We start from the raw sequence: 115343 nt of genomic DNA, 5'->3' as shown, positions 1-115343 counted from the left end.
AGTTCGACGAAGGGCATATCGACGAGTTGCTCAACGAGTTCGAGAACCCGGCGAAGATCCTCGATACCAACTGGTATGCGATCAAGCCGATGTACGAGAAGAAGTATCGCGAGCTGATCAACGACAAGGACAAGTTCGTCTCGATCAACGATATCCGCCTGTCCCGCGATTGCGTGAAAAAGGCCATCAAGTACCTGCGCGAGATCTACCGCCATCGCATCGGCAAGACCCGGGTCATTTCGCTGAACAACCACACGGGTAAAACCGAGTACTAGCCAGGAGCCTGTGGATTTTCTCCACGGGCAAACTGCCATTACTGTTCGGCGCGGTTACTGGCCTACACACTCGTAGGCCATAAACGCACAAGGCATATGCACTATTACAGTGCGATAAATTATTTTTCTGCCCTTTCCTGGATCATCACCCAGGGCGACACCACCACCGCCCACAGGTCCGGGTCACGCTCGAAAAGATCCTGCGCCCGCGTTTCAGACACCTTGGCAAGCTCCCCGGCAGCCAGCCAGCCCGCCACTTTGTCGGCCTGGTTCTCGGCCATGGCCTCGGCCGCCGCGATCAAATCCAGCGACGGTTCGACCCACAATAGGGCACCCCGGGCAAAGAACGGTTGCAGCTCTTCCCAGCGAATAGATGCAGTTTCTCCAAGCAGCTTGGCATAGAGGGTGCTAGGTTCTTGAATCATGGGTTTCTACCTGAGAAAAAATCGGCGCAATCATAACGTCGCGACTCAGGCAGAAAAACCCGGATGCAAATGGTTGGGGTGAAAGAGGAACCAGGGAGCCAGGGATTGCCGTGAAGGTCAGCAACATCCAGATAACAATCTGCATGGCAATCCGCCGCTATTCTGTCTTTTTCTTTCATTTAAGCGACATCCTCCGATTTTGCCCTTGGCTGCCCGCTATTCAAGCGATTGACGGGCGCTCTAAACTGTATCGGTACAGTTGCCGGGGAAAATCGGGGTTCTCAAACCCGGTTCTGCTGCCTTGGCGTCAGGACTATAAAAATTACAACAGCAAGAGTGGAGCACTAATGACTAAGCAGATTTCCAAACTGTTCGCCGCTATGGTTCTGGCCGGTATCGCCAGCCATTCTTTCGCTGCAGACACCATCAAGATCGGCATCGCCGGCCCGAAGACCGGCCCGGTGACCCAGTACGGTGACATGCAGTTCACGGGCGCGAAACAGGCCATCAAGGACATCAACGCCAAGGGCGGCGTGGATGGCAAAAAACTCGAAGCCGTTGAATACGACGATGCCTGCGATCCGAAACAAGCCGTGGCCGTAGCCAACAAAGTGGTCAACGACGGCGTCAAGTTCGTGGTCGGTCACCTCTGCTCCAGCTCCACCCAGCCGGCTTCGGACATCTACGAAGACGAAGGCGTGATCATGATCACCCCGGCCGCCACCAGCCCGGACATCACCAATCGCGGCTACAAGCTGGTCTTCCGTACCATCGGCCTGGACAGCGCCCAGGGCCCTGCCGCCGGTAACTACATCGCCGACCACGTCAAGCCGAAAGTGGTTGCCGTGCTGCACGACAAGCAGCAATACGGTGAAGGCATCGCCACCGCGGTCAAGCAGACCCTCGAGAAGAAAGGCGTGAAAGTTGCGGTCTTCGAAGGCCTGAACGCCGGCGACAAGGACTTCTCCTCGATCATCCAGAAACTCAAGCAAGCCAACGTCGACTTCGTCTACTACGGCGGCTACCACCCTGAGCTGGGCCTGATCCTGCGCCAGTCCAAGGAAAAGGGCCTGAACGCCAAGTTCATGGGTCCGGAAGGCGTCGGCAACGACTCCATCTCGCAGATCGCCCAGGACGCTTCCGAAGGCCTGCTGGTGACCCTGCCGAAATCCTTCGATGCGGATCCGCAGAACAAGGCCATCGCTGACGCCATCAAGGCCGACGGCAAGGACCCGAGCGGTCCGTTCGTGTTCCCGGCCTACTCCGCTGTCGAGCTGATCGCCGGTGGCATCACCGCGGCCAAGAGCGAAGACACCGCCAAGGTGGCAGCCGCCATCCACGCCGGTACCTTCAAGACCCCGACCGGCGACCTGAGCTTCGACGCCAAGGGCGACCTGAAGGACTTCAAGTTCGTGGTCTACCAGTGGCACTTCGGCAAACCGAAAACCGAAGTTTCCCCTCAGTAAGTCAGGCCTGACAGGTCAAGAAGCCCACTGTGCGAACAGTGGGCTTTATTTTACGAGGTTTATGGGCCCGACACCCGCGATCCGGGAGCTGGCTCACCTGAAAATCTTAAAACCGTCACCAGCGGTTCGCTGGCAAACGCTCGTGCCAACGTGGCCACAGACCACGGCACCGGGCCGGAACATGACTCCACCAGTGAAATGCGTATCGGGTTTTTAGGAGCGCTGTAATGCCTGAGATCTATCACTTCTTCCAACAGCTGGTTAATGGCCTGACCATTGGCAGCACCTATGCCTTGATAGCCATTGGCTACACAATGGTTTACGGCATTATTGGAATGATCAACTTCGCCCATGGCGAGGTGTACATGATTGGTTCCTACGTGGCCTTCATCGTCCTTGCCGGGCTGGCCATGCTGGGCATCCACTCACTGCCGCTGTTGATGACCGCCGCGTTCATCGCGACGATCGTCGTGACCAGTGCCTATGGCTACAGTATCGAGCGCGTTGCCTACCGCCCCCTGCGTGGCAGCAACCGTCTTATCCCGCTGATTTCCGCCATCGGCATGTCGATTTTCCTGCAGAACACCGTATTGCTGTCCCAGGACTCCAAGGACAAGTCCATCCCCAACCTGATCCCGGGGAGTTTCTCCTTTGGTCCGGGCGGCGCAGAGGAAGTGCTGATTTCCTACATGCAGGTCCTGGTATTCGTCGTGACCCTGGTGGCCATGACCGGACTGACCCTGTTCATCTCCCGTTCACGCCTGGGCCGCGCCTGCCGCGCCTGCGCCGAAGACATCAAGATGGCCAACCTGCTGGGCATCAATACCAACAACATCATCGCCCTGACCTTCGTCATCGGCGCCGCCCTCGCGGCAGTCGCCGCCGTGCTGCTGAGCATGCAATACGGCGTGATCAACCCCAACGCTGGCTTCCTGGTGGGCCTCAAGGCCTTCACCGCGGCAGTCCTGGGCGGCATCGGCAGCATTCCGGGCGCCATGCTCGGCGGGCTGGTGCTGGGGGTGGCCGAGGCCTTTGGCGCCGACGTGTTCGGCGACCAGTACAAGGACGTGGTGGCGTTCGGTCTTTTGGTTCTGGTGCTGTTGTTCCGGCCGACCGGCATTCTGGGCCGTCCGGAGGTTGAGAAAGTATGAACAGATATCTCAAATCGGCGTTCTTCAGCGCCTTGCTGGTATGGGCCGTGGCCTTTCCGGTACTCGGCCTCAAGCTGAGCATCGTCGGGATCAATCTCGAAGTGCATGGCACCGGTCCCGTGACCTTGACCATCATCGCCCTCTGCTCGGTGCTGATGTTCCTGCGCGTGCTGTTCAGCGAACAGTTCAGTGCAATGTTCAAGTCGTCCCGGGGCCCGCTGGTCTCGCCCAAGGTCGGCCAGTTCCTGACCCTGCCGCGTACCCAGCGCTGGATCATCATCGGCCTGATCGTGGCCGCCCTGATCTGGCCGTTCTTCGGCTCGCGCGGCGCGGTCGACATCGCCACCCTGATCCTGATCTACGTGCTGCTGGGCCTGGGCCTGAACATCGTGGTCGGCCTGGCCGGCCTGCTCGACCTGGGTTACGTGGGTTTCTACGCCGTTGGCGCCTACAGCTACGCGCTGCTGTCGCACTACTTCGGCTGGAGCTTCTGGATCTGCCTGCCGATCGCCGGCCTGATGTCCGCCACCTTCGGCTTCCTGCTGGGTTTCCCGGTGCTGCGCCTGCGTGGCGACTACCTGGCCATCGTGACCCTGGGCTTCGGCGAAATCATCCGGCTGTTCCTGCGTAACCTCACCGACCTCACCGGCGGTCCCAACGGCATCAGCAACATTCCCAAGCCGACCTTCTTCGGCCTGTCGTTCGACCGCACCGCCGCCGAAGGCATGCGGACTTTCCACGAGTTCTTCGGGATGGACTACAACCCGGTGAGCAAGGTGGTGTTCCTGTACCTGGTGGCCCTGGTGCTGGCCTTGCTCGCGCTGTTCGTGATCAACCGCCTGCTGCGCATGCCGATCGGCCGTGCCTGGGAAGCGTTGCGTGAAGACGAGATCGCCTGCCGGGCCCTGGGCCTGAATCCGACCGTGATCAAGCTGTCGGCCTTCACCCTCGGCGCCGCGTTCGCCGGTTTCGCCGGCAGCTTCTTCGCCGCGCGCCAGGGGCTGGTGACGCCGGAGTCCTTCACCTTCATCGAGTCGGCGATCATCCTCGCCATCGTCGTGCTCGGTGGCATGGGCTCGCAACTGGGCGTGATCCTGGCGGCCATCGTGATGATCCTGCTGCCGGAAATGATGCGTGAGTTCAGTGAATACCGCATGTTGATGTTCGGCGCCCTGATGGTGCTGATGATGATCTGGCGTCCACAAGGTCTGCTGCCCATGCAACGTCCACACATGGAGCTGCGCAAATGAGCCGCGAGATCCTGAAAGTAGAAAACCTGAGCATGCGCTTCGGCGGCCTGTTGGCGGTCAACGGCGTGGCCCTGACCGTCCAGGAAAAACAGGTGGTGGCACTGATCGGCCCGAACGGCGCCGGCAAGACCACGGTGTTCAACTGCCTGACCGGTTTCTACAAGCCGAGCGCCGGCAGCATCCTGCTCGACGGCCAGCCGATCCAGGGCCTGGCCGGCCACGAGATCGCCCGCAAGGGCGTGGTGCGGACCTTCCAGAACGTGCGTCTGTTCAAGGACATGACCGCGGTCGAGAACCTGTTGATCGCCCAGCACCGTCACCTCAACACCAACTTCCTGGCCGGTCTGTTCAAGACCCCGGCGTTCCGCAAGAGCGAGCGCGAAGCCATGGAATACGCCGCGTACTGGCTGGACAAGGTCAACCTGACCGAGTTCGCCAACCGCCCGGCCGGCACCCTGGCCTACGGTCAGCAACGCCGCCTGGAAATCGCCCGCTGCATGATGACCCGCCCGCGGATCCTGATGCTCGACGAGCCCGCGGCAGGCCTCAACCCACGGGAAACCGACGACCTCAAGGCGCTGATCAGCGTGCTGCGCGAGGAACACAACGTCACGGTCCTGCTGATCGAACACGACATGAAACTGGTCATGAGCATTTCCGACCATATCGTCGTGATCAACCAGGGCACGCCGTTGGCCGACGGCACGCCACAACAGATCCGCGACAATCCTGAAGTGATCAAAGCCTACCTGGGGGAAGCGTAAATGCTGCAATTCGAAAACGTTTCCACCTTCTACGGCAAGATCCAGGCCCTGCACAGCGTCAATGTGGAGGTTCGCCAGGGGGAGATCGTCACCCTGATCGGTGCCAACGGCGCGGGCAAGTCGACCCTGCTGATGACCCTCTGTGGCTCGCCAAGGGCCCACAGCGGCAGCATCCGCTACATGGGCGAAGAGCTGGTGGGACAGGAATCCTCGCAGATCATGCGCAAGAGCATCGCGGTGGTGCCGGAAGGCCGTCGCGTGTTCTCGCGCCTGACCGTGGAGGAAAACCTCGCCATGGGCGGTTTCTTCACCGACAAGGGCGACTACCAGGCGCAGATGGACAAGGTCCTGGAGCTGTTCCCACGGCTCAAGGAACGCTTCAGCCAGCGCGGCGGCACCATGTCCGGCGGCGAACAGCAGATGCTCGCCATCGGCCGGGCGCTGATGAGCAAGCCCAAGCTGTTGCTGCTCGACGAGCCTTCGCTGGGCCTGGCACCGATCATCATCCAGCAGATCTTCGATATCATCGAACAACTGCGCAAGGACGGTGTAACGGTGTTCCTGGTGGAGCAGAACGCCAACCAGGCGCTGAAAATCGCCGACCGCGCCTATGTGCTGGAAAACGGCCGGGTGGTGATGGAAGGCAGCGGCAACGACCTGCTGACCGATCCCAAGGTACGCGAAGCCTACCTGGGTGGTTGATCCGCCCCGTAACAGGCAGGCCCTGATACACCGCTCCAAGGACAGGCCCCGATCATTCGGGGCTTTTCTTTGCCCGCGCAAACGCCGGGAGAGCGGATCTTTATACTCCGCCGAAAAATAATCGATTATTTTTGCAGCATGCTGTAACAAACCCCGCCCTCGCCGCTCAAGTAAGGCAGGAACGCAATGAAACCCATCCAACCACTGCTTCCATCATTGATAACCATCGGAGATCGACCATGAGCACCACTTCCCGCACCCTGTCCGCCGCCACCCTCGCCCTGGCCCTCGGTTCCGCACTGAGCATGGCTGCCTTGCCGATGACCGCGCATGCCGACGACGCCGCCAAAATGGAAAAATGCTACGGCGTGGCCCTCAAGGGCCAGAACGATTGCGCCGCGGGCGCCGGCACCAGCTGCGCCGGCACGTCGGCCAAGGACTACCAGGCCAACGCCTGGAAACTCGTCCCCGCCGGTACCTGCGAAACCATCAAGACCCCGAACGGCATGGGCAGCCTGAAACAGGGCCCAGCGGCCTGATTCTCCTACCAGCCTGAGCGCCGAAGATGTCCACGCTACTGCAATCCACTGCCCATCATCCCGCTCAGGCCATTGGCGCCGGGCTCCCAGCCCGCTGCGGGCTGGGGCTCAAGGCCGAACACTTCCAGGTGGTCCTGGAAACCCGCCCCGACCTCGGTTTCTTCGAGGTCCACGCCGAAAACTACATGGTCGCCGGCGGACCGTTTCACCATTACCTGGGCCTGATCCGCGAACAGTATCCGCTGTCGCTGCATGGCGTCGGCCTGTCCATCGGCACCGAAGGCCCACTGGACAAGCAACACCTCGAGCGCCTGGCGCTGCTGATCGAGCGCTACCAGCCCCAGTCCTTTTCCGAACACCTGGCCTGGTCGACCCACGGCCCGGTGTTTCTCAACGACCTGCTGCCACTGGCCTATGACCAGGCCACCCTGCGGCGGGTCTGCGAACATGTCGACCAGGTCCAAAGCACCTTGAAACGCCCGATGTTGCTGGAGAACCCGGCCACCTACCTGCAGTTCGAGCGCTCGACCCTGGACGAGGCGGACTTCATCAGCGAAATCATCCGCCGTACCGGTTGCGGGCTGTTGCTGGACGTGAACAACGTCTATGTCTCCAGCATCAACCACCAGCGCGACGCGTGGGCCTATATCGAAGCGCTGCCCTTGCACGCGGTGGGAGAAATCCACCTGGCCGGATTTGCCGAGGACGCCGACAACCTCGGCGACCGGCTGCTGATCGACGATCATGGCGCGCCCATCGACCAGGCGGTCTGGGCCCTCTATCAACAGGTGCTGGCGAAGATCGGCGCGAAGCCGACCCTGATCGAACGCGACAACCAGCTGCCGGCCTTTGCCGTGCTCCTTGGCGAAGCCGCGCAGGCCCAATCGCTGCTGGATCGAGCCGAGGTGCGCCGATGAGCGACCAGGCCCGCTTCAGCGCCGCGCTGCTCGACCCGCAACTGCCCTGCCCACCCGGCCTGTGCAGCGTCAACGGGGCCGATCCGGCCAGTCGTTTCGCGGTGTACCGCAACAATGTCCAGGGCTCGCTGATCAATGCCCTGGCGGACAGCTACCCGGTGGTCATGAAACTGGTCGGCGAGGCGTTCTTCCGTGCCATGGCCGGCCTCTACCTCCGGCAATGCCCGCCTCGCAGCCCGATCCTCAACCATTACGGCCAGGACTTCGGCGACTTTATCCAGGACTTCGCCCCGGCGGCGAGCGTGCCTTACCTGGCCGATGTCGCCCGCCTGGAGCGCTTGCGGATCAACGCCTATCACGCCGCCGATGCGACGCCGGTCAGCCCGGAACACATCGGCCACTACCTTGCCGACCCGGAGTCCCTGGTCACGTTGCGCATGCACCTGCACCCCGCTCTCGCCGTGCTGGATTCAGCCCATGCCGTAGTGTCGTTATGGCAGACCCACCAGGGCGAGCACCGCCTGGATCAGGTCGACCCGACACAGGGCGAAGCAGCGCTGGTCTTGCGCCAGCACTGGCAAGTCGAAGTATTCAGGATCGACAGCGGCACCCTGGCGTTTATCCAGAGCCTGCAAAACGACGCGCCGCTGGGCGAGGCCATCGTCCGCGCCGCAGAAGCCAGTGCCGGGTTCGACCCCAGCCAGGCGCTCGCCCTGCTGATTCGCCACAGCGCCATCATCCACCTGCAATCAGAAGAAAAGGCCCGACCATGAACACTCGCACTGAATCGCAGAATCCCGTCGCGCGCCTGATCGGGCGGATCATCCAGCTGTTCGAGATGATCCCCTACAGCCTGATTGCCTTTGTCGCCCGTTTCTCCATTGCCGCCGTGTTCTGGAAGTCGGGACAGACCAAGGTCCAGGGTTTTGCCATCGACCTGGTCTCAGGCACTTTTGACCTGGGCGTGCCGCGCCTCGCCAACTCGACCATTCCGCTGTTCGCCAGTGAATACAAGGTGCCGCTGCTGTCACCGGAAATCGCCGCCCATCTGTCCGCGTTCGGCGAACACTTTTTCCCGGTGCTGATCCTGCTGGGTTTCGCCACGCGCTTCTCGGCGCTGGCGCTGTTCGGCATGACCCTGACCATCCAGTTGTTCGTCTACCCGGACGCCTACCCGACCCACGGCACCTGGATGGCCATCCTGTTGCTGCTGATGGCCAAGGGACCGGGAGTGTTCTCCATCGATCAGCTGATTGCCAGACGCTACCGCTGATCGATTGCACCCTCCTCGACGTGACGCGGTCCTTGCCGGCGATAGCGTCTACAGACGTCGCATGGCTCAAGGACCTCTTCGCTGGCAAGCCAGCTCCTACAGGGTCGGGGCCAGCTTGATCCTTTGCGGTGATACACCGATCTGTAGGAGCCGGCTTGCTGGCGATAGCGTCTGGGCAGACGCCGCAGGGCTCAAGGGCCTCTTCGCTGGCAAGCCAGCTCCTACAGGGTCGGGGGCAGCTTGATCCTTTGCGGTGATACACCGATCTGTAGGAGCCGGCTTGCTGGCGATAGCGTCTGGGCAGACGCCGCAGGGCTCAAGGGCCTCATCGCTGGCAAGCCAGCTCCTACCAGGTTTGTGCTGTTTCAGGATTGATACCTACAACCGATCCAGGGCCTCGCCGCTGCGCTTGAACCAGCCGATCAGGTAGTCGGCCAATACCTGGGTACGCCGCGGCAAGCCGCCCTGGTAAGGGTGCACCAGGTACAACGGCATATCACGGGTGCGGTAGTCCCGCAGCAACCAGCGCAGGCGGCCGTCCGCCAGCTCCGCGGGGAGGACATAGGACGGCAGGCGGGCTATGCCGGCGCCCACCAGTGCGGCCTTTTTCAACAGGCTGTAGTGATTGCTGGCAAAGGGGCCGGCGACCCGTACCCGCAGCAATTCATGTTCACGGTGGTACTGCCACTCCTCGCGGCCGCTGTAGTGGCTGTTGAGCAGGCAACGGTGGCTGGCCAATTCCTGGGGTGTGCGCGGCTCGCCGTGGCGCTCCAGATAGGCGGGGCTGGCGCAGGTCAGTTCGGTCATGACCAGCAACGGCCGGGCCACCAGGCGCTCGTCGCTGCCGACCTCGGTACGGATCGCCAGATCGAAGCCTTCACGGGCCAGGTCGCGGAAACCGTTATTCAGGTCCAGTTCGATCTGGACGTCGGGATAGTCCCGGGAAAACTCCAGCAACAGTCCGTCGAAGAAGGTCTCCCCGAGGGACACCGGGACCGTCATGCGGACGGGACCGGCGATATCGTCCTTGAGCCGGGCCAGGGCCTGGTGCGCCCGCTCCACTTGCATCACCAGCGCCTGGGCCTGGGGCAGCAAGGCCGCACCAGCGGCGGTCAGGCTCAGGCGTCGCGTGGTGCGGTGCAGCAGCACCACGGAGAATTGCGCCTCCAGTTGGCTGATGCGCTTGGACAACTGCCCCTTGCTGCAACCCAGTTGCTGGGCAGCCAGGGTAAAGCTGCCCGCCTCGACCAGCACGGCAAACGCCGCCAGATCATCCATTTCACTCACGGATTGTTTCCAAAAGAAAACCAAAGGTTGCCTATTAGCACGCTTATCTGCGGAAAAATCCACTCTAGACTAAAAGCTCAACCACTCACTGGAGGAACCGCAGGATGAAAATTCTTTTGATTGGCGCCCAGGGCACCATCGGCTCGGCCATCGAAAAAGAGCTGGCCCCTCGTCACGAGATCATCAGGATCGGCCGCACCAGCGGTGACCTGCACGTGGATATCAGCGACAGCGCATCGATTCGCAGACTGTTCGAGCAGACCGGCAAGTTCGATGCCCTGGTCTGCGCCGCCGGCAACGTGAATTTCGTCCCGCTGGCCGACATGAGCGAAAAGGACTTTGCCCTTGGCCTGCAGGACAAACTGATGGGCCAGGTCAACCTGGTACTGATCGGGCGCGAATACGCCAATGACGGCGCGTCGTTCACCCTCACCAGCGGCATCCTCAACCGCGATCCGATCCGCACCGGGGCCTCTGCCAGCCTGGTCAACGGCGCCATCGACGGCTTCGTCAAGGCCGCCGCCATCGAGCTGCCACGCGGCCTGCGCGTCAACTCGGTCAGCCCGAACGTGCTGGTGGAAGCCATGGGCAGCTATGCCCCCTATTTCCGCGGCTTCAAGCCGGTGCCGGCGGCGGACGTGGCCCTCGCCTATGCCAAGAGCGTGGAAGGCCTGCAGACTGGCCAGACCTATCACGTCGGCTGAAAGGAAACACCCCCCCGTGGGAGCCGGCTTGCTGGCGATCGCAGGCATACCGCCGCCGGAAGATCTGACTGACTGGCCGCCTACGGCGGATCGCCAGCAAGCCGGCTCCTACAGAGGGCGCATCATCGTCTGCCGGACTTGTGATGCTCGCCCAGCCTGAGTAACGTGGCGGCACTTGCCAGGAGACCCCACGATGCATGCCGCCCGTTCCCTCATGTTCCTTGCCCTGCTGCCCCTGTTCGCCGGGTGCCAGATGCTCGCCCCGCAACCGTCGAACTCCACCGCCGGCCTGAGCCGCATGCAAGGCGAGCTCAGCAGCGTCGACGGCAAGCTGATGTTCCAGCCGTGCCAGGAACAACGTCGCTTTGTCGTCAACGACAGCGGCAACACCAGCATCGCCCAGGAGGCCGCCAGCCTGGCGAGCAAGCCCGGCAAACTGTTCGCCGACCTGCGCGGCAGCTTTTCCGCGAGCAAGGCCGACGGCTCCGACGGCCAGATGAACCTGCAACAGATCTATCGCCTGGAGCGCGGCACCGGCACCTGCGGCGATCCCGACTTCAAGCGCCAGACCGTGATCGCCAGTGGCCATGGTCCGGACTGGTCGTTCAAGGCCAGTGGCAGCGGCCTGGTCCTCGAACGCGACAAGCAACCGGCCATCGTCCTGCCCTACCTGGAAGAACAGCTGGGTGACGGCCGTTTCAGCCTGAGCACCGAAGGCAACAACCAGCGTATCGAGCTGTGGGTCGCACCCCAGCGTTGCGTCGACAGCGTCACCGGCAGCGTCCAGAGCCTGAGCGCCGAGTTGCGAGTCAATGGCCAGGTCCAGCGTGGTTGCGGCGTTTTCGGCGGCGCACGTAACGACTGATTCGACGAGCTGCCATTCAAGCCTCACGGAAAACACCCGTTGGGGCTTATAATCACCGGTTTGTTGTAAAGCCGGCGCGCCCGCGTGGCCCGCACACTGGACCCTGTCATGTTACGAATCACCGAACTCAAGCTGCCGATCGACCATCCCGATGAAGACTTGCGGCCCGCCATCGTGCAGCGCCTGGGCATCGCCAGCGATGACCTGCTCGATTTCACCCTGTTCAAGCGCAGCTACGATGCCCGCAAGAAGTCGTCCGAGCTGTGCTTCATCTACACCATCGACCTCTCGGCCCGGGGCGAAGAAGCCCTGCTGAAGAAGTTCGCCGACGACCGCAACGTCAACCCGGCACCGGATGTCAGCTACCACGTGGTCGGCCAGGCGCCGGCCGACCTCGGCACCCGCCCGATCGTCGTCGGCTTCGGTCCCTGCGGGATCTTCGCCGGCCTGCTGCTGGCACAGATGGGCTTCAAGCCGATCATCCTCGAACGCGGCAAGGAAGTGCGCCAGCGCACCAAGGACACCTGGGGCCTGTGGCGCAAAAGCGTGCTCAACCCCGAATCCAACGTGCAATTCGGCGAGGGCGGCGCCGGGACCTTCTCCGACGGCAAGCTGTACAGCCAGATCAAGGACCCGAAACACCACGGTCGCAAGGTCCTGCACGAGTTCGTCAAGGCCGGGGCGCCGGAAGAAATCCTCTACGTCAGCAAACCGCATATCGGCACCTTCCGCCTGACCGGCGTGGTCGAGAACATGCGCCAGCAGATCGAGGCCCTGGGCGGCGAAGTGCGCTTCCAGCAACGGGTCACCGACGTGCTGATCGACGACGGCCAGTTGACCGGCGTGGTACTCGACAGCGGCGAACAGCTGGACTCGCGCCATGTGATCCTGGCGCTGGGGCATAGCGCCCGCGACACGTTCCGCATGCTCCACAGCCGTGGCGTGTACATGGAAGCCAAGCCGTTCTCGGTGGGTTTCCGCATCGAACACCCGCAATCGCTGATCGACAGCGCCCGCCTGGGCAAGTACGCCGGGCACCCGAAACTGGGCGCCGCCGACTACAAACTGGTGCACCACGCCAGGAACGGTCGTTCGGTCTACAGCTTCTGCATGTGCCCCGGCGGCACCGTCGTCGCCGCCACCTCGGAGCCGAACCGGGTGGTGACCAACGGCATGAGCCAGTACTCGCGCAATGAGCGCAATGCCAACTCCGGCATCGTCGTCGGCATCACCCCCGAGGTGGATTATCCGGGTGGCCCGCTGGCCGGTATCGAGCTGCAGGAGCGCCTGGAGTCCCACGCCTTCGTGCTCGGCGGCAGCAACTACGAGGCGCCGGCGCAGCTGGTCGGCGACTTCATCGCCGGCAAACCCTCGACCGCGCTGGGCAGCGTCGAGCCGTCCTACAAGCCCGGGGTGGCCCTGGGCGACCTGGCGCTGGCGTTGCCGGACTTCGCCATCGAAGCCATCCGCGAGGCCCTGCCGGCCTTCGAACGCCAGATCAAGGGCTACTCGCTGCACGATGCGGTCCTGACCGGCATCGAAACCCGCACCTCGTCACCGTTGCGCATCACCCGCAACGAGTCGATGCAGAGCCTGAACGTCAAGGGCCTGTTCCCGGCCGGCGAAGGTGCCGGTTATGCCGGCGGGATCCTCTCGGCTGGCGTCGACGGCATTCGCATCGCCGAAGCCGTGGCCCGGGATATCCTGGGGATCGAGGCCTGAGGCCGGCCGTCATGAGCTATAGCGTCTCGCCCATCGGTTTCGTCCGCTCCTGCTTCAAGGAGAAGTTCGCCATCCCGCGCCAGCCACAACTGGCGCCGGCGGCACGGGGCGTACTGGAACTGGTGGCACCGTTCGACCAGGGCGATGCGGTCCAGGGACTGGAACAGGTCAGCCATGTCTGGCTGCTGTTCCTGTTCCACCAGGCCCTGGAGGACAAGCCACGGCTCAAGGTCCGCCCGCCGCGCCTGGGGGGCAACAAATCCATCGGGGTCTTCGCCACCCGCGCGACCCACAGGCCGAACGGCATCGGCCAGTCCGTGGTCAGGCTGGATAAGGTCGAAGGCCATCGGTTGTGGATCTCGGGCATCGATCTGCTGGATGGCACGCCGATTCTCGATATCAAGCCCTATGTGCCCTACGCCGACCATGTTGCCGGTGCCGTCAACGACATCGCCAGTGCAACGCCAGGGCTGATTCCCGTGCAGTGGACGGATAAGGCCCTGCAACAGGCCCAGAGCCACGCCCTGCGCCTGGAAGAGCCCCTGGTCGCGTTGATCGAGCAATGCCTGGCACAGGACCCGCGTCCGGCCTACCAGACCCCGACGCCCGAACGCGAGTACGGCGCCAGGTTCTGGGACCTGGACGTGCGCTGGCATTACCCGAAAGCGGGCGTGATCCGTGTCCTGGAAGTGATTCCCGCCCGCTAGGAGCGCCATAAACGAAAAAGCCCGCGTTGCCTTTCCAGGCAACGCGGGCTTTTTTCTGTGGGAGCCGGCTTGCCGGCGAAGAGGCCCTTCCAGGCGCTCAAGGCTTCGCCGGCAAGCTCCGCTCCCACACCACCAGGCCAGGGCCTATTTTTCGACGAAGGCGCGCTCGATCAGGTAGTCACCCGGTTCGCGCATGCGCGGCGAAACCTTCAGGCCGAAGCTGTTGAGCACTTCGCTGGTCTCGTCGAGCATGCTCGGGCTGCCGCACAGCATGGCGCGGTCATCCTGCGGGTTGATCGGCGGCAGGCCGATATCGCTGAACAGCTTGCCGCTGCGCATCAGGTCGGTCAGGCGCCCCTCGTTCTCGAACGGCTCGCGGGTCACGGTCGGGTAGTAGATCAGCTTGTCACGCAGGGCCTCGCCGAAGAACTCGTTCTGCGGCAGGTGCTCGGTGATGAATTCGCGGTAGGCGACTTCGTTGACGTAACGCACGCCGTGGCACAGGATCACTTTTTCGAAACGCTCGTAGGTTTCCGGATCCTGGATCACGCTCATGAACGGTGCCAGGCCGGTACCGGTGCTCAGCAGGTACAGGTGCTTGCCCGGCTTGAGGTCGTCGAGCACCAGGGTCCCCGTGGGTTTCTTGCTGATGATGATCTCGTCGCCTTCCTTCAGGTGCTGCAGCTGGGAGGTCAACGGACCGTCCGGCACCTTGATGCTGAAGAATTCGAGATGCTCTTCCCAGTTCGGGCTGGCGATCGAATAAGCACGCATCAGCGGCCGGCCGTTAGGCTGTTGCAGGCCGATCATCACGAACTGACCGTTTTCGAAGCGCAGGCCCGGGTCGCGGGTGCACTTGAAGCTGAACAGGGTGTCGTTCCAGTGGTGAACACTGAGGACACGCTCGTGATTCATGTTGCTCATTGGGGTGGGGCTCCTGGAAATTGGGTCTGCGCTGTCAATGGGCAGCTATCAAGACGCGCGATTGCATAGCATTCTAATGCCGGCGACAATATCTGTTAAATTAATTATCAAGATAAGGGTTATCGGTTATATAGATATGCGATTTACTCTCCGTCAACTTCAGGTATTCGTCACGGTCGCCCAGCAGGAAAGCGTGTCACGCGCCGCCGGGCTGCTGGCCCTTTCCCAATCCGCCGCGAGTACCTCGATCACCGAGCTCGAACGGCAATCGAGCTGCCAGTTGTTCGACCGCGCCGGCAAGCGCCTGAGCCTCAACGCCCTGGGCAAACAGTTGCTGCCACAAGCGGTGGCGTTGCTGGACCAGGCCAAGGAAATCGAAGACCTGCTCAATGGCAAGTCCGGTTTCGGCTCACTGGCGGTGGGCGCCACCCTGACCATCGGCAATTACCTGGCGACCCTGCTGATCGGCAGCTTCATGCAGCTGCACCCGGAGAGCCAGGTGAAGCTGCATGTGCAGAACACGGCGAACATTGTGCAACAGGTCGCCCACTACGAAATTGACCTGGGTCTGATCGAAGGCGATTGCAGCCACCCGGATATCGAAGTGCAGACCTGGGTCGAAGACGAACTGGTGGTGTTCTGCGCGCCCCAGCATCCACTGGCAAAACGCGGCCACGCGAGCATGGAAGAGCTGACCCGGGAAGCCTGGATCCTGCGCGAACAGGGTTCGGGGACCCGCCTGACCTTCGACCAGGCCATGCGTCATCACCGCAGCGCGCTGAATATCCGCCTGGAACTGGAACACACCGAAGCCATCAAGCGCGCGGTAGAATCGGGGTTGGGCATCGGCTGCATCTCGCGCCTGGCCCTGCGCGATGCGTTCCGCCGAGGCAGCCTGGTGGCGGTGGAAACCCCGGAACTGGACCTGGCACGGCAGTTCTACTTTATCTGGCACAAGCAGAAGTACCAGACCTCGGCCATGCGCGAATTCCTCGACCTGTGCCGCAACCTCACCGCCGGCGTGCAGCGCAGCGATGAGATCGTGTTGCCGACGATCGCCTAGAGAAGGATCACGGCCCAGACCAGGGCAATCATGCTCAGGGCGACGAACTGGGCGGCACTGCCCATGTCCTTGGCATTTTTCGACAACGGATGCCGGTCGAGGGAAATCCGGTCGATGGCCGCTTCCACCGCCGAGTTGAGCAACTCGACGATCAGCGCCAGCAGGCACACGGCGATCAACAGCGCGCGCTCGACCCGACTGACGTTGAGGAAGAACGCCACGGGGATCAACACCACGTTCAACAGCACCAGTTGCCGGAACGCCGCCTCGCCGGTGAACGCCGCGCGCAGGCCGTCAAGGGAATATCCCGACGCGTTGAGGATACGTTTGAAACCGGTTTGACCTTTAAAAGGCGAGGACATAAGTAGGCAACTGAATAAAAAGGTGTAGGAAAGCTAGTTCAACAAAAGTCAAAAAAGCGTGAATAGCCGCTGTCTTACTGGCTCGAAATTGACTCAAGTTGTTGCAGGAGCAAGGCGGCCTGGGTACGGGTCCGCACGCCCAGCTTGCGGAAGATCGCCGTCACATGAGCCTTGATGGTCGCCTCGGATACACTCAACTCGTAGGCAATCTGTTTATTCAGCAGCCCTTCGCAAACCATGGTCAACACCCGGAACTGCTGGGGTGTCAGGCTGGCCAGGCCGGCGCTGGCGGCCTTGGCCTCATCGGAGACGCTGACGGCTTCGAAGGCCTGTGGCGGCCACCAGACATCGCCGTCGAGCACCGTGCGCACGGCCTTCTGGATCACTTCCAGGGAGCTGGATTTGGGAATAAAGCCGCTGGCGCCGAACTCGCGGGAACGCACCACCACCGAGGCTTCTTCCTGGGCCGAGACCATGACCACCGGAATCTGCGGGTACTGCCCGCGCAACAGCACCAATCCGGAGAAACCGTAGGCACCGGGCATGTTCAGGTCCAGCAGGACCAGGTCCCAATCGGCTTTTTCGGTCAGGCGGGTTTCCAGTTCGGCAATGCTCGCCACTTCCACCAGCCGCACGTCGGGGCCGAGCCCGAGGGTCAACGCCTGGTGCAATGCACTGCGAAACAGAGGATGGTCGTCGGCGATCAGGATTTCGTATGTGGTCATTTTTCCAATGATCCTGTTTTTAGGCGAGCGTCGATCGGTTCGCGGCTCGCCGAAGCATCTCGAAGCGACAGCCTGCGAGGGCTGTGCGCCAAAGGGTACGTTCCACGCCAGAAGCCCGGAAAACCAGCGCTTGCACACTCTAGCGCACCCGAATCGGCGCCAAGCATGACCAGCGAAGCCGGGGTGGTCAAGTTCGATGCTTTACGGCACAGTCGTCGGCCTATCAACAAGAGTGCCATCATGCGAAGCCAAGCCCTGCGTGCCGATATCCTGATGCTGCTGACCGCCGTGATCTGGGGGAGCGGCTTTGTCGCACAAACCGCCGGCATGAATCATGTGGGCCCCTTCCTCTATTCCGGCCTGCGTTTCGCCCTGGGATCACTTTGCCTGTTGCCACTGGTACTGCGCGGCAACGCCCGGCAGATCCGGCCAGAACCCTTTCTGACCCGCGGCCTGTTGCTCGGCGGCGTGCTGATGGGGCTGGCCCTGGCGCTGGGTATCAACCTGCAACAGGTGGGCCTGCTGTTCACCACGGTTACCAACGCCGGCTTTATCACCGGCCTCTATGTGATTGTAGTGCCGTTGCTGGGACTCTTCATCGGCCACAAGACCGGCCTGGGCACCTGGCTGGGCGCCCTGCTCGCCGTTGTCGGCATGTTCCTGCTGAGTGTCGGCGATCAATTCCACGTATCGCCCGGGGACTGGCTGCAACTGATCGGCGCATTCGTCTGGGGCGGGCATGTGATCCTGGTGGGGGTATTCGCCAAGCGCCACGATGTGATTCGCCTGGCCTTCCTGCAATTCACCACCTGCGCCCTGGTCAGCCTGCTGCTGGCCCTGTGTCTGGAACCCATCCAGTGGTCGGCCATCGTTGCCGCCGGTCCGGCGATTGTCTACGGCGGCATCGTGGCCGTCGGTATCGGCTACACCCTGCAGGTGATCGCCCAGAAGGACGCAATTGCCTCCCATGCGGCGATCATCTTCTCGCTGGAAGCGGTGTTTGCCGCCATTGCCGGCGCCCTGTTGCTCGACGAATCCCTGCACCTGCGCGGCTATCTGGGCTGCGCGCTGATGCTCGCCGGCATGCTGGTCGCCCAGCTCTGGCCGAAAACAAGCGCTACGGCGCCTGGAGAAAAGGCCTGAGCTGACAGTGGGCCTCGTCGTCGAGATCCAGCGGCAACTGGAACTTGGCGCCCAGATAGTGAGTGGTGAAGACTTCCAGCAGGGCGCTCACCGCTTCACCGGCGCGAGTGTCGCCCGCCAGTTCCAGGCACAAGGCGCCGACCTCCGCCGTACAGAAATGATCATCACGCTTGGAGCGGCGCAACTTGTAGCGCGACAACTGCTCCGACTCCAGGCTCAGCACCGGGAAGCCCTCCAGATAGGGGCTCTTGCGAAACATCTTGCGCGCTTCCGTCCAGGTCGCATCCAGCAGAATGAACAAAGGGCGCTTGCCCGCCATCGGCTGCACCTCGGTGACCACCCGCTCCGGTGCCACGAACTCTCCCGGGAAGACGATAAACGGCTGCCATTGCGGATCGGCCAGCAGCGCCAGCAGTTGTGGGTCCACCTCGGTACGCGACCAGCTGAAGGCCGTGGTGTCGGCGATCACATCGGCGATCAGCCAACCGGTATTGCTCGGTTTCATCGGTTCGACATCGTGCATCAGCAGGCAGATCGCCGAGCGCGCCGCGACACGAGGACGCCAGTCGCACAGGCAATACTGCGGAATGACCCGGCAGCCCTCGCAACGCTCGGCCCTTGAACCCCGGGCGGTGAACGGCGCTTTCGCACGGGCCAGGCGCTGGGTGCGCAGGCGGGAAACAGCGTGGCTCATAAGCTGCGACGCCGGCAAAAAGAAGGGTTGAACACGAACAATACGACTCACGACGATAAAAAGTGCGCGAAGTCTAACAGAGGCAACCGCAGCGTTTGCCCAGCAGACTGTCGAGATTTCCTTCAGCACCGGCCTAGTAGGGCCTACAACCGCCCTCTATACTTCGCCACCACTGAACGCACAGCCCGGTAACGGGTCGAAGCACCAGTTACCGAATCAGGAGAGTTTCATGCTGCGCCTTACCGTACCGTCCATCGCCCTTTTGCTGGCGTTGCCCTTCAGTGCCCAGGCGGCCTCGCTGAAGGATTTCGAACTGAACAAAATGCTGAAGGACGTCGCGCAGAAGAGCAACGAAACCCTGCCTCGCGAACTCAACGATAACATCCTGGAAGTCGCCTATACGGTGGAAGGCAACCAGTTGATCGACCACCTCAGCGTGCAGCCCGACTATGCCGAAGGCATGCGGGCCAACCCCAAGGCGGTCTACCTGCAACTGGGCGCCAGCGTCTGCCGCAACGCCAACTATCGCAAGCTGATGGCCCAGGGCGCGGTGATGCGCTACGAGTTCACCGAGAACAAGAGCAACCGTCCCGTCGCTTCCGCCCACTTCGTGGAAAGCGATTGCCCGAAAGCAACACCGCCAAAGAAAAAATGATCACTGCCGCGCCTGGCGCCGTTGCTCATCATCGGCGCGCAGTTCCGCGACCAGCGCTTGCATGTAACGCGAGCGCCGCTCCCCACCCTCCAGTCGCCGGCGACATTCGTCCTCCAGACTGAGATGGTTGGCCCGCGCGGCCATCTGCAACAAGTGGTAGAGCTCGCTATCGACTTCCAGCGTCATCCTCGCCATCACCCGCCTCCCTGCCGTCCCGGTGTCGATCCCACTACCAGAAAACGCCGGCCTGGATCCGTCACACCCGTGAAGCGCTTCTGGCCGGTTTGTGATTAAGTAAATCAGAGCCGGAAGGCACGGGCACAGCTTCTGACGAGCGGTACAAGTCGGCCGCGACGGTGCAACAAGCTGTTGCCAGACAAGACTTTATAGGCCCATGATCAATTCGCCAGTTGTCATGCAAAGCCATCAAGCTGGCTATACAGCGACACATGCAGTGTCGCGGCGCCGGTGAATATTTCGACCGCGCCAGAAGTTCTGTATATGAAGGAGAAGCTGAATGCCTTACGAACCGGATGACTTCCTGTCCCGTCATTTCCAGAGCAATGGTGTCGACCTGACCAGCAAGGTCGAAGAACAACTCAAGCGGGTTGCCCCCGACAGCCCGAACCTCCCGCTTTATCGCGACATGATGCTGACCGTCCTGCGCATGGCCCAGGATGACCGCAATCGCTGGAACGCCAAGATCGTCCTGCAGGCCCTGCGCGAACTGGAACATGCTTTCCGGGTGCTGGATCAGTTCAAGGGCCGCCGCAAGGTCACGGTGTTCGGCTCTGCCCGCACACCCATCGAACACCCGCTGTATGCCCAGGCCAAGGAACTGGGAGCCGCTCTCGCCCACTCCGACCTGATGGTCATTACCGGTGCCGGCGGTGGCATCATGGCCGCCGCCCATGCCGGCGCCGGGCTGGAACACAGCCTGGGGTTCAATATCACCCTGCCCTTCGAGCAGCATGCCAATCCGACGGTCGACGGCACCGTCAACCTGCTGTCCTTCCACTTCTTCTTCACCCGCAAGCTGTTCTTCGTCAAGGAAGCCGACGCGCTGGTGCTGTGCCCGGGGGGGTTCGGCACCCTCGATGAAGCGCTGGAAGTACTGACCCTGATCCAGACCGGTAAAAGCCCGCTGGTGCCGGTGGTGTTGCTGGATACGCCGGGCGGCAGCTTCTGGCAAGGCGCCATCGACTTCATCCGCACGCAACTGGAAGCCAATCACTACATCCTGCCGAAGGACCTGAAGCTGGCCCGACTGGTGTACAGCGCCGATGAAGCGGTAGCGGAGATCAACCAGTTCTACAGCAATTTCCATTCAAGTCGTTGGTTGAAGAACCAGTTCGTGATCCGCATGAACCATCCGCTCAACGAGCAGGCGCTGGCGCAATTGGACGAACAGTTCACCGACCTGTGTGTCAGTGGCGGTTTTCATCAGCATGCCTACAGCGGCCAGGAGCACGACGAGCCGCAATTCAGCCACCTGTCGCGGCTGGCGTTTCACTTTACCGCGCGGGATCAGGGACGCTTGCGCGAACTGGTGGACTTCATCAACCTGCCGGAGAACTGGGGCAAGGCCTGGCTCCCCGAGCAACAGCGAGCCAGGGAGCCGATCAAGGCAACCTGATCAGTCGTCCATGCCTCGGCCGCTGAACAGGCGGCCGATCATTTCCATGGAATACCCCCGATAACTCAGGAAGCGCCCTTGCCGGGCACGTTCACGGGCGTCCACCGGCAGTTGTCCGGCAAACTTGCGCCGCCAGGTGTCTTCCAACTGCGCCTGCCAGTCCAGACCGCTTTCACGCAGGGCCTGTTCGATATCGGCACGCTGAAGACCGCGCTGGCTCAGTTCCTCGCGAATACGCAGAGGCCCATAGCCGGAACGGGCACGGTAGGAAACGAAGCTTTCGAGGTAACGGGATTCGGACAGCAGCCCCTCTTCCGTCAGGCGGTCGAGTTCGGTGTCGATCATTTCGGGAGAAGCGCCGCGCTGACGCAATTTGCGCGTCAGCTCGACTCGACCATGCTCGCGTCGCGCGAGCAGGTCCATGGCAGTACGCCGTACGGCGACCGGGGTATCCAGTACGGCGGTCATCGCTTTACTCAGAGGTCAGCGTCGGCCAGGTCGTCTTCGGTTTCGACGACAGCAGCACCGGAGTTGGCCTTGGTATCAACACCTGGGGTCAGCAACTTGTCACGCAGTTGCTTCTCGAGGGTGGCGGCGATTTCCGGGTTGTCCGCCAGGAACTTGGCCGAGTTGGCCTTGCCCTGACCGATCTTGCTGCCGTTGTAGCTGTACCAGGCACCGGACTTCTCGACAAAGCCGTGCAGCACGCCCAGGTCGATCATCTCGCCATTGAGGTAGATGCCCTTGCCGTAAAGGATCTGGAACTCGGCCTGACGGAACGGCGAAGCCACCTTGTTCTTGACGACCTTGACGCGGGTTTCGCTGCCCACCACTTCGTCGCCTTCCTTCACCGCGCCGGTACGACGGATGTCCAGGCGAACCGAAGCGTAGAACTTCAGCGCGTTACCACCGGTGGTGGTTTCCGGGCTGCCGAACATCACGCCGATCTTCATGCGGATCTGGTTGATGAAGATCACCAGGCAGTTGGCGTTCTTGATGTTACCGGTGATCTTGCGCAGTGCCTGGGACATCAGGCGGGCTTGCAGGCCGACGTGCATGTCGCCCATTTCGCCTTCGATTTCCGCTTTTGGCACCAGGGCGGCCACGGAGTCGACGATGATCACGTCAACCGCGTTGGAGCGCACCAGCATGTCGGTGATTTCCAGGGCCTGCTCGCCGGTGTCCGGCTGGGAAACCAGCAGGTCGTCGACATTGACGCCCAGCTTGCCGGCGTATTCCGGGTCCAGGGCGTGTTCGGCGTCGACGAAGGCACAGGTCGCACCGGCTTTCTGCGCCTGGGCGATGACGGAAAGCGTCAGGGTGGTCTTACCCGAGGATTCCGGACCGTAGATTTCCACGATACGGCCCTTTGGCAGGCCGCCGATGCCGAGGGCGATGTCCAGGCCCAGGGAACCGGTGGAGATCGAAGGGATCGCCTGACGGTCATGATCGCCCATACGCATCACGGCACCCTTGCCGAATTGACGTTCGATCTGACCCAAGGCCGCAGCCAAGGCTTTCTTCTTGTTGTCGTCCATTAAAGTCCTCACGTAATCAATAAGGCCTGACGGCCAACACCTGTATAAGTAGCCAGTATTATTCCACAGCGTTGACGGATCGCCTACCCCTGATTTGCGATTTCTGCTTCCGCCCGTCGCAACAGCCCTTCCAGCGCGGCCTGCACCGTCTGTCGGCGGACCGCGTCGCGGTCGCCGGGGAACTGCCGGCGCTCGGTATCGACCTGATCGCCCACACCCCAGGCGAGCCACACAGTGCCCACCGGCTTTTCCGACGAGCCGCCGTCCGGCCCGGCCACGCCGCTGACCGCCACGGCGAACCGCGCGTCGCTGTGGGCCTGGGCGCCACGGACCATGGCTTCGACCACTTCCCGACTGACGGCGCCGACCTGGCCGAACAAGGCCTCGGGGACCTGCAACTGCAAGGTCTTCTGCCGATTGGAATAGGTCACGTAGCCCGCCTCGAACCAGGCCGAACTGCCGGGAATCCGCGTGATGGCCTCGGCGATGCCGCCGCCGGTGCAGGACTCGGCGGTAGTGACCTGGGCCTTGAGGTTTTGCAAGCGCTTGCCGAGTTCGACGGCAAGCCGGGTGATGTCGTCCACGTTGCTCTCTCCTTTTCACGGCGTGGGAGCTGGCTTGCCAGCGAAGCTTCAGGCGGCCTTGAGGGCCCTTTCGCGGGCAAGCCCACTCCCACAGATTCGACCGGGTCATTGTGGGAGCCGGCTTGCCAGCGAAGCTTCAGGCGACCTTGAGGTCCCTTTCGCGGGCAAGCCCACTCCTACAGATTCGGCCGGATCATTGTGGGAGCTGGCTTGCCAGCGATAGCGAGGGTGAATTCACCGCCGTCATCGCCAGCCAGCCGGCTCCTTCAGGTTTCGAACACCTGGGCCGCCTGGGCAAAATGAATACCCTACAGGAGCGCGTCGGACTTTCAAGCCGCGACTTGCGTCCGGATGTCAGCGCGACACCGCTCCGGCATACGCCTGACAGGCCTTCAAGGCAATCAGGGCGCGGTCGCCGTCGTCGGTGATGGCGATAATTCGTTGAGCATGCGCCGGGTCAAGTCGGGCGCGTGGGGCTGCATGAACCACGCCGCCGGTGGCGGTGGTGGCTGGCACTGCACGGCCACTGGCGGGATCGCCGCTGTCGAGGAGGACTGACAGCCGCAGGTCAGCAGTGGCAATCCGATCACGCAGGCGAGCCTGATCCTGTTGTACATCGCTCAGTTCCTTCGAATGAGTCTGGTCGCTGGCCTGGAGTCGTTGCTCCAGGGCCAGGCGTTTGTCCTGCTCGGCACGCTGTTGCGTCGCCGCGGCCAGGGAAATCTGCTTGAGCGTATCGGCCTGCAGCCTGGCTTGATGCTCCAGTTGCAGGCCATAACGCCAGTCCTGAACCCGCCAGGCCAGTGCCGCCGAACCACCGGCCAGAATGGCCAGCAGCACGACGACAGCGAACAGACGGTAAGGCGCCGGGATCAGGTCAAGGAGGCGCATAGCACCGCCCTCGCCCGTGCCCAGAGTTGCAATCGATCCTCGAGGCCGTTGAGGCCGCCGTTGATCTTGCGGGTGATGCTGTTGAACTGGTCGGCATCGGCCAACGCGTTCAACCCTTGCTGCTCCCAGAACCAGGCCGCCGACTCGGCGGCCCATTGTGGCTGTTCCAGCAGTTCCGGCTGTTGCAGCAGACGCTCGTCGCCGAACAGCGCGAGGCTGCATTGACGATAGTTGCTGCGCCCGGTGATCTGGATCAGCCCCCGACCGCGATAGCGCTGGCCATCGCCGTCGGCTTCCGGGGTATTGCCCAGGCGGATCGCCAGGGCACCCGTATCGTACTTGCTCAGGTACTGGTCACTGCCCAGCTCCCGCACATAACGCAGTTGCGCGGATTCATGGCCGATCTGGGCCAGGAAAGCGGCAATGCGCTTGGGAGTGTTGATCTGATGGCGGGACATGGCGGTGTTGAGAGCAGGTACAAAAACGCCGGCTTTGGGGCCGGCGTTGGGCATGATTTGCAGCAATTGCTGCTGGGTAACGGGCATGTCTTTCTCCAGACACAAAAAAGCCGCTCACTACGGCTAGTGGTGATCAGGACTCGGGAGCTGCCGGCCAATCGATAGTTGTGGGGAAACCTGTCTGAGTGCTCACGCGATTCACAGCAACCCGATATTCCTTCCAAAGCTTCAGGTTCGCCGTGTCGTCGGAGGTCGCCGTGCCAAGGTCAACTGCATCTTGTAGAGGTGCGATGCGCAGACTGGCAGTGGCAAGCAGAGAGTCGCGCTCAGAATTTGTAGCAGCTAATACTTGCTCAGGACTTGGTTCGTTCGCAGCGGCTTGAGCAGCACGCGCCTCTGTATCAGTAATCTCTAAGGATCCGTCTGGCAACATATATGCGAAAGCGGCATCGTCGAGGAAGTGAAGCCCATTTTTTGTATCTTTGTAATATGACATATTTATCTCCTTATCGAATTTCTATCCAACGAGTCGCGCCGCTTGCCACGTATGACTCACCGGGTAAAACCATAGCCGAAATTCCACCACCGCCCGATGTAGGGGTGGAATACCAACTCGTTGGAAATTCCATAGCACTCCCCCCGACTGTCAGGGTCCCTGCTCCACCAACTGTATTCGATACAGCGTTTTGCAAGTAAATCCAAATAGGACGCCCAGTGGTGTTGTAATACGTTGTTCCAGCGACTCGTGTAGTTCCGACAGCAAAAGTCTGTCGTGTCTGCCCAACCCCAATTCCAGACATCTCAATGGCATACCAACCTGCCGCTCCATTCGAGGCAAGAGTAACCCAAGCGCCAGTGGGAAGCGGAAGCGCCGTGGTAGCGGTTGGCACGAGAATACTATCGGAGCCTGTAGTGACAATCGACATCCCTCCGCTCCCAAAGCTCCAGAACTTTATCGTTGTCTTTGCTGGCATGGTAGACGCGAGCGGCAAAGTCACGTTAATCAGCGTTGCGCTTGTAGCAACAACAAGACTGCCCGCATGAGCCGCCGCAGTAAGTACGGTGCTTGTATTGATACCAAACGCACCGCTAAACTGAAATCCAACACTTTGAACAAAAGCAGTAGTCGGGATTTTTGTTGAGTTATCGAATTGCGGAGGGGTTACACCAGATGCATTTGGCAACTGATCGAGCAAAACAATATCGGTGCCATCATACACAGCATCAGTTAACTGCCCTTGGATGGCAGCAGCGACTTTATTGCCGCTGCCATCGTATTGCATGATGTTTTTCGGGCCGAGGCCCGAGATATTCATCTTGTCAGAGCCGGCGCCCCCCGAATGGAATTTCACTTGAAACCGCTGATTCACCGTGTATGCAGTGATCGCTGGTACGGGGGACAGCGTAAACAACGGTGCCGCACCGGCAGTCGTAAAGGCACTCAGAGACTGCCCCTGAGTGGTAGCCGCCAGTTTCTGCAAAAGCTTCTTGGGGGTCACTGCGGTTGTGTCGTCCGTGCTTGCAATGACCTGATCCCCAGTGGACAGTTTCAAAATACCGGCCGTACTCTCGGTCGCAGCATTCGGCGTAGCTTTCGCGATAATCGCCAGAATCGAGCCGGCCAACTGAGAGTGATCGGTTTCATCAGGCGTTAGCCCTGCTTTCTGAATAACCCCCAGTATCTCATCGGTGACGGCATTTCCCCACTCTGCTGGAATCAGCGAACCGGGCGCACCGGTAATCGGGTTATCGTCGACAAATTTTCCATTTGCCAGCCCGACCCCGGGTACACTTTTTGGATAATCCATTCTTACTTCCTCTAACCATCATTGATATGCACCTTCCACTTGACTGGCAAAGTGCGTTGTTCCGGGTACTTACACCCTGAAATACTTAACTTGCACGCCCTGTCACCCGCAACACCCTTGCCTGATAAAAAGCTTTTCATTCGAAAAAACTCCAAAGTGATAGCTCGTTCAACAATCGACTGGATACCCAGCCGTGCTGCAGGTCGAGAAAGAATAGATACGGCCATCGAAACACAGCCATGAAAATACAAGCTATTACCTGCACGAGACTGGGTATACTTTTCTCACGATAGAAAAATGCCCGCACAAGACGGGCACGGTCATTCCGTACGAATCACTCCGGCGATACCGGCCAGGCGATATCATCTGGAAACGCAGGCTGCTGCTCGATGCGGTTCAGCGCAATACGATACTGTTTCCACTTTTTGAGCATTGCCACCTCCTCTACAGTCGCCTCATCCAGATCCACGGCATCTTGCAGTGGCCCCATCCGGTTTGCTGCAATAGACAACAACGCATCTCTCTTGGCCTTGGACAATGAGATCAACTCTTCCCGGGTAGGGGGAAGCGGAACAGGATCGGGTGGATTGCTCTCCGTGTACCATTCATCTGGCAGGAGATCCTCAGGACCATTTACAGCACGCCAGCCCTGACCATCATTTCTTACTGCATAACCACTCATAATGCATCCTCCCAGCCAGCACAGTACACAGTCATGGCTCCGCCTGTAGAACTAACCGAAGTCCAGTAAATTGAAGAGCTTTCCAATTGCATCATCACGCGCCCACCAGTGAGGGCCTGATAAGTTCCCGCCGTAAGGGCCGCAGGTGTATTAATCGAAACGGTCGTCGAGTAGGCGTTGTTTGGAACGATGCTCGCCCAGGCGATTTGTGCTCCGGCTGCTTGCACTTGGAGTCCTACGTCGATTGTCGGTGCTGTTGGCGGCAAATAGTTACCTACCGCAACTGCCGACCATGCTGCGAGATTGCCTGTAGCACTTGCCATCACAGGAAGACTGGCAACATTACTACCTGTCGTTACTTTGTACTGAACTCGTCTGCCAACCTGGGTAAAGGAAAGCGGGTATTTGTTGCTGGTAGCATCGGTGCGAATCCAGCCCACCCTGGCTTTGTGGGTGTACCCGCTGGGAAGCGTTGGAGAGGTCGCGCTCAGCGACAGCAACCCCGAAGTGACGGTGCCATTCCAGATCACCCAGAGGCTGTACCAGGTCGATGCGGCCAGGGCACCAGTATCCAGACCATTGACACCCACGACAGCAGCATTGATGTTCAAACTCACGGCATTCAGGTTTCTGAACGAAACCTCGTTGCCCACCACCAGTTGCTCGGCAGAGACGCTCACCAACGAGTTCAGCCCGGAAGCAGAAGCTGTGAGCCCTTTATGCGAGCCTACGACAGCGACTTTCTGCACGCTCTGAACTTGGGCCGCCAATGCAGCGACATCAATATTTCCCTGATTGGTCGGTGCGTTCCAGGCCTTGATGCACCACATAACGGCCATGTTACGCGGTCGAGTTTCTGACCCTGTACGCGGAGCACCGCTCACACCATCAGTCACAGGGTCGCCAGTGGTTGCACGGTCGACAATACCGGCTCCATTAGCAGCGCCGCCGACGCCTATACCATATGTTGTAAATGCGGTGCTTGAACTGAGCGGAGAATGTCGATGCCCTTGCATTGCATCCAACTGATATGACCCTACCCCTCGCGCTAAATCCACCCCCCGCCCATGATCCCACCCGCGCAGAAACTCCCCCCGCGACTCCGGCAACCGGAAGAAGCCCGCGGGCTCGCTCCCAGTGTTGAAGGTCGTCCCCAGGTACGCATACAGGTCAGGATAAGTCGCGGCGCTCTGCACACTGCCGTCCACCTCCAGATACCCAGGAGGCACCACGCCTTTCGGGAAAGACAACATCGAGCCAATAGGCACCGATGCCTTCAATTTCTGCACTTCGTCGACCAATGCCGCGACATCAATCTGGCCTTGATTGACGGGGGCGTTCCAGGCCTTGATACACCACATGACCGCCCAGTTTCGTGGCCGAGTTTCCGCACCGCCGCCCGAAGCATCCATCGTGACGGCAGTCACCCCGGACGTGTATGCCGGTGAGTAGGCGTCTTTCCTTGAGAATGAATTATTGATCGCATTGTTTGCGGCGTTGTAGTAATTCGCCGCATGGGAGTGAGCTTCAACGGCTCCGGCCTGGTAGCTGCCAACACCACGCCCGGCATCCACCCCCCGCCCATGATCCCAGCCACGCAGAAATTCCCCGCGCGATTCCGGCAGACGGAAATTCCCGGTCCCCTCATCTCCCTTGTTGAAGGTGGTCCCCAGATACGCCGCCAGGTCCGGGTAGGTCGCAGCACTCTGCACACTGCCATCGACTTCCAGGAACCCGTTGGGAACCACGCCCTTGGGAAATGCCATCATCGCGCCGACCGGCAGCGCCGTGGCGTTCTTGAACAGCGACTCGACCTCAGCCTTGGTATAGGCATCGGTAATCCCATACGCCGTCAGGGTGGTGCGAATCTGCTCCGGCGGCAGCGAGCTCTTGACGATGGTCTGGATCGCCCGCAACAACTGGTCCCGCTCGGCCTCCGCAGGTTCCAGGCCACCGGCCTGGACCACATTGAGCAGTTCCTCGGTGACCGCATTGCCCCATACCGCCGGAATCAACGACCCCGGCGAACCGTTCACCGGGTTCTCGTCGACGAACTTGCCATTTACCAGCCCAACGCTGGGTACGCTTTTTGGGTAATCCACGCGTCTATCCTCTAGTCGTAATTGATGTGCACCAGCGTGTGCGCCGGGGCAGTGCGATGTATCAGGCATTCCAGGGCGCTGCCGGGGTTGGCGCCGAAGCGCTCGCCCCAGTAGCTGGCGCCGAAACGACGGCCCATGAGCAGGCGGCCGCCGGTGTTGAGCGTCCACATGAACTGCGCCGTCCAGGTGCCGAAGCGCGCCTTGCCGAACCGTGCCCGGCCCATGCGCGGGGTCTGCAGTTCGGTGACGCTGGCATTCGGGTAGCCCTGGCTGCGGGCGATATCGATGAAGTAGCCGATGCTCTGGTCACCCACCGCCAGCAGCCGCCGACGCACCGCCAGGCGGCGGTCGTCGAACAGCGGCTTGGGGCCCAGGCACGGGTCGGGCAGGTTCATCACCCGCTCCCAGTCCGGCACCAGTTCGCTGACGGTCACCGGGTCCACTTCGTTGATCAGGTCGACCGCCCGGGCATCGACCCGGGCCAGTTCCTGGGCAATGCCCAGCAGTACCTGCTGGATCTCCGGCACCTGTTCCGGGTCCCAGGCGGGACCGGCCGGCAGCAGGCTGCGCAGTTGCTCCTGGTATTGCGCGGCGGTTCTTACTCCAGCCATACGCAGCCTCCGAAGGTCAGCAACTGGTTGGTGGCTGCTGGCACATCGGCGGACGGCGTGACCAGCAGGTGATCGTTCTCGCCACTGGCGCTGCTGATGGATTCGGCGATATGGGTCAGCAACAGGGTTTCCCCGAGGCCGCCTTCACGGTCGTGCAGGTCGCGCAGCTGTGCTTCGACCGCGGCGCGGGTGGCGCTGGTATCCGGCACCAGGCGCAGGGTGTAGGTGACCGGCACCAGCACCGGAGCCAGCACATGCAGCTCCGCCGTCACCGGCCGCAACGGCTCGATATAGGCCTGGACCAGCGCCAGTTGCCCGGCATCCGGCAGCGGCACGGGGTCGTCGTCACGCATGACAAACAAGCCGACGGTCCCCGGTCCGAGGTAGTTGCCGCGGCACCAGGCCCGGGTAATGCCCTGGCACTCCAGGGCCCAGGTCTCGTAGTCGGCCGCCGAACCGCCATGGGGCGTGACGCGGTACGAGCGAATGACCCGCGCCCGCAGGGACTCGAGGCTTTCCTGCGCGACCCCGCCGGTCAGGCCCGGAGCCAGTACCGTGAAGGTGTTGCCGACACCTTGCACCGGCTGCACCGGGAACAGGGTCAGGCCGGCGTCGGCATTGCCCAGGCTGCCGGCATCCAGCGCCTGGATCTGCGTGGTGTTGGTGCCGCTGCTGGTGGTACCGCCGAGGGTCACCTTGTAGCTGCGGCCATCGCTGGTCTGCAGCAGGGTGTCGGCATCCAGCACGGCGCCGGCGGCAGCGGTGAAGCTGACACTGCCGCTGGCAGCCTGGGCGGCCTTGCGCGGTTGATGCAGGCGCAGGGCGGCGATGCGTTCCAGGGTGGTTTCATCGGCGGTGTCGGGCAGGATCTGCTCGGCGATCCAGTCGAGGTAACCGTACAGGCCAAAGGCCGCGCCGCTGAGGGTGCGGGCCAGGACCTGGGCATCGGACTGGCGCAGCGAATCGCTGGCCAGGTCGCTTTGGGTGCGGTTGATCAGCACCGGCAGCGAAGGGGTTTCAAACGGCATAAGTCACCTGCCAACTGTTGTTCGGGTTGATATCCAGGCGCTCGCCGCCGGCCAGGGTCAGAACCGTTCGCAGGTTCAGTCGCTGGGCGTCGAGCCGTTCGGTTTGAATTTCGATGGCGCTGCAATGACCGTCGTCGATCAGCCATTGCAGGGCTTCACGGGCATAGAATTCGGCGTCGAGCTGGGTCTGCGCGGTCAGCTTGACCCGCCGCAACAGCCACAGCCGCGAGCCGATGCGGTCGTCGGTCACCGCGGGAAAACTGTCGCCCCACCAGCCGAAACGCTCATCGTCGTCGAGGGGGTCGTCGGAGTTGGCGCGACGCCAGGTGAAGAGGCTGATCAACACCGAGCGGGTCAGCGCCGCCTTGAGAGTGCCGGAGACAAACATCAGGCACCTCCCGCCGGTACGCCGGTCTGGCCGTTGCCCGGCTGGATGCCGCCGTGCACATGCTGCATCTGGCTGATACCGCCGGCGACCTGGTCGCCCTGGGAGACGATCTTGCCGGTCTGGGTCAGGGTCGGGCTGTCGAGGTTGATGGCGGTGCTGGCGCGGATGTTCAGGGTGCCGGTATCGATATCGATGATCCGGCCGCGCCTGAAATGGATCCGGTCGCCTTCGTCGGTGTACAGGGCGATTTCGCCGGGGGCGAGGTTCTGCAGGCGGTAGCGGCGGTCGGCGACCACCAGCACGATGCCATGGGAGCGATCGCCGCCAAGAAAGGTCGCGATGCCTTCGGCGCCGGCCAGCGGATTGCTGGTGAACCCGTAGGGTTCGAAGTGCTCCATGTCGTCGTTCACTTCGCCGGCGGTCAGGCGCATTTGCAGCGATTGCAGTTTATTGGCCGAGCTGGCGAGCACGACGGTGCCGCGCGCCAGCAGGCGTGTCAGTAGGCTCATGGTGGGTTCCTTGGGCGAGCGGTAGGTCAGGGAGGACGCTTTCACCGGCAAGCCGGTTCCCACGGAGTCCGTGCCTCGCCGCAAACTCTCGGCAGGACACCACTGTTGTGGGAGCGGGCTTGCCCGCGAAGACGATGGAACAGCCCCCTCGAAATAAAGAGGCTTACTTGGCCTTGGCCGGCGTGGCGTCGAAGACCTGCGGCGGCGCCACGTCCAGGGTGGTGATCGAGCCCTGTGCGGACAACGAATAGGTGACCTTGGAAATCAGCATGTCCTGGTCCAGGCCCAGTACCGGGTCCTTCACCCGCACCAGCAGATTGTGTCGCCACAGATCGCCGTTGGACTGTCGCCAGCCCTGCACGGTGTAAGTGGTGGCCAGGGCCTTGCCGGTGCGGGTCGCACGCTCCCAGTCGGCCCTTTGCTGGGCCAGTTCCGGGGTGAGCTGCACGCTTTCGCTGATCACCGTGACCCGCCTGCGCTGCGGATTGGCTTCGCTGGACACACCGGATACTTCGCTGACCGCGCTGCCGCTTTTCTGGTCACTGCCCTTGTGCTGGCCGATCACCCGGTACTCGGAAAACACCGCGCTGTAATCCCGCGCGGTATTGGCCGAGAGGATGTTCTTGCCCAGCTCCAGCACATCGCTGGCGCGGCCGCCACTTCCCGGCTTGGCGAGCACCAGGTTGCCATCGGCATCATCGGTGGAAAACACCCGGTACAAGGTCAGCAGGCGGTCGATGGACTTGAACACCGTTTCCCCCGGCACGATGCTGTGGGTCTGCAACTTGGTGGTCTCCGGGATCTCGCTGCGCACGTTGACCTTGTAGGGTCTGGCGAGCGCCTCGACGATCTTCAGCATGCCCTGCTGGCGCCACTGGCTCGGCTGGTTGATGGCTGCGCAGTCCACCAGGTCGCGGGTCAGCGAACTGCCCTCGATGGTCAGGCTGATCTGATGGCCGTCATAGCTGATGGGCGCCTGGTAGACATGTCCGGTGAGCACCAGGTCGCAGCCGATCAGCACCGAACAGCGGGCCCCGGCCTTGATCGGCACGGCCAGGGTCTGCCCCGGCCATTGCCAGGTGATCCCCAGCTTGAACGTGCGGAACTGACGCTCCAGGTCGGCGCTGATTTCGATGGCTTTCCAGCCCTCGTAGCTCAGGCCGTCGACCAGCAGGACGACGGCATTGTCGATGTCGTTCATGACCTACTCCCGGGATATCTGCAGCGGCACTGGCGGTATGAACCCGGGATGCGAAATGCGGTTGCGTTGCACCACTTCCCCCACCCGCGTGGCATCACCGAAGTTCTGGTAAGCCACGACCAGCGCCGGCAGGTTGCTCTTGGGCGTCAGGTCGATCAGCCGCACCCCGGTGGACGCCACCGCGTTGAGATGCTGCACCAGTGTCTGGCGTACGCTATTGAGTGCCTGGTAATGCACCGAGTCAGCCTTGAGCGCCGCCTGCCAGATCACCTCATTGAGGCTGTCGCGCAGCGCCAGCACGTCGTCGACCACTGGTACATCGGCGCGTTGCACCGGCTGCTGGGCCTGTTGGGCCAGCGAAGGGGTCGTCGCCAGTTTCACCGGTGGCGTCGCCACCGGTATCATCGACACCAGCTGGGAGATCTGCACCAGCATGGCATCCTGGATCAGGTTCACCGTGGCCTGCGAGGCAGCAGCGGAGTCCTTGCCGATGGTCAGCTGCGACGTATCGAGGGACTTGGCTTCTTCCACCTGTTTCGAAAGGTCGGCCAGCATCCCGCGATAGCCCTGCACGGCAAAGTCCTTCAATCCCCGCACGTCGCCCACCAGGCCGCGGACTTCACCCACCACGCCCTTGAACTCGCCCAGCACACCCTTGACCGCCGCACTCAGTTGCCGGGGGAATTCCTTGACCGTGCGGACCAGGGCGTAGACCGTCGCGTACGTCTCGATCAGCGGCTGCAACTCCTGCTCGATCACGTGATACGCCAGGGTGATTCCCTTGCGCAGGTTCTCCACGCTGACCCGCGCCTGATTGACCAGAGCCATCGCTTCATCGAAGCGCCCCACCGAAGCGTCGAGCAACTTGCTCGACGCCACCTGCAGTTGCTCCCTGGTGTCGACGACGGCCTTGGGGAACTGCAGCAACTCGTCCGGGTAGAACTTCAGGTTGAAGGTCACCAGCCCGCCATCCTGGCGGGTCTGGGTCATGTCGCATTCGCCGACCTTGACCTGCATCCGCCCCAGCCAGGGGTGGACCAGTTCGCCACTGCCCTGCTCCAGCGCCTTGAGCAGGTTGTCACGCTGCTCCAGGCAATCGGCACCGACGATAAACGCCGTCAGGTCATGGATCTTCGCCTGCTGGCCGAGCCGCTCGAAGAACGGCTGGTCGCGCTGGGGGTATTCATGCAACTGGCCTTTCTGGCCGACCGGGGTTTTCGCCTGGTCGACCCAGAAAGGTACGCCGCGAAACGACGCCGGCAACAAACGATCACGCCAGTTGCTCGCCATAGGCACCTCCGAAGGAAAGTGAGCGATAGCCGACGCGAGGCGTCAGGCTCAGGCCCGGTTGATTGGTCTGCGGTTGATCGACCCGCAGGCCTGCTGGAGCATTGGTGAAGCTGACGGTCAGGCCGCCTTCGAGCTGCGTACGGTTGTTGGCGGCGGTCTGCTGGATGAGCAGGTTCGAGTTGCGAGCCAACCCACCGGCCAGCAGCGCGCTGTCTTGCGCGCCGCCGACACCCGCCAGCGCAGGCTTGACCACAGGCGTGTCGCTGCCGCCAAAAAAACCGCTGACGCTGTCCACGACACTGCTGATCAGTTCCCTGATCGGCTGGATAATCGGCTTCAGTTTTTCCAGCAATGAAGAAAAGAACTCGGGAATAGCCCCCAGCCTGGTCCTCAACGCCTCCAGAGGATCGACGTCGAACAGCGTCTTCATGAAGTTGCCGAAAGGCGCCGCGAACTCGACCAGCTGACTCCCCAGGCCGCCCAGGAAGGTAATGACACCGGTCCAGAGCGTCTGGAGGGTTTCCAGGGGTGACCAGCTGAACGTCTCCTTGAGGCTGTTCCAGGACTGTCCGAGACTCTCGCTGATACCGTTGCCGATCTCCTGGAAAAACCCCTTAGTCCCGCCCCAGAGCTTTTTCAGATCATCCATCGGCGACCAGCTGGCAAGCGTGTTCCTGAGCTCATTCCAGCCGTTGATGAACCCGCTCTTGAGCTCCCCCAGGAACTTGCCGGTCGCGGAAACGGCCTGGTCCCAGGTCGCGATCACTTTGCCCCAGACTGCCGCAATGGCCGCCGGCAGCGCCTTGAAAGCGTCCGCCGTCGCGATCGCCGCGAGGGTGATCTGTCTCGTGGCCCCGCTGAAAAAGCGGGTGAGCGGCTTCCATGCCAGCACGATAACCGCCGCCGCCAACGCGACAGCCGCGGCGACCAAGCCGATGGGCGACGTCAATACCCCCATCACCGTCGCCAGGCCGATCGCCGCCCCGGTCATCACCGTAAACGCCAGGGCCCCGACAGCCAGTGCCTGCACCAGCGCCGGATTGTCCGCCACGAATTGCCCGAACGCCGTCGCCAGAGGGATCAGCGCGGTGACGATACTGTCGAAGGCCGGCAACAGCGCCTGCCCGATCTTCAGTGAAATCTTGTCCAACGCCTTGCCGAGCGCCTCCAGATGCTGCGCGGTTTCGCCCAGTCCTTTATTCGCCGCCTGAGGTACTTTGGGTACCGCGGGTGCTTTCGGGACCGCGGGAGCCTTCGGAGCGGCAGGCAACTTCGGTGCTATCGGCGCCTTGGGTAGCGTCGCCGCCCTGGGGAGTGTCGGAGCCTTGCGAACGTTGGCCGTCCTGGCCAGCCGGTCCTGCTCCTTGATGGCGGCCTTGAGGCCGTTGGTAAAGGGTGCCAGCAAGCCACCACCCTTCAGGTTCAACTTGTTGAGGCCGCTGTCTTCCAGGCTCTTCTTGAGATTGGCGACCTTTGCGGTCCCGTCACTGGCCTTGGGGGCGGCCAGAGCCGCCTTCGCAGCCACCACGAGGGACTGCAGATCCTCGGCACTGACACTTACTTTTTTCTTGGCCATCACTGCACCTGCTGCATCGCATTGATCCGTTGCGCGTGCTCCAGGGACTCCCGGAGCACATCCAGTGGCCTGGCCATCATCTGTTCGGGGTCAACCTTCCAGAACCAGGCCAGGTCATAGGCAATCGCAATCAGCTCACCGATGGCTGCGATGCCGCACTCATGAAAAAACCCGCCACCGCCCAGCTCAGGGTGTTGAGGTCGGACAGGTCCAGCTGGTTGACCGACGACGGCGGGATGCCGGCGCAGACCGCGATGTACTTGGCCGCGACATCCATGTCGAGGCTGACTTCTTCGCTCTTGTCGATCTTGTACGGCAGCGCCTTGATCGCCCGCACCTCCTGCACCGTCGGACGGCGCAGGGTGAGTTCGAGCAGCGGTTCGCCGTGGGCCTCGATGGGCACCTGCAACTTCACCGGATCGGTCATTGCCAGGTCCCCTTGATGCCTTCGAATTTCAGTTCGATGGCCGCGTCATCGCCCTTGGCGACCGGCTCTTCGACCAGGTAGGCACCGGCCAGCACATAGACCTTGCCGTTGCTGAATTCGCAGGTGACGGTCATGTCGGAACCGGCGATCAGTTGCTTGAGGGGGAAGTCCGGGGTATGCAGCGCAGTGACCTTGAAGGACGGGGTGATATCGGTTTCCTTGTAGAAACCCGGCACGACCGTTTCCCGTTTGACGGCCATCAGGGGCGCTTCGCAGCCGCCGTTGATGGTCAGTTGAGCGCCGTCCACTTTGACGTAGCAGGTGCCCGCAATCAGTTGACCCATGGTGTATCTCCTTGCAATAAAAAGTGATGCCCCTTGTCTTCGCCGTGCAAATCGACAAGGGGGGGATCAGAGCGGTGAGCGCGACTTACAGGGCCTCGACGATGACGTTGTCGATGAGCGCGTAGTGCGTGTAAGGGTTCTCTTCGTTGAAAAAGCTCAACGTCGTTTGGGGAGTGGTTGCGGTGAAGTCATAGGTGATGGTTTTCCAGGCCACGGCCTGGGTGGCTACGACGGGAGTGTCGAAACTCACCGTCTGCCCCGCTACCTTGACCTGAATCACGCCGGTACCGGTACGACCGCTCGCGGCGCTATTGCCCGCGCTGAAGGTCAGCCGATAACGTTGACCGACAGCAGTCTTGAAATTCTGCTGGATGCCGCCGCCATTCGTGTAGACGTAGTTCGCCAGGTCTACGGCGTTCACCCCGTCGGCAGCAGCCGAGCCGGGGACCGTCGCCGGTACGCTGAAGTATTCGACGCCGGAGAGAAAAGTCGTCCAGCCCGAAATGAAGTCGGCCTGGGCAGGGGTATCCAGAATGCAGTTGAAACTGCAACCTGGAGACTCGAAGCTGCCATTGACCAACAGATTGGCGGCGAACGCCGGGGTAGCGGTCGCCAGCAGCGCAGCCGACACGAGACCGGCACCGAGATACTGTTTAATCGCTTTCATGTTTTCACCTTTGCACTGAATGATCGGGTGGCAATCAAGCCACCGCGTCGTACTGCAGACGGAACTGGTTGAGCAGCGCGAACACGCGCAGGCCGTTGATGTAGTCAGGCGGGAACAGCACGTTGACCCGGCTCGGGTCCTGGCTGTCGCGCTCGACGATCAGGTGCTCGGCGAACAGCTCGGCGTTTTCCACATGACCTTCCAGTTCGAGCTTCGCGTACTGGGCAATCAGCTCGCCGCGAATGGTGCTCGGGGTGACGATCGGCTGCCCGGCGCCGAAGCGGGTGCCATCGCTGGCGAGCTTGTGGCGACCGTACTTGCTGGTGATCACGCTTTGCAGGCGACGGACGATAAAGGCCGACTGATGCATGGTTTCGCTGTCCAGGTAGGAGTTGTCCGCCTGGCCGTACGCGTTTTTCTGGTAGGTGGTGATCGCACGCTGGATGCGCACGTAGCCGCCTTCGTAGTACGCGGTGGCGATGCCGTAGCTGAGCAGCGACTGGCGCTCGGTCAGGGTGAAACGCTCGCTGGCCGGAGCCGGATCGATACCCGGCAGGCTGCCGCTCTGGGTCGGACGGCTGGCGTCGGCGGAGATGAACACCGCGGTGCGCGCGGCCAGGGCCGCGGCCTGGATCCAGTACGGTTGCGGAACGCCGGGCTCCAGGGCCTGGATGGTCATGTGCTGGTCGTTGCGGGTCTGGCCGGCCGCCACCAGGGTGCCGATGGTGCCGCGCTTGGCGGTGTAGACGTGGCCGAACAGCTGCTTGGACCAGGACCAGCGACCGACATTGTCGTCCATCGCCGCTTGCCAGGTGCTCAGGCTGGCCGCGTCGGACCATGGCTGGCAGATGAATTCGAACGGTTCGTCGCCCAGAGCCGCCAGCGCCGCGACCTGATCCGGCACACCGGCGCCACCCGCCATCCTGGCAGTGACGATGGTCAGGCCGGCCGGGGTTTCTTCGCCGTTGCTCTTGCCCAGGCGGTTGAACTGCAGGCTGATGTCGTTGCCGCTGTCACCGGTCCATTTGCAGCTCAGGGTAACGGTGCCATCGGTGGCCACGGCACTGACCGGCAGGTCGGCGGCGGCGTTGACTTGCAGGGCCAGGGTAGTTGCCACCTGGGCGGCGGTCGCGCCGTTGACCACGGCGGCCTGGACCCGCACACCACCGACATACAGGTTGAGCACGCCGCTTTCGGTGGCGGCGCCGGTCAGTTTCAGATCGGCCTTGGCAATCGCGCCGGTGCTATTGCGCAGCGGCAGGCACCAGATCTCGCCGACCGGATCGGTCTTGCGCCAGGTGTCGTACATCGCGGCGAGCATCGAGCCCTGGCCACCGATGCTCTTCGCCAGGGCGACGCTGGAGACCAGTACCAGGCTGCCGATTTCCGCGCTGGTGGCGTTGTCATTGACCTGGGCGACGATCAGTCGACGCAGGGTCGACGACGCGCTATTGGCCGCCGAGTTGTCCATCTCGGCATAGAACAGCGGAACACGCAGGTCCGCGGGGATGTTGCTGAATCCGATAGCCATTATTGGGCATCCTGTGGTTGTGCCGCTTGCACGGCGGTGAGGGTGATATCGCCATCGGCCTGACGACGGCGCCACCAGGCGCTGTCAGCCACTTCGCGACCGGCGACCGGCAGCAGATCGCCGGCTTCCGGGTCCGGCACGGCGCGGCCTTCGGCCGGCACTACGGTGATGCGTTGGGTCATTGCTTTACGTCTCCTGAAAAAGTCAGCTCCAGACGCCCGTCGGGGCCTGGGCGGTGCAGATTGGGGTCGGCCGGGTCGATGGCATCGACCCGCACCGTCACCCCGGTAAAAGACGGCAAGCCGTCCAATTCACGCTCGTGCCAGGTTTCCGCCGGGTCGCTGGAGCGATTGCGCCCCAGCTGGAACTCGGCGAAGAAATGCAGGCGATAGAGCAGGCGGCTGGCATTGATCGAAATCAGTTCGCCGCCGTCGTATTCGAGAGGGGTGTAGAAGGTGTCGGGCTTGAAGCCCACCAGCGCACGCCAGAGTTCGGCGCGCAGGGTATGCAGTTGGTCGAACGCGGCCTGGCCGTTGCTGCCGTCGAGCACCAGGGTCAGTTCCAGGCGATCGCGGATGCCCTGGCGGGTGACGTTCTGCGAAGCGTCCTTGCTCGCCAGGTCGGCGATCACGGCGACAAATGCCGCCGGGGTTTGCAGCGTGGTGTTGCCTTGCAACAGGTCGAGATCAAGGCCGGTCGAGATAGATGAGGCAAGACTGGGGCATTGATCGCGCAATTGCTTGAGGATCGGGGTGATTTTCATGGGGTGCACCGGGCAATAAAAAACCCGTCGTTTGACGGGTTCGACAGGCGATCACTCGCCTCCAGAAAGCCCGCATCCATGCGGGCTGGGCCCTGCTCTCGGGCCCGACGGCTCCAGTCCGTTGGTGATGTTGATGACCTCCTTGTTCAAGGATTTGCCGGACTACTGTCCAGACCTGGTTTCCGGGGGAGGCGCTTCGCCCACCCCCAGCCGCCTGGCCGCCCAGCGCTCGTAAAGGCCGATAGCGACATCCGCACCGGCCATGGCGGTCAGGCATCCAAAGGCGCCGGCGGTCCAGATCGACACGCCGGCGGCGTACAGCAGCATGATGGTCGACACCCCGCAGACCATGCAGGCCCCGGAGCGCAGCGCCAGCCGGCGCAGCAGCGACCAGCCACGGGCGCCCTCCTTGTCGGCACGCCACATTTCACCGGAAACGCCGCCGATCACGGCCAGCACGATGACCAGCCAGACAGGCATGTCCGCCAACGCTTGTTGCTCGTTCGTCATGTCACGCCTCCTGCAATAAAAAGGGGCCATTCATTGGCCGGTGGGGGTTTCGCTTGGATTTCAAGATGAAGGATTCTCGTGGAAGCCCAGGTTCGGTGGGCATTCCAAAAAGCCCGGTCGCCCAGGCTTTTCAGTAATGCGGTCCTGATGCCCCGGCCTGAACCGACCCGCGTTTTCGGCGAGGCGGATTTCCGGCAAGGCACTTGATCCTTCGGCGCTACTGGCGCGGTACGGATCGATTCGAATTGTTCCTCCGACCGCGACCCTGTCCGCCGGATAACTGCTTACGGTGCTTTACGCTGCACACCCGGGTCAGTTGCCAACCCTCTGAACCGTTGAGGCCGGTTCATCGCTGCCTGTTCTTTGAAGCGGTGTCACTAAAGAGCTTCGGGTTGCCCCTGGCATTTCTGCCTGTGGCCGACCTTTCCGGCCGGCTTGAGACAAAGAATATGCATGTATGCATATACAGTCAATGCACAAATGCATTTATTTATGCATCGAGATTTGCACCCATGCATGAAACCCATGTCGGTCAGGGGCTGCGGCTTTTTTTGGGGCGAAAAAAAACCCACATCGCTGTGGGTTTTTTCCGAGTCAGGACGGATTAGCGGGCGTACATGCCCCACCAGAAGACATGACCGAGGATGGTGATCTGCTCTTCCTGGATTTCCTGGAAGCTGTAGTCCTCATCCGGATGCTCGTCACGATTGAAGCTGCGCAGGCGGATCCCGCTGGGCAGGCGATAGAGTTGTTTCACCCGCAGTTGACCGTTGTGGTTGATGGCATAGAGGTCGCCGTCGACGATGTCGCCGATGGCGCTCTTGCCGGCGTTGACCCCGACCGTGGCGCCGTCGCGCAGCACCGGCAACATACTGTTGCCACGCACGGTCACGCACTTGGCCTGGTCGAACTGCACGCCGTTATGGCGAAGGCTGCGTTTGCCGAAGCGCAGGCTGGCCTTCTCGCTTTCCTCGATGACGAATCTTCCTGATCCAGCAGCCAATTCAACCTCGCGAAGAAAGGGAACGGAAACCTCGTCTTCATCGACGGGGGTATCGTCGTCCCACAGGCTTATATCCTTGAGTTCCGAATGCAGCGTGACCGGCTCCTGATCCCTGGTGCCGGCAATGTCGGCACGTCCGCGCAACTGGTCGGTGCTGACACGGAAATACTCGGCGATCTTCGAGATGTGCTTGTCCGAAGGATCGACGATCTTCCCGCTGAGGATGCGCGACAGGGTGGATTGGGGCACGCCGGTACGACGGTGAAGCTCCGTGGGGGAGATCCCGTGACGGTCGAGCAATGCTCGGAGGACGGTAGAAACGTTGCGTATTTGCATAACGCGCATATTGCTTGGGCTTTTCGCGAATGGCAAATGCTGATTTGCATATTTCATGCATGAAAATTTGCACCGACGTCAAAAGGCCATGCCTGCGGACGCCGGACCGCCCGTGTTAACCTTGCGCCCATCGTAAAGCAGCGGGCCAGACGCCCGACCTTGCCCCCCACTCAAAACGAATCCGCCTAAGTATCCGATGAGTAAAACTACTTCCGATCTGTCCAGCCACACGCCGATGATGCAGCAATACTGGCGCCTGAAGAACCAGCACCCCGACCAGTTGATGTTCTACCGCATGGGCGACTTCTACGAGATCTTCTATGAAGACGCGAAGAAGGCCGCCAAGCTGCTGGACATCACCCTCACGGCCCGCGGGCAGTCGGCCGGGCAGGCGATTCCGATGTGCGGGATTCCGTACCATTCGCTCGAGGGTTATCTGGTCAAGCTGGTCAAGCTGGGCGAGTCGGTGGTGATCTGCGAGCAGATCGGCGACCCGGCCACCAGCAAGGGTCCGGTGGAACGCCAGGTGGTGCGGATCATCACCCCCGGTACCGTCAGTGACGAAGCCCTGCTCGATGAACGCCGCGACAACCTGATCGCCGCCTTGCTGGGCGATGAGCGTCTGTTCGGCCTGGCGGTGCTGGATATCACCAGTGGCAATTTCAGCGTCCTGGAAATCAAGGGCTGGGAAAACCTGCTGGCGGAACTGGAGCGGATCAACCCGGTGGAACTGCTGATTCCGGATGACTGGCCGCAGGGACTGCCGGCGGAAAAACGCCGGGGCACCCGTCGTCGCGCGCCGTGGGATTTCGAGCGCGATTCCGCGCATAAAAGTCTCTGTCAGCAATTTTCCGTGCAGGACCTGAAAGGCTTCGGCTGCGAAACCCTGACCCTGGCCATCGGTGCCGCCGGCTGCCTGCTCAGCTACGCCAAGGAAACCCAGCGCACCGCCCTGCCGCATTTGCGCAGCCTGCGCCATGAGCGCCTGGACGACACCGTGGTGCTCGATGCCGCCAGCCGCCGCAACCTGGAACTGGACACCAACCTCGCCGGCGGTCGCGACAACACCCTGCAATCGGTGGTCGACCGCTGCCAGACCGCCATGGGCAGCCGTCTGCTGACCCGCTGGCTGAACCGTCCGCTGCGTGACCTCAAGGTCCTGACGGCACGCCAGAGCTCCATCACTTGCCTGCTGGAAGGCTACCGCTTTGAAAAGCTGCAACCGCAGCTCAAGGAAATCGGCGATATCGAGCGCATCCTCGCCCGGATCGGCCTGCGCAATGCCCGTCCTCGCGACCTGGCGCGCCTGCGCGATGCCCTCGGCGCACTGCCGCAACTGCAGGACGCGATGCTCGAACTGGACGCCCCGCACCTCAGGCAACTGGCCGCCACCACCCGCACCTACCCGGAACTGGCGATCCTGCTGGAACGCGCCATCATCGATAACCCGCCGGCGATCATCCGCGACGGCGGGGTCCTGAAGACCGGCTACGATACCGAACTGGACGAACTGCTGTCCCTCAGTGAAAACGCCGGGCAGTTCCTGATCGACCTGGAAGCCCGGGAAAAAGCCCGCACGGGCCTGGCCAACCTCAAGGTCGGCTACAACCGTGTCCACGGCTATTTCATCGAGTTGCCGAGCAAGCAGGCCGAGTCGGCGCCGGCCGACTATATCCGCCGCCAGACCCTCAAGGGCGCCGAGCGCTTTATCACCCCGGAACTCAAGGAGTTCGAAGACAAGGCCCTGTCGGCCAAGAGCCGGGCCCTGGCGCGGGAAAAGATGCTTTACGAAGCCCTGCTCGAAACCCTGATTGGCGAGTTGCCGCCATTGCAGGACACCGCCGCGGCGCTGGCTGAACTGGATGTCCTGAGCAACCTCGCCGAACGCGCGCTGAACCTGGACCTGAACTGCCCGCGCTTTGTCGACGAGCCGTGCATGCGTATCAGCCAGGGACGCCATCCGGTGGTCGAGCAGGTGCTGACCACGCCGTTCGTAGCCAACGACCTGGCCCTCGACGACAACACCCGCATGCTGGTGATCACCGGTCCGAACATGGGCGGTAAATCCACCTACATGCGCCAGACCGCATTGATCGTGCTGCTGGCGCATATCGGCAGCTTCGTGCCGGCGGCCAGTTGCGAACTGTCACTGGTGGACCGAATCTTCACCCGGATCGGCTCCAGCGACGACCTGGCCGGTGGCCGCTCGACCTTCATGGTGGAAATGAGCGAAACCGCGAATATCCTGCACAACGCCAGCGAACGCAGCCTGGTGCTGATGGACGAAGTCGGGCGCGGCACCAGTACCTTCGACGGCCTGTCCCTGGCCTGGGCCGCCGCCGAACGCCTGGCGCACCTGCGGGCCTACACGCTGTTCGCCACACACTATTTCGAACTGACGGTGCTGCCGGAAAGCGAACCGCTGGTGGCCAACGTGCACCTGAACGCGACCGAGCACAACGAGCGCATCGTCTTCCTGCACCACGTGCTGCCCGGCCCGGCCAGCCAGAGCTACGGCCTGGCGGTGGCGCAACTGGCCGGCGTGCCGTCCGATGTGATCGTCCGGGCCCGCGAACACCTGAGCCGCCTGGAAACCACCAGCCTGCCCCACGAGATTCCCGTGACCAAGCCCGGCAAGCCGGCGGCACCGATGCAGAGCGACATGTTCGCCAGCCTGCCGCACCCCGTGCTCGATGAACTGGCCAAGCTCGACCTGGACAATCTGACCCCACGCCGCGCGTTGGAAATGCTCTATACATTGAAGACACGGATCTAACGCAGACGGCCGCAAGCTGCTAGAATCTCGCGCGGTTTGGGATGCTGCGGGCTATTAGCCTGGTTCGCAGACTATCGCTCCCGAACCTGGCGAACCCATTTTGACCGGGTTTCGCTGCCGCCGCCTGAGGAGAAAATTAGAAATGACCTTCGTCGTCACCGACAACTGCATCAAGTGCAAGTACACCGACTGCGTAGAAGTCTGTCCGGTGGACTGCTTTTACGAAGGCCCGAACTTCCTGGTGATTCACCCGGACGAGTGCATCGACTGCGCGCTTTGCGAGCCGGAATGCCCTGCTGTGGCTATTTTCTCCGAGGATGAAGTCCCGGAGGACATGCAAGAGTTCATTCAGTTGAACGTCGAGCTGGCTGAAATCTGGCCCAACATCACCGAGAAGAAAGAATCGCTGCCGGATGCCGAAGAGTGGGATGGCGTCAAAGGCAAGATCAAAGACCTCGAACGCTGATTGCCGAGCGTTCCTGAAAAGGCCCCTTGCGGGCCTTTTTACGTTTCCGGGCAGGAGGTTTCACTTTCCTGCAGGCAAAAAAAAGGGGCGGTATGACCCGCCCACATTTTTTCCCTAATCCCTTTTTTCCCTTTCATCATCCTGATGAATCGCATCCTGCGACGTTCCTTCCAGCGACCTTCCTTGATCACCGTGTCTATCCGTCGACACAGGGCTGATATTAAGGGTTTTCAGATCGCCTGCAAGTGGATCCAACGGCAGGCATCTGCCATCCGGATCCATCCATAAATACAAAAATACATATATTTCAACAAGATACAAAAATCATGCGGTGATCTATTCCTACTTCCATCCTTGATCGCTTACGCAACGTGTAAGCAAAGGCTTACACCGGCAAGCCTACAAAAAAGAACTTCTGGATTCCGACACAGTCTCCTGCGCTCATTGCATCAAGACAGTCCCGAGCAAACACCAGCGGCCCGCTCAAACAGGCCGGCAGCACATAAGTACTTGACCAACGACACAGATGATAAGCATTATCATTCGCTTGTAATCGCTCCGGTGCTGTCGTGACGCAATCCCAGTTCAACCAGGTCTTCCTTACCCAGCGGGTCTCGCTGCTGCGGACGCTGCAACGCATGGTGCACAACCACAGCACCGCCGAAGACCTGTTGCAGGAGACGTACCTGCGGGTTACCCGGGCGTTGAGCGAACGCCCCATCGATCACCTCGAACCCTTTGTGTTCCAGACCGCCCGCAACCTGGCGCTGGACCACCTGCGCGCACGACGTATCCAGTCCCGAACCCTGATGGAAGACGTGCCGCTGGAGGTCGTGGAGAATGTCGCCGCGCCGCTGAGCACTCCGGAAGATGCCACCCATGCCGAACAACTGCTGGAGCGCCTGAGTGTGAGCCTTGGTCAATTGAGTGCCCGCCAGCAGCAAATCTTCATCCTCAGCCGCCTGCACGGCTGCAGCTATCAGGAGATCGCCGAACAGCTCGACGTGTCCCTGAGCACCGTGCAGAAGGAACTCAAGCTGATCATGGCCATCTGTGTCGGGGTGGCCGAACGCCTGGATCGCCCTTAAGCTTGGCACCAGACCTATAAGATCCGTCCATGCACAGCAGCGGATCATCGAATCGAACCGTGGCAGCGATTACCGAGGAACACCCGTGACGGACAGCCCCAACCTGCACTCCCCCGAGCCGGCTCGGCAGGTGTTGCAAGACAACGCCATGGATCAGGCACTGGACTGGCTGATCGTGATGGAGTGCCCGAGCGCCGAGCAGCGCGTCGAATTCAATGCCTGGCTCGCCGCCGATCCGGCGCACGCCCAGGCCTACGCCCGCGCCAGCGGCGCCTGGAATGCCGAACCGGTGATCGCCGCCGCCCAGGCCCTGCAAGCCCGGCGTCGGCCGTCGCTGCCACGACGCCTGCGCCCCCACTGGAAACCCCTGGCGACCGCCGCCGTGCTGCTGATCGCCATCGGTATCTACGGCAACCTGCCGTTGCGCCTGCAGGCCGATCACCTGACCGTGGTCGGTGAGCGCCAGCACCTGCAGCTGGAAGATGGCTCCAAGGTCCTGCTCAACACCAACTCGGCGTTCTCCAGTTCCTTCACCGAGCAGAGGCATGTGGCCCGGCTGTACAAGGGCGAGGCGTTTTTCGAGGTGTCCGGCCAGCGCGAACACCCGTTGGAAGTCGATGCCGGCCCGGTCCAGGCCAGCGTGCGCGATACCGCCTTCGCCGTGCGTTACCTCAATGGCGAAGCGCAGGTCCAGGTGGAACGTGGTGATGTCGACCTGCGCACCCGCGACGACAGCGCCCGCCTGCGTCTCTCCGCCGGCAACAGCGTGCGGATCGGTCCCCATGGCTTTGGTCGTCCGGAAAAGCTCGACGTACAGAAGGACCTGGCCTGGGTCCAGGGTCGCCTGGTGTTCGAGAACTGCCCGATGAGCCAGGTGCTGGCCGAACTGCGGCGCTATTACCCCGGCTGGATCGTCAACAACAACGAGCAGTTGGCGCAGGTCGCCGTGACCGGCAACTACCGCCTGGACAAGCCTCTGGACGTGGTCCGCTCCCTCGCCCACATCACCTCCGCGCGGGTATCGGAATACCCGGCGCTGGTCATTCTCAACTAGCTGAAAGTTTTTTTACTCGATAGCGATAGGCCATTCGTCTCGTTATAGCCAATGCAAGTGATTCTCATAAAGAATCGCATTGCAACTATAAGATTCGTACACCGGAGCGCTATCGATGCCCACACGTTTCACGCCCAAGGCCCGCAGCAGCGGCCTGCAACAGTGCACCCTGTCCCTGCTCACCGTCGCTGTGTTGCTCGCCGGTGCCCAGGCGACTCCCGTGCTCGCGGCGACCAGCGCCGAACAGCCGGCACGCAGTCTGGGCAACTACAACTTCGCGATCGCCCAGCAACCGCTGGTGTCGGCCCTGAATGCGTTCACCACGGTCACCGGCTGGCAAGTCGGCCTGCCGGCCGAACTCGGCCAGGGCGTGGCATCACCGGGCGTACGCGGTGCGCTGACGCCGGAAAAAGCCCTGGAGCGCCTGCTGGTCGGCACCAACCTGAGTTACCGCAAGCTGGGCGACAACAATATCGTCCTGGAAAAACGCGCCGGCGGCAGCACCCTCAACCTGCAGCAGGTGACCATCAGTGCCACCCGCCAGGAGCAGGACGTGTCCTCGGTGCCGAGCACCGTGACCGTGCAGGACCGCCAGCAACTCGACCGGCAGAACGTCAACACCATCAAGGAACTGGTGCGTTATGAGCCCGGCGTCTCGGTCGGCGGTGCCGGTCAGCGCGGCGGCGGCATCAGCAACTACAACATCCGCGGCATCGACGGCGACCGCATTCTGACCCAGGTCGATGGCGTCGAAATCCCCGACAGTTTCTTCAACGGTCCCTACGCGCAGACCCAGCGCAACTACGTCGATCCGGAAATCATCAAGCGCGTGGAAATCCTGCGCGGACCGGCCTCCGTTCTCTACGGCAGCAACGCCATCGGCGGCGCCGTGAGTTACTACACCCTCGATCCGGACGACATCATCAAGCCCGGCCAGGACACCGGCGCGCGCCTGAAGACCGGCTACAGTTCCGCCGACAACAGCTGGCTGACCTCCGGCACCGTCGCCGGTCGCAACGGCGACTTCGACGGCTTGCTGCACCTGAGCCAGCGCAACGGCCGCGAAACCGAATCCTATGGCGACACCGGCGGCACCGGCCTCAAGCGGACCGAGGCCAACCCGGAAACCGCCCGGACCACCAACGTGCTGGCCAAGCTGGGCTGGAACTACAACGACGACTCGCGCCTGGGCCTGACCTACGAACGCTTCAAGAGCGACATCGACACCAACCAGCGCAGCGCCGTGGGCGGACCGTTCGGCAATGGCGTCCCGGTCGGCATGTACCTCTCGCGCACAGGCAACGACACGGTGACCCGCGAGCGCTTCGGTATCGAGGACAGCTTCGGCCTGGACAGCGCCGTGGCCGATCACGTCAAGCTGAGCCTGAACTACCAGACCGCCAAGACCGACGAAAGCACCCTGGAAGACTACTTCCCCTTCGTTCGTCATGTGATGCGCAGCCGCGACACGGTCTACCAGGAACAACAGTGGGTACTCGACGCCCAGGCGGACAAGGCCTTCAACATCGGCGAAACCGACCACCTGCTGACTTATGGCACCACGATCAAGCAGCAGAAAGTCACCGGCTCGCGCAGCGGTAGCGGCACCTGCCTGGCGCTCAGCAGCCTGGCGCAGGGCTGTACGGTGATCGGCGGCGACAGCCCGAGGGACCGGCTGGTGAAATCCAGTGACTTCCCGGACCCGACCATCGACAGCTACGGCCTGTTCGCCCAGGACCAGATCAGCTGGAACAAATGGACCTTCCTGCCCGGCCTGCGCTACGACTACACCCAGCTCAAGCCGCATATCACCCAGGAATTCGTCAACACCATCAACGCCGCGGGTGGCGGCACCATCGACGGCTCCGACAAGACCTGGCATCGGCTGTCGCCCAAGTTCGGTCTGACCTATGCCCTGACCGACCAGTACACCTGGTACGGCCAATACGCCGAAGGTTTCCGCACGCCATCGGCCAAGGCCCTTTACGGTCGCTTCCAGAACAGCACCTCCGGCTATAACGTCGAGCCCAACCCGAACCTGGAGCCGGAAAAGAGCAAGAGCTACGAAACCGGCCTGCGCGGCAAGTTCGACGCCGGCTCCTTCGATGTGGCGGTGTTCTATAACAAGTACCGCGACTTCATCAACGAAGACGCCGTCGCCCCGGGCTACAGCGAGCTGACCTTCCAGACCAACAACATCAAGCACGCCACCATCAAGGGCGCGGAAGCCAAGGGTCGCCTGGACCTGGACCACTTCGGTGCACCCCAGGGGCTCTACACCCAGGGCTCGGTGGCCTATACCTACGGTCGCAACGATGACACCGGCGAGCCGATCAACAGCGTCAACCCGCTCACCGGCGTCTTCGGCCTCGGCTACGACCAGGACAACTACGGCGCGCTCTTGAGCTGGACCCTGGTCAAGCGCAAGGATCGGGTCGATGACACCACCTTCAACGCCCCGGACGGCCTGACCAGCAGCAAGCAGTTCAAGACCCCGGGCTACGGTGTGTTCGACCTGACCGGCTTCTACAAGGTGACCGACGATGTGACCGTCAATGCCGGCCTGTACAACCTGACCGACAAGAAATACTGGAACTGGGATGACGTGCGCGGCTACGACGGTGTCGGCGAAGCCGGTGCCGTCAGCCCGGCCAACCTCGACCGCCTGACCGCTCCGGGGCGCAACTTTTCGGTCAACCTGATCTGGGACATCTGACCTTGCGCACCTGACCCCCTGCACACCTCTCCCGCCGCGATATGCATCGGCGGGGTGAGGTTTTTTTACTGTGGCGCGTCTTCTGATTCGTCTATCTATTTGTGTAGCAATTGAAAGCGCCTCTCATTCCCAAGGACTTCGCAATGACCTTCCAGGACAACACCCAGCGCCCGAGCCTGCGCTCCCAACGCCTGAACCAGATCACCAACGAGCCGCACACCCGGCTCGATCATCTGGTGAAGGCCCATGCGCCGTTCGAAACCCAGGCCAACTTCGCCCGTTTTGTCGTCGCCCAGTACCTGTTCCAGTCGGAACTGGTCGCCCTGTACAACGATCCCGAACTGATCGCCATTGTCCCGGACCTGCCGGCCCGCTGCCGTGCCGAACAGGCCAAGGCCGACCTCGCCGACCTGGACACCGAAGTACCGGCACCGGTCGCCGGTGCGGTGCACAACCCGAGCAAGGCCGAAGCGCTGGGCTGGATCTTTGTCTCCGAGGGTTCCAAGCTCGGTGCGGCGTTCCTGATCAAGCGTGCCGTGGGCCTGGGCCTGAGCGAAACCTTCGGTGCCCGTCACCTGGGCGAGCCGGCCGGTGGTCGTGCCGAAGGCTGGAAGAGCTTCATCAAGACCCTCGACGGCCTGGAGTTCAGCGCCGAAGAAGAAGCCGCGGTGGAAAAAGGCGCCATCGATGCCTTCGTACGCTTCACCGTGCTGCTGGAACAGGCCTACGCCACGGCGCCCGAACTGGCCTGATGCGAAAGTCCCCGGTGGACGCTACCTCGTGGCGAGCGGGCCCGCCCGCACGCCATGAGAACCCGCTCCGCGGCACACGCCTTGAACGAACGGCATTGCACCAAGGCTTGAGCCATTTTGCCCAGCGCACCACAATCGACGCCATGACCAGCAAAACACCCTCGTCCTCGAAACTCGCGCGCATCCTGTTCGGCGTGCTCGCCTATGTCAGCCTCGCCATCGGCCTGATCGCCATTGTCGTGCCCGGCCTGCCCACCACCGAGTTCATCCTGCTGGCCGCCTGGGCCGCCACCCGAAGCTCGCCGCGCCTGAGTGCCTGGCTGGAAAACCACCGCCTGTTCGGGCCGATCCTGAGCAACTGGCGCAATGGCAAGATCATCGCCCGCCGGGCCAAGATCAGCGCCACCGTCAGCATGTTGCTCTGCGCCACCCTGATGCTGGTGATGCTCGAACATGGCTGGCCGATCTACCTGGCCATCGCCGGCATGAGCCTGGGCAATCTGTGGATCTGGTCCCGTCCCGAGCACCTGCCGGTCGCCGGGCAACCCTGAAAACACTGCTGCATCCGTACTCTCCGCTGGATCTTCCCACGCAACCGTTTGCGACCACCGCTCATCGGCAAAGCCTCATGTAACAAGGCCTGTAGCCGATGTTGCAGGAATAGCGCCGGATGGAGTTGGCGAACAGGAGTCGGCCCGGACTCGCCTGTCTTCCCCCTTTTCCATCTCGCGAGTACGCCTATGTTCGACGCCCTCTCCATCCGCCTGAAAATCGTCCTGCTGTCCGGCCTGTGCCTGCTTGGCGTAGTGGGGCTGATTGTCGGCATGAATGTCTACCAGACTCGCCAGAGCAACGCGCTGACCGAGTCCTCCAGCAGCCAGATGCTGATCGCCAGTGTCCAGGACCTGCTCCAGGCCAAGGCCGCCGAACAGGCCGTGCGCCTGCAGAAGACCTTCGGCGAAAGCCTGCTGGTGATCACCGCCCTGGCCGACCAGATCAACGATATGCGTACCCAGGCCGACAGGCATGCGCTACCGGCCGCGGCCCTGCGCGAGGATCTCAACCAGAGCCTCAAGACCGCTTTCGACCGCAACGCCAGGGTGCTCGGTGTCTGGCTGGCCTTCGAGCCCAACGGCCTGGATGGCAAGGATGGCGAATTCCTCAATGACGCACCGCGCGGCGCCAACGAGGCCGGGCGCTTCGCCAGCTACTGGAGTCGCGCCGGGGGCCAGGCGCTGAATACGGTGATGGTCGAGGACGACATGAACAAGACCACCCTCAGCCTCAGCGGTACACCCTACAACAGCTGGTACACCTGCCCACGCGACAACAAGCGGACCTGCCTGCTGGACCCGTACGCCGACACCGTGGGGGGCAAGCAGGTGCTGATGACCACCATTTCCCTGCCGCTGGTCAGCAACGGCAAGGTCATCGGCGTGGTCGGCATCGACATCGCCCTGGACTCCCTGCAGGCCGCCGCCAACGACTCGCGCCGCGAGCTGTTCAACGGTGCCGGCAACATGCTGATCGTTTCCGGCAGCGGCGTGCTCGCCGGCTTCAGCGGCGATCCGGCGGCGGTCGGCAAGAACATCGGCGACGTCCTCGGCGGCGAAGGCAAGGACGTGCTCCAGGCCGTCTCCGGCGGCGGGGCGAAGATCCTCAAGCAGGGCGACCTGATCCGCGCAGTTTACCCGGTCAGTCCGATTGCCGAGGCCAAGGCCTGGGGCGTGGTGATCGATCTGCCGCAAAAGGTCCTGCTCGCTGACTCGGTGAAACTGCAGAAAGTCCTCGATGAAGCGCAGTCCCGCGGCACCCTGGAGGCCCTGCTGATTGCCGCCGTCGCCGGCCTGGTCGGCCTGTTGCTGATCTGGCTGACGGCCTCCGGCGTGACCCGGCCGATCAACCGCGTGGCCGCGATGCTCAAGGCGATTGCCAGCGGCGACGGCGACCTGACCCAGCGCCTGGACTACAGCAAGAAGGATGAATTGGGCGAACTGGTCGGCTGGTTCAACCGCTTCCTCGACAAGCTGCAACCGACCATTGCCCAGATCAAGCAGAGCATCGTCGATGCCCGCAGTACCGCCGACCAGTCCTCGGCCATCGCCCGCCAGACCAGCGAAGGCATGCAGACCCAGTTCCGCGAAATCGACCAGGTCGCCACCGCCTCCAACGAAATGAGCGCCACCGCCCACGATGTCGCCAACAGTGCTTCGAACGCCGCCCAGGCGGCCAAGGGCGCGGATCAGTCGGCCAGGGACGGGATGTCGATCATCGAGCGCAGCACCCGCGATATCAACCAGTTGGCCGAGGAAGTCAGCAAGGCCGTGGGCGAAGTCGAAGCCCTGGCGGTCAACAGCGAGCAGATCGGTTCGGTACTGGAGGTGATCCGCAGCATTGCCGAGCAGACCAACCTGCTGGCCCTGAACGCGGCCATCGAGGCGGCACGGGCCGGGGAAAGCGGACGCGGCTTCGCCGTGGTGGCCGATGAAGTGCGCAACCTGGCCAAGCGCACCCAGGACTCGGTGGAAGAGATCCGCCTGGTGATCGAGCGGATCCAGAGCGCGACCCGTGGCGTGGTGGCGACCATGCACTCCAGCCAGAGCCAGGCCCAGAGCAACGCCGGGCAGATCCAGCAGGCGGTGCAGGCCCTGGGCAAGATCAGCGACGCGGTGACCGTGATCAGCGATATGAACCTGCAGATCGCCAGCGCGGCGGAACAGCAGAGCGCGGTGGCCGAGGAAGTGAACCGCAATGTCTCGGCGATCCGTAGCGTGACCGAGACCCTGACCGGGCAGGCCGACGAGTCGGCGCAGGTCAGCAGCCAGCTCAATGCCCTGGCCAACCACCAGATGAAGCTGATGGATCAGTTCCGCGTATAGCCGCTCTGGAAACATCGACAGCAGCGGGAATTTGCGGTGCAATGGCCCTTCTCATGGAGGGCTTTTCAATGACTGATCTGCTGAAGTCCATTCAAGCCGCACTGGAACTGCCAGGCTCTTCCCCGACCTTCACCGAACGCGGCGCCCTGCCCTCGGCCTTCGCCGTCACCGACCTGGCCAGCGCCAGCCTCGCCGCCGCCGGCGCAGCGGTCGCCGAATTGCTCCAGCAGCAGACCGGGCAGCGTCCGAGCATCGGCGTCGACCGGCGCCTGGCCTCCTTCTGGTTCGCCAGCTCCCTGCGCCCCATCGACTGGACCCTGCCGCCGCCCTGGGACCCGATTGCCGGTGACTACGCCACACGCGACGGCTGGATCCGCCTGCACACCAATGCGCCTCACCATCGGGCCGCCGCCGAACGGGTCCTGGGCCAGGTCACGGATCGCCAGGCGATGGCCGCCCGGGTGGCCCAGTGGAGCAAGGGCGAACTGGAGCAGGCCATCGTCGCCATCGGTGGCTGCGCCGCCGAAATGCGCGCGTGGACCGACTGGAAAAGCCACCCCCAGGGCCTGGCGGTCAACGCCGAGGCGCTGGTCCAGCGCAGCACCGATACCCTGCAACGGCCACTGCACTGGCAGGGTTCGACGGCGCGTCCGCTGGCTGGAATCAAGGTCCTCGACCTGACCCGGGTGCTCGCCGGTCCCGTTGCCAGCCGCCTGCTCGCCGGACTCGGCGCCGATGTCCTGCGCATCGATCCCCCGGACTGGGATGAACCCGGCCTGGTCCCGGAAGTCACCCTGGGCAAACGCTGCGCCCGCCTGGACCTGCACGACAGCGCCGACCGCGAGGTCTTCGAACACCTGCTGAGCCAGGCCGATATCCTCCTGCATGGTTACCGGGCCGACGCCCTGGAACGCCTGGGTTACGACGCCCGGCGCCGCCAGCAGCTGGCTCCCGGACTGATCGACGTGAGTCTCAATGCCTATGGCTGGAGCGGACCGTGGCAGCACCGTCGCGGCTTCGACAGCCTGGTGCAGATGAGCACCGGGATTGCCCAGGCGGGCATGGACTGGAAGCAGGCGGATAAACCGACACCGCTGCCGGTGCAGGCGCTGGACCAGGGCACCGGCTACCTGATGGCGGCTGCGGCGATCCGGGCGCTGACCGAACGCCTGGACAGCGGACGCGGCGGCACGGCGCGCCTGTCGTTGGCGCGGACCGCGAAGTTGTTGGTGGAACAGGGCCCGGTCAATGACCCGGAACCCTTGCGCCGCGAGGTGCCGGCCGATCGCAGCACCCTGGTGGAGTACACCGTCTGGGGGCCGGCGCATCGCCTGGCAGCACCGCTGAACATAGAAGGGTCGCCGTTGCGCTGGCAGTTCCCGGCCGGGGAACTGGGCGCCCATCCCGCAAAGTGGTGGTGAATCTGCAATCGCTTTCGCTGGCAAGCCAGCTCCCACAAGGTTTGCGCCGTACACAAAATCGGTGTGCAACGCGGGCCCTGTGGGAGCCGGGCTTGCCCGCGAAGAGGCCCGGGCAGGCAGCACAAGACTTCAGAGGCTCAACACCCCGCTATACAACCCATAGGCCGCCAGCGAAGCCCCCGTCACCACGCAGCCGAAGATGCCCTTTTCCACCCGGGTGAACAGTGGCTGCCCCTGCTCACGCTTGGCCAGGGCAAACAGGATCACTCCCGGGGCATACAGCAGCGCCGAGAGCAGCAGGTATTTCACCCCGCCCGCATACAACAGCCAGATCGCGTAGATCAGCGCAATGCCACCGACCAGCAGGTCCTTGCGGCGTTCGCCCGCCGCACCCTCGTAGGTTTCCCCACGACCGCTCAACAACACCGCATAGGCCGCCGACCACAGGTACGGCACGAGAATCATCGATGACGCCAGGTAGATCAGGCTGGTGTAGGTGCCCGCCGAAAACAGCGTGATCAACAGGAACAACTGGATCATCACATTGGTCAGCCACAGGGCATTGACCGGCACGTGGTTGGCGTTTTCCTTTTTCAGGAAGGCCGGCATGGTCCGGTCCCGCGCCGTGGCAAAGAGGATTTCGGCACACAGCAATGCCCAGGACAACAAGGCCCCGAGCAACGACACCGCCAGGCCGATGCTGATCAGCAAGGCGCCCCAGGGCCCGACGATATGCTCCAGTACCGCCGCCAGGGACGGGTTCTGCAATTGCGCCAGTTCCGGGCGGCTCATGATCCCCAGGGACAAGACATTCACCAGCACCAGCAAGGCCAGCACGCCGATAAAACCGATGACCGTGGCCTTGCCGACATCCGCGCGTTTCTCCGCCCGTCCGGAGTAGACGCTGGCACCCTCGATACCGATGAACACAAATACCGTCACCAGCATCATGTTGCGCACCTGGTCGATCACCCCGCCGAAATCCGGGTTGCCGCGCCCCCAGATATCCCGGGTGAAGATATCGGCCCTGAACGCCACGGCGGCGATCACGATAAACATCACGATGGGCACGATCTTGGCGACCGTGGTCAGCTGGTTGATAAAGGCCGCCTCCCTGATCCCGCGCATGACCAGGAAATGCACCGCCCACAGCAACACCGAGGCACAACCGATCGCCACCGGCGTGTTGCCCTGGCCGAAGACCGGGAAGAAGTAACCGAGGGTGCTGAACAACAGGACGAAGTAGCCGACGTTGCCCAGCCAGGCGCTGATCCAGTAGCCCCAGGCCGACGAAAACCCCATGTAGTCGCCAAACCCGGCCTTGGCATAGGCATAGACCCCGGAATCCAGCTCCGGCTTGCGGTTGGCCAGGGTCTGGAAGACGAAGGCCAGGGTCAGCATGCCGACCGCCGTGATTGCCCAACCGATCAAGATCGCCCCGGCATCCGCCCGCGCCGCCATGTTCTGCGGCAGGGAGAAGATCCCGCCACCGATCATCGAGCCGACCACCAGGGCAATCAGCGCACCGAGCCGCAGTTTCTGTGCCGGTTGTGACATATCCACTCCCTGTATTTCCAATTGTTTCAATTATCAAAGAGAGAACGACAGTTCACTCGATTAATGATCGCCTGTCGGAATTCGTTTATTGGATATGGCTAATAAACACGGGAGCTTAAGACCGTTTTCGACTATGCGCCCGGCTCGAACAGACAGTTTTGTGAGCGATTCGAGATTAATCAAGGGCGTTTGAAAAATTGACGCCAGGAATTTGCACTCTCCTGAAAACTGTCTAGTTTAAACATCCACGGCAATACGAATTATTCCTTTTAGTTCTCCCGCGAGGCCTCTGGAACAAGCCTCTCAGCGAGGGCCACGTTGTACCCGCGTAATAGACTCAAGTCATTCATTTTCAATGGAATGTGCCAATGAACTGATCTGAATCACCTCTCGTTATTACTCCCGGACCTACCCTGTAGCCTCACTTCTCCTGGATTGGAGTCATGCAATGTCTGAATCTCCCGGAAAACTACGTCTAGGTGCACTGGTCGCCCTGGTAGTTGGTTCGATGATCGGCGGCGGGATCTTTTCCCTGCCACAAAACATGGCCGCCAGCGCGGATGTCGGTGCGGTATTGATCGGCTGGGCCATTACCGCGGTCGGTATGCTGACCCTGGCCTTTGTCTTCCAGACCCTGGCCAATCGCAAGCCGGACCTGGACGGCGGGGTCTACGCCTACGCCAAGGCCGGTTTCGGCGACTACATGGGCTTCTCATCGGCCTGGGGCTACTGGATCAGTGCCTGGCTGGGCAACGTCGGCTACTTCGTCCTGCTGTTCAGTACCCTCGGCTACTTCTTCCCGGTCTTCGGCGAAGGCAACACCGTCGCGGCGGTGATCGGCGCCTCGCTGCTGCTCTGGGGCGTGCACTTCCTGGTGCTGCGCGGGATCAAGGAGGCGGCCTTCATCAACCTGGTGACCACCGTTGCCAAGGTCGTGCCGCTGCTGCTGTTCGTGCTGATCGCGCTGTTCGCCTTCAAGCTGGATATCTTCACCGCCGACATCTGGGGCGTGAAAAACCCGGACCTGGGCAGCGTGATGAACCAGGTGCGCAACATGATGCTGGTGACCGTCTGGGTGTTTATCGGCATCGAGGGGGCGAGCATCTTTTCCTCCCGGGCGGAAAAACGCTCGGACGTCGGCAAGGCCACGGTCATCGGCTTTATCACCGTGCTGCTGTTCCTGGTGCTGGTGAACGTGCTGTCCCTGGGGATCATGACCCAACCGGAACTGGCGAAGCTGCAGAACCCGTCCATGGCCGCCGTGCTGGAACATGTGGTCGGACACTGGGGCGCGGTGCTGATCAGCGTCGGCCTGATCATCTCGCTGCTCGGGGCCCTGCTGTCGTGGGTGCTGCTGTGCGCGGAAATCATGTTCGCCGCTGCCAAAGACCACACCATGCCGGAGTTCCTGCGCCGCGAAAACGCCAACCATGTGCCGGCCAATGCCCTCTGGCTGACCAACGCCATGGTGCAGATCTTCCTGGTGATCACGCTGTTTTCCGCCAGCACCTACCTGTCGCTGATCTACCTCGCCACCTCGATGATCCTCGTGCCCTACCTGTGGTCCGCGGCCTATGCGGTGCTGCTGGCGGTGCGCGGCGAATCCTATGAAAACGCCTTCGCCGAACGCAGGAAGGACCTGGTCATCGGCGCTATCGCGCTGATCTACGCGGTCTGGCTGCTGTACGCCGGCGGGGTGAAATACCTGCTGCTGTCCGCCCTGCTCTACGCCCCCGGCGCGATCCTGTTCGCCAAGGCCAAGCGCGAGCTGGGCAAACCGATCTTCACCAACGTCGAGAAGCTGATTTTCGCCGCGGTAGTCGCAGGCGCCCTGGTGGCTGCCTACGGACTCTACGACGGCTTCCTGACCCTGTAACACCCTGTTCGTTCTATCTGGAGGATCTGCAATGACCACGGAAAAAGTGAAGTACGGCGTCCATTCCGAAGCCGGCAAACTGCGCAAGGTGATGGTGTGCTCCCCCGGCCTGGCCCACCAGCGGCTGACCCCGAACAACTGCGACGAACTGCTGTTCGACGATGTGCTCTGGGTCGCCCAGGCCAAGCGCGATCACTTCGACTTCGTCACCAAGATGCGCGAACGCGATATCGACGTACTGGAGATGCACAACCTGCTGACCGATATCGTCGGCCAGAAGGAAGCCCTGGACTGGATTCTCGAACGCAAGATCACCGCCAACCAGGTCGGCCTCGGGCTGGTCAACGAAGTCGGCTCCTGGCTGCGCAGCCTGGAACCACGCAAGATCGCCGAGTTCCTGATCGGCGGCGTCTCCGCCGATGACCTGCCCGACAGCTTCGGCGGCAAGACCATCGAGATGTTCCGCGACTTCCTCGGCCACTCCAGCTTTATCCTGCCGCCGCTGCCCAACACCCAGTTCACCCGCGACACCACCTGCTGGATCTACGGCGGCGTGACCCTCAATCCGATGTACTGGCCGGCGCGCCGCCAGGAAACCCTGCTCGCCAGCGCCATCTACAAGTTCCACCCGCAATTCACCGAGGCCGACTTCCAGGTCTGGTACGGCGATCCGGACCAGGAGCACGGCAACGCCACCCTCGAGGGCGGCGACGTGATGCCGATCGGCAAGGGCGTGGTCCTGATCGGCATGGGCGAGCGCTCTTCGCGCCAGGCCATCGGTCAGCTGGCGCTGAACCTGTTCAAGCACAAGGCGGTGGAACGGGTGATCGTCGCCGGCCTGCCGAAGTCCCGCGCGGCCATGCACCTGGACACCGTGTTCAGCTTCTGCGACCGCGACCTGGTGACCATCTTCCCGGAAGTGGTGAACCAGATCGTTGCCTTCAGCCTGCGCCCGGACGAGAGCAAGCCGGGCGGCATCGATGTGCGCCGGGAAGAAACCAGCTTCCTCGACACCGTCGCCAAGGCCCTCGGCCTCAAGGCCCTGCGCGTGGTGGAAACCGGTGGCAACGCCTTCGCCGCCGAGCGTGAGCAGTGGGACGACGGCAACAACGTGGTCGCCGTGGAGCCTGGCGTGGTAATCGGCTATGACCGCAATACCTACACCAACACCCTGCTGCGCAAGGCCGGTGTCGAGGTCATCACCATCAGCGCCGGTGAACTCGGTCGGGGCCGCGGCGGCGGCCACTGCATGACCTGCCCGATCATTCGCGATCCGATCGATTACTGACCGATATCCAGGGAGAAAAAAATGGCTTTCAACATGCGCAACCGCAGCCTGCTGAGCTTGATGCATCATACCAACCGCGAGCTGCACTACCTGCTCGACCTGTCCCGCGACCTCAAGCGCGCCAAGTACACCGGCACCGAGCAACCGCATCTCAAGGGCAAGAACATCGCACTGATCTTCGAAAAGACCTCGACCCGCACCCGCTGCGCCTTCGAAGTCGCGGCCCATGACCAGGGCGCCCATGTCACCTATATCGACCCGGTGTCGTCGCAGATCGGCCACAAGGAAAGCATGAAGGACACCGCCCGCGTACTGGGGCGGATGTTCGACGCCATCGAGTACCGTGGCTTCGAGCAGGAAATCGTCGAGGAACTGGCGAAGTTCGCCGGCGTGCCGGTGTTCAACGGCCTGACCGCCGAATTCCACCCGACGCAGATGATCGCCGACACCCTGACCATGCGCGAGCACAGCGACAAGCCGCTGCACGATATCAGCTACGCCTACCTCGGCGATGCCCGCTACAACATGGGCAACTCGCTGCTGATGATCGGCGCCAAGCTGGGCATGGACGTGCGCATCGGCGCCCCGAAAGCGCTGTGGCCCCATGAAGATTTCATCGCCCAGTGCAAGGCGTTCGCCGAGGAAAGCGGCGCGCGCATCACCATCACCGAAGACCCGCGCGAAGCGGTCAAGGGCGTGGACTTCATTCACACCGATATCTGGGTGTCCATGGGTGAGCCGGTGGAAGCCTGGGACGAGCGCATCGAGCAACTGCTGCCGTATCAGGTCAACGCGAAAATGATGAAGGCCGCAGGCAACCCGCGGGTGAAATTCATGCATTGCCTGCCGGCGTTCCATAACAGCGAAACCAAGGTCGGCAAGGATATCGCCGCGCGTTATCCGCACCTGGCCAATGGCGTCGAGGTCACCGAAGAGGTGTTCGAGTCGCCGGCCAACATCGCCTTCGAGCAGGCGGAAAACCGCATGCACACCATCAAGGCGATCCTGGTCGCGGCGCTGGCGGATATCTGATCTGTCGGAGAACTCCACCCTGTGGGAGCGGGCTAGCCCGCTCCCACAGAAGTCTGGCCCCGATGCCCTATATAAGGATTGCATCATGCGTATCGTCGTAGCACTGGGCGGTAACGCCCTCCTGCGTCGTGGTGAACCCATGACCGCGGACAATCAACGCGCCAATATCCGTATCGCCACCGAACAGATTGCCAGGATCCATCCCGGCAACCAGCTGGTCATCGCCCACGGCAACGGCCCCCAGGTCGGCCTGCTGTCGTTGCAGGCGGCCGCCTATACCCAGGTCTCGCCCTATCCGCTGGATGTCCTCGGCGCCGAAACCGAAGGCATGATCGGCTACATCATCGAACAGGAACTGGGCAACCTGCTGGATTTCGAGGTGCCTTTCGCCACCCTGCTGACCCAGGTCGAAGTCGATCCCGGGGACCCGGCTTTCCAACACCCGAGCAAGCCCATCGGCCCGGTCTACACCAAGGCCGAAGCCGAGCGGCTGGCCGCGGAAAAAGGCTGGAGCATCGCCCCTGACGGCGACAAGTTCCGGCGCGTGGTCGCCAGCCCGAAACCCAAGCGCATCTTCGAGATCCGGCCGATCAAATGGCTGCTGGACAAGGGCAGTATCGTCATCTGTGCCGGCGGTGGCGGCATTCCCACGATGTACGGCGAGGACGGCAAGCTCAAGGGCATCGAAGCGGTGATCGACAAGGACCTGTGCTCGGCGCTGCTGGCCGAACAGCTGGACAGCGACCTGCTGGTGATCGCCACCGACGTCAACGCGGCCTTTGTCGACTGGGGCCTGCCGAGCCAGAAGGCCATCGCCCAGGCGCACCCGGACGATCTCGAGAAACTCGGCTTCGCCGCCGGCTCCATGGGCCCGAAAGTCCAGGCCGCCTGCGAATTCGCCCGGCATACCGGCAAGGTCGCGGTAATCGGCTCACTGGCGGATATCGAAGCCATCGTCCAAGGTAAAGCGGGGACGCGAGTCAGCACCGCCCAACCCGGCATCGTCTACTCATGAACAACTGCCCTTGAACCCTTGGGGCAGATTCGTGGTCTGCCCTATTCCCATGCCTTGAAGGAGAGTTCCCATGGCCAAGTTCGAGCCCGGTCACCTGCATATCGAGCGGCACGCGCTGAACAAGGACGATTACAGCTACAACCTGTGTATCGATTATGAACTCGCCCAGGACCCCAGGGAGGGCAAGGGCATGCAGTTCACCTTGCATGGCAGCATCGAGGAAAAGCCCGTGAAGGAGTCGTTCTTCCTGGCCAAGGACCAGGCCTTCGACTTCGCCCGCCATGCCACCCGCATCGCCCAGCAATACGGCCTGCCGAAGAACGCCAGCATCGCCTCGATGCACAAGTACTACGACGAGATGTTCGAGGACGTGCGTGCGCAGCTCCACGTCAAGTCCGGCGACCCGATGAAGCCCGAACACCTGGAATAACCCAGGTTCATGTGGGAGGGGCTTGCCCCGGAAGCTTTTAGCTCGCAATGGTCTCTTCGCGGCGGTGCGGCGTCCCGCCAAACCCGCGTACAAGGGGCCTTGGTGAATCTGAAACCTGTGGGAGCGGGCTTGCCCGCGAAGAGGCCCGCAAGAGCATCAAAAGCTTCGGGGGCAAGCCCCCTCCCACAAGAGATGTCATACTTGGCGCCCTCTCGTCCAGAACCGAATTGCGCCCCATGCGTATCCACGTCAGCTTCATCGACCGCGTCGGCATTACCCAGGAAGTCCTGGCCCTGCTCGGCGGCCGCAACCTGAACCTGGATGCGGTGGAAATGGTGCCACCCAACGTCTACATCGACGCCCCGACCCTGAGCCCGCAAGTGCTCGAGGAATTGCGCGACGCGCTGTTCAGCGTCCGCGGCGTGCAGGCGGTGACGGTGGTGGACATCCTTCCCGGCCAGCGCCGGCACCTGCAACTCGACGCCCTGCTCGCCGCCATGACCGACCCGGTCCTGGCACTCGACAGCGAAGGCCTGGTGCTGCTCGCCAACCCGGCGCTGATTGCCCTGTACGGACGCGAGCCGGCTGGCGAAAGCGTGGCCGGACTGTTCGCCGATCCCGGCCTGCTGGAAGCCCTGCTGGAAAACGGTTTTCGCCTGCCCCTGCGGGAAATCACCGTCAACGGCCAGACCCTGCTGCTGGATGCCACCCCCATCACCGACGCCGGCGCGCTGCTGACGCTGTACCAGCCCAACCGTATCGGTGAGCGCCTGTCGGCGCTGCATCACGACCATGCCGAAGGCTTCGATGCCCTGCTCGGCGAGTCGGCGGCGATCCGCACCCTCAAGGCACGCGCCCAGCGGGTCGCGGCGCTGGACGCGCCCTTGCTGATCCAGGGCGAAACCGGCACCGGCAAGGAGCTGGTGGCCCGTGCCTGTCACGCCATCAGCGCCCGTCACAGCGCACCGTTCCTCGCCCTCAACTGCGCGGCGCTGCCGGAGAACCTCGCCGAAAGCGAACTGTTCGGCTATGCCCCCGGCGCCTTCACCGGCGCCCAGCGCGGCGGCAAGCCGGGGCTGATGGAACTGGCGAACCAGGGCACGGTGTTTCTCGACGAGATCGGCGAGATGTCGCCGTACCTGCAGGCCAAGCTCCTGCGTTTTCTCAATGACGGCAGCTTCCGTCGGGTCGGCGGCGACCGCGAGGTCAAGGTCAATGTGCGGATCCTCAGCGCCACCCACCGCGACCTGGAAAAGATGGTCGGCGAAGGCAGCTTCCGCGAGGACCTGTTCTATCGCCTGAACGTGCTCAATGTCGAGGTTCCCCCCTTGCGCGAGCGCGGCCAGGACATCCTCCTGCTGGCACGCTACTTCATGCAGCAGGCCTGCGCGCAGATCCAGCGTCCGGTCTGCCGGCTGGCACCCGGGACCTATCCGGCACTGCTGGGCAATCGCTGGCCGGGCAATGTCCGCCAGTTGCAGAACGTGATCTTCCGCGCGGCAGCGATCTGCGAGAGCAGCCTGGTGGATATCGGCGACCTGGACATCGCCGGAACGTCCGTGGCCCGCCAGAGCGACAGCGAAATCGAAAGCCTGGAACAGGCGGTCGAGGAGTTCGAGAAAGACCTGCTGGGCAAACTCTACGTCCAGTACCCGTCCACCCGCCAACTGGCCAGCCGCTTGCAGACCTCCCACACGGCGATTGCCCATCGCCTGCGCAAGTACGGCATCCCCGGCAAGGCCTGATACAGCGGAAAACCTTGTGGGAGCCTGGCTTGCCAGCGATGGCGGTCGCTCAGGCGCCGCGAGACTCACGGGCCCCTTCGCGGGCAAGCCACGCACCCACAAGGTTAAGCGCCAGCCTCGAGACACCCCAAAAGCGACCTCCATCTGTACTGAAAGCGCTACAGTGGAACGATTTCGCTACAATCGCAACCAGCCCACGCCCAACAAGGCTTTGATCCTGTTGAGCTTTTTTTCTCCGGTACAGCTGTAGCGTTTTCGCTACAGCGATACCCGGCAGCGCTGCTGAAATCTCGCGCAAACTCTTGATTTACAAGCCTCAAACACTATTGGCCACAAACTTGCTAAGGGAACTGCCATGCAAGCGAGGCACAGCTCTCGCCTTTATCGCGTCCACCAGACGAGTCTGGCCCTTGAGGAGTTTCCATGAGCGAGTTGCGTTTTACTGAAGACCACGAATGGCTGCGTACCGAAGCCGATGGCAGTGTCACGGTCGGCATCACGGCATTCGCGCAGAATGCCCTGGGCGACGTGGTGTTTGTGCAACTGCCGGAACTGCAGGCCTACGACAAGGGCGCCGAAGCCGCCACCGTGGAATCGGTAAAAGCCGCCAGTGGCGTGTACATGCCCCTGGACGGTGAAGTGCTGGAAATCAATCCGGCCCTGGACGCCAGCCCGGAACTGGTCAACGAAGACCCGCTGGGCGAAGGCTGGTTCTTCCGCTTCCAGCCGAGCGACGCCGCCGCTGTCGGCCAACTGCTGGATCAGGACGCCTACGACCGCCTGATCAAAGCCAACGCCGAAGCCTGAGGAATCGCCATGACCATCAACCTCGGCACCGCCAACGAATTCATCTCCCGTCATATCGGCCCGCGCCAGGATGACGAACGCGCCATGCTCGCCACCCTCGGCTTCGAGTCCCTGGAAGCCCTGAGCGCCAGCGTGATTCCCGACAGCATCAAGGGCACCAGCGTCCTCGACCTGCCGGCCGGGCAAAGCGAGGCCGACGCCCTGGCGTCGATCAAGGCCATCGCCGCGAAGAACCAGCTGTTCAAGACCTACATCGGCCAGGGCTACTACAACTGCCACACGCCATCGCCGATCCTGCGCAACCTCCTGGAAAACCCGGCCTGGTACACTGCCTACACGCCGTACCAGCCGGAAATCTCCCAGGGTCGCCTGGAAGCGCTGCTGAACTTCCAGACCCTGATCAGCGACCTGACCGGCCTGCCGATCGCCAACGCCTCGCTGCTCGACGAAGCTACCGCCGCCGCCGAAGCCATGACCTTCTGCAAGCGCCTGAGCAAGAACAAGGGCAGCCACGCCTTCTTCGCCTCCGTGCACTGCCACCCGCAGACCCTCGACGTGCTGCGCACCCGTGCCGAGCCACTGGGCATCGACGTCGTGGTCGGTGACGAGCGTGAACTGAGCGATGTCAGCGCCTTTTTCGGTGCCCTGCTGCAATACCCGGCCAGCAACGGCGACCTGTTCGACTACCGCGAACTGACCGAACGCTTCCACGCCGCCAACGCCCTGGTGGCGGTTGCCGCCGACCTGCTGGCCCTGACCGTGCTGACCCCGCCGGGTGAGTTCGGTGCCGACGTCGCCATCGGCAGCGCCCAACGCTTCGGCGTGCCACTGGGCTTCGGCGGCCCGCACGCCGCGTACTTCTCTACCCGCGATGCGTTCAAGCGCGATATGCCCGGCCGCCTGGTCGGGGTTTCCGTGGATCGTTTCGGCAAGCCGGCCCTGCGCCTGGCGATGCAGACCCGCGAGCAACATATCCGTCGTGAAAAGGCCACCAGCAACATCTGCACCGCCCAGGTCCTGCTGGCCAACATCGCCAGCATGTACGCGGTGTACCACGGTCCCAAGGGCCTGGTGCAGATCGCCAACCGCATCCATCACCTGACCGCCATCCTGGCCAAGGGCCTGGGCGCACTGGGCCTGGACGTCGAGCAAGCCAGCTTCTTCGACACCCTGACCCTCAAGACCGGCGCGCGCACCGCTGCCCTGCATGACAAGGCGCATGCCCAACGGATCAACCTGCGGGTGGTCGACGGCGAACGCCTGGGCCTGTCCCTCGACGAAACCACCAGTCAGGCTGACGTGGAAGCCCTGTGGAACCTGCTGGCCGATGGCAAGGCGCTGCCGGACTTCGCTGCCCTCGCCGCGTCGGTACAAGGCGCCATCCCCGCGGCCCTGGTCCGCCAGTCGCCGATCCTCAGCCACCCGGTGTTCAACCGCTATCACTCGGAAACCGAGTTGATGCGCTACCTGCGCAAGCTGGCGGACAAGGACCTGGCCCTGGATCGCACCATGATCCCGCTGGGTTCGTGCACCATGAAGCTCAACGCCGCCAGCGAGATGATCCCGGTGACCTGGGCCGAGTTCGGCGCCCTGCACCCGTTCGCCCCGGCCGCACAGAGCGCCGGCTACCAGCAACTGACCGACGAGCTGGAAGCGATGCTTTGCGCCGCCACCGGCTACGACGCCATCTCCCTGCAGCCGAACGCCGGTTCCCAGGGCGAATACGCCGGTCTGCTGGCGATCCGCGCCTACCACCAGAGCCGTGGCGATGACCGTCGCGACATCTGCCTGATCCCGTCGTCGGCCCACGGCACCAACCCGGCCACCGCCAACATGGCCGGCATGCGCGTGGTGGTCACCGCCTGCGACGCCCGTGGCAACGTCGATATCGAAGACCTGCGGGCCAAGGCCATCGAGCACCGCGAGCACCTCGCCGCGCTGATGATCACCTACCCGTCGACCCACGGTGTGTTCGAGGAAGGCATCCGCGAAATCTGCGGCATCATTCATGACAACGGCGGCCAGGTGTACATCGACGGCGCCAACATGAATGCCATGGTCGGCCTCTGTGCCCCGGGCAAGTTCGGTGGCGACGTGTCGCACCTGAACCTGCACAAGACCTTCTGCATCCCCCACGGCGGTGGCGGCCCGGGCGTCGGCCCGATCGGCGTGAAATCGCACCTGACCCCGTTCCTGCCCGGTCACGGCGTCATGGAGCGCAAGGAAGGCGCGGTCTGCGCGGCACCGTTCGGCAGCGCGAGCATCCTGCCGATCACCTGGATGTACATCCGCATGATGGGCGGCGAAGGCCTCAAGCGTGCCTCGCAACTGGCGATCCTCAATGCCAACTACATCTCCCGCCGCCTCGAAGAGCATTACCCGGTGCTCTACACCGGCAGCAACGGCCTGGTGGCGCACGAGTGCATCCTCGACCTGCGACCATTGAAGGACAGCAGCGGCATCAGCGTCGATGACGTCGCCAAGCGCCTGATCGACTTCGGCTTCCACGCGCCGACCATGTCGTTCCCGGTGGCCGGCACCCTGATGATCGAGCCGACCGAAAGCGAATCGAAAGAAGAGCTGGACCGTTTCTGCGACGCCATGATCCGCATCCGCGAAGAAATCCGCGCGGTGGAAAACGGCAGCCTGGACAAGGACGACAACCCGTTGAAGAACGCCCCGCACACCGCGGCGGAGATCGTCGGCGAGTGGACGCACCCGTACAGCCGCGAGCAGGCGGTCTACCCGGTGGCGTCGTTGATCGAAGGCAAGTACTGGCCGCCGGTCGGTCGCGTCGACAATGTGTTCGGCGACCGCAACCTGGTCTGCGCCTGCCCGTCGATAGAGAACTACGCTTGATCCCATAGCTCCCCCCTTGTAGGAGCCGGCTTGCTGGCGATAGCGCCGTTTCAGTCGCCCACGATGCTGGCTGGCTACACGCAATCGCCGGCAAGCCGGCTCCTACAGGGGAGCGTGTCCATCACCATAATAAGAACGACCCCGGAGAACCCACATGTCCCTGAGCGTGTTCGACCTGTTCAAGATCGGCATCGGTCCCTCCAGCTCCCACACCGTCGGTCCGATGCGTGCAGCCGCGCGCTTCGTCGAGGGCCTGCGGCGCGAAAGCCTGCTGCTACAGACCACCTGCGTCAAAGTCGAGCTGTACGGCTCGCTCGGCGCCACCGGCAAAGGCCACGGCAGCGACAAGGCCGTGCTGCTGGGCCTGGAAGGTGAACACCCGGATACCGTCGACACAGAAACCGTCGCCGCCCGCCTGCACACCATTCGCAGTGACGGACGCCTGAATCTGCTCGGCGAACATTCCATCGAATTCAACGAAAAGCTCCACCTGGCGATGATCAGGAAACCCCTGGCCTACCACCCCAACGGCATGATCTTCCGCGCCTTCGACGCTGCCGGCATCCAGATCCGCAGCCGCGAGTACTACTCGGTCGGCGGCGGTTTCGTGGTCGACGAAGACGCCGCCGGCGCCGACCGCATCGTCGAAGACAGCACTGCGCTGACCTTCCCGTTCAAGAGCGCCAAGGAACTGCTGGGGCATTGCAGCACCTACGGCCTGTCCATCAGCCAGGTCATGCTGACCAACGAAAGCGCCTGGCGCCCGGAAGCGGAAACCCGCGCCGGGCTGCTGAAGATCTGGCAGGTGATGCAGGACTGCGTCGATGCCGGCTGTCGCAACGAAGGCATCCTGCCGGGCGGCCTGAAGGTCAAGCGGCGCGCGGCGGCCCTGCACCGGCAGCTGTGCAAGAACCCGGAAGCCGCCCTGCGCGATGCGCTGTCGGTGCTGGACTGGGTCAACCTGTATGCCCTGGCGGTCAATGAAGAAAACGCCAACGGCGGACGCGTGGTCACCGCCCCCACCAACGGCGCAGCCGGGATCGTTCCCGCCGTGCTGCATTACTACATGCGCTTTATCCCCGGTGCCAGCGAGGACGGCGTGGTGCGCTTCCTGCTCACCGCCGCCGCCATCGGCATTCTCTACAAGGAAAACGCCTCGATCTCCGGCGCCGAAGTCGGCTGCCAGGGCGAAGTCGGCGTGGCTTGCTCGATGGCCGCCGGCGCCTTGTGCGAAGTACTCGGCGGCACCGTGCAACAGGTCGAGAACGCCGCCGAAATCGGCATGGAGCACAACCTCGGGCTGACCTGCGACCCCATCGGCGGGCTGGTGCAGGTGCCGTGCATCGAGCGCAACGCCATGGGCTCGGTCAAGGCCATCAATGCCGTGCGCATGGCCCTGCGTGGCGACGGCCAGCACTTCGTCTCCCTCGACAAGGTCATCCGTACCATGCGCCAGACCGGCGCCGACATGAAAAGCAAATACAAGGAGACCGCCCGTGGCGGTCTGGCCGTAAACATTATCGAATGCTGATCGACAAGGCCGGCGCAACCGGCCTCCCGGCAATTTCCAGGAGCTGAAGATGTCCACCGAAAACCTGCTGAAAACCCCGCTGCACGCCCTGCACCTGCAACTCGGTGCGCGCATGGTGCCGTTCGCCGGCTATGACATGCCGGTACAGTACCCGCTGGGCGTGATGAAGGAGCACCAGCACACCCGTGAACAGGCCGGGCTCTTCGATGTCTCGCACATGGGCCAGATCCGCCTGGTCGGCGCCGCGGCCGCCAAGGCCCTGGAAGCCCTGGTGCCGGTGGATATCATCGACCTGCCGGTGGGCATGCAGCGCTATGCGATGTTCACCAACGAAACCGGCGGCATCCTCGATGACCTGATGGTCGCCAACCTGGGCAACGACGAGCTGTTCCTGGTGGTCAACGCCGCCTGCAAGGACCAGGACCTGGCGCACCTGCAACAGCACCTGGGGCATCTGTGCGAGGTCCAGCCGCTGTTCGAGGAACGTGCCCTGCTCGCCCTGCAAGGTCCGGCCGCCGTGAGCGTCCTGGCGCGCCTGGCACCGGAAGTCACCCGGATGACCTTCATGCAGTTCGCCGCCGTGCGCCTGCTGGGCGTCGACTGCTACGTCAGCCGTTCGGGCTACACCGGCGAAGACGGCTTCGAAATCTCGGTACCGGCGGCCAGCGCCGAGTCCCTGGCCCGCAGCCTGCTGGCCGAGCGCGAAGTCGAAGCCATCGGCCTCGGTGCACGCGACTCGCTGCGCCTGGAAGCCGGCCTGTGCCTCTACGGGCATGACATGAACACCGAGACCACGCCGATCGAAGCCAGCCTGCTCTGGGCCATCTCCAAGACGCGTCGTGCCGACGGTGCACGGGCCGGCGGCTTCCCCGGTGCCGAGCAGATCTTCGCCCAACAGCAACAAGGCGTGCGACGCAAGCGCGTCGGCCTGCTGCCGCAGGAACGCACACCGGTACGCGAAGGCGCGGAAATCGTCGACCAGGACGGCACCGTCATCGGCAGCGTGTGCAGTGGCGGCTTCGGTCCGACCCTCGGCGCACCGCTGGCCATGGGGTACCTGGACAGCGCCCATTGCGCGCTGGACAGCGAGGTCTGGGCCATCGTCCGCGGCAAGCGCGTACCGCTGAAAGTCAGCAAAATGCCTTTTGTTCCGCAACGTTACTACCGCGGTTGAAACTATCGAGGTTGATACCAACAGTAACAACTAAAGCGGTTATGAAACAGTGCACTAGCTTGTAACGCAACCGCCACAAAACAGTGCATATATTCGTTAGCGAACTTGGCTTATAACAGTCGAACCCAACTGAATACTGTATGTCCGGCATCCCCCCGCCAAAGCCCGCGAAAACTGCGACAAACCAGCGCAAACCGCGGGCTTGGCGGGGGCTTGTTTTTTCTCCCACAGTTGGCGTAGAGTTTCCCTACTGTGTTTGCATGGGTCGCTTGGAATCGTGACCTGGGCAGTAGCTCTAAGTTTGCTACAACCCGTTCGACGTCTCTTACTTTCCTGCAACCCAGCCCAGTACTCTTTCAGGTGAAAGGGGCTGTCATTAATTTTTAGCGTCAAAGGAAATAAGAAATGTCCCAACGTCAGAGCGGCACCGTCAAGTGGTTTAACGACGAGAAAGGTTTTGGTTTTATCACTCCAGAAAGCGGTCCGGATCTGTTCGTCCATTTCCGCGCTATTCAGGGCAACGGCTTCAAGAGCCTGAAAGAAGGCCAGAAAGTGACCTTCATCGCCGTGCAAGGCCAGAAAGGCATGCAGGCTGACGAAGTGATCGCAGAAGCCTGATCTCAAGCTTTATTACACTAAAAGCCCCTGATGGTGACATCAGGGGCTTTTTTGTGAATGCAATTCCGTAAAATGGCTTTTTCCGTTCAGAGAGAGCCGCTATGTCGAAGCACGTACTAAGCCCCCAGGGCGAGTTCCCTGCCGCCGGCCTGGGCCGTCGCCTGGCCGCGATGTTCTATGACTTCCTGCTGTGTACCGCCCTGCTGATCGTCACCGGCTTCATCTACAAGCTGGTGCAGATGGCGCTCATCGGCGAACAGCGGCTCAAGGCGCTCTCCGATGCCGGCGCCCTCGACGGCGACCCGCTGCTGTCGACCCTGCTGTTCTGCGTGCTGTTCGCGTTCTTCGCCAAATTCTGGACCTACAAGGGCCAGACCCTGGGCATGCAGGTCTGGGGGATCCGCGTGCAGAACGCCGACGGCTCGGCCATCAGCATCTGGCAGGCGCTGCTGCGCTTCATGGTATCGATCGCTTCCTGGCTGTTTGCCGGCCTGGGGTTTATCTGGGTGCTCTTCGACAAGCGCAAACGCAGCTGGCACGACATCTACTCCAACAGCCAGCTGGTACGGATTCCCAAGCAGAACCGCTGACGCTTTGCGTCCGCCCATGAAAAAGCCCGCCTCATTCGAGGCGGGCTTTTTTGTCACTCACTTCAGTCCGGCTTATTCGGCTAGCTTGAAGGTGATGAAGCTCGCACGTCCCTGGCGCAGTACGCGCATCGATACCGAGCGATTCTTCGGCAGGGCCTTGGCGATATCGGTGAACTGCTTGGCATCGGTGATCGCCTGGTTGTTCAGGTGCGTGATCACGTCGCCCGGCTGCAGACCGATCAGGGCCGCCGGACCGTCCTGCACTTCCTTGATCACCACGCCGCCCTTGAGCTGGTCGTTGGCTTTCTTCTGGTCATCGGTCAGGTCGGCGACGGAAACCCCGAGGCGATTGCTGCTGCGCTCGGCACCGGCGGACTTGGCGATATCCATTTCCTTGCCTTCATCCGGGATCGCACCGACCGTCAGGTCAATGGTCTTGCGCTGCCCTTCACGCACCACTTCCAGCTTGGCTTTCTCGCCCGCCTTCAGTGCACCCACCAGATGCGGCAGGTCGGCCGACAGCTCGATCGGCTGGCCGTTCATGCTGAGGATCACGTCGCCGACCTGCAGGCCGCCTTTCGCCGCCGGACCATCGTCCTGTACCTGGGCCACCAGCGCACCGGCCGGCTTGTCCAGGCCGAAGGACTCGGCGAGGTCCTTGTTGACCTCCTGGATCACCACGCCCAGCCAGCCGCGGCTGACCTTGCCACCGCTCTTCAGCTGGTTGGAAACGTCCATGGCGACATCGATCGGAATCGCGAAGGACACGCCCATGAAGCCACCGGAACGGGTGTAGATCTGCGAGTTGATGCCGACCACTTCACCGTTGAGGTTGAACAGCGGACCACCGGAGTTGCCCGGGTTGATCGGTACGTCGGTCTGGATGAACGGCACGTAGTTTTCGTTCGGCAGGCTGCGGCCCACGGCACTGACGATGCCCTGGGTCACGGTGTGGTCAAAGCCGAACGGCGAGCCGATGGCGACAACCCACTGACCCGGTTTCAGGTCCTTGGACTTGCCCAGCTTGAGGGTCGGCAGATTCTTGCCATCGATCTTCAGCAGCGCCACATCGGAGCGCGGATCGGTGCCGACCAGCTTGGCCTTGAGCTCGCTGCGGTCAGCCAGGCGCACCAGGATCTCGTCGGCGTCGGCAACCACGTGGTTGTTGGTCAGGATATAGCCGTCATCGGAGATGATGAACCCCGAGCCCAGCGACTGCGCCTCACGCTGCCGACCGCCGCCACCGCCCCCCTTCCCGCGCGGTTGCGGGAAACCGCGGAAGAACTGCTGGATTTCCGGCGGCAAGCCTTCCAGGCCCTGGATCTGCTCCGAGACCTTGCGGTCCGGCAGCTTCTGGGTGGTACTGATGTTCACTACCGCCGGCGAAGCCTGCTCCACCAACTGGGTGAAATCGGGCAGCTCCGCGGCCTGGGCCGCGACTGTCTGCCCGAGCAGCAGGACAGCGGCGAAAATGGACAGATAAGATTTCAAGCTTGGTATCGACATACGGCTCCCGTAAACAACGAGCATGGTTAAGCGACAGGTACCATAAAACCCAAGGATGATTAAGCCTGGATTACGGACCGGGAACAACAAACAAGGCCAGGGCCGTTGGGGCCCTGACCTATAGGAAAATTCGGCTGGTTTTGCAAATGAAAATGATCACCGGACATTTCGGCATCTCGATCCTACCACTCGCGCGGCTTCATGTGCGGACATGATCGAGTCACCAGGCGTCATGGATCAGCGGCTCACTGCTTGCTGGCCTGCGCATCGCCGGCACGCATCGACAAGGCGATCCGTTCGGCGGTCCCGATGGGAATCTCGCCCACCACCGTGACCATGATTTCCCCGCTCGGGGTGGTCAGGCGCCGGGAAACCGCAACGGTGGGGCCCAGTTGGGTGCGGGTGTCGGCGATGGTGGCGCCGTTGAGGGGCTCGAGGAACACCGAGAAACGCGCCAGCCCGTCGTCATACATGAGGCTGTTGACCTGGGTCTTGGACTGCGGATCGACACGCGCCGTGCTGCTCACCAGCTCGAAGCCCGGCGGCAGCCAGTCGGAATGCCAGAGCTGCGCCACCTTGCTGCCCAGCACCTGCACCTTGGCCTGCGCCTGGTTGCTGAGCAATACCACCGGCTTGCATTCGGCACCGGCCTGCAACTGGCTGTCCTGGGGCGCGTCGGCGGTATTGAGTTCGGTGAACTGGAAACGTTCGAGCAATTGCCCCTTGTCGTTGATCAGCAGCGACTTGAGCGGCAAGCCGGTCTGGCGATCCAGGTGCAATTCGAAACCATAGCGATGCTGGTCGCGGGGCGTCAGCGACACGATGACCGCGGGGCGGCCGGCGACGCGTGACTTGCCCACGACGGCAATGTCATACCAGGCATTGAGTTTCTGCGGATCAAGCGCGCGGGCATGGGCATCGGGCGACTCGCCGAGTCCGGCAACCAGGGTGCCGCTGACACACTCGGTGTGCCCATCGACGCGTACGACCTCTTGTGCCGAGCCGTCGAGCTGAAGCAAACGTTCACGAACCTGACCGTTCTGGACGAGATGCCAGATACGATGGGTCGAGAAACTGCCGTTGCGTTCGTAGACGAAAGTGCCCTGGAAGCTTTGCTGCTGCTCGGCTTGCCCAAGACGCTCCAACCAGTCCTGGGCTTCGTCGGCCTGGGCGGTCAGGATGAACCCACCGGCCAGGGCAAGCGTTAGAAGAGGTAGCGCGCGCATGATCCTCCTTACTTGGCGGTTTCCAGGCTGGCGGCACGTGCGTAGGGCAGTGCGCTCTCAGTGCCTTTCAGGGCAGCTTGCTGGGCATGCTGGCGCAGGTAGCCTGGCAGACGCTGGTCCCAACCCGGCTGGCCTTGTTGCAGCACGCCATTGGCCATCGGCCCGGTGGGCTCGGAGCCTTCAGTATAGCCGGCCAGGACCGCTGGGCCCTTGACCGTCGGAGCGGCCAGACCAGGCTGGTTCGATTGCTGGGCCAGTTGGGCGCCGGCAATGTCATCCTGGTTGTAGAAACGCACACCGGCGAGCACCGCCACGGTCACCGAAGCGGCCACGGCCAGGCGGCCAAGAGTACGCCACGGACCACGGGAGCCCTTGGCCGGGACTTCTTCGCCAGCCAGCGCGGCCGATACGGCCGAGGCGATATCCAGGCGTGGATCCAGCAATTCCTTGTGCATCACTGCCCGGGCGATTTGGTAACGAGACCAGGTAGCACGGGTGTCGGCATCGTCAAGGGCACTCAGTACCCGACGCAATTCCAATTCGTCCGCTTCGTTATCCATCACCGCGGACAGCGATTCCTGCAGGGCTTCACGACTCATGACGGTTCCTCTCTTGGCTGTCGCCGCTGTCTCAGGTTTCCTGCAACAACGGCTGCAGGGCTTTATCTATGGCCTCCCGAGCGCGGAAAATCCGGGAGCGCACGGTGCCCACAGGACATTGCATGACGGCTGCAATGTCCTCATAACTCAGACCATCGAATTCACGTAAAGTTAACGCCGTACGCAAATCTTCTGGCAGTTGCTGGATGGTTCGATGGACGGTGCCCTCGATCTCATCCCGGAGCAACGCACGCTCCGGTGACTCGAGATCCTTCAGGCCATGATCGCCATCGTAGAACTCGGCATCCTCGGAACTCACATCACTGTCTGGCGGCCTGCGACCGCGGGATACCAGATAGTTTTTCGCCGTGTTGATGGCGATGCGGTACAGCCAGGTATAAAAAGCACTGTCGCCGCGAAAATTACCCAGGGCACGGTAGGCTTTGATAAAGGCTTCTTGTGCAACGTCCTGGGCTTCATGGGTGTCGTGCACGAAACGCACGATCAACCCGAGAATTTTGTGCTGGTATTTCAGCACTAGCAGATCGAAAGCCCGCTTGTCGCCGCGTTGAACGCGCTCGACCAGCTGCTGATCCTCTTCCTGGGTTAGCATGAACACTCCTCATAGGACTTGAAGGAGGCTGCCATTGCTAATTGATCAGGCTTGCAAACATAGACTCGGGCTTTTGGCAAAAGTTCTCCCCCTTCAAGCAAGTTTCCTGCGGCCCGCTGAACGGACACACACGAAAAACGCAGCTCGGACTTGGCCGACTGCGTGAATAATCTTGTCGTCGAATCCGCTGGCGAAGCCCTTTCATCAGGCCACGCAGAAAGCCGACGCTGTCCCCTTCTTTCAGGCACCTGTCTATGGAGCCCGGGGCTTTTCAAAAGTTCCCGGAGACCGCAGTAAGTAATAGCATTGTGCCGCTCCCTCGACCAAAGACTGCCTGAGCCTTGTTATAGCCGAAAAATCATCGTCTTACCGTGCAAAACCACATGCACGGCGACCCAGAGTGGCGCACACTTCCTGCCCGCTGTAGTTTCACAATGCCACGAAGGCCCGGCTATTGTGCCGATCCCCCCAGCCATATACTAGTGCGCTGTGTGGCGGGCTCCGTGGCCCACCAGGGCGTTTTCCGGATTCCTAGAGATGAGCCAACATTTTCAACACGATGTGCTGGTGATTGGCAGTGGCGCCGCCGGCCTGAGCCTGGCGCTGACCCTGCCGGGCCATCTGCGCATTGCCGTCCTGAGCAAGGGCAACCTGGCCAACGGTTCGACCTACTGGGCCCAGGGTGGCGTCGCCGCCGTGCTGGACGACACCGACACCGTGCAGTCCCATGTCGAGGACACCCTCAACGCCGGCGGCGGCCTGTGTCATGAAGACGCGGTGCGCTTCACCGTCGAGCACAGCCGCGAGGCCATCCAGTGGCTGATCGACCAGGGCGTGCCCTTCACCCGCGACGAAGAAGCCAAGGTCGACGACGGCGGTTTCGAGTTCCACCTGACCCGTGAAGGCGGCCACAGCCACCGGCGTATCATCCACGCCGCCGATGCCACCGGCGCGGCGATCTTCACCACCCTGCTGGAACAGGCCCGGCAGCGCCCGAACATCGAGCTGCTGGAGCAGCGCGTGGCCGTCGACCTGATCACCGAAAAACGCCTGGGCCTGGACGGCGAACGCTGCCTGGGGGCCTATGTACTCAACCGCGGCACGGGGGAAGTCGATACCTACGGCGCGCGCTTCACCATTCTCGCCTCGGGCGGCGCGGCCAAGGTCTACCTCTATACCAGCAACCCCGACGGAGCCTGCGGCGACGGCATCGCCATGGCCTGGCGTTCCGGCTGCCGGGTGGCGAACCTGGAATTCAACCAGTTCCACCCGACCTGCCTGTACCACCCGCAGGCCAAGAGCTTCCTCATCACCGAAGCCCTGCGTGGCGAAGGCGCGCACCTGAAGCTGCCCAACGGCGAGCGCTTCATGCCGCGCTTCGACCCACGGGCCGAGCTGGCGCCACGGGATATCGTCGCCCGCGCCATCGACCATGAGATGAAGCGTCTGGGCATCGACTGCGTCTACCTGGACATCAGCCATAAGCCCGCGGCCTTTATCAAGACGCATTTCCCGACGGTGTACGAACGCTGCCTGGAATTCTCCATCGACATCACCAGACAGCCCATCCCGGTGGTCCCGGCGGCGCACTACACCTGTGGTGGCGTGCTGGTCGACCAGCAGGGCCGCACCGACGTGCCCGGCCTGTATGCCATCGGCGAGACCAGCTTCACCGGCCTGCACGGCGCCAACCGCATGGCCAGCAACTCGCTGCTGGAGTGTTTCGTCTATGCCCGCTCGGCGGCCGCCGACATTCTCCGGCAACTGCCACAGGTCGCCGTACCCGTGGCCTTGCCGAGCTGGGACGCGAGCCAGGTGACCGATTCCGACGAAGACGTGATCATCGCCCACAACTGGGATGAGCTGCGGCGCTTCATGTGGGACTACGTCGGCATCGTGCGCACCAACAAGCGCCTGCAGCGGGCCCAACACCGGGTGCGCCTGCTGCTGGACGAGATCGACGAGTTCTACAGCAACTACAAGGTCAGTCGCGACCTGATCGAGTTGCGCAACCTGGCCCAGGTGGCCGAGTTGATGATCCGCTCGGCCATGGAGCGCAAGGAAAGCCGGGGCCTGCATTACACCCTCGACTACCCGGACCTGCTGCCCGAGGCCCTCGACACTATCCTGGTGCCGCCCACCTACGCCGACTGAATTTCAAGCGCACGCGCAGGCGCCGATGCGAGTCGGCCGCCAGCGCGTCGCGGGGTACGCAGATCGAGCGCGGCCACCAGTCCCCGGGCCGACGAAAGCGCAGCACCACCAGCCAGGGCAAGGCGAGACTGTCACGCTGCAAGCGGACCGGCTGCCAGCCTGTTGCCCTGCTCCAGAGCTGCCAACCCCGCTCGTCACGCCGCAAACCGGTAAAAGCCGACGGATGGTCCAGGCGTATTCGCCGCGGCACCACCCAGGCCCCGTGGAGCAGGCACAGCAAGGCCCCGGACAGGCTCGCCCAGAGTGGGATTTCCAGCAGGCTGAACGACGACAACGCCAGGCCCAGGGCCCCGAGATACGCCGCCAGCAACAGCCGCGAGGCCTGCCAGCGGCATTCGAACGTGTTACTTGGGCTGAACACGGTCCAGGATCATGCGGACCATGCGCTGCAGCTCCGGATCTTCCGACTCGGAACGCTCCATGAACCAGCCGAACATGTCCTGGTCCTCGCATTCGAGCAGCTTGCGATAGCACTCGCGGTCGACGTCATTCAGATGCGCGTACACCTCCTTGACGAACGGTACCAGCAGCACGTCCAGCTCCAGCATGCCGCGGCGGCTGTGCCAATAGAGACGATTGAGTTCTACATCTTCGACCATGGAGCGCTCCTCAAATTTGTGCGCAAGTATACAGGCCCGAGCGTCACGGCACAGTCGGCTTTGGTCGGGGGCGCGCGGTGTTTTGTGAACTACCCATTTCCAGGGCGCCCCTCTATGATGTCCACCAGACCTATTCATGCTGCGAAGACCCATGGCCGATTCCGCTTTTTTCTGCACTCTCTCCCACGAAGGCGTTCTCGCCGTCCGCGGCTCCGACGCCAGCAAGTTCCTGCAGGGCCAGTTGACCTGCAACCTCGACTACCTCAGCGAGAACCGGGCCAGCCTCGGCGCCCGCTGCACGCAGAAAGGCCGCATGCAGTCGAGCTTCCGCATCCTGCTCGAAGGTGACGGCGTGCTGCTGGCCATGGCCGGCGAATTGCTGGAACCACAACTGGCGGACCTGAAGAAATACGCGGTGTTCTCCAAGTCCAGGCTCACCGATGAAAGCGCCGGCTGGGTACGTTTCGGCCTGGGCCAGGCGGACAGCGTACTGGCCGCCCTCGGCCTCGACCTGCCCGAGGACACCGACTCGGTGGCACGGGCCAATGGCCTGATCGCCATCCGCGTATCCGTCGGGCGCAGCGAACTCTGGGCCCCGGCGGACCAGGCGCAGGACCTGCGGGCGCAACTGGCCGGCCAACTGCGCGAAGCCGATCTCAATACCTGGTTGCTCGGACAGATTCGCGCCGGCATCGGCCAGGTCATGCCGCAGACCCGCGAACTGTTCATCCCGCAGATGCTCAACCTGCAGGCCGTCGGTGGCGTGAGCTTCAAGAAAGGCTGCTACACCGGCCAGGAAATCGTCGCGCGCATGCAGTACCTGGGCAAGCTCAAGCGCCGCCTGTATCGCCTGACACTGGACGCCGGGCAACTGCCTGAACCCGGTACGCCACTGTTCTCGCCCGCCCACAACAGTTCCATCGGCGAAGTGGTGATCGCGGCCACGGCCGAACACTCGATCGAACTGCTGGCGGTGCTGCAGGCCGAAGCGGTCGAGGCCGGCATCGTCCATCTGGGTGACCTGCAAGGCCCGGCCCTGACATTGCTCGACCTACCTTACCAACTGGACCGCGATCGCGAGATCCAGCGTTAACCGCACCGCCTTAGAGAACACAAATGAACAAGCTGGCGGAAAAGGTCCAACAGGATTTGGTAGCGTCCATCGACAACGATGACCTGGTTCTGCCCACGCTCCCGGAAGTCGCCCTGAAGATTCGCGAGGCGGCGGAAGATCCCGAAATCAGCGTCAGTACCCTGAGCAAGGTGATTGCCGGCGACACCGCCCTGTCGGCCCGCCTGATCAAGGTGGTCAACAGCCCCTTGCTGCGCGCCAGCCACGAAGTGACCGACCTGCACACCGCCATCACCCGCCTGGGCGTGAACTACAGCAGCAACCTGGCGATCGGCCTGGTGATGGAGCAGATCTTCCACGCCCGCTCCGAAGTGGTGGAACAGAAAATGCGCGATGTCTGGCGCAAGAGCCTGGAAATCGCCGGGATCAGCTACGTGCTGTGCCGCGACTACACCTCGCTCAAGCCGGACCAGGCGGCACTCGGTGGGCTGGTGCACCAGATCGGCGTATTGCCGATCCTGACCTACGCCGAGGATCACTACGAACTGCTGGCCGACCCGTTGAGCCTCGACCATGTGATCGAGAGCATTCATCCGCTGCTGGGCGACAAGCTGTTGCGGGTCTGGGATTTTCCCGAGCGGCTGGTCAAGCTGCCGGGCCAGTACCAGGACCTGGAGCGTGACAGCGGCACCCTCGATTACGTCGACCTGGTACAGATCGCCACGGTGTTCTGCCACCAGGGCACGACGCAGCCCTATGCCGATGTCCCGCTCGCCAGCCTGGCGGCCTTCAGGCGCCTGAGGCTGGACCCGGACAGCGAGGCCTGGGTCGAAAAGCTCAACGATGCGCGAATGATGTTCAACTAGCTTTTCAACGCGGTTGCGTGGCGCCTGTTCCGGCGCTTTCGCGGGCAAGCCCGCTCCCACAAATTCGGGGCGCTCATGATTCTTGTGTGCGACACAGAGCCCATGTAGGAGCGGGCTTGCCCGCTCCTACAAATTCCGGGGCGCTCATGATTCTTGTGTGCGACACAGAGCCCCTGTAGGAGCGGGCTTGCCCGCTCCCATAAATTCCGGGGTGCTCATGATTCTTGTGTGCGACACAGAGCCCCTGTGGGAGCGGGCTTGCCCGCGAAAGCGCAGGCCCGGGCAACCCATCAACCCGCGATAAAACTCACCCGGACCTTCAGCCCGCGTGGCTCGCCATCGTGCAGGCTGATCTGCGCCAGGTGCGCCCGGCAGATCTCGCCGACAATCGCCAGGCCCAGTCCCGAGCCCATGCCCTGCTGGTTGCGCCGATAGAAGCGTTCGAAGACCCGGTCGCGCTCTTCCAGGGGGATCCCCGGTCCGTCATCCTCCACTTCCAGCACCGCCGGCGCACTCACCCGCAGGATCACGTTGCCACCCACCGGTGTATGGGCCAAGGCGTTGTCCACCAGGTTGCTCAGCAACTCGTTGAGCAACGTCGGCTCGCCACGCAACCACACCGGCTCATCCGCTTCCAGCGCCAACGCAACGCCCCGGGCATGGGCCAGGGGAGCCATCGCCATGCCCAGTTCCCGCGCCAGCTGGCTCAGGTCGAGCAACTGCGCGCCACCTTCGGCAATCGCCCGCGCGCCGTTTTCCACCCGCGCCATCGACAGCAACTGGTTGGCCAGGTGCGTCAGGCGATCGGTGCCCTGGGCCGCGGTTTCCAGGGTGCTGCGCCAGGTGTCGGCGTCGGTGGCCCGCAAGCCCAGTTCCAGGCGCGCCTTCAACGCCGCCAGGGGAGTACGCAGCTCATGGGCGGCATCGGCGATAAACTGCCCCTGGCGCTCGAACTGCCGGCGCAGGCGCTCGGTGAAATGATTGAGGGCGCGCACCAGGGGCCACAATTCGTGCTGCACTTCCACCAACGGCAAGGGCCGCAGGTCATCCGACTGGCGCTCCTCCACCGCCGTGCGCAGGCGCTCCAGCGGACGCAACGCGGCACTCACGGCAAACCACACCAGCAACAAAGCGCCCACCGCGAGCATGCCCAATCGCAGCAGCGTATCGGCCATCAGGCTGCGGGCCATGTTGACCCGCGCCTCATCGGTCTCGGCCACGCGAATTTCCGCCATGCCGTTCATATTCGGCTCGCTGACCGCCTTGAGCAGACTCACCACCCGCACGTTCTGCCCGCGGTATTGCGCATCGTAGAACCGCGCCAGGGCCGGATAGTCATCGGTACGCGGGGTGCCGGGGGGCGGTGGCGGGAGGTTTTCGTAACCGGAAATCAGCTGCTGGTTGATGTCGTTGACCTGGTAGTAGATGCGTCCCGCGCTGTCATAGGCAAAGGTATCGAGCGCCACATATGGCACGTCGGCGCTGAGGGTGCCGTCGCGCTGCGAAAGGCCGGCGGCAATGGTTCGAGCCGACGCCAGCAACGTCCGGTCATAAGCCGTGTCGGCGGCTTCGCGACCATTCCAGTAGGCGCTCAAGCCGCTGGCGAGCATCAGCACCACCAGCAGCAGCGCAAGATTCCACAGCAACCGCCAACGCAGGCTGCTGGGCTTATGCATCGCGGTTTTCCAGCAGATAACCGAGACCACGGAAGGTCACGATGGCCACCGCATGGCCGTCGAGCTTCTTGCGCAGGCGGTGCACATAGATTTCGATGGCGTCGGGGCTGGCCTCCTCATCCAGGCCGAAGACCTGGGAAGCCAGTTGCTCCTTGCTCATCACCCGTCCCGGCCGGGCGATCAGTGCTTCAAGTACCGCCTGTTCGCGGGAGGTCAGGGTCAACAGGTCGTCGCCGAGGGTGAAGCGTCGGGTGTCCAGGTCGTAGACCAGCACCCCGCAGCGCTGCTGGCGCTCGCCGCCCAGCACGCTGCGGCGCAGCAAGGCCTTGACCCGGGCTTCCAGCTCCGTGAGCTCGAACGGCTTGGCCAGGTAATCGTCGGCCCCCAGGTTGAGGCCATGGACCCGGTCCTTCACATCGCTGCGAGCGGTCAGCATCAGCACCGGCAGGTTTTTCCCGCGGGCACGCAGGCGGGCCAGGACTTCGAAGCCATCCATGCGCGGCAACCCCACATCGAGGATCGCCACCGCGTACTCCTCGCTGCCCAGGGCCAGGTCCGCGGCGACCCCGTCGTGCAGCACGTCCACCGTCAGGCCCGCGCCCTTGAGCGCCTGGGCAACGCTTTCGGCCAACTGCAGATGGTCTTCGACCAGAAGCACACGCATGAATTTCCTACCTCGACTGGGGACCGTTGAACGTCCTTCTGGGCGCGGAGTTTACCCAATAAACCTACGCCCGGTAGCCAGCATTCCCCTTGTTTATCGGGCCTTTCATGCTGAAAGGTTGGTGAAAGGTTAAGCCTTTAGAGTCTCCCTACGGACAGTTCCGACTGCCGATTCCTACGCGATACCGCTGTATCCAGGATAGTAAAACCCCGAAAAACGCCACGATGCGTTTTCGCCAAGAATAAGAACAATAATGGAGTCCGACACGATGCTGTCTCTACAGCCCCAGGCTCGTCCTTGCCCTTTTCGGTCACACTGTGCCTCACGGCGCCCGCGCCCTGGCCGACCTCTCGTACCGCACCAACCACCCCGTACCTCTGCCCTGCCGCCGGGCAGGCGCGCTTGCGGGTAAGCGACTGCGTTGCCCCGCCACCCTCGAAACAAACCCATAACAACAACTCCCGTGGAGAGAACAATGGACCTGTCACTACGTAAACTCGCCCTCGCCGCCAGCGTCGTCCTGCTCGCCGGCCAAGCCCTGGCCGCCGAGCCCAAGCGCCCGGAATGCATCGCCCCGGCCTCGCCGGGCGGCGGCTTCGACCTGACCTGCAAGCTGGCGCAAAGCGCCCTGGTCAACGAGAAAGTCCTGAGCAAGCCGATGCGCGTGACCTACATGCCCGGCGGTGTCGGCGCCGTGGCCTACAACGCCGTGGTGGCCCAGCGCCCGGCCGACGCCGGGACCCTGGTGGCATGGTCCAGCGGCTCGCTGCTGAACCTGGCCCAGGGCAAGTTCGGCCGTTTCGATGAAAGCGCCGTGCGCTGGCTGGCCGCCGTCGGCACCAGCTATGGTGCCATCGCGGTGAAAAGCGATTCGCCGTACAAGAGCCTCGACGATCTGGTCAAGGCCCTGAAGAAGGACCCGAGCAGCGTCGTGATCGGTTCCGGCGGCACCGTCGGCAGCCAGGACTGGATGCAGACCGCACTGATCGCCAAGGCCGCCGGGATCAACCCGCGCGACCTGCGCTACGTGGCCCTCGAAGGCGGCGGCGAAATCGCCACCGCCCTGCTCGGCGGTCATATCCAGGTCGGCAGCACCGACATCTCCGACTCCATGCCGCACATCCTCAGCGGTGACATGCGCCTGCTGGCGGTGTTCTCCGAGCAGCGCCTGGACGAGCCGGAAATGAAAAACATCCCGACCGCCCGCGAACAGGGCTACGACATCGTCTGGCCAGTGGTGCGCGGTTTCTACCTCGGGCCGAAGGTCAGCGACGAAGACTACGCCTGGTGGAAAGACGCCTTCGACAAGCTGCTGGCTTCCGAAGAGTTCGCCAAGCTGCGCGACCAGCGCGAACTCTTCCCGTTCGCCATGACCGGCCCGGAGCTGGACACCTACGTGAAGAAGCAGGTTGCCGACTACAAAGTGCTGGCCAAGGAATTCGGCCTGATCCAGTGATCATCTTTCTCTAGTCGCGGCCACGCCTTCCGGTTACCGGTGGCGTGGCCCAGGAGTCCGTCATGCTCTTGCAACGCATTTTCGCCTTCACGCTGCTGCTGGCCTGCGCCGGCCTGGCGCTGATGGCCTGGCCCTACCAGGCCGCATTTTCCTATGAACCGGTGGGACCGCGGGCCTACCCGCTGCTGATGCTCGGCCTGATGGGCCTGGCGCTGTTGTACATGCTGTTCCGTCCGGCGCCGATCAAGCACAACGACGACGAGCCACCACTGGACCGCCAGACCCTGACCAAGATCGGCATCTGCACCGCACTGCTGCTGGTGTTCGCCGGCACCTTCGAGCCGTTGGGCTTCATCCTCAGCAGCATCCTGATCGGCGTGCCGATGGCACGCCTGTACGGCGGTCGCTGGCTGCCCAGCGTGGTGATCATCAGCCTGATGAGCGTCGGGCTTTATCTGCTGTTCGATAAAGCCATGGACGTGCCACTGCCCCTCGGACTGCTCGACGTTCTGGAGAACTGACATGGATACTTTCAGCTATTTGGGCCAGGGCTTCGGCGTCGCGCTCAGCCCCTACAACCTGGTCACCGCCCTCTGCGGCACCCTGATCGGCACCGTGGTCGGCCTGTTGCCGGGCCTGGGCCCGATCAACGGCGTCGCCCTGCTGATCCCGATTGCCTTCGCCCTCGGCCTGCCGCCGGAATCGGCGCTGATCCTGCTGGCGGCGGTCTACCTGGGCTGCGAATACGGCGGACGGATCAGCTCGATCCTGCTCAACATCCCTGGTGAAGCCTCCACCGTGATGACCACCCTCGACGGCTACCCGATGGCCCGCCAGGGCCTGGCCGGCGTGGCGCTGTCGCTGTCGGCCTGGAGCTCGTTCATCGGTGCCTTTATCGCCACCTGCGGCATGGTGCTGTTCGCCCCGCTGCTGGCGAAATGGGCCATCGCCTTCGGTCCGGCGGAGTACTTCGTGCTGATGGTCTTCGCCATTGTCTGCCTCGGCGGCATGGCCGGCGACCGACCGCTGAAGACCTTTATCGCGGCGCTGATCGGCCTGTTCCTGTCCAGTGTCGGGATCGATGCCAACAGCGGCGTCTACCGCTTCACCGGGGACAATATCCACCTCACCGACGGCATCCAGTTCGTCGTGCTGGTCCTGGGTCTGTTCTCCATCAGCGAAATCCTTCTGCTGCTGGAAAAGACCCATCATGGCCAGGAGGCCGTGAAAGCCACAGGGCGGATGATGTTCAACTTCAAGGAAGCGGCGTCGGTGTTCGTGGTGAACATCCGTTGCGGTCTGCTGGGCTTTATCATGGGCGTGTTGCCGGGTGCCGGCGCGACCCTCGCCAGTGCCGTGGCCTACATGACCGAGAAGCGCATCGCCGGTGCCGGCGGGACCTTCGGCCAGGGCGACAAGCGTGGCCTCGCCGCGCCGGAAACCGCCATCGGCGCCTCGGCCTGTGGCGCGCTGGTACCGATGCTGACCCTCGGCGTCCCCGGCTCGGGTACCACCGCGGTGATGATCGGCGCCCTGTCGCTGTACAACATCACCCCGGGGCCGCTGCTGTTCCAGCAGCAACCGGATATCGTCTGGGGCCTGATCGCCTCGCTGTTCATCGCCAACATCATGCTGGTGATCCTCAATATCCCGATGATCCGCATCTTCACCCGCATCCTCGCCGTGCCGAACTGGGCGCTGGTGCCGGTGATCGCCATCATCACCGCGATCGGCGTCTACGCGGTGCATGCCACCACCTTCGATCTGTTCCTGATGATCGGCATCGGCATCTTCGGCTACATCCTGCGCAAGCTGGACTTCCCGCTGTCGCCGGTACTGCTGGGCTTTATCCTCGGCGGGCTGATGGAGTCGAACCTGCGCCGGGCGCTGTCGATTTCCAACGGTGCGCTGGAGATCCTCTGGTCGAGCCCGATCAGCCTCGGCGTCTGGGTCCTGACCTTCATCATGCTGTCGATGCCGCTGCTGCGCATCTGGCGCAAGCGTGCCGCCCAGCGTCGTGCCCTGGCCAATGCGTGAGAAAGCCTTCAGGGACTGGTGGGGAACGCCGCTGGTCGGCTTGGTCGGCGGTTACCTCGCCAGCCAGGTCGGCTGGCCGCTGCCGTGGATGGTCGGCTCGTTGCTGGCGATCATCCTGGTGCGCTGCCTGACTCCCTGGCAACTGGCGGAAATCCCCGGCGGGCGCAAGACCGGCCAGTGGGTGGTCGGCATCGGCATCGGCCTGCACTTCACCCCGGTGGTGATGGAGCAGGTCCTCGCGCATTTCGGCCTGATCTTTTTCGGCGCGCTGGTCACCAGCCTCTCCAGCGTACTCGGCGTCTGGTTGCTGCGGCGCACTGGCGAGGATCGCGCCACGGCGTTCTTCTCCAGCATGCCGGGCGGCTCCGGGGAGATGGTCAACCTCGGCGCGCGCAATGGCGCGGTGCTCAGCCGGGTCGCGGCGGGACAGAGCCTGCGGGTGCTGGTGGTGGTGCTGTGCGTACCGGCCGCCTTCAAGTACCTGCTCGGCGATGGCGTGCCGCTGGGCGGTGCGAGTGTCGTCGACTGGCGCTGGCTGGCCGTGCTGTTCCCCCTGGGCGCCCTGCTCGCCTGGCTCTGGCAGCGCTTGCGCCAGCCCAATCCGTGGTTGTTCGGACCGTTGCTGGTGAGTGCGACGGTAAGCATCGCCTGGGACCTGCATATCGGCCTGCCCAACGGCGGCAGCCAGATCGGCCAATGGCTGATCGGCAGCGGCCTGGGTTGTCATTTCAATCGCGAATTCTTTCGCCGCGCGCCCTCGTTCATGGGCCGTACACTGATCGGCACCGCCTTGACCATGCTGATCGCCAGCCTCTCGGCCTGGGCCCTGAGTGCGCTGACCCACCTCGATCTGCGTTCGCTGACCCTGGGCATGATGCCCGGCGGTATCGCGGAAATGAGCCTGACCGCCGAGACCCTGCAACTGTCGGTGCCGCTGGTGACGGCGATGCAGGTGATGCGCTTGTTGTTCGTGCTGTTTCTGGCGGAACCGTTGTTTCGCTATTGGAGCCGGCAGGCTTGAGGGACTGCCTGGCTTACAGGTCGAGCAACCCTTTCCTTGCGGATCAATGCCGAGTCATCAGCAAGGAAAGAGTTTCAGGAAAACCGCCTATCCACCTGGATCTGGCGCCTGTTGGTTTCATTTGTCAGTAGGTTAATCTAAAGAGAAGTCGAACTGACTCACCGACATTACTTACGACGTAATAGAGGTTTATGAGATCGAGATGCTCTCCCCAATACAAAAAATGGCGATTTTCAATCTTTATTGTCGCCTTGCCGCTTGACGCTTCAGACGCGGAAACCGTATGGGGAATTTGGAAACGATCTACAAGTCTATCCCCCACAAGAAGAATGGAGTCCCCTGCCTTGATACCATCGTACCTGACCTCTGCGGTGGCAGGCCCTCCTCCCAGATCCGGGACGTGAAGCACATCACCTGAAAGTTCAAGAAGATGAGGTTGTGGCAAAGTATATTTAATCACTTCTGTTGAATCCGTCATTACCCTGACTCCTTTAATAAAACCAGATATCAGAAAATCCGACATGGGCAGTAATCCACCGTGCCCATGCCTTCATTTCCCCAGGCCATTCCAACAACAAATCAACACCCCGGAAACTGTCAAAAATGACAGTCCCGACAAAAGGTCCTGGGAAACCGGAGAAGCTGGAATCAGCCTTACAGCCCCAGTTCCCTTACTCGCACATTGTCCACCGCGTAATCGTTCCCCAGCCCGGTCGCGACATGGTTATACAGTTGTAAGCGCATGGTGCTGGCTGTCGCGGTAAACACACCTTTCAAGGTCTGCCAGTTCTGATGAGAAATGGTCACAGGTCCCACCAATGATTTACCCTCGACCCACAGAGACACTATGGGAGCGCTCGGCACATCGTTCACGCGTCGAATGGCAATACTGAACTCATATTTCATACCCGGTTCAAGGCCGCGGTAGTCTCGATACAGAAACACACCGTTGGATTGATTCGTGTACGTCCAGTTGTACAAGAACCAGTTACCGTCCTCGTGCTTGATGACCAGGTCACGGGGATCCGCCGCGGCGGGGCCTTTGAGCCAGCTGTTCCAGTCACCGTTGTCAAACGGGGTCAGGTCATCGAAGGGCAGGCGTACCGTCAGTTCCAGTACCGGGAACCTCACGGCCTCACTTTCATTGGCACTGCCATCGGCGGTGACCTTGCAGGTGAAGCTCAGGGGGCTGACGTTTTCCAGTTGCTCAAGCTGGGCACGCGACACCGGCGAGCGCAGCCCACTGCCGACCTGGCCCGCCGTCACCGGCTCGCCCTGCAGGATCCTGAAGATCACCGGATTGCCCTTCTTCCCGACCCCGAGGCCCGTCAACCAGACCTTCTGCCCCGGCTGGATGAACCACCACGGTTCCACCGTGATCGTGGCATCGCCGATAAAGGTACGCACGTCGAGAATGCCTCGGGTCGCCTGCGGCACCACCGGTGTCGGCAACCGGACGGGCACGCTGATCTGCAGATCGAGATCCGGAGAAGTCGCCACCTTGCAGCGGCCGGTGACGGTATAGCGGATCGGTATCGTCTTGCCGATCCCCTGGATCACCGCCTCGCGCGGAATATGAAAATCGACATGCCCCGGTTCGTCGTTACCGGGTTTCGGCTCCAGCGGCAGGCAGCCCCCGGTATCGCGTTGCCAGCAGGGCTGAATGCTGTGCCGGGCATTGATGGCCTCGTATTCCACCCGCAGCGTCACCCCGTCCCTGCCGTTGTAGACGGTCAGGAGCGAACCGACGGCCTCACGGACAGTGGGCGCCTTCAGGACCCAATCCTCCTGGGTGATTTCCAGCGTCAGGGTCGGGAACAGCGTGGCCGTGGGCTTATCGGCAATCCCGTTGAAATTCACCGCGAAGTGCACCTCGAATCGACTGCAGTCCGCCAGCTTTTGCAGTTGGGCACGTGGCAGCAGGCTGCTCACGCCCGTCTCCAGCCACTCGGCATCCAGCGGCTCGCCGGCGAGCACCTGAAAGCTGTAGGGGCTGCCATCCTCCAGCTCGCCGGTCACCCAGAGCCAGCAAGGCTGTCCAAGCGCCCGGTAGTCCCAGGGTTCGACCACACAATCGGCATCCCCGGCAAAGGTATTGAGGTCCAGCTTGCCGGCAGTGGCTTGCTCCACCATCGGTGTCGGCAGTTGGCTGATATCGAGCACCGTCACCCGGCGCGGCGGTGAGGGCCAGAACACGCCCGAGCTTTGCGTCACGCTATAGGACACCGTGACCGTCTGGAGCAAGTTCGCACTGATGGCCGACGGCGGTACCCGGAACTCGATGGACGTTTCGCCTTCCCGTACCTCACCGCACTCAAGCGCCGGCGAACCGGCCCCGGGCGTACCCTCCCAGGCGGGACAGACCCAATCCCCCGCGCTCATGCCGCTATAGGCCACCACGATGGTTGCACCCTCGGTGGTGTTGACCGGATTCAGCAGCCAGCCGTCGGCCCCGTCCTGGGTCGATTCACGGACACCGGGCGGCGGCAGGACCAGCCTGACCGGCACATGCATCGTCAGCTCCAGCGGTTTCAGGCTAATGGCATCGCCCTGCCCATGATCAATCTTGCAGGTGACCGTCAGCAGGCTCAGATCGGCCAGTTGCTCCAGGTCCTCACGCGGCAGCGGACGATTCAGCCCTTCGCCCACCTCGCTTTCCGTGACCGTTTCGCCCTGCATCAGCACGATCTCGAGCAGGCTGCCGTCGCGCCGGGTCCCCGTGGCCTGCAACCAGACCTTTTGCCCGGCCTGGATAAACGGCCAGGGCGCCACGGTGCACTCGGCATCGCCGTCGAATGTGCGGATATCGAGCATGCCTTCGCGGGCCTGGGCGACTTTTGGAGCGGGCAGCGGGTCCTTGTTCAGCGTGATAAACGATATTCCCGGCCAGAACATGATGTCGTGGGATTGCCCACCGAAAGACATAAGAAAAACGAAGTGGAGAATGCTGCCGGAAGGGTACGTGGCGTATACGTCACTGGGAAACCTGCGTTGCCAGCCAAAACGGATATCCACCTCGGTCACCGGTTCTCGGTGCTGGAGCCGAAAGTAGTCTCTTTCGCCGTCAGGCTTCTCGATATGAGTCCATACCGTAACCCGGCAGTCCGACGTAATAAACGGCCAGGCATCGATTTGGAGGATGAAATGATCGTCGCTCAGCGCTGACAGAAACAGGGTATTGTCGAACACTGGCAATATTTTCTGCGGCGGGAACGTGCTCTGCCGCGCGACCCTGACATCGGCCACCTGCGACTTGAACGTCTCTTCATCGCGGGTCACCGTGTAGAAAAAACGGGCATACATGTCCAGGACATACCCGACATAGTCATAGGGCACCGTGAAATGGACCACGCCCTCGGCATTCCCGTACACGGGCTCTATCGGGGCAAACTCTTCATCCGGCAGCAGGCCCGGCCAGCAGAAGCGGATCAGGTCGGTCGGCAGCATGTCGGGGTATCGGACCTCGACAGGCGTACCGTCCAATGGCACCAGAAGACTGTCAAGGCGCCCGCCATCGGCATCCAGCAATTTGGCTTCGGGCAAATCGAGCTCGGCAAGCGGTGTTTCTTTCATCAGGACGACTCCTGCTCGGAACATGGGCCATCGGCCGCCCACCGCCACTGCGCGTTGACCTTATTTGAAGTTCCGGGAAGGGGTAATGTCTACTGTCAGAAATGACAGTCTTGACCTTAAATAAGAGGAAAACCGACCGACGGGTTTTCACTGCCGTTCCACGCTGCGGGACCATGCCTCAGGTCCCGTGTTCCTCCTGAACGGGGGAACATCGCGTTCCCCCGTTTCTTGTCAGACAGACTCAGTGTACTCAGCCCCACAGGGTAAAGAAGTCCATGATGATGTAATCGTTACTGACCACTTCCACGGAGGCAATGCGTTCACCCACGGGCGCAGAGTAGTCGACCCAATAATTGATGACCCCCGTTCCTCCTCCTGTGAGAGCACGCTCTTCCAGGAGCCGCCCCTGTTTGTTATAGAAAAAGATCGTCGCGGACAGATTGAGGTACATGAAGGAAAATCTGACCCGCAGGTACTCCAGCTTGAGCGCCAGGCGCGCACGCTGTGTTCCCGAGTTTGCAATGCTCATGGCGAGCGAGTGCCCGGAGACCATGTCCGGATTGTTGTTGTCGGTGTATTGGATTATACCGGCCTCTCCCCGAGAGTCGGGCAACAAGGTAACCGTCATCGTCGGCGCCTCGATGCTTTGCCCCGCCGTGATCTTCTTCAAGGGGACCGTCTCGAATCTTTCGTAGTCGATGACCGCCCTGAGCACCTTCAACGTCAGCGGCACAAAGCTGATCGCCTGGCTTTCCTGAGTGCTGCCATCGGCGGTGACCTTGCAGGTAAAGGTCAGCTCGCTTTGATTTTTCAATGAGTCGAGAACCGTCCGCTGCAAGATCCTGTGCAGCCCCTTGCCCACCTCATCCAACGTCACGGCCGCGCCATTGATGACCGTGAAGGTGTAGTTACTGCCATTTTGCAAAGTCCCGACCCCACGCAACCAGCACTTCTGCCCGGCCAGGATGAACCACCATTTTTCAACCGTGATATCGGCATTGCCAACAAAAGTCCGCAGATCCAGAACGCCTCCGGTCGCCTGTCGTACCACCGGCGCAGGCAGGCGCGTGGGCAGCAGGATGTTCAACCGGAGCAAGGGCGAGGTGGCATTCTTGCACGGGCTGGTCACCGAATAACTGACGGGGACGGTCTTGCCCATTCCGGCAATCACTGCTTCGCGTGGTACATGGAAATCGACATGACCCGGATCACTGTTGCCGTCCTGGGCGTCAATCGGCACAAAACTGCCATCGGGACGTTGCCAGCGGACCTGGATGCTCTGCCGAGCATTCATCCGCTCATACTCCACCCGTACGGTGGCCCCGTCCTGTGCATTGAACGGTGTCAGCGTCGAGCCTACCGCCTCCAGCACCGAGGGCTCGTGCAACGTCAGGTTCTCTTGCACAAGGTGCAGCTCCAGCAGCGGAAAAACGACTGCCGACGACTTGTCCGAGCGACCATCGAAGTTGACCGCGAAATACACCGTCAGCGTGCTGCAATCCGCCAGTTTCTCCAGTTCGTGCCGCAACACTCCCGCAACCACTCCTTGCACCACGCCTTCGGCCGGCAGGGGTTCGCCCTCAAGCACCTCGAGAACATGGGGAGAACCATCCTCCAATTCTCCCGTGATCCACAGCCAGCAGGGTTGGTCCCGGGCAATGAAGTCCCAAGGCTCCACCGTGCACTCGATATCGCCTTCGAACGTGTTGAGATCCAATACGTCAAGGGTGGCCTGGCTCACCGCGGGAGTCGGCAACCCTGCCAGGGCCATGATCTGCAGGGACAACTCGGGTGACGGGAGTGTCTGCCCCCTGTACTCCACGAAGTAACCGACCTCTACGGTGGTACCGAGATTGGCCGTCACTGCCGAAGGCGGCACGGGGAAATCGACATGACCGTCACGACTCCCGGACGCAGAGCCCAAGACAGGTGTGCCCAATCCGGGCTGCCCTGTCCAGAAAGGGTGAATGATGTGATGGATGCTCATGTGCTCATAGGCAACCCGCACCGTCGCGCCGTCGATGGCATTGATCGGATTCAACAGCGAACCGGATGCCTGCAGTACGCTTGGCGCAATCAGTTCGAGGGCTTCCTGAAGCACCTTGAGCCGCAGTTCCGGAAACCAGATCGCGGTACTCTCATCGGCCGGGCCATGACTGTTGACACCAAAGTGCACAGACAAGTAACTGCCATCGCGCAGCTGTTTCAGTGCTCCACGTGGCAAGAGAGTGCTCAGTCCCTGGAATTCGCCATCGGGAACAAACGGCTCGCCCTGCAACACATCGATACGCAATGAGCTTCCGTCATCGAGCTCACCGATGACATGCAGCCAGGTCGGCTGCCCCGTCTGGGCGAAAGGCCAGCGGGCGACCCGGCATTGTGGGTCACCGCGGACAACCTCAAGGTCCAACAGCCCATCCGGTGCTTGCGGTACCTCCGGGGTAGGCAGGGGGTCCTTGTTCAGCCCTACAAAGGCTATCCCTGGAAGGAACCGGATGCTGTGGGACTGGCCGCCGAAAGAGGCAAACAAATCGAAGAACAGTATGCTGCCGGAAGGGCTCGTGGCGTATACGTCACTGGAAAACCGGCGAGTCCAGCCGACACGGATATCCGTCGCGGTCACCCGCTCCTGTGTCACGAGACGGAAGTTGATTCTTTCACCGCCGGGCTTTTCGACATGCGCCCACACCGTGACCCGGCAGTCCGACGTGATAAACGGCCAGGGGTCCATCTGCAACGTGAAATGATCGTCACTCAGCGCCGACAGGAACAGGGTATTGTCGATCAACGGCACAAGGTGCAGAAGCGGAAAGGTGCTCGGTCGCGTGATCCTGACCGTGTCCGCCCGCGACTTGAACGTCTCTTCATCGCGGGTCACCGTGTAGAAAAAACTGGCATACATGTCCAGGACATAGCCGACATAGTCATAGGGCACCCTGAACTGGACCACGCCATCGGCATTCCCGTACACAGGCTCTATCGGGGCAAACTCTTCATCCGGCAACAGGCCCGGCCAGCAGAAGCGGATCAGGTCGGTCGGCAGCATATCGGGGTATCGGACTTCGACAGGCGTGCCGTCCAAGGGCACCAGAAGACTGTCAAGGTGCCCGCCATCGGCATCCAGCAATTTGGCTTCGGGCAAGTCGAGCTCGGCAAGCGGTTGCTCTTTCATCACGCACACTCCTGTTCGGAACATGGGCTATCGGCTGCCCGCCGCCACTGCGCGTTGAGGTCATTTGAAGTTTCGGGAGAGGGAATGTCTACTGTCAGAAATGACAGTTTCAGCCGCGCAAGGCTGTAAAGTGGACCAACGGTTTCACACTCTTTTTCCAATGACCATTCGTCGATACTGTCATTTCTGACAGGTAGCCCTTCCTGCCACTTCGGTGTCGAATGAATCACCAAGCCTCAGAAAATACCTCTTTGATTCGCTGACACGCCGAGTACCAGCAGAGAGAGGCAGTGCAACGCGCAGTCTTCAACAGGCTTGCTACTTTCAGGGATGAAAAAACGCTCAGTGAAAGCAAATCCGGCTCAATCACTTTTTTCATAGAGGCGTCTTTATGACAACTAAAATAGTGGTAATGGCAGGCAACAAGAAAACAGCGTTTAAAGCAAAGGCAGAAGTTTTAGTCGTCCCCGTCCAAGGAGATGTCATCAATGGCCAGCTAGCTCCAGGAAAACGCTCGCTGGTGACCTTGAGAGAACATAAACTCGAAGAAGATGGCAGTTACTTAATCATCCTCCACCTCGCGGACTATGAATAAACGATCTGGTTAAAGCCCCTCCTGGCAAGCACTTGACGCGACCGCGATAGAGAATTGAAAGGGGAATAAGACTCCCCTTTTCAATTTGAAATCACCGGTACAGACCACTCGTCGCCACTGTCATTTCTGACAGCTAGCCAGCCACTCCCTCCCGACGTTGAATGGTCTTTACGACTCGCCATCCGGGCTTTCGGGTCGCCCTCTTCCGTGACTTGTCAGGAACCCGACCATGAACGACTACGTTGATCCCCTGCTCCCCAGCGACGATCCATCGCAAGACGACGCTCCATCGCAAGCACGTACCTTCGACCTGAGCCAACCAGAACCTATCACCCCCGTGCCCTTCAACGAGCTCGAACTCTACATCCCCAACATGACCGCGCCCGTGGTCGGCTTCGACGGCGGCATCAACCGGGCGGCCCTCGATGCCCACCGGGACAGGGGCCTGCAGTGCATCCTGCTGCCCTATCGGCCCATGGCCGAAAACGACTTCATCGAACTGTTCTGCCGCGACACCGTCACTCCTGTGGCCTTTCATACCGTCAGCGATATCGAGGCCGCCAACAACGCGCAGATATCACTGTTCATCCCCCGCGCACGCCTGCCCGACGGCCCCGCCGATCCGGTGTTCTTTCACCTGACCCGGGTGAGTGGCAACGACGATGAAACCGCGCGCTTTCGCCTCAAGGTCGATACCGTCTCCCCAGGCGGTCGCAATCCCGTCGCCAGCACCTACTACAACGAAAACCTGGCCATGCCGGTCTTTCCCCAGGACCTGATCGATTTTGGGGTCGGCGAGGGTGATATCGAGGTTCCGGTACCGGTCCGCATCGATTTTTATCCTGCGATCAGCCCCCCGGCACCGGATATCAACCGCGCCGTGCGTGACCGCATCCGCCTGAGCATCGGCGGCTATATCATCGAGCACCGGGTCACCGAGGGCGAATTCGAAAGCACCGACCCGATCACCCTCCGGGTCAACACCGGTGACTGGCAAAAGATCGGCAGCGGCGAACATGTCTGCGAATACGAGGTGGTCGACGAGGTCGGCAACTACTCCGATGGCTGGTCACCGGCGCAGCTACTTGAAGTGCGTCTGGACGATCAGGCCGAGCCTTTGCTGTACGAACCTTATGTGGAGGAATCCGACGAGCACAACGAACTCGATGCCGATGCCCTCGAGGGCGCCGACGCGACGATTGTCGTCGCCCTTCACCGGGCGGACTTCGCCGTCGACGATATCGTCCGGGTCAGGCTCAACGGCCGAACATTCGAGGGCCAGCGTGTCACCCGGTATATCGAGCATACCGTGGTCGCCAGCGAGCTGGGACGCACCGCGCGGATCCCCTGGAAGAACAGCGACATCCTGCCCCTGATCAAGGGGCGGGTGCAGGTCTCTTATGTGCGGATCCGCTCCTCGGCCCTGGAGCGAGGTTCGCGCAGCGTGATCGTCTATATCACCGGCACCCAGGTCGGCACCGGCCTGCCGGCGCCCACGGTCGAGGGCGCGCCCGGCGATGTATTGCCGCCGGATATCGCCTTCCTGATCGTCCATATCAAGGAATATGTGGGCCAGGATCCTTTCGACCGGGTCACCCTGGTGCTCGACGGCACCTATGCCAATGGCCGGTCGTACTACAAGGAAGTCGACGATATCGCCGGCACCGGCGATATCGTCTTCCACTTGCAAAACGGTCCCAATGGCGATATCGCCCGGCTCGAAGGCGGGACCTTGCGTCTCTACTACTGGGTGGAAAACGAGATGGGTAAATTCCCGTCCGAGGACCTGCTGCTCGATGTCGGCGAACCGCAGGCTTCGCTACCACCGGTAGAGGTGGATGAGGCGCCACCGCCCGATCACATTTTCGACCCCGAGGTGTCGCCGTTCGATGCCAGGGTACTGGTCAAGGCGAACGTGGACATCATCGAAAATGACATCATCAACCTCCACGCCGAGGGTAGCGTCGCCGGGGGCAGCGCACCGGTATTCGTCTTCCCTGTCACCGCGACCTGGGTCGGTCGGGACCTGCCCTTCACCCTCAAGCGCGAGTACATCCTGCCCAACCTGGACCGCTCGATGCACCTGTACTACACCCTCGCCCGGGCTGGCGCACGGCCCCGCTTTTCCCATCCCTTCATCATGAAGGTCGGCAGTGCGCTGGAGCTGCCCGTACCACATATTCTGGAAAGCACCATTACCGGGCCTGACACCGCAACGATCAATCCGCTGCACGTCGACTCGCCACCGATGGTCACCATTCGCGTGCGCTATAGCCCGATGTACCCCAGCGACAACATCACCGTGCATTGGATCGGCAAGCCGGGGATCGGCACACCGGCCATCGAGCCCAAGCCGGGTCTTGCCTCGGGCCAGGTCGACTTCACGGCCCCGAGCAGCGCGGTGGCGGCGGCCATCGGTGGCGGTTGCCAGGTGAGCTACAGCGTGGAACGCGGCGGTGCCACGACCCCGTCCCAAATCCTGCAGGTCAGTGTTTCCGAGTTCAATCAAGGCGACCTGCCAACACCCAAGTTCTATGCGGACAATGTCGAGGTGACCGGCGGCACGCTCGATATCACCAGGACCATAAAAATGCGCCTGCCTTCCTGGCCGTTGATAGCGGCGGGACAGAGAGTCTGGTTGAGGCTGACGGGGCAGCCGAACAATTACACCCTCTGGGAAGACGCCGAGGTTTCAGCGGCCTGGGTCAGGGACGGTTTTGCGGAAATACCGGTACCGCCCAGTTACCTGAATGGGCTGCTCGACACCAGCTCGCTGACAGCGACCTTCAAGGTGACCCTTGACCACAGCAGCGTCGAAGCCAATGCCAAGACTTTCCCATCGCGTACCGTGACCGTGCAAAATCAGCTCTCTGTCATTCCGACCATCACCTCCATCAAGGATGCCGGCGGCACCGAGATCACCAATGGCACCCGCGTGATCACGACGACCATGACACTCACGGGCACAGCCGCCAATAGACAGCAGGTGCAGATTCGTGACGGCAACGACGTCCTGCGCACGGTCGCCGCTGACGACAACGGAACCTGGAGCACACCCGCGCTGACGGTGACAGCCAAGGACTACAGCATCACCGCGCGCGGCCTGTATGGCAGCAATCCGGAGTCCACTCCGCCGCGCACCTTTACCGTCATCCGTGAGGTGAGACCGGAGATTACTGGCGTGCACACCTCTACCGGGGCTTCGGTACCTCACAATGGCAGTACCGATCAAAGAAGCCTGACGCTGTCCGGGACCGCGACGCCCAACTCCACCATCGAGGTACGCAGAGGTGGGACAGTTATCTTGACCACCAGCGTCAATGCTTCTGGAATCTGGAGCGATCACATCAACAACCTGCCCCTCGAACGACACGACCTCATCGCCAAAGTCGTCGGTGGGGTGCTGTCGTCCGACATCAGGACTTTCACCGTAATCGCCTCTGTAACGCCGAGCATCACCCGTGTCACCGACGCCGAGGGTGTTATACCTGATAACGGCACCACCTCCAGCGTTAACCTGACGGTCTACGGCACGGGCCGTGAAAACTCGACGGTGCAGATACGCAACCGTGGTGGAGTTATTGCCACAGCGTCCGTTGGCAGTCAGAAAACCTGGGAAACCTCGCTCACCGCACTAGCGGATGGGGATTATGAGCTGACGGCGATTACGCTCGGCGAGACGCAGGTGTCACCGCCCTATCGCTTCAAGATCGCAACACTGCCGTTGAGCCTGGTCAACCTGGTCGCCAGCCCGCACGGGGGTACCGATCCGCTTCCCGCGCCTTTCACATTTGCTCTGAACAGCGGCTTTCCGAGAACGCTGTTCCCCGGCGCCATTTTCGATATCGGGTTTGCCGGCGGAGCCAGACCCGTGAAGTTCACTTCCTCGAATTCAGCGGTCGCGAGTATCGATGGCAAGGGGCGAGTCACCGTCCATTCCAAACCTGGCGCATCGATTACCTTCACGATCACGGATGCGAGAAATGTAACCGTTACACATACGTTGGCCGTGCCACAACTTTATGTACGACCATCACCCCAGCTTTACGGTACAACCGCAGTTCCCGCCAATGCGATTTCAAGCCAGCAATTCTCCAATGCTACGTCCAACCGAATGGTTGGAACTTTGTGGGGTGAATGGGGCCCGCTATTTAGCAGTTACCCCGGCACCTGGGTGAATGACGGCACGCTGCCAGCTTACTGGACCTCGACGCCTTATAGCGATCCGCGGTATTACAACTTTACCGGGAATATGCAGTGGGGAACCCAGGGGTTTAATATGCACAACCCTTCCATTCGCCTGCGTGCAATGATGAGGGAGTAAGAGTGAATATCGCCTTGAGTCCGTTGCGAGGAACGGGCATCAACAGGCGTTAGCAAACTCACGCTCACTGACAGGGGGGAGCCCTGCTCTCCCCTGTCTTTCGACATCCACCACTCGTCGCCACTGTCATTTCTGACAGCTAGCCAGCCACTCCCTCCCAGCGTTGAATGGTCTTTACGACTCGCCATCCGGGCTTTCGGGTCGCCTTTTTCCGTGACTTGTCAGGAACCCGACCATGAACGACTACGTTGATCCCCTGCTCCCCAGCCACGATCCATCGCAAGACAACGCCCCATCGCAAGCACGCACCTTCGACCTGAGCCAGCCAGAACCTATCACCCCCGTGCCCTTCAACGAGCTCGAACTCTACATTCCCAACAAGACCGCGCCTGTGGTCGGCTTCGACGGCGGCATCAACCGGGCGGCCCTCGATGCCCATCGGGACAAGGGCCTGCAGTGCATCCTGCTGCCCTACCGGCCCATGGCCGAAAACGACTTCATCGAACTGTTCTGCCGAGACACCGTCACTCCGGTCGCCTTTCATACCGTCAGCGATATCGAGGCCGCCAACAATGCCCAGATCCCGCTGTTCATTCCCCGCGCACGCTTGCCCGACGGCCCGGCCGACCCGGTGTTCTTTCGCCTGACCCGGGTGAGTAGCAACACCGATGAAACCGCGCGCTTTCGTCTCAAGGTCGATACCGTCTCCCCCGGTGGCCGCAATCCCGTCGCCAGTACCTATTACAACGAAAACCTGGCGATGCCGGTCTTTCCCCAGGACCTGATCGATTTTGGGGTCGGCGAAGGCGACATCATCACCCCGGTCCCGGTCCGCATCGATTTCTACCCGGCGGTCAGCAACCCGGCACCGGACATCAACCGCGCAGTGCGTGACCGCATCCGCCTGAGCATCGGCGGCCATATCATCGAGCACCGGGTCACCGAGGGCGAAGTCGAAAGCACCGACCCGATCACCCTCTGGGTCAATACCGGCGACTGGCAAAAGATCGGCAGCGGCGAGCACGTCTGCGAATACGAGGTGGTCGACGAGGTCGGCAACTACTCCGATGGCTGGTCACCGGCGCAGCTACTTGAAGTGCGTCTGGACGATCAGGCCGAGCCCTTGCTCTACGAGCCTTATGTGGAAGAGTCAGACGAGCACAATGAACTCGATGCCGATGCACTCGACGGCGCCGATGCCACCATCGTCGTGGCGGTTCACCGGGCGGACTTTGCCGTCGGCGATACCATTCGGGTAAGGCTCAACGGCCGAACATTCGAGGGCCAGCGTGTCACCCGGTATATCGAGCATACCGTGGTCGTCAGCGAGCTGGGACGCACCGCGCGGATCCCCTGGAAGAACAGCGACATCCTGCCCCTGATCAAGGGGCGGGTGCAGGTCTCTTATGTGCGGATCCGCTCCTCGGCCCCAGAGCGTGGGTCACGTAGCGTGGTCGTCTATATCACCGGCACCCAGGTCGGCACCGGCCTGCCGGCGCCCACGGTCGAGGGTGCGCCCGGCGATGTATTACCGCCGGATATCGCTTTCCTGATCGTCAATATCAAGGAGTATCTGGGCCAGGATCCGTTCGACCGGATCACCCTGGTACTCGACGGCACCTTTGCCAATGGCCAGTCCTACTACGATGAGCTCTACGATATCGCCGGTGAGGGCGACATCGTCTTCCGTTTGCAGAATGGCCCCAATGGCGATATCGCCAGGCTCGAAGGCGGAACCTTGCGGCTGTACTACTGGGTGGAAAACGCGATGGGTAAAATCCCGTCCGAGGATCTGCTGCTCGATGTGGGCGAACCGCAGGCTTCGCTGCCACCGGTGGAGGTGAACGAAGCCCCACCACCCGATCAGGTCTTCGACCCCGAGGTATCGCTCTTCGATGCCAGGGTGCTGGTCAAGGCAAACGTGGACATCATCGAAAATGACATCATCAACCTCCACGCCGAGGGCAGTGCACCCGGCGGCAGTGCACCGCCCTTCAGCTTTCCCGTGACGGCGCCTTGGGTCGGCCGAGACCTGCCCTTCACCCTCAAGCGCGAGTACATCCTGCCCAACCTCGACCGCTCAATGCGCCTGTACTATACCGTCGCTCGCGACGGCGCGCGGACGCGGTTTTCCCATCCCTTCATCATGAAGGTTGGCAGTGCCTTGGACCTGCCAGTGCCCCAGGTGCTGGAAAGCACGATTACCGGCCCCGATACCGCGACGATCAATCCGCTGCATGTCGACTCCCCGCCGGTGGTCACGATCCGGGTCGAGTACAGCCCGATGTATCCCAGCGACAATATCACCGTGCATTGGATCGGCAAGCCCGGCATCGGTACGCCAGGCATCCTGCCCAAGCCCGGCTCGACCTCGGGCCAGGTGGACTTCACAGCACCGAGCAGCGCGGTGGCGGCGGCCATCGGTGGCGATTGCCAGGTGAGCTACAGCGTGGAGCGCGGCGGGGCCACGACAGTCTCCGATACCTTGCAGGTCAGTGTTTCCCGGTTCAATGACAGCGACCTGCCAAGGCCCAAGTTCTATGCGGACAATGTCGAAGTGACCGGAGGTACGCTCGATGTCAGAAGAGTCATAAAAATGCGCCTGCTCGCCTGGCCGTTGATCGCTGTGGGCCAGAAAGTCTGGTTGAGATTGGGAGGGCTGCCGAACAATCACACCCTATGGGAAGCCTTTCCGGTTTCCTCCGGGTGGATCAGCACCGGCTACGCGGAAATACCGGTACCAGCCAGTTACCTGAGAGGATTGCACGATACCAGCTCGCTATCAGCCACGTTCAAGGTGACCTTTGACCACAGCAGCGTCGAGGCCAATGCAACGGTTTTTCCGTATCGTATAGTGGTTACGCAAAACCAGCCCAGAATCTACTACGAAACATTCGAAACGGTGCCCGTGCGGAGCATCACGGCGGGACAGAGCATGGACACCCCGCTGATGACGATCACCTTGCTGCCGGAATCGGGAGGAAAATCCGGGATAGTTCATTACACAGGCAACCAGGTACCGGATATGCAGTCTGGACGTTCGATCGTCTTGAGCGATGGAAATGTGGGCAGACAACGTTTGCGCCTGACGTTCAAGCGAGGGTATCAGAGAGTGAGATTTGCCTATACGTATCTCAATTTTACTGGAACGGTTTTTTTCTATAACTCAATTGGGACGCTATTGGTAGAGCGTGAATGTAAAGGAGGAGACGCCATTGGGGGGGGGACTAACGTGCTCCATCACTGGGTAGACTACTCTGTTCCGGTGATTAATGGACCCATTTCCCACATAGAAGTTGCCAACAGCCGCGCTGATTATTCCTTCCTGGACTTCTTTACCTTGTGGGACTGAGTGAGTTGAGTCTGTCTGATAAACCACACCAGCAAAAACAAAAAGAGGAAGCCAAGGCTTCCTCTTTTTGTTCACACAGACCGCTTACCAGCTATAGCGGATCCCGACATTGGCGCCCCAGGGCTGGTCGATCTTCTCGCCCTTGCTGAAGTCCAGGTCGGCATGCACTTGCCACTTGTCGTTCAGGGACATCGCCACACCGGTACCGATTTCCACCCGCGAACCCGACAGGTCGTTGTGGAAGGTGTTGTCGTTGACCTGCACCTTGTTGTTCTTGGCGAACTCCTGCACGAACGCAGTGCGCAGGTAAGGCTGGGCCACGCGACCGTCACCGATGTCGAAGTTGCGCCCGCCGGTCACGCCGACCTTGCCGAGCAACGACAGGGTACGACCGTTTTCCGCCTTCAGGCCGTTGTCCAGCTTGTAGTCCTTGCCGCCCACGGCCATGGCCGAAAGCTGTACCGCCGGCTCGACGAAGTAGTCGTTTTCCAGCTTGATGTGACGACCGAACTCACCGGAAACCCCGACACCCATGTCCTTGTAGTTGCCCTTGGCTTTCTTGCCGTCGCTGAGCGCCACCGAGGACTTGTTGTGGAAGCTGTTGAGCTTGGCCACGCCGTCGAAGTAGTAACCGCTCTGCTCGTCCAGCCAGGTGGCATAACCACCGACGTAGGTGCTGTGCACGGTGCCGTTGGTACCGCGGCCGAGGCTCAGGTCGGACTTGCTGTAGCCACCCATCACACCGGCCAACCATTGCCCGTCACCGACCGGCAAGCGCCCGTCGGCACCGAGGGCAATGCCCTGCTGGTTCTGGTCATAGGCGGCACCCTTGCCGGCATCGACCTTGTGCTTGTTGCCGTAGGTGCGCGCCCAGCCACCGCTCTGGCCGCCGTTGAAGCGCAGTTCACCCATGCGCGAACGCAGGGAGCTCAGCTCGCCGTACATCACGGTCGGCGCGACATTCGCCAGGGCCAGCACCGAACGGGTGCCAGGGCTGATGACCTTGGTCGACGGGTCCAGGTGCCAGTCCTTGCCGTCGTTGTCGGCGATCAGGCTGTAGGAGTAGGTCCCGACGTCCACGCGGTCGCCCAGCAGGCTGAAGCTCGCGCCACCGTCGGCGGTACGCACCACATGCAGGCGATCCTCGGACAGCGGGTCGGCACCGCTGCTGCTGATCAGCAGCTTGTGCTCACCCTCGGAGGTACCGGTGACGTTGAGGAAATCCCCCTGCAGATGGGCGAAGTCGGCGGTCATGACAAAGGTGCCGTTGCCCGCGAGATTTTCCACGTCCAGCTGGTAGAACGCCCCCGGGTCGCCGAACTTGACGTTACCGCCGGCCATATTCAGGTCACCGATGCTCTGGTGGTCGGTCATGACCCAGGTCGCGTCGCTGTTGAGCGCCAGGCTGTCGACGTTGTCCAGGCGGCCGGTGAGGACCGAACCGTTGTTCAGGGCCACATGGGCGGTGCCGTCGACATCCTTGACCACATCGCCGGTCATGGCCGCGCCGTCCAGGCTAAGGTCCAGGGTGCTGCCGTTGCCGACCCGGATATTACCGGTCAGGTTGCTGTTGGCGACACGCATATTGGCGTTGGCGCCGCTGCTCAACTGAAGCATGTTGCCGTTGCCGCCCGTCAAGGTAGCGCCATTGCGCACATCGATTTCGGCGGTGATATCCTGGCTGATGGCGATCGCCGCACCGGCCTGGCCGACGACCTGCGTACCGTCCAGAGAAATGTCGGCGCCTTCATCGCTGGAACGGATAACCCGAATTCCGTGATTGCCCCCGGTGATGCTACCGCCGTTAGCGGTAACCCGGCCACCGTACATGGTCAGGCCATTGCCCGTCGCGTTGGTGCCCACGACATCCGTCGCGTTCAGGATCAGATGGCTTTGTACGCTGACGCTGGCTCCCGTCGCGGCCCCGGTGATCACGCTTCGATTGACCTCGGCGACGGAACCGGTGCCATTGGAACCGACCACCAGCCCGGTGCCGCCCGTGCTGGTGATGCTGACGTCATTGAGCAGGGCGCTGGAGTCATACAGGGCGATACCATGGACATTGGCACCACCGACGGACACCGAGCCCCCGTTGAAATTCACCCTCGACCCCTCTCGCGCGTCGATCTCGAAGGTTCTTGCACCGTTGACGGTCAAGGTCGCCCCCCGGGTCAGCGCATAGCGGTCAGGCGAGGTGCCTTCCTCAATGACGGTATTACCACCGATAAGCGGTTTGGCGAGCGACTCGAGACTCACCAGCGACAAAGGCATGAATGCAAAAAGACCGGTGGCCTTGATCAAACGCGAATAATTGAAAAGTTTAATATTGAAACAGGACATTTAAAACGAACCTCCAAGTGCTTTACTGGCTATAAAAGCCAATACAGTCCACCGATAACGGGCTTGGCTTTCAGAGGTGCATAAAGTACAGAGGGGATCCGAATTAAAATGTAGGATTTTTCCTTCTTGAGCGAAGGAATAATTTTACTTTTATGTTTATTTCATAAAAAAACAGAGGCCTCCTACGGCCTCTGTTTAATCAACAACTATCGATTCGCGAGCCCTTCCTTCAGGCCGAACAGATAGAACCATCACCGTTCTGTCGACTCAGTACGGCTCTTGTTTCCTTTGAACGCCCCCCATTGGTTTCATCAGCGGATTCCAGTCGATAGAAAATCACCGCCCTGCCGACCACCACCGTCGAGACATAGGGATCGTAAGGCACCAGGTAGGTTTCACCCGGATGTCCCGGTAGATCATGATCGGTGGTGACCGGTGGCAGGGGTATGTCTTCGCCACGGGAAGCTTCCACTGGAACACCATTGGAGACCGGCTCAAATACCACCCAGTTCAAGAACAGCTTGTCGCCCGCCTTGATGTTTTTCGGGTCGAGGATATTGACCCGAACACCGAGCTCGGGCCTGTGGTTACAGTTGATAACGCTGATGGCCATATTCTGTGGATCGCGGAATGTCGGCAACGCCAGGTCCACGATTTCGAAAATAGCCACCCTGACTTCCTGTGGCGCTGATTGCGCGCGGTTGGCGTTGCTGGCACTGCTGAACTCGTAGTAAACCGGGATCAGGCCGTTTTTCTCCCGCTCGATCACCTCCCAGGGTACGTCCAGGGTGAAATTCCCGTCGGCGACCTCCTCGGGCGTCACCTCATGCGGCGTGGCGAAGACTTCCTGGTTGCCCCAGTACACCTGGACAAAGTGACCGGCCAGCACATCCGAGGGCACCGGGAAATGCACGAGGGCATCCGCGTCGCGGTCATCCGGCCCCAACTTGTTGAGCTGGCCGGTGACTGTGGATTCGACGACCGGAATAGGCAGGTCCGGGTTGACCGGCCCTGGCGTTTCGTCATCGCCACCCGGCACGAACAGATCGACATCCACGTCAAGGGTCGGACTCCAACCCGTCACATAGTTCCCACGGTGTACCCTGTAGCGTAATACCGCGGTATAGGGTGCCAGCAGCCCACCGGACCTGAGCGCTTCCCATGTCAGGTCCACATAGTAGATAGGACTGAGCCGGGAAATCTCATGGAAGAAGACATAACCACCAAAGTCTATCTCGAGCCTGTCCCCGGCAAACGCCTGGTCATAGGCAATTTCGATTTGCGGCGGCACATTGGCGTCATCCCTATCAATGGGGGCCAACGGCACGACGGGGGCCCGCAGGTTGTCCGGCCGTGGATGCAGCAGCACCAGGACTTCCGTGACGTGCGTGGTTTTCTGGCTGGTATTGCCGGCCCGGTCCTCCAGCGTATAGGTGACCAGCTTGCTGCCCTCGCCGGCAGCCAGGATGTCGGCGGCAGGGATGGTAATCTCGACGGCCCCCGTAGCGCTGGTCAGTTCCCGGGTGGCAATGGGGACCGTATCGAAGAAGTTCCAATAGACCTTGACGATGTCGTAAGGCTTGCGATCCGCCCAGGGGGGAATGGTGAGAACCACCTCGTCGTCATTGTCGGAAAGTAGTTCGGGAGTGATCGTACCCTCGATGACCCAGGCGGGAAGTTCCACCGGCTCGGCCGGACTCCCCCCCGTGGGATTGACACGGTCAATTGTGAATACCAACTCTTCGGACACGTTCAGTACTTCATCGTACCTCACGACTTCATAACGGAATATATTCGTACCATTATTGCCAAAGCGATCCTCGGAATAGGTAAGGCGTATCGGAAACCGTGGCGCCACAGGCCCAAGCAGGTCGAGATTATCGAATTTGACGTTATTGAGAAATATGGTCACATAATCGGTAAATTTTTCGGGAGGATCATCCGGTTCCGGCTCCGGTGCCGAGTTGAGCCAGCCGGGAAGACTGATACTCACCCCGTTCTCCAGCAGTTCTTCCTTATGGATAAGATTCGGCTGACCGCCATCCAGGTTCGGTAGCGCATTATGAATATCAGGCGCGTCAATAATAATGGGTTCGTTAGTACTTTTCGGCGCGCGCGCATTGGCCGCGCTTCGAACCTCGGCGCGTTGCAGTTCGGCCTCCAGGTTTTTTTTGGGTGTCCGCATGTCAATGGCTCCAGGGCAGTAGGAAGGTGATCAGGCATTGCCTGTGCCTGAGACCTGCCGGTAAGGGATCGAACCCGCTACCACTCGCTGGTACTGACTGATCCGCTGGTGATACGACAGTGGGGGAAATTCATTAGAAAGCGCTTTCGCGGAAATTACATCCTGTCAACTTTGACAGGTGCGCAAAGTCGAAAAATATGCATGGTGAGAAACTGCGCTAAAACGGCCAATCAGTGCCGGGTTCGAGAATAACAAACAGGCTTTTCATTGCGAAAAAACCTAGCCGGCGATTATCACTTTCAGCAATAAAAACCAATCATTCTCCTCTTGATCACTATGTAGCCGGATCTGTTTGCATCCGCCTCGAAAACAAACGGGAGGGTATCTGCCCCTCCCGATTTGTGTTCCATCCTCATGCCGCTCAATCCACCACATCGTCGCCCAGGCAGGGAGGCGAGCCGGGACGGGTCAGATCAATAGCGATCCATGAATCTTCCGATCCGCCAAAACCACCGTCGACCTTGTTCAGGTCGTAGTAGGCGTCCGCCGAGCCATAGGACGGAGTCAGTCCGGGCAATGTGATATAGGGGCTGAACGGGATGACGAAGGTATAACCGGTCGCCGCTTCATTGTCCCTGAGCGTATGCCTGAAGGATCTCACCGTCTCGGGAAAAGGCTCTCCGGTGGCGTTCGGGGTCGGGTAGCTTTGCCAGTGCAGGACGACCTCGTCCCCCGTCGCCAGACGGCTTGAATCTCCGGGAATATGCACATGGACACCCAGCCAGGGAGCCGGCAGGGTATTGCAGTTGATGAAGCGCCGGACGGCATGGAGGAACTCCGGAGGCTTCAGTCCCGTGACCCGATCGATGGCCACGCGAACCGGCGTGGGCCGGGAACGCTGGCGATTCACGCCATTGTCGGTCCAGTAGTAGACCGGCAGCGCGAGGTGGCTGCCGTTGGTTTCGACGAACTCCCATTGCACGAAAAAGACCGCCTCCGTGTCACCCGCGCGAACGGTATAGACCGATGCCAGCTTGCTGTCATCGCCCCACATCAACTCCAGGCGTTCACCCGGCTGGGGATTGGCGTAGAGCGGGGCCACCGCCCGTATGGTGGTGTCACGGTCGGCCAGGGTGATGACGTTGTCGGCGGTAACGCCCTGGACCGTGACCGGGTACAGCCCGGGGTTGATCGGGTCCGGGCCTTCGGGGTCCGGACCGGCGACCGTCAGGTCGACCTCGAAGAAATTGTCCGGAGACGGGACGAAGGGCACTCCCCGATAAAGACGATAAAACACCACGGCCGACACCCGCGCATCAAAACCACTGGAAGACACGATATCCCAGGAAACGGGCCGGGAGACCGGCCAGACCGGGATCGGCCCTTCCACGGTGAAGGAAGCCAGCTCATGGACGTTCCAGTAGATACGCACGACATCGCCGATCTCGGCATCGAGGATTTCCGGGATGACCACCACCGTGGGGGCACGTGCATCGGCAAGATCGATCACCCCGTCACTGTCGGCCAACGGCACATCGGGGCGTGGCAAGCGGATGGGTAGTGTGTTCAGGGACACATTGATTTGCGAAGGCGGATCGCAAAAGGGACCGATGTTGCCGGCCCGGTCGCGCAAACGGTAGGACGCATAACGGATGCCCGAACCGTGGGCGCGAATGTCCGCTTCGGGGAAAGTGACTTCGATGGGAGCACCGGAAGCGTGCGCCCGCGTGATCGACAGCACGTCCACCCGCCCCAGGTGCGCGGTGGGCGACCAGTAGTAGATGACCTCGTCTTCGGTCTTTACATCCGACCACCGGGGCACCAGGGCCGTGGCGCCATGATGGGTGTTCAGGTAGGCCTCGGTAATGCCGTTCTGCCTCACTTCGTCATCGAACACCAGTTCCCCACCGGGATTACCCTGGTTGGGTTGGGTCTGATCGTAGTTGATGGCCGCGACGAAAGAGTGACTGGTGCCGATGATGTTGCCATCGACCCGATAGGACAGACGATGCACGCCTGGCCCCATCAGCTCGGCAGGCACATCCACTTCGATAGGAAATACATCATCGAGTTCGTAGGCTCCGATGATGGAAATGGTCAGCTCTGGAATATCATGATTATCCAGGACGAAATAGACCTGGGTTTCCTGTTCGTCCTCCTCATGCGCGGTGAACGGCCAGGGATGTTCAATGACGATCCGCAAGGGTAGCGGCTGAAAATAGATCGGCAATGTGTAACTGGTTTCATCCCATAGACGCTCCAGCACATCACGAAAGACCAGGGAGTCCAGGGTTCGGGGGGAACCAATCTTCTCGGCAGGTCGAGACCGCCCATCGGTAGCCGCCCCAGTCGAGGCAGCCCTCACGGGTTTGGATTCGGACATTTGCATTCTCCTTGGGAAATGATCAACGAGCGGCCGTTGACCACCGGGTCGGCACAGGGCCGACCGACAAGGCCGTGGAGAACATTTAATGCGTAAAGGTGCGCAGCGGATACTGTCAGAAATGACAGGTCGAGGGGCCTTACGTCTGAAAAGTGCAGCCCCGGGTTGGCGCGGATCGAAGGCCTACAGCGCCGGCAACGCCCATTCGATCGGCGCCAGGCCGTTCTGCTCGAGGAACTTGTTGGTCCGGCTGAAATGCCCGCAACCGATAAAGCCGCGATAGGCCGAAAGAGGCGACGGATGCACCGACTTGAGCACCAGGTGCTTGGTGGCGTCGATCAGTTTCTGCTTGCCCTGGGCATGGGCGCCCCACAACAGGAACACCAGCTTGTCCTGACGCTCGCTGACCACTTCGATGATGCGGTCGGTGAAGAACTGCCAGCCCCGGTTGGCGTGGGAAGCGGCATTGCCCCGCTCCACGGTCATGGTGGTGTTGAGCAACAGCACGCCCTGCTCGGCCCAGCTTTGCAGGTAGCCGTGGTTGGGGATGTCGATGTTCAGGTCGCGCTGCAATTCCTTGTAGATATTGACCAGCGACGGCGGCGCCGGCACGCCCGGTTGCACCGAGAAGCACAGGCCGTGGGCCTGGCCCGGGCCGTGGTACGGGTCCTGGCCGAGGATCACCACTTTCACCTGGTCCAGCGGGGTGCTGTTCAACGCATTGAAGATCAGCGGGCCCGGCGGGTAGATCTGCTTGCCGGCGGCATGTTCCTGGCGCAGGAACTCGCGCAACTCGGCCATGTAGGGCTTGTCGAACTCGTCACGCAGGGCGTGTTTCCAGCTCGGTTCGAGTTTGATGCGGTCGTCGTCGGTCATGAGATCCTGTCCTGAATGAGCAATGGGGCGGACACTAGGAAAGCCGACCACGCTTGTCAATTGATCCGACGCATTCCCGGCAGTTTCCCACACAGGGATCATACTGAGCATTCAACCCGCAGTTTGAGGTCGCAATGAATCTGCACGTCGAAGAACTCATCGGTACCGATGGCGCCCGGATCGGCGTCGCCAGCCTGGATGCCGAACACACGCTCAACGCCCTTTCGCTGCCGATGATCACGGCCCTTCATGAGCGGCTCGAGGCCTGGGCCAAGGATCCACAGATCGCTTGCGTACTGTTGCGCGGCAACGGCGCCAAGGCCTTTTGCGCCGGCGGCGAGGTGCGCAGCCTGGCCCAGGAATGCCGCGCCCGACCGGGCGAGGTGCCGCCGCTGGCAGCGGCATTTTTCGCCGCGGAATACCGCCTCGATTACCACCTGCACACCTATCCCAAACCGCTGATCTGCTGGGGCCACGGCTATGTGCTGGGCGGTGGCCTGGGCTTGCTGCAGGCCGCCAGCATCCGCATCGTCACTCCCGGCAGCCAGTTGGCGATGCCGGAAATCGGCATCGGCCTGTACCCGGATGTCGGCGGCAGCTGGTTCCTCTCGCGCCTGCCGGGCAAGCTGGGGTTGTTCCTCGGCTTGACCGGCGCGCGGATGAATGCCCGCGATGCGCTTGACCTCGGCCTGGCCGACCGGATGTTGCGCGACGACCAGCAGGACGAATTGATCGATGGCCTGCTGCGGCTCAACTGGCAGGAACAGACGGCGGTGCAACTCAACAGCCTGCTCAAGGCCCTGGAGCACCAGGCACGCGAGCAGCGCCCGCCGGCGCAGTGGCTGCCACGCCGGGAAACCATCGACGCGCTGCTGGACGTCGGTGACGTGGCCTGTGCCTGGCGGATGCTGGCCCAGCGCACCGAGGACCCCGACGACCTCCTGGCCCGGGCGGCGAAGAACCTCAAGGACGGTTGTCCGCTGACGGCTCACCTGGTGTGGGAGCAGATCAGCCGGGCGCGGCACCTGTCGCTGGCCCAGGTGTTCCAGATGGAATATACGTTGAGCCTGAACTGCTGCCGTCACCCGGAATTCAGCGAAGGGGTGCGGGCCCGCCTGATCGACAAGGACCAGCAACCGCGCTGGCATTGGCCGGATGTCACGGCGGTGCCGCGGGCGGTGGTCGAGGCACATTTCCACAAGGCCTGGGAAGGCCGCCATCCCCTGGCGGACCTGTCCAATTACTGAAGCACACGGATCCGGGTCTTCGATCAGCCTTGCCGGCCTCTTCGTCGGCAAGCCGACTCCCACAGGGTTTGCGTCGGACACAGTGCTGCGCTACGGCACGAACCCTGTGGGAGCTGGCTTGCCAGCGAAGCTTCTGGGCGCCCTCTTCAACCCTAGTGCCCACGACCTCCACCGTGCCCGTGGCCACCGTTGTTGCCGTGACCGCCATTGCCGCCATGCTCGCCCCAGCCCTGCCGGTAAGGCTGGCCCCAGCCACGGTTCGGGTAGCCGTTCGAATAGCCCCGTGGCGCCGGGGCGTAGTAACGCGGCGCGGCATAGTAGCGGGGCTGTGGCGCGTAGTAGCGCGGTTGCGGTGCGTAGTAGTCTCGACGGTAGTACGAACCGCCGCCGTAATAGACCGGTGCGGGTGCCGTGTAGACCTCGGAACGGTAGTAGTCGGCACCACCGTCGTAGTAAGGCACACATGCAGAAAGCGTCAAAGCCAGGCTTGCCGTGAGAAGAAGTCGAGGGTACATGGCGGCCTCCTGGACCGCGAAGAAGCCACACCAGCGACGCTGGTCGGCATGCGTGGACAAACAGGTCCACGCACACTCTTTAAGACTGTAAAACCCTCATGAAGTGCCATTCGGCAATATTTGGAAACATGCTTTTCTACACCCTTCTGATCGTTCCCACGCTCCAGCGTGGGAATGCCTCACCGGACGCTCCGCGTCCGCTCTGCAGGTGACGCGGAGCGTCAGGGGCTGCATGCCCACGCAGAGCGTGGGAACGATCAAAACCTGCTTTTCCGTACCGCCCCCGATCCACTGTAGGAGCCGGCTTGCTGGCGATAGGGCCTTGAGCACACTGCAAGATGATCGCTCCCACGTTCCAGCGTGGGAAGGCCTCACTGGACGCTCCGCGTCCGCTCTGCAAGTGACGCGGAGCGTCAAGGGCTGCATTCCCACGCAGAGCGTGGGAACGATCAAAACCTGCTTTTCCGCACCGCCCCCGATCCACTGTAGGAGCCGGCTTGCTGGCGATAAGGCCTTGAGCACACTGCAAGATGATCGTTCCCACGCTCCAGCGTGGGAAGGCCTCACCGGACGCTCCGCGTCCGCTCTGCAGCTGACGCGGAGCGTCACGGGCTGCATGCCCACGCAGAGCGTGGGAACGATCAATCAAAGGGCCGAGCCAACCGTGAGGCGCTGGCCATCAGGGCCGCGCGTTGAGCTGCTGCTGCAGGTTCTGGATCTGGCTTTGCAGCGTGTTGATATTGCGCGTGACCTGACCACGGAAGGCATCGAACTCCGCCGTGCTGGCGCCCTGTCCGGCGGCGGCCTGGCGATTGTCCTGCTCGCTCTTGAGCACGATCATGTCCTGCTCCAGGCGCTCCACGGCCGCGCTCGGATTGCCCTGCTTCTTCAGCGCGGCGATATCGGCGGCGTGGCTCCTGACCTCGGCATCGAGCTTGCCGGCATCCGCCTGGGCCGCCTTCAGCGTCGCCAGGTCCGCCACCAGGCTCTTGACCTGGGCCTGCAACTGGCCATTGGCACTCTGCAGGTCGCTGGTCTGCGCGGTCATCTGCTGCAGGCGCTGCTCCAGCCCGGTCTGCTGGCCGGCGACGCCCTGCTGTTGCTTGCCCTGCTCCAGCAACTTGCCCTCCAACTGCTTGACCTGCAACTTCAACGCCTCACTGTCGCTGTTGACGTTGGACTCAGTCGCCACCACCTTGCCGGAAATCGCCTGCAGGCGCCCGGCCGCGTCCTCGCTGATGCGCGCAAAACTCTCCTGGGTGGCAACCAGTTGCTGCTCCATCAGCGAGATCTGCTGGAAGCTCCACCAGGCCAGCCCGGCAAAGGCAAAGAACAACGCCCCCACCAGCGCCCACAACGGACCGGTACTCGGCCCCTTGACCTTGACCACCGGGGTGCTGCGCGACGCCACCTTGGTGCGCTCGCGGGCAGCCGGGGTCACCGGGAAGTCATCGTCATCGCCCACGTCGGCACGCAGGCTCGGTACATCATCGAAATCGTCGTTGGCATCGTTACGCATGAAAGAACCTTTGCGGACCACATTGATGGCGAAATGCGCCGAGTATAAACCCGTTACCCGCCGCTCTGATCGACTCTGAACCCGGCACTCGGTTCAGTCCTGGTCACTGAATGTTTCACCGGGCAGCCGGTTCCTGGGCCTGCCACCAGTGGCAGAACTCATCCAGTGCCGCCCACAGGCTGACCTTGGGCTCGTACCCCAGATAATGCCGTGCCCGGCTGATGTCCAAGGTGAAATCTTTGTTCATCACCTGCATCCCGAGTCGCGACAGGGTCGGCTCCGGGCGTCCCGGCCACAGCGCACAGGCCGCTTCGTTCAGCGCCGCGACGCTGTAGGCCAGGCCATAGGAGCGATAGCGCGTGACCTGCGGCACCTGCATCCGGCGCATCACGTAGTTCACCACGTCCCACAGCGGCACCGGCGTACCGTTGCTGATGTTGTAGACCTTGCCCAGGGCCGAGCCACTGGCTTGCAGGCAGCTCAACAGGGCGTCGTTGAGGTTCTGCACACTGGTGAAGTCGACCTTGTTCAGGCCGTTGCCGACAATTGCCAGGCGGCCCTTGCGCTGCATCTTCAGCAGGCGCGGGAAGATGCTCATGTCGCCGGCCCCGGTGACAAAGCGCGGACGCAGGGCGAGGGTCTCCAGGCCGAACTCCTGCGCGCCGAAGACCTTCTGCTCGGCGAGGAACTTGGTCGCCGCATAGGGATGCCGGAAGCGCTTGGGCACCTGTTCCTCGGTCAGTTCCAGGTGCGAGCGGCCGTCGAAGTAGACCGAAGGCGAGGACAGGTGGACCAGGCGTCGCACCTGCTCCTTGAGGCAGGCCTCGACGACGTTTTCGGTGACCAGCACATTGCCCTGGTGAAAATCCTGGTAGCGCCCCCACAGGCCGACGGCACCGGCGCAATGCACCACGATCTCGACATCGCGGCACAGGTCGCGCACCAGTTGCGGGTCGCCGAGGTCGCCCTGGATAAACTCGGCGCCACGGCGTACCAGATGCTCGACGCTCTCGGCCCGGCGGCCATTGACCCGCACGTCATAGCCCTGCTCCAGGGCGCAACGCGCGAAGCGTCCGCCGATAAAGCCGCTTGCGCCGGTGACCAGAATTTTCATGTCGTGCTCCAAATACCTTGATTCGTCTTGCCTGCTACTTAAACGCTGCCCGTCACGCCAGAGGCACCAGCCATTGCGCCGCCGAACGCGCCAGGTGCTCGGTCAAGCGCCCCAGCAACTGACCGCCATTGCGCCAATGATGCCAGTACAAGGGCACATCGACCGGTTTATCTGGAATCAACTCCACCAGCCGACCCCGCGCCAACTGTTCGCGCACCTGCAATTCGGGGACCAGCCCCCAGCCCAGTCCCGCCTCGTTGAGACGCAGAAAACCTTCGGCGGACGGACACAGGTGGTGCTCGAAACCGCCCTCCACGCCCAACGCGGCGAGGTAGCGATGTTGCAGCAGGTCGTCCGGACCGAATACCAGCGCCGGCGACTGTGCCAGCGAGCGGGCATCGACGCCGTCGGGGAAATGCCGGGCGACAAATGCCGGGGTCGCCAGTGCCCGGTAGCGCATGGCCCCGAGCAACAGGCTGCGGGCACCGGCGATCGGCCGCTCGCTGGCACAGACACAGGCCGCCACTTCACCGGCGCGCATGCGCTTGAGGCCGACGGTCTGGTCTTCCACCACCAGATCCAGCAACAGGTGGTGAGCGACACAGAAGTCACCCACCGCCTCGGCCCACCAGGTCGCCAGGCTGTCGGCGTTCAGGGCGATACGCAGGCGATCCGGCAGCCCTTCTTCGTCCAGTGCCGGCACCTGGCCCTGCAGGTCGCGTTCGAGCAGGCGCACTTGCTGCACATGATTGAGCAGACGCCGGCCGATCTCGGTCGGCGACGGCGGCGTCGCGCGCACCAGCACCGGTTGGCCAACCCGCGCCTCCAGCAACTTGATCCGCTGGGAGATCGCCGACTGGGACAAGCCCAGCACCTGTGCCGCCCGCTCGAACCCGGCCTGTTCGACCACGGCGGCCAGGGCGGAGAGCAATTTGTAGTCGAACATCAGTTTTCCTAATGAGCGATCATCAATATTGGTTTCTCTTATACAGGATCCCCCGGGAGAATGCCCGCCAGTACTCTTTGAATGAAGGACAGTGCAATGGCTGGCGAAACCTCCCTGGCAATCCTGTTGCGCAGCATGAGCCCCCACCTCAATGACGGCGACTATGTGTTCTGCTGCATCGCCGACGCCGCCGTGCTCCAGGGTCGCGAGCCCATCGGCAGCTTTCGCGAGCGCGAGGGCCTGACGGTGATTCTCCGCCGTGAAGACGCCGAGGCGCTGGGCCTGCCCTTCGACTACCGCGCGGCCTGGATCACCCTGAACGTGCATTCGGCCCTGGAAGCCGTCGGCCTCACCGCCGCCTTCGCCGGCGCGCTGGGCAAGGCCGGTATCAGTTGCAACGTGATCGCCGGCTACTACCACGATCATCTGTTCGTCGGCCGCGACGACGCCGAACGCGCCATGTCCGTGTTGCAGGACCTGGCC

The 115343-nt window shown here is 62.1% G+C and carries 101 protein-coding genes and 2 pseudogenes (2 of these 103 cut by a window edge); 52 read left to right on the top strand and 51 right to left on the bottom strand.

Annotated elements, in window-relative coordinates:
• Positions 1–275, top strand: the 3' end of a protein-coding gene (locus tag HX881_RS18385) for a hypothetical protein (RefSeq protein ID WP_017127671.1). 1900 nt of this gene lie to the left of the window's left edge; 275 of the gene's 2175 nt are visible here — the last part of the coding sequence; its start codon lies off the left edge, out of view; the stop codon is at positions 273–275.
• A gap of 119 nt (positions 276–394) precedes the next feature.
• Here the strand turns inward: HX881_RS18385 and HX881_RS18380 are convergent, their stop codons facing one another.
• Complete coding sequence (locus tag HX881_RS18380) at positions 395–700, bottom strand: DUF2288 domain-containing protein (RefSeq protein WP_017127670.1); 306 nt, start codon at positions 698–700, stop codon at positions 395–397.
• 347 nt (positions 701–1047) lie between these two features.
• On the opposite strand from HX881_RS18380, the gene HX881_RS18375 reads away from it, so the two are divergent.
• The 9 genes from HX881_RS18375 to HX881_RS18335 all read left to right on the top strand — a co-directional run bounded on the left by HX881_RS18375 (position 1048) and on the right by HX881_RS18335 (position 8762).
• Positions 1048–2166 carry a branched-chain amino acid ABC transporter substrate-binding protein gene (locus tag HX881_RS18375; protein WP_017127669.1) on the top strand — a complete coding sequence of 373 codons (1119 nt, stop codon included), beginning with the start codon at positions 1048–1050 and terminating at the stop codon, positions 2164–2166.
• A gap of 227 nt (positions 2167–2393) precedes the next feature.
• Complete coding sequence (gene livH / locus HX881_RS18370) at positions 2394–3317, top strand: high-affinity branched-chain amino acid ABC transporter permease LivH (protein WP_017127668.1); 924 nt, start codon at positions 2394–2396, stop codon at positions 3315–3317.
• Positions 3314–4567, top strand: a complete 1254-nt coding sequence (locus HX881_RS18365; protein WP_017127667.1) for a high-affinity branched-chain amino acid ABC transporter permease LivM — start codon at positions 3314–3316, stop codon at positions 4565–4567. The genes livH and HX881_RS18365 overlap by 4 nt, the downstream gene beginning before the upstream one ends.
• Complete coding sequence (gene livG / locus HX881_RS18360) at positions 4564–5331, top strand: high-affinity branched-chain amino acid ABC transporter ATP-binding protein LivG (protein WP_017127666.1); 768 nt, start codon at positions 4564–4566, stop codon at positions 5329–5331. The genes HX881_RS18365 and livG overlap by 4 nt, the downstream gene beginning before the upstream one ends.
• Complete coding sequence (locus HX881_RS18355; protein ID WP_017127665.1) at positions 5332–6033, top strand: ABC transporter ATP-binding protein; 702 nt, start codon at positions 5332–5334, stop codon at positions 6031–6033.
• Between the two features lie 239 nt (positions 6034–6272).
• Complete coding sequence (locus tag HX881_RS18350; RefSeq protein ID WP_017127664.1) at positions 6273–6572, top strand: BufA1 family periplasmic bufferin-type metallophore; 300 nt, start codon at positions 6273–6275, stop codon at positions 6570–6572.
• 26 nt (positions 6573–6598) lie between these two features.
• Entirely contained in the window at positions 6599–7489 is an 891-nt protein-coding gene (bufB, locus tag HX881_RS18345; RefSeq protein ID WP_177085840.1) for an MNIO family bufferin maturase, read from the top strand.
• On the top strand, positions 7486–8262 hold the full coding sequence (locus HX881_RS18340) for an HvfC/BufC N-terminal domain-containing protein (RefSeq protein ID WP_177085838.1): 777 nt from the start codon (positions 7486–7488) through the stop codon (positions 8260–8262). Before bufB ends, HX881_RS18340 begins: the two co-directional genes overlap by 4 nt.
• Positions 8259–8762, top strand: coding sequence for a DoxX family protein (locus HX881_RS18335; protein ID WP_017127661.1), 504 nt, complete (start codon positions 8259–8261; stop codon positions 8760–8762). Before HX881_RS18340 ends, HX881_RS18335 begins: the two co-directional genes overlap by 4 nt.
• A 378-nt stretch (positions 8763–9140) precedes the next feature.
• On the opposite strand, the gene HX881_RS18330 is transcribed toward HX881_RS18335, so the two are convergent.
• Entirely contained in the window at positions 9141–10049 is a 909-nt protein-coding gene (locus HX881_RS18330) for a LysR family transcriptional regulator (protein WP_042936050.1), read from the bottom strand.
• A 104-nt stretch (positions 10050–10153) separates the two neighbouring features.
• Between HX881_RS18330 and HX881_RS18325 the strand changes: the two genes are divergently transcribed.
• The 4 genes from HX881_RS18325 (at position 10154) to tsaA (ending at position 14047) form a co-directional block, all read left to right on the top strand.
• Complete coding sequence (locus HX881_RS18325; protein ID WP_017127659.1) at positions 10154–10753, top strand: short chain dehydrogenase; 600 nt, start codon at positions 10154–10156, stop codon at positions 10751–10753.
• A gap of 193 nt (positions 10754–10946) precedes the next feature.
• Positions 10947–11618 carry a COG3650 family protein gene (locus HX881_RS18320; protein ID WP_177085836.1) on the top strand — a complete coding sequence of 224 codons (672 nt, stop codon included), beginning with the start codon at positions 10947–10949 and terminating at the stop codon, positions 11616–11618.
• A gap of 108 nt (positions 11619–11726) precedes the next feature.
• A complete protein-coding gene (locus tag HX881_RS18315) occupies positions 11727–13340 on the top strand; it encodes an NAD(P)/FAD-dependent oxidoreductase (RefSeq protein ID WP_177085834.1) in 1614 nt (537 codons plus the stop codon).
• 11 nt (positions 13341–13351) lie between these two features.
• Entirely contained in the window at positions 13352–14047 is a 696-nt protein-coding gene (gene tsaA, locus HX881_RS18310) for a tRNA (N6-threonylcarbamoyladenosine(37)-N6)-methyltransferase TrmO (RefSeq protein WP_177085833.1), read from the top strand.
• 144 nt (positions 14048–14191) lie between these two features.
• On the opposite strand, the gene fpr is transcribed toward tsaA, so the two are convergent.
• Positions 14192–14971 carry a ferredoxin-NADP reductase gene (gene fpr / locus HX881_RS18305; protein WP_003443014.1) on the bottom strand — a complete coding sequence of 260 codons (780 nt, stop codon included), beginning with the start codon at positions 14969–14971 and terminating at the stop codon, positions 14192–14194.
• Positions 14972–15107: 136 nt separating this feature from the next.
• Here fpr and HX881_RS18300 point away from each other — a divergent pair, with 136 nt between their 5' ends.
• The gene (locus HX881_RS18300) at positions 15108–16034 is read left to right on the top strand and encodes a LysR family transcriptional regulator (RefSeq protein ID WP_042936047.1); all 927 of its coding nucleotides are present in this window, start codon (positions 15108–15110) and stop codon (positions 16032–16034) included.
• Here HX881_RS18300 and HX881_RS18295 read toward each other — a convergent pair.
• Positions 16031–16396 carry a diacylglycerol kinase gene (locus HX881_RS18295; RefSeq protein WP_017127654.1) on the bottom strand — a complete coding sequence of 122 codons (366 nt, stop codon included), beginning with the start codon at positions 16394–16396 and terminating at the stop codon, positions 16031–16033. The genes HX881_RS18300 and HX881_RS18295 overlap by 4 nt on opposite strands.
• Positions 16397–16470: 74 nt before the next feature.
• Positions 16471–17121 (bottom strand): response regulator transcription factor ErdR, encoded by a 651-nt coding sequence (gene erdR, locus HX881_RS18290; protein WP_017127653.1) that lies wholly within the window; start codon positions 17119–17121, stop codon positions 16471–16473.
• Between the two features lie 240 nt (positions 17122–17361).
• Here erdR and HX881_RS18285 point away from each other — a divergent pair, with 240 nt between their 5' ends.
• On the top strand, positions 17362–18264 hold the full coding sequence (locus HX881_RS18285) for a DMT family transporter (RefSeq protein ID WP_042936234.1): 903 nt from the start codon (positions 17362–17364) through the stop codon (positions 18262–18264).
• On the opposite strand, the gene HX881_RS18280 is transcribed toward HX881_RS18285, so the two are convergent.
• Positions 18239–18958: a tRNA-uridine aminocarboxypropyltransferase gene (locus tag HX881_RS18280; RefSeq protein WP_177085831.1), complete on the bottom strand. Its 720-nt coding sequence runs from the start codon at positions 18956–18958 to the stop codon at positions 18239–18241. The genes HX881_RS18285 and HX881_RS18280 overlap by 26 nt on opposite strands.
• A gap of 229 nt (positions 18959–19187) precedes the next feature.
• Between HX881_RS18280 and HX881_RS18275 the strand changes: the two genes are divergently transcribed.
• Complete coding sequence (locus tag HX881_RS18275; RefSeq protein ID WP_017127650.1) at positions 19188–19613, top strand: PA3611 family quorum-sensing-regulated virulence factor; 426 nt, start codon at positions 19188–19190, stop codon at positions 19611–19613.
• On the opposite strand, the gene HX881_RS18270 is transcribed toward HX881_RS18275, so the two are convergent.
• Positions 19614–19808, bottom strand: coding sequence for a hypothetical protein (locus HX881_RS18270; RefSeq protein ID WP_177085829.1), 195 nt, complete (start codon positions 19806–19808; stop codon positions 19614–19616).
• 322 nt (positions 19809–20130) lie between these two features.
• Between HX881_RS18270 and HX881_RS18265 the strand changes: the two genes are divergently transcribed.
• On the top strand, positions 20131–21249 hold the full coding sequence (locus HX881_RS18265; RefSeq protein ID WP_017127648.1) for an LOG family protein: 1119 nt from the start codon (positions 20131–20133) through the stop codon (positions 21247–21249).
• Here the strand turns inward: HX881_RS18265 and recX are convergent, their stop codons facing one another.
• The 24 genes and pseudogenes from recX to HX881_RS18145 all read right to left on the bottom strand — a co-directional run bounded on the left by recX (position 21250) and on the right by HX881_RS18145 (position 41505).
• Complete coding sequence (gene recX / locus HX881_RS18260) at positions 21250–21717, bottom strand: recombination regulator RecX (protein ID WP_017127647.1); 468 nt, start codon at positions 21715–21717, stop codon at positions 21250–21252.
• 8 nt (positions 21718–21725) lie between these two features.
• The gene (gene recA / locus HX881_RS18255; RefSeq protein ID WP_017127646.1) at positions 21726–22787 is read right to left on the bottom strand and encodes a recombinase RecA; all 1062 of its coding nucleotides are present in this window, start codon (positions 22785–22787) and stop codon (positions 21726–21728) included.
• Between the two features lie 83 nt (positions 22788–22870).
• On the bottom strand, positions 22871–23371 hold the full coding sequence (locus tag HX881_RS18250; protein ID WP_177085827.1) for a nicotinamide-nucleotide amidohydrolase family protein: 501 nt from the start codon (positions 23369–23371) through the stop codon (positions 22871–22873).
• 354 nt (positions 23372–23725) lie between these two features.
• On the bottom strand, positions 23726–24262 hold the full coding sequence (locus HX881_RS18245; RefSeq protein WP_177085825.1) for a lysis system spanin subunit: 537 nt from the start codon (positions 24260–24262) through the stop codon (positions 23726–23728).
• Positions 24244–24807, bottom strand: a complete 564-nt coding sequence (locus tag HX881_RS18240; RefSeq protein ID WP_177085823.1) for a glycoside hydrolase family 19 protein — start codon at positions 24805–24807, stop codon at positions 24244–24246. The genes HX881_RS18245 and HX881_RS18240 overlap by 19 nt, the downstream gene beginning before the upstream one ends.
• Positions 24808–24853: 46 nt before the next feature.
• Positions 24854–25216 (bottom strand): tail fiber assembly protein, encoded by a 363-nt coding sequence (locus tag HX881_RS18235; protein WP_177085821.1) that lies wholly within the window; start codon positions 25214–25216, stop codon positions 24854–24856.
• A 1105-nt stretch (positions 25217–26321) separates the two neighbouring features.
• A pseudogene (locus HX881_RS33255) lies at positions 26322–26528 on the bottom strand (phage tail protein); the annotation flags it as partial.
• A 334-nt stretch (positions 26529–26862) separates the two neighbouring features.
• On the bottom strand, positions 26863–27210 hold the full coding sequence (locus tag HX881_RS18225) for a tail fiber assembly protein (RefSeq protein ID WP_177085819.1): 348 nt from the start codon (positions 27208–27210) through the stop codon (positions 26863–26865).
• On the bottom strand, positions 27207–29312 hold the full coding sequence (locus tag HX881_RS18220) for a tail fiber protein (protein WP_177085817.1): 2106 nt from the start codon (positions 29310–29312) through the stop codon (positions 27207–27209). Before HX881_RS18220 ends, HX881_RS18225 begins: the two co-directional genes overlap by 4 nt.
• Before the next feature lie 11 nt (positions 29313–29323).
• Positions 29324–29923, bottom strand: a complete 600-nt coding sequence (locus HX881_RS18215; protein ID WP_177085815.1) for a YmfQ family protein — start codon at positions 29921–29923, stop codon at positions 29324–29326.
• Positions 29911–30951 carry a baseplate J/gp47 family protein gene (locus tag HX881_RS18210; protein ID WP_017127636.1) on the bottom strand — a complete coding sequence of 347 codons (1041 nt, stop codon included), beginning with the start codon at positions 30949–30951 and terminating at the stop codon, positions 29911–29913. The genes HX881_RS18215 and HX881_RS18210 overlap by 13 nt, the downstream gene beginning before the upstream one ends.
• Positions 30941–31339 carry a phage GP46 family protein gene (locus HX881_RS18205; RefSeq protein ID WP_177085813.1) on the bottom strand — a complete coding sequence of 133 codons (399 nt, stop codon included), beginning with the start codon at positions 31337–31339 and terminating at the stop codon, positions 30941–30943. The genes HX881_RS18210 and HX881_RS18205 overlap by 11 nt, the downstream gene beginning before the upstream one ends.
• Complete coding sequence (locus tag HX881_RS18200) at positions 31339–31848, bottom strand: phage baseplate assembly protein V (protein ID WP_017127634.1); 510 nt, start codon at positions 31846–31848, stop codon at positions 31339–31341. Before HX881_RS18200 ends, HX881_RS18205 begins: the two co-directional genes overlap by 1 nt.
• 163 nt (positions 31849–32011) lie before the next feature.
• A complete protein-coding gene (locus HX881_RS18195; RefSeq protein ID WP_017127633.1) occupies positions 32012–33049 on the bottom strand; it encodes a phage baseplate assembly protein in 1038 nt (345 codons plus the stop codon).
• Positions 33050–33052: 3 nt separating this feature from the next.
• Positions 33053–34339 (bottom strand): DNA circularization protein, encoded by a 1287-nt coding sequence (locus HX881_RS18190; protein WP_103032827.1) that lies wholly within the window; start codon positions 34337–34339, stop codon positions 33053–33055.
• Positions 34320–35915: a phage tail tape measure protein gene (locus HX881_RS18185; protein WP_246356520.1), complete on the bottom strand. Its 1596-nt coding sequence runs from the start codon at positions 35913–35915 to the stop codon at positions 34320–34322. The genes HX881_RS18190 and HX881_RS18185 overlap by 20 nt, the downstream gene beginning before the upstream one ends.
• Before the next feature lie 130 nt (positions 35916–36045).
• On the bottom strand, positions 36046–36342 hold the full coding sequence (locus HX881_RS18180) for a phage tail assembly protein (protein ID WP_017127631.1): 297 nt from the start codon (positions 36340–36342) through the stop codon (positions 36046–36048).
• Complete coding sequence (locus HX881_RS18175; RefSeq protein ID WP_017127630.1) at positions 36339–36686, bottom strand: phage tail tube protein; 348 nt, start codon at positions 36684–36686, stop codon at positions 36339–36341. Before HX881_RS18175 ends, HX881_RS18180 begins: the two co-directional genes overlap by 4 nt.
• A gap of 85 nt (positions 36687–36771) precedes the next feature.
• On the bottom strand, positions 36772–37353 hold the full coding sequence (locus tag HX881_RS18170; protein WP_017127629.1) for a DUF642 domain-containing protein: 582 nt from the start codon (positions 37351–37353) through the stop codon (positions 36772–36774).
• A gap of 34 nt (positions 37354–37387) precedes the next feature.
• A complete protein-coding gene (locus tag HX881_RS18165) occupies positions 37388–38884 on the bottom strand; it encodes a phage tail sheath subtilisin-like domain-containing protein (RefSeq protein WP_017127628.1) in 1497 nt (498 codons plus the stop codon).
• Positions 38884–39066 (bottom strand): DUF2635 domain-containing protein, encoded by a 183-nt coding sequence (locus tag HX881_RS18160; protein ID WP_177085811.1) that lies wholly within the window; start codon positions 39064–39066, stop codon positions 38884–38886. Before HX881_RS18160 ends, HX881_RS18165 begins: the two co-directional genes overlap by 1 nt.
• Positions 39063–39647, bottom strand: a complete 585-nt coding sequence (locus tag HX881_RS18155) for a phage tail terminator protein (RefSeq protein WP_017127626.1) — start codon at positions 39645–39647, stop codon at positions 39063–39065. Before HX881_RS18155 ends, HX881_RS18160 begins: the two co-directional genes overlap by 4 nt.
• Positions 39648–39809: 162 nt before the next feature.
• The gene (locus tag HX881_RS18150; protein ID WP_177085809.1) at positions 39810–40157 is read right to left on the bottom strand and encodes a phage holin family protein; all 348 of its coding nucleotides are present in this window, start codon (positions 40155–40157) and stop codon (positions 39810–39812) included.
• A gap of 604 nt (positions 40158–40761) precedes the next feature.
• Positions 40762–41505, bottom strand: coding sequence for a LexA family transcriptional regulator (locus tag HX881_RS18145; RefSeq protein WP_083875407.1), 744 nt, complete (start codon positions 41503–41505; stop codon positions 40762–40764).
• A 187-nt stretch (positions 41506–41692) separates the two neighbouring features.
• On the opposite strand from HX881_RS18145, the gene mutS reads away from it, so the two are divergent.
• The 10 genes and pseudogenes from mutS to HX881_RS18100 all read left to right on the top strand — a co-directional run bounded on the left by mutS (position 41693) and on the right by HX881_RS18100 (position 54648).
• Positions 41693–44272, top strand: a complete 2580-nt coding sequence (mutS, locus tag HX881_RS18140; protein WP_177085807.1) for a DNA mismatch repair protein MutS — start codon at positions 41693–41695, stop codon at positions 44270–44272.
• A gap of 142 nt (positions 44273–44414) precedes the next feature.
• On the top strand, positions 44415–44738 hold the full coding sequence (gene fdxA / locus HX881_RS18135) for a ferredoxin FdxA (RefSeq protein WP_003222178.1): 324 nt from the start codon (positions 44415–44417) through the stop codon (positions 44736–44738).
• A 569-nt stretch (positions 44739–45307) separates the two neighbouring features.
• The gene (locus tag HX881_RS18130) at positions 45308–45826 is read left to right on the top strand and encodes an RNA polymerase sigma factor (RefSeq protein WP_017127609.1); all 519 of its coding nucleotides are present in this window, start codon (positions 45308–45310) and stop codon (positions 45824–45826) included.
• 85 nt (positions 45827–45911) lie between these two features.
• Positions 45912–46880, top strand: coding sequence for a FecR family protein (locus HX881_RS18125; protein WP_017127608.1), 969 nt, complete (start codon positions 45912–45914; stop codon positions 46878–46880).
• Positions 46881–46995: 115 nt separating this feature from the next.
• Complete coding sequence (locus tag HX881_RS18120; protein ID WP_177085805.1) at positions 46996–49596, top strand: TonB-dependent receptor; 2601 nt, start codon at positions 46996–46998, stop codon at positions 49594–49596.
• Positions 49597–49739: 143 nt separating this feature from the next.
• A complete protein-coding gene (locus HX881_RS18115) occupies positions 49740–50348 on the top strand; it encodes a biliverdin-producing heme oxygenase (protein ID WP_017127606.1) in 609 nt (202 codons plus the stop codon).
• A gap of 143 nt (positions 50349–50491) precedes the next feature.
• Complete coding sequence (locus HX881_RS18110; RefSeq protein ID WP_042936229.1) at positions 50492–50899, top strand: YbaN family protein; 408 nt, start codon at positions 50492–50494, stop codon at positions 50897–50899.
• A 189-nt stretch (positions 50900–51088) separates the two neighbouring features.
• Positions 51089–52369 (top strand): annotated as a pseudogene (locus HX881_RS33250) (methyl-accepting chemotaxis protein); the annotation flags it as partial.
• Positions 52370–52471: 102 nt separating this feature from the next.
• Complete coding sequence (locus HX881_RS33245) at positions 52472–53227, top strand: methyl-accepting chemotaxis protein (RefSeq protein ID WP_370590368.1); 756 nt, start codon at positions 52472–52474, stop codon at positions 53225–53227.
• Positions 53228–53295: 68 nt separating this feature from the next.
• Complete coding sequence (locus tag HX881_RS18100; RefSeq protein ID WP_177085801.1) at positions 53296–54648, top strand: CoA transferase; 1353 nt, start codon at positions 53296–53298, stop codon at positions 54646–54648.
• A 129-nt stretch (positions 54649–54777) separates the two neighbouring features.
• Here HX881_RS18100 and arcD (HX881_RS18095) read toward each other — a convergent pair whose 3' ends face one another.
• Positions 54778–56205 carry an arginine-ornithine antiporter gene (gene arcD / locus HX881_RS18095; protein WP_177085799.1) on the bottom strand — a complete coding sequence of 476 codons (1428 nt, stop codon included), beginning with the start codon at positions 56203–56205 and terminating at the stop codon, positions 54778–54780.
• Between the two features lie 448 nt (positions 56206–56653).
• Here arcD (HX881_RS18095) and arcD (HX881_RS18090) point away from each other — a divergent pair, with 448 nt between their 5' ends.
• The 12 genes from arcD (HX881_RS18090) to HX881_RS18035 all read left to right on the top strand — a co-directional run bounded on the left by arcD (HX881_RS18090) (position 56654) and on the right by HX881_RS18035 (position 71170).
• Positions 56654–58081, top strand: coding sequence for an arginine-ornithine antiporter (arcD, locus tag HX881_RS18090; RefSeq protein WP_042936031.1), 1428 nt, complete (start codon positions 56654–56656; stop codon positions 58079–58081).
• Between the two features lie 31 nt (positions 58082–58112).
• Complete coding sequence (arcA, locus tag HX881_RS18085) at positions 58113–59369, top strand: arginine deiminase (RefSeq protein ID WP_017127600.1); 1257 nt, start codon at positions 58113–58115, stop codon at positions 59367–59369.
• A gap of 21 nt (positions 59370–59390) precedes the next feature.
• Complete coding sequence (locus tag HX881_RS18080) at positions 59391–60401, top strand: ornithine carbamoyltransferase (RefSeq protein ID WP_017127599.1); 1011 nt, start codon at positions 59391–59393, stop codon at positions 60399–60401.
• Positions 60402–60486: 85 nt separating this feature from the next.
• Positions 60487–61416: a carbamate kinase gene (arcC, locus tag HX881_RS18075; protein WP_177085797.1), complete on the top strand. Its 930-nt coding sequence runs from the start codon at positions 60487–60489 to the stop codon at positions 61414–61416.
• Between the two features lie 70 nt (positions 61417–61486).
• The gene (locus HX881_RS18070) at positions 61487–61846 is read left to right on the top strand and encodes a DUF5064 family protein (RefSeq protein ID WP_017127597.1); all 360 of its coding nucleotides are present in this window, start codon (positions 61487–61489) and stop codon (positions 61844–61846) included.
• A 236-nt stretch (positions 61847–62082) separates the two neighbouring features.
• Positions 62083–63591 carry a sigma-54-dependent transcriptional regulator gene (locus tag HX881_RS18065; protein WP_017127596.1) on the top strand — a complete coding sequence of 503 codons (1509 nt, stop codon included), beginning with the start codon at positions 62083–62085 and terminating at the stop codon, positions 63589–63591.
• 423 nt (positions 63592–64014) lie between these two features.
• On the top strand, positions 64015–64398 hold the full coding sequence (gene gcvH / locus HX881_RS18060) for a glycine cleavage system protein GcvH (protein WP_017127595.1): 384 nt from the start codon (positions 64015–64017) through the stop codon (positions 64396–64398).
• 9 nt (positions 64399–64407) lie between these two features.
• The gene (gene gcvP, locus HX881_RS18055; RefSeq protein ID WP_177085795.1) at positions 64408–67257 is read left to right on the top strand and encodes an aminomethyl-transferring glycine dehydrogenase; all 2850 of its coding nucleotides are present in this window, start codon (positions 64408–64410) and stop codon (positions 67255–67257) included.
• Positions 67258–67411: 154 nt separating this feature from the next.
• Positions 67412–68788, top strand: coding sequence for an L-serine ammonia-lyase (locus HX881_RS18050; protein ID WP_177085793.1), 1377 nt, complete (start codon positions 67412–67414; stop codon positions 68786–68788).
• A 49-nt stretch (positions 68789–68837) separates the two neighbouring features.
• Positions 68838–69962 carry a glycine cleavage system aminomethyltransferase GcvT gene (gene gcvT / locus HX881_RS18045; protein WP_177085791.1) on the top strand — a complete coding sequence of 375 codons (1125 nt, stop codon included), beginning with the start codon at positions 68838–68840 and terminating at the stop codon, positions 69960–69962.
• Positions 69963–70367: 405 nt separating this feature from the next.
• A complete protein-coding gene (locus tag HX881_RS18040; RefSeq protein WP_010220199.1) occupies positions 70368–70580 on the top strand; it encodes a cold-shock protein in 213 nt (70 codons plus the stop codon).
• A gap of 101 nt (positions 70581–70681) precedes the next feature.
• Positions 70682–71170: an RDD family protein gene (locus HX881_RS18035; RefSeq protein ID WP_017127590.1), complete on the top strand. Its 489-nt coding sequence runs from the start codon at positions 70682–70684 to the stop codon at positions 71168–71170.
• Positions 71171–71242: 72 nt separating this feature from the next.
• Here the strand turns inward: HX881_RS18035 and HX881_RS18030 are convergent, their stop codons facing one another.
• The 4 genes from HX881_RS18030 to rpoE form a co-directional block, all read right to left on the bottom strand.
• Positions 71243–72676 carry a DegQ family serine endoprotease gene (locus HX881_RS18030; protein ID WP_017127589.1) on the bottom strand — a complete coding sequence of 478 codons (1434 nt, stop codon included), beginning with the start codon at positions 72674–72676 and terminating at the stop codon, positions 71243–71245.
• Positions 72677–72921: 245 nt separating this feature from the next.
• On the bottom strand, positions 72922–73902 hold the full coding sequence (locus HX881_RS18025; RefSeq protein ID WP_177085790.1) for a MucB/RseB C-terminal domain-containing protein: 981 nt from the start codon (positions 73900–73902) through the stop codon (positions 72922–72924).
• An 8-nt stretch (positions 73903–73910) separates the two neighbouring features.
• A complete protein-coding gene (locus HX881_RS18020; RefSeq protein ID WP_017127587.1) occupies positions 73911–74501 on the bottom strand; it encodes a sigma-E factor negative regulatory protein in 591 nt (196 codons plus the stop codon).
• 31 nt (positions 74502–74532) lie between these two features.
• Positions 74533–75114: an RNA polymerase sigma factor RpoE/AlgU gene (rpoE, locus tag HX881_RS18015; protein ID WP_017127586.1), complete on the bottom strand. Its 582-nt coding sequence runs from the start codon at positions 75112–75114 to the stop codon at positions 74533–74535.
• Between the two features lie 537 nt (positions 75115–75651).
• Between rpoE and nadB the strand changes: the two genes are divergently transcribed.
• The gene (gene nadB, locus HX881_RS18010) at positions 75652–77268 is read left to right on the top strand and encodes an L-aspartate oxidase (protein WP_017127585.1); all 1617 of its coding nucleotides are present in this window, start codon (positions 75652–75654) and stop codon (positions 77266–77268) included.
• On the opposite strand, the gene HX881_RS18005 is transcribed toward nadB, so the two are convergent.
• Both HX881_RS18005 and HX881_RS18000 read right to left on the bottom strand, forming a co-directional pair.
• Positions 77237–77689 (bottom strand): protein YgfX, encoded by a 453-nt coding sequence (locus HX881_RS18005; protein WP_177085787.1) that lies wholly within the window; start codon positions 77687–77689, stop codon positions 77237–77239. The two genes, nadB and HX881_RS18005, sit on opposite strands and share 32 nt — an antisense overlap.
• Positions 77673–77927 carry an FAD assembly factor SdhE gene (locus HX881_RS18000; RefSeq protein WP_017127583.1) on the bottom strand — a complete coding sequence of 85 codons (255 nt, stop codon included), beginning with the start codon at positions 77925–77927 and terminating at the stop codon, positions 77673–77675. The genes HX881_RS18005 and HX881_RS18000 overlap by 17 nt, the downstream gene beginning before the upstream one ends.
• 151 nt (positions 77928–78078) lie before the next feature.
• On the opposite strand from HX881_RS18000, the gene ygfZ reads away from it, so the two are divergent.
• Positions 78079–79020: a CAF17-like 4Fe-4S cluster assembly/insertion protein YgfZ gene (gene ygfZ, locus HX881_RS17995; RefSeq protein WP_177085785.1), complete on the top strand. Its 942-nt coding sequence runs from the start codon at positions 78079–78081 to the stop codon at positions 79018–79020.
• A 23-nt stretch (positions 79021–79043) separates the two neighbouring features.
• Positions 79044–79865 carry an HDOD domain-containing protein gene (locus HX881_RS17990; protein ID WP_177085783.1) on the top strand — a complete coding sequence of 274 codons (822 nt, stop codon included), beginning with the start codon at positions 79044–79046 and terminating at the stop codon, positions 79863–79865.
• Positions 79866–80155: 290 nt separating this feature from the next.
• On the opposite strand, the gene HX881_RS17985 is transcribed toward HX881_RS17990, so the two are convergent.
• Positions 80156–81541 (bottom strand): sensor histidine kinase, encoded by a 1386-nt coding sequence (locus tag HX881_RS17985; RefSeq protein ID WP_177085781.1) that lies wholly within the window; start codon positions 81539–81541, stop codon positions 80156–80158.
• Positions 81534–82205, bottom strand: coding sequence for a response regulator (locus HX881_RS17980; protein ID WP_017127579.1), 672 nt, complete (start codon positions 82203–82205; stop codon positions 81534–81536). The genes HX881_RS17985 and HX881_RS17980 overlap by 8 nt, the downstream gene beginning before the upstream one ends.
• Before the next feature lie 475 nt (positions 82206–82680).
• Here HX881_RS17980 and HX881_RS17975 point away from each other — a divergent pair, with 475 nt between their 5' ends.
• The 4 genes from HX881_RS17975 to HX881_RS17960 all read left to right on the top strand — a co-directional run bounded on the left by HX881_RS17975 (position 82681) and on the right by HX881_RS17960 (position 86719).
• On the top strand, positions 82681–83661 hold the full coding sequence (locus HX881_RS17975; protein WP_177085779.1) for a Bug family tripartite tricarboxylate transporter substrate binding protein: 981 nt from the start codon (positions 82681–82683) through the stop codon (positions 83659–83661).
• Positions 83662–83723: 62 nt separating this feature from the next.
• Positions 83724–84182 (top strand): tripartite tricarboxylate transporter TctB family protein, encoded by a 459-nt coding sequence (locus HX881_RS17970; RefSeq protein ID WP_177085777.1) that lies wholly within the window; start codon positions 83724–83726, stop codon positions 84180–84182.
• Position 84183: 1 nt separating this feature from the next.
• Positions 84184–85698, top strand: a complete 1515-nt coding sequence (locus HX881_RS17965; RefSeq protein ID WP_177085775.1) for a tripartite tricarboxylate transporter permease — start codon at positions 84184–84186, stop codon at positions 85696–85698.
• Positions 85691–86719, top strand: a complete 1029-nt coding sequence (locus HX881_RS17960; protein ID WP_177085773.1) for an AbrB family transcriptional regulator — start codon at positions 85691–85693, stop codon at positions 86717–86719. The genes HX881_RS17965 and HX881_RS17960 overlap by 8 nt, the downstream gene beginning before the upstream one ends.
• A 124-nt stretch (positions 86720–86843) precedes the next feature.
• On the opposite strand, the gene HX881_RS17955 is transcribed toward HX881_RS17960, so the two are convergent.
• The 3 genes from HX881_RS17955 to HX881_RS17945 all read right to left on the bottom strand — a co-directional run bounded on the left by HX881_RS17955 (position 86844) and on the right by HX881_RS17945 (position 93464).
• On the bottom strand, positions 86844–87242 hold the full coding sequence (locus HX881_RS17955; protein ID WP_177085771.1) for a hypothetical protein: 399 nt from the start codon (positions 87240–87242) through the stop codon (positions 86844–86846).
• Between the two features lie 131 nt (positions 87243–87373).
• A complete protein-coding gene (locus tag HX881_RS17950; RefSeq protein WP_177085769.1) occupies positions 87374–90292 on the bottom strand; it encodes a hypothetical protein in 2919 nt (972 codons plus the stop codon).
• A gap of 250 nt (positions 90293–90542) precedes the next feature.
• Positions 90543–93464, bottom strand: a complete 2922-nt coding sequence (locus HX881_RS17945; protein ID WP_177085767.1) for a hypothetical protein — start codon at positions 93462–93464, stop codon at positions 90543–90545.
• 391 nt (positions 93465–93855) lie between these two features.
• Between HX881_RS17945 and HX881_RS17940 the strand changes: the two genes are divergently transcribed.
• The 3 genes from HX881_RS17940 (at position 93856) to HX881_RS17930 (ending at position 101735) form a co-directional block, all read left to right on the top strand.
• Positions 93856–94059, top strand: coding sequence for a hypothetical protein (locus tag HX881_RS17940; protein WP_177085765.1), 204 nt, complete (start codon positions 93856–93858; stop codon positions 94057–94059).
• 229 nt (positions 94060–94288) lie between these two features.
• Positions 94289–98383: a hypothetical protein gene (locus HX881_RS17935; protein WP_177085763.1), complete on the top strand. Its 4095-nt coding sequence runs from the start codon at positions 94289–94291 to the stop codon at positions 98381–98383.
• 235 nt (positions 98384–98618) lie between these two features.
• Positions 98619–101735 carry a hypothetical protein gene (locus HX881_RS17930; protein ID WP_177085761.1) on the top strand — a complete coding sequence of 1039 codons (3117 nt, stop codon included), beginning with the start codon at positions 98619–98621 and terminating at the stop codon, positions 101733–101735.
• Positions 101736–101819: 84 nt separating this feature from the next.
• On the opposite strand, the gene HX881_RS17925 is transcribed toward HX881_RS17930, so the two are convergent.
• The 4 genes from HX881_RS17925 to ung all read right to left on the bottom strand — a co-directional run bounded on the left by HX881_RS17925 (position 101820) and on the right by ung (position 109519).
• On the bottom strand, positions 101820–104006 hold the full coding sequence (locus HX881_RS17925; RefSeq protein ID WP_177085759.1) for an autotransporter outer membrane beta-barrel domain-containing protein: 2187 nt from the start codon (positions 104004–104006) through the stop codon (positions 101820–101822).
• Positions 104007–104304: 298 nt separating this feature from the next.
• Positions 104305–106260 (bottom strand): hypothetical protein, encoded by a 1956-nt coding sequence (locus HX881_RS17920; RefSeq protein WP_177085757.1) that lies wholly within the window; start codon positions 106258–106260, stop codon positions 104305–104307.
• 421 nt (positions 106261–106681) lie between these two features.
• Positions 106682–108643, bottom strand: a complete 1962-nt coding sequence (locus tag HX881_RS17915) for a hypothetical protein (RefSeq protein ID WP_177085755.1) — start codon at positions 108641–108643, stop codon at positions 106682–106684.
• A gap of 183 nt (positions 108644–108826) precedes the next feature.
• Positions 108827–109519, bottom strand: a complete 693-nt coding sequence (gene ung, locus HX881_RS17910; protein WP_177085753.1) for a uracil-DNA glycosylase — start codon at positions 109517–109519, stop codon at positions 108827–108829.
• A 134-nt stretch (positions 109520–109653) separates the two neighbouring features.
• Here ung and HX881_RS17905 point away from each other — a divergent pair, with 134 nt between their 5' ends.
• Positions 109654–110766 carry an enoyl-CoA hydratase/isomerase family protein gene (locus HX881_RS17905; RefSeq protein ID WP_177085751.1) on the top strand — a complete coding sequence of 371 codons (1113 nt, stop codon included), beginning with the start codon at positions 109654–109656 and terminating at the stop codon, positions 110764–110766.
• A 152-nt stretch (positions 110767–110918) separates the two neighbouring features.
• Here HX881_RS17905 and HX881_RS17900 read toward each other — a convergent pair whose 3' ends face one another.
• The 4 genes from HX881_RS17900 to HX881_RS17885 form a co-directional block, all read right to left on the bottom strand.
• Positions 110919–111281, bottom strand: coding sequence for a hypothetical protein (locus HX881_RS17900; RefSeq protein WP_042935273.1), 363 nt, complete (start codon positions 111279–111281; stop codon positions 110919–110921).
• Between the two features lie 679 nt (positions 111282–111960).
• Entirely contained in the window at positions 111961–112800 is an 840-nt protein-coding gene (locus tag HX881_RS17895) for an ATPase (protein ID WP_177085749.1), read from the bottom strand.
• A gap of 115 nt (positions 112801–112915) precedes the next feature.
• On the bottom strand, positions 112916–113914 hold the full coding sequence (locus HX881_RS17890) for an NAD-dependent epimerase/dehydratase family protein (protein WP_177085747.1): 999 nt from the start codon (positions 113912–113914) through the stop codon (positions 112916–112918).
• Positions 113915–113966: 52 nt separating this feature from the next.
• Entirely contained in the window at positions 113967–114860 is an 894-nt protein-coding gene (locus tag HX881_RS17885) for a LysR family transcriptional regulator ArgP (protein ID WP_017125971.1), read from the bottom strand.
• Positions 114861–114956: 96 nt separating this feature from the next.
• On the opposite strand from HX881_RS17885, the gene HX881_RS17880 reads away from it, so the two are divergent.
• A protein-coding gene (locus HX881_RS17880; RefSeq protein WP_017125972.1) for an ACT domain-containing protein crosses the window boundary here: on the top strand, positions 114957–115343 show its 5' portion. Its footprint extends 15 nt past the window's final position; only the first 387 of its 402 coding nucleotides appear in the window; the start codon lies at positions 114957–114959; its stop codon lies off the right edge, out of view.

The organism is Pseudomonas gingeri (assembly GCF_013386115.1).
GTDB lineage: Bacteria > Pseudomonadota > Gammaproteobacteria > Pseudomonadales > Pseudomonadaceae > Aquipseudomonas > Aquipseudomonas gingeri.
The sequence above is the reverse complement of the archived record's forward strand: the minus strand, read 5'-3'. Positions and strand labels throughout refer to the sequence as shown.

Excerpts from the sequence above, each read along its gene's own strand:
- HX881_RS18380 (WP_017127670.1), bottom strand. The coding sequence starts at position 700 with ATGATTCAAGAACCTAGCACCCTCTATGCCAAGCTGCTTGGAGAAACT.
- HX881_RS18375 (WP_017127669.1), top strand. The coding sequence starts at position 1,048 with ATGACTAAGCAGATTTCCAAACTGTTCGCCGCTATGGTTCTGGCCGGT.
- livH (WP_017127668.1), top strand. The coding sequence starts at position 2,394 with ATGCCTGAGATCTATCACTTCTTCCAACAGCTGGTTAATGGCCTGACC.
- HX881_RS18365 (WP_017127667.1), top strand. The coding sequence starts at position 3,314 with ATGAACAGATATCTCAAATCGGCGTTCTTCAGCGCCTTGCTGGTATGG.
- livG (WP_017127666.1), top strand. The coding sequence starts at position 4,564 with ATGAGCCGCGAGATCCTGAAAGTAGAAAACCTGAGCATGCGCTTCGGC.
- HX881_RS18355 (WP_017127665.1), top strand. The coding sequence starts at position 5,332 with ATGCTGCAATTCGAAAACGTTTCCACCTTCTACGGCAAGATCCAGGCC.
- HX881_RS18350 (WP_017127664.1), top strand. The coding sequence starts at position 6,273 with ATGAGCACCACTTCCCGCACCCTGTCCGCCGCCACCCTCGCCCTGGCC.
- bufB (WP_177085840.1), top strand. The coding sequence starts at position 6,599 with ATGTCCACGCTACTGCAATCCACTGCCCATCATCCCGCTCAGGCCATT.
- HX881_RS18340 (WP_177085838.1), top strand. The coding sequence starts at position 7,486 with ATGAGCGACCAGGCCCGCTTCAGCGCCGCGCTGCTCGACCCGCAACTG.
- HX881_RS18335 (WP_017127661.1), top strand. The coding sequence starts at position 8,259 with ATGAACACTCGCACTGAATCGCAGAATCCCGTCGCGCGCCTGATCGGG.
- HX881_RS18325 (WP_017127659.1), top strand. The coding sequence starts at position 10,154 with ATGAAAATTCTTTTGATTGGCGCCCAGGGCACCATCGGCTCGGCCATC.
- HX881_RS18320 (WP_177085836.1), top strand. The coding sequence starts at position 10,947 with ATGCATGCCGCCCGTTCCCTCATGTTCCTTGCCCTGCTGCCCCTGTTC.
- HX881_RS18315 (WP_177085834.1), top strand. The coding sequence starts at position 11,727 with ATGTTACGAATCACCGAACTCAAGCTGCCGATCGACCATCCCGATGAA.
- tsaA (WP_177085833.1), top strand. The coding sequence starts at position 13,352 with ATGAGCTATAGCGTCTCGCCCATCGGTTTCGTCCGCTCCTGCTTCAAG.
- fpr (WP_003443014.1), bottom strand. The coding sequence starts at position 14,971 with ATGAGCAACATGAATCACGAGCGTGTCCTCAGTGTTCACCACTGGAAC.
- HX881_RS18300 (WP_042936047.1), top strand. The coding sequence starts at position 15,108 with ATGCGATTTACTCTCCGTCAACTTCAGGTATTCGTCACGGTCGCCCAG.
- HX881_RS18295 (WP_017127654.1), bottom strand. The coding sequence starts at position 16,396 with ATGTCCTCGCCTTTTAAAGGTCAAACCGGTTTCAAACGTATCCTCAAC.
- erdR (WP_017127653.1), bottom strand. The coding sequence starts at position 17,121 with ATGACCACATACGAAATCCTGATCGCCGACGACCATCCTCTGTTTCGC.
- HX881_RS18285 (WP_042936234.1), top strand. The coding sequence starts at position 17,362 with ATGCGAAGCCAAGCCCTGCGTGCCGATATCCTGATGCTGCTGACCGCC.
- HX881_RS18280 (WP_177085831.1), bottom strand. The coding sequence starts at position 18,958 with ATGAGCCACGCTGTTTCCCGCCTGCGCACCCAGCGCCTGGCCCGTGCG.
- HX881_RS18275 (WP_017127650.1), top strand. The coding sequence starts at position 19,188 with ATGCTGCGCCTTACCGTACCGTCCATCGCCCTTTTGCTGGCGTTGCCC.
- HX881_RS18270 (WP_177085829.1), bottom strand. The coding sequence starts at position 19,808 with ATGGCGAGGATGACGCTGGAAGTCGATAGCGAGCTCTACCACTTGTTG.
- HX881_RS18265 (WP_017127648.1), top strand. The coding sequence starts at position 20,131 with ATGCCTTACGAACCGGATGACTTCCTGTCCCGTCATTTCCAGAGCAAT.
- recX (WP_017127647.1), bottom strand. The coding sequence starts at position 21,717 with ATGACCGCCGTACTGGATACCCCGGTCGCCGTACGGCGTACTGCCATG.
- recA (WP_017127646.1), bottom strand. The coding sequence starts at position 22,787 with ATGGACGACAACAAGAAGAAAGCCTTGGCTGCGGCCTTGGGTCAGATC.
- HX881_RS18245 (WP_177085825.1), bottom strand. The coding sequence starts at position 24,262 with ATGCGCCTCCTTGACCTGATCCCGGCGCCTTACCGTCTGTTCGCTGTC.
- HX881_RS18240 (WP_177085823.1), bottom strand. The coding sequence starts at position 24,807 with ATGCCCGTTACCCAGCAGCAATTGCTGCAAATCATGCCCAACGCCGGC.
- HX881_RS18235 (WP_177085821.1), bottom strand. The coding sequence starts at position 25,216 with ATGTCATATTACAAAGATACAAAAAATGGGCTTCACTTCCTCGACGAT.
- HX881_RS18225 (WP_177085819.1), bottom strand. The coding sequence starts at position 27,210 with ATGAGTGGTTATGCAGTAAGAAATGATGGTCAGGGCTGGCGTGCTGTA.
- HX881_RS18215 (WP_177085815.1), bottom strand. The coding sequence starts at position 29,923 with ATGGCTGGAGTAAGAACCGCCGCGCAATACCAGGAGCAACTGCGCAGC.
- HX881_RS18210 (WP_017127636.1), bottom strand. The coding sequence starts at position 30,951 with ATGCCGTTTGAAACCCCTTCGCTGCCGGTGCTGATCAACCGCACCCAA.
- HX881_RS18205 (WP_177085813.1), bottom strand. The coding sequence starts at position 31,339 with ATGTTTGTCTCCGGCACTCTCAAGGCGGCGCTGACCCGCTCGGTGTTG.
- HX881_RS18200 (WP_017127634.1), bottom strand. The coding sequence starts at position 31,848 with ATGAGCCTACTGACACGCCTGCTGGCGCGCGGCACCGTCGTGCTCGCC.
- HX881_RS18195 (WP_017127633.1), bottom strand. The coding sequence starts at position 33,049 with ATGAACGACATCGACAATGCCGTCGTCCTGCTGGTCGACGGCCTGAGC.
- HX881_RS18190 (WP_103032827.1), bottom strand. The coding sequence starts at position 34,339 with ATGGCGAGCAACTGGCGTGATCGTTTGTTGCCGGCGTCGTTTCGCGGC.
- HX881_RS18185 (WP_246356520.1), bottom strand. The coding sequence starts at position 35,915 with ATGGCCAAGAAAAAAGTAAGTGTCAGTGCCGAGGATCTGCAGTCCCTC.
- HX881_RS18180 (WP_017127631.1), bottom strand. The coding sequence starts at position 36,342 with ATGACCGATCCGGTGAAGTTGCAGGTGCCCATCGAGGCCCACGGCGAA.
- HX881_RS18175 (WP_017127630.1), bottom strand. The coding sequence starts at position 36,686 with ATGGGTCAACTGATTGCGGGCACCTGCTACGTCAAAGTGGACGGCGCT.
- HX881_RS18170 (WP_017127629.1), bottom strand. The coding sequence starts at position 37,353 with ATGAAAGCGATTAAACAGTATCTCGGTGCCGGTCTCGTGTCGGCTGCG.
- HX881_RS18165 (WP_017127628.1), bottom strand. The coding sequence starts at position 38,884 with ATGGCTATCGGATTCAGCAACATCCCCGCGGACCTGCGTGTTCCGCTG.
- HX881_RS18160 (WP_177085811.1), bottom strand. The coding sequence starts at position 39,066 with ATGACCCAACGCATCACCGTAGTGCCGGCCGAAGGCCGCGCCGTGCCG.
- HX881_RS18155 (WP_017127626.1), bottom strand. The coding sequence starts at position 39,647 with ATGAAAATCACCCCGATCCTCAAGCAATTGCGCGATCAATGCCCCAGT.
- HX881_RS18150 (WP_177085809.1), bottom strand. The coding sequence starts at position 40,157 with ATGACGAACGAGCAACAAGCGTTGGCGGACATGCCTGTCTGGCTGGTC.
- HX881_RS18145 (WP_083875407.1), bottom strand. The coding sequence starts at position 41,505 with ATGCGCGTTATGCAAATACGCAACGTTTCTACCGTCCTCCGAGCATTG.
- mutS (WP_177085807.1), top strand. The coding sequence starts at position 41,693 with ATGAGTAAAACTACTTCCGATCTGTCCAGCCACACGCCGATGATGCAG.
- fdxA (WP_003222178.1), top strand. The coding sequence starts at position 44,415 with ATGACCTTCGTCGTCACCGACAACTGCATCAAGTGCAAGTACACCGAC.
- HX881_RS18120 (WP_177085805.1), top strand. The coding sequence starts at position 46,996 with ATGCCCACACGTTTCACGCCCAAGGCCCGCAGCAGCGGCCTGCAACAG.
- HX881_RS18115 (WP_017127606.1), top strand. The coding sequence starts at position 49,740 with ATGACCTTCCAGGACAACACCCAGCGCCCGAGCCTGCGCTCCCAACGC.
- HX881_RS18110 (WP_042936229.1), top strand. The coding sequence starts at position 50,492 with ATGACCAGCAAAACACCCTCGTCCTCGAAACTCGCGCGCATCCTGTTC.
- HX881_RS33245 (WP_370590368.1), top strand. The coding sequence starts at position 52,472 with ATGCAGACCCAGTTCCGCGAAATCGACCAGGTCGCCACCGCCTCCAAC.
- HX881_RS18100 (WP_177085801.1), top strand. The coding sequence starts at position 53,296 with ATGACTGATCTGCTGAAGTCCATTCAAGCCGCACTGGAACTGCCAGGC.
- arcD (WP_177085799.1), bottom strand. The coding sequence starts at position 56,205 with ATGTCACAACCGGCACAGAAACTGCGGCTCGGTGCGCTGATTGCCCTG.
- arcD (WP_042936031.1), top strand. The coding sequence starts at position 56,654 with ATGTCTGAATCTCCCGGAAAACTACGTCTAGGTGCACTGGTCGCCCTG.
- arcA (WP_017127600.1), top strand. The coding sequence starts at position 58,113 with ATGACCACGGAAAAAGTGAAGTACGGCGTCCATTCCGAAGCCGGCAAA.
- HX881_RS18080 (WP_017127599.1), top strand. The coding sequence starts at position 59,391 with ATGGCTTTCAACATGCGCAACCGCAGCCTGCTGAGCTTGATGCATCAT.
- arcC (WP_177085797.1), top strand. The coding sequence starts at position 60,487 with ATGCGTATCGTCGTAGCACTGGGCGGTAACGCCCTCCTGCGTCGTGGT.
- HX881_RS18070 (WP_017127597.1), top strand. The coding sequence starts at position 61,487 with ATGGCCAAGTTCGAGCCCGGTCACCTGCATATCGAGCGGCACGCGCTG.
- HX881_RS18065 (WP_017127596.1), top strand. The coding sequence starts at position 62,083 with ATGCGTATCCACGTCAGCTTCATCGACCGCGTCGGCATTACCCAGGAA.
- gcvH (WP_017127595.1), top strand. The coding sequence starts at position 64,015 with ATGAGCGAGTTGCGTTTTACTGAAGACCACGAATGGCTGCGTACCGAA.
- gcvP (WP_177085795.1), top strand. The coding sequence starts at position 64,408 with ATGACCATCAACCTCGGCACCGCCAACGAATTCATCTCCCGTCATATC.
- HX881_RS18050 (WP_177085793.1), top strand. The coding sequence starts at position 67,412 with ATGTCCCTGAGCGTGTTCGACCTGTTCAAGATCGGCATCGGTCCCTCC.
- gcvT (WP_177085791.1), top strand. The coding sequence starts at position 68,838 with ATGTCCACCGAAAACCTGCTGAAAACCCCGCTGCACGCCCTGCACCTG.
- HX881_RS18040 (WP_010220199.1), top strand. The coding sequence starts at position 70,368 with ATGTCCCAACGTCAGAGCGGCACCGTCAAGTGGTTTAACGACGAGAAA.
- HX881_RS18035 (WP_017127590.1), top strand. The coding sequence starts at position 70,682 with ATGTCGAAGCACGTACTAAGCCCCCAGGGCGAGTTCCCTGCCGCCGGC.
- HX881_RS18030 (WP_017127589.1), bottom strand. The coding sequence starts at position 72,676 with ATGTCGATACCAAGCTTGAAATCTTATCTGTCCATTTTCGCCGCTGTC.
- HX881_RS18025 (WP_177085790.1), bottom strand. The coding sequence starts at position 73,902 with ATGCGCGCGCTACCTCTTCTAACGCTTGCCCTGGCCGGTGGGTTCATC.
- HX881_RS18020 (WP_017127587.1), bottom strand. The coding sequence starts at position 74,501 with ATGAGTCGTGAAGCCCTGCAGGAATCGCTGTCCGCGGTGATGGATAAC.
- rpoE (WP_017127586.1), bottom strand. The coding sequence starts at position 75,114 with ATGCTAACCCAGGAAGAGGATCAGCAGCTGGTCGAGCGCGTTCAACGC.
- nadB (WP_017127585.1), top strand. The coding sequence starts at position 75,652 with ATGAGCCAACATTTTCAACACGATGTGCTGGTGATTGGCAGTGGCGCC.
- HX881_RS18000 (WP_017127583.1), bottom strand. The coding sequence starts at position 77,927 with ATGGTCGAAGATGTAGAACTCAATCGTCTCTATTGGCACAGCCGCCGC.
- ygfZ (WP_177085785.1), top strand. The coding sequence starts at position 78,079 with ATGGCCGATTCCGCTTTTTTCTGCACTCTCTCCCACGAAGGCGTTCTC.
- HX881_RS17990 (WP_177085783.1), top strand. The coding sequence starts at position 79,044 with ATGAACAAGCTGGCGGAAAAGGTCCAACAGGATTTGGTAGCGTCCATC.
- HX881_RS17985 (WP_177085781.1), bottom strand. The coding sequence starts at position 81,541 with ATGCATAAGCCCAGCAGCCTGCGTTGGCGGTTGCTGTGGAATCTTGCG.
- HX881_RS17980 (WP_017127579.1), bottom strand. The coding sequence starts at position 82,205 with ATGCGTGTGCTTCTGGTCGAAGACCATCTGCAGTTGGCCGAAAGCGTT.
- HX881_RS17975 (WP_177085779.1), top strand. The coding sequence starts at position 82,681 with ATGGACCTGTCACTACGTAAACTCGCCCTCGCCGCCAGCGTCGTCCTG.
- HX881_RS17970 (WP_177085777.1), top strand. The coding sequence starts at position 83,724 with ATGCTCTTGCAACGCATTTTCGCCTTCACGCTGCTGCTGGCCTGCGCC.
- HX881_RS17965 (WP_177085775.1), top strand. The coding sequence starts at position 84,184 with ATGGATACTTTCAGCTATTTGGGCCAGGGCTTCGGCGTCGCGCTCAGC.
- HX881_RS17960 (WP_177085773.1), top strand. The coding sequence starts at position 85,691 with ATGCGTGAGAAAGCCTTCAGGGACTGGTGGGGAACGCCGCTGGTCGGC.
- HX881_RS17955 (WP_177085771.1), bottom strand. The coding sequence starts at position 87,242 with ATGTCGGATTTTCTGATATCTGGTTTTATTAAAGGAGTCAGGGTAATG.
- HX881_RS17950 (WP_177085769.1), bottom strand. The coding sequence starts at position 90,292 with ATGAAAGAAACACCGCTTGCCGAGCTCGATTTGCCCGAAGCCAAATTG.
- HX881_RS17945 (WP_177085767.1), bottom strand. The coding sequence starts at position 93,464 with ATGAAAGAGCAACCGCTTGCCGAGCTCGACTTGCCCGAAGCCAAATTG.
- HX881_RS17940 (WP_177085765.1), top strand. The coding sequence starts at position 93,856 with ATGACAACTAAAATAGTGGTAATGGCAGGCAACAAGAAAACAGCGTTT.
- HX881_RS17935 (WP_177085763.1), top strand. The coding sequence starts at position 94,289 with ATGAACGACTACGTTGATCCCCTGCTCCCCAGCGACGATCCATCGCAA.
- HX881_RS17930 (WP_177085761.1), top strand. The coding sequence starts at position 98,619 with ATGAACGACTACGTTGATCCCCTGCTCCCCAGCCACGATCCATCGCAA.
- HX881_RS17925 (WP_177085759.1), bottom strand. The coding sequence starts at position 104,006 with ATGCCTTTGTCGCTGGTGAGTCTCGAGTCGCTCGCCAAACCGCTTATC.
- HX881_RS17920 (WP_177085757.1), bottom strand. The coding sequence starts at position 106,260 with ATGCGGACACCCAAAAAAAACCTGGAGGCCGAACTGCAACGCGCCGAG.
- HX881_RS17915 (WP_177085755.1), bottom strand. The coding sequence starts at position 108,643 with ATGTCCGAATCCAAACCCGTGAGGGCTGCCTCGACTGGGGCGGCTACC.
- ung (WP_177085753.1), bottom strand. The coding sequence starts at position 109,519 with ATGACCGACGACGACCGCATCAAACTCGAACCGAGCTGGAAACACGCC.
- HX881_RS17905 (WP_177085751.1), top strand. The coding sequence starts at position 109,654 with ATGAATCTGCACGTCGAAGAACTCATCGGTACCGATGGCGCCCGGATC.
- HX881_RS17900 (WP_042935273.1), bottom strand. The coding sequence starts at position 111,281 with ATGTACCCTCGACTTCTTCTCACGGCAAGCCTGGCTTTGACGCTTTCT.
- HX881_RS17895 (WP_177085749.1), bottom strand. The coding sequence starts at position 112,800 with ATGCGTAACGATGCCAACGACGATTTCGATGATGTACCGAGCCTGCGT.
- HX881_RS17890 (WP_177085747.1), bottom strand. The coding sequence starts at position 113,914 with ATGAAAATTCTGGTCACCGGCGCAAGCGGCTTTATCGGCGGACGCTTC.
- HX881_RS17885 (WP_017125971.1), bottom strand. The coding sequence starts at position 114,860 with ATGTTCGACTACAAATTGCTCTCCGCCCTGGCCGCCGTGGTCGAACAG.